118 protein-coding genes (2 of these 118 running past the window's edge) are annotated in these 111,538 nt (G+C 71.6%); 66 read left to right on the forward strand and 52 right to left on the reverse strand.

Annotation, left to right across the window (positions count from 1 at the left end):
- Positions 1-310 carry the 5' portion of a carboxymuconolactone decarboxylase family protein gene (locus ACRAKI_RS07795; RefSeq protein WP_447006368.1) on the reverse strand. The gene continues 128 nt to the left of window position 1, outside the view, so the window shows 310 of its 438 coding nt (coding positions 1-310); the start codon lies at positions 308-310; its stop codon lies beyond the left edge, outside the window.
- A 46-nt stretch (positions 311-356) separates the two neighbouring features.
- Positions 357-1,007 (reverse strand): DUF3153 domain-containing protein, encoded by a 651-nt coding sequence (locus tag ACRAKI_RS07800; protein WP_447006369.1) that lies wholly within the window; start codon positions 1,005-1,007, stop codon positions 357-359.
- 105 nt (positions 1,008-1,112) lie between these two features.
- On the opposite strand from ACRAKI_RS07800, the gene ACRAKI_RS07805 reads away from it, so the two are divergent.
- Both ACRAKI_RS07805 and ACRAKI_RS07810 read left to right on the forward strand, forming a co-directional pair.
- A complete protein-coding gene (locus tag ACRAKI_RS07805) occupies positions 1,113-2,798 on the forward strand; it encodes a DUF885 domain-containing protein (protein ID WP_447006370.1) in 1,686 nt (561 codons plus the stop codon).
- 82 nt (positions 2,799-2,880) lie between these two features.
- A complete protein-coding gene (locus ACRAKI_RS07810; protein ID WP_447006371.1) occupies positions 2,881-3,507 on the forward strand; it encodes a CHAP domain-containing protein in 627 nt (208 codons plus the stop codon).
- Positions 3,508-3,555: 48 nt separating this feature from the next.
- On the opposite strand, the gene ACRAKI_RS07815 is transcribed toward ACRAKI_RS07810, so the two are convergent.
- Positions 3,556-4,116 (reverse strand): GNAT family N-acetyltransferase, encoded by a 561-nt coding sequence (locus tag ACRAKI_RS07815; RefSeq protein ID WP_447006372.1) that lies wholly within the window; start codon positions 4,114-4,116, stop codon positions 3,556-3,558.
- Entirely contained in the window at positions 4,113-4,613 is a 501-nt protein-coding gene (locus ACRAKI_RS07820) for a YbaK/EbsC family protein (protein ID WP_447006373.1), read from the reverse strand. Before ACRAKI_RS07820 ends, ACRAKI_RS07815 begins: the two co-directional genes overlap by 4 nt.
- Positions 4,614-4,795: 182 nt before the next feature.
- On the opposite strand from ACRAKI_RS07820, the gene ACRAKI_RS07825 reads away from it, so the two are divergent.
- Both ACRAKI_RS07825 and ACRAKI_RS07830 read left to right on the forward strand, forming a co-directional pair.
- Positions 4,796-5,209, forward strand: a complete 414-nt coding sequence (locus ACRAKI_RS07825; RefSeq protein ID WP_447006374.1) for an SAV_6107 family HEPN domain-containing protein — start codon at positions 4,796-4,798, stop codon at positions 5,207-5,209.
- A complete protein-coding gene (locus tag ACRAKI_RS07830; protein WP_447006375.1) occupies positions 5,206-5,970 on the forward strand; it encodes a maleylpyruvate isomerase family mycothiol-dependent enzyme in 765 nt (254 codons plus the stop codon). Before ACRAKI_RS07825 ends, ACRAKI_RS07830 begins: the two co-directional genes overlap by 4 nt.
- Before the next feature lie 432 nt (positions 5,971-6,402).
- Here the strand turns inward: ACRAKI_RS07830 and ACRAKI_RS07835 are convergent, their stop codons facing one another.
- Positions 6,403-7,986 (reverse strand): alkaline phosphatase D family protein, encoded by a 1,584-nt coding sequence (locus ACRAKI_RS07835; RefSeq protein WP_447006376.1) that lies wholly within the window; start codon positions 7,984-7,986, stop codon positions 6,403-6,405.
- A 23-nt stretch (positions 7,987-8,009) separates the two neighbouring features.
- On the opposite strand from ACRAKI_RS07835, the gene ACRAKI_RS07840 reads away from it, so the two are divergent.
- The 5 genes from ACRAKI_RS07840 (at position 8,010) to ACRAKI_RS07860 (ending at position 11,572) form a co-directional block, all read left to right on the forward strand.
- Complete coding sequence (locus ACRAKI_RS07840; protein ID WP_447006377.1) at positions 8,010-8,591, forward strand: VOC family protein; 582 nt, start codon at positions 8,010-8,012, stop codon at positions 8,589-8,591.
- Positions 8,592-8,596: 5 nt separating this feature from the next.
- The gene (locus tag ACRAKI_RS07845) at positions 8,597-8,713 is read left to right on the forward strand and encodes a VOC family protein (protein ID WP_447006378.1); all 117 of its coding nucleotides are present in this window, start codon (positions 8,597-8,599) and stop codon (positions 8,711-8,713) included.
- A 19-nt stretch (positions 8,714-8,732) separates the two neighbouring features.
- Entirely contained in the window at positions 8,733-9,863 is a 1,131-nt protein-coding gene (locus tag ACRAKI_RS07850) for a hypothetical protein (protein ID WP_447006379.1), read from the forward strand.
- 69 nt (positions 9,864-9,932) lie between these two features.
- Positions 9,933-10,574: a GntR family transcriptional regulator gene (locus ACRAKI_RS07855; RefSeq protein WP_447006380.1), complete on the forward strand. Its 642-nt coding sequence runs from the start codon at positions 9,933-9,935 to the stop codon at positions 10,572-10,574.
- Positions 10,575-10,576: 2 nt separating this feature from the next.
- Complete coding sequence (locus ACRAKI_RS07860; RefSeq protein ID WP_447006381.1) at positions 10,577-11,572, forward strand: 1-aminocyclopropane-1-carboxylate deaminase; 996 nt, start codon at positions 10,577-10,579, stop codon at positions 11,570-11,572.
- A 3-nt stretch (positions 11,573-11,575) separates the two neighbouring features.
- Here ACRAKI_RS07860 and ACRAKI_RS07865 read toward each other — a convergent pair whose 3' ends face one another.
- Positions 11,576-12,088, reverse strand: coding sequence for a MarR family winged helix-turn-helix transcriptional regulator (locus ACRAKI_RS07865; protein WP_447006382.1), 513 nt, complete (start codon positions 12,086-12,088; stop codon positions 11,576-11,578).
- An 83-nt stretch (positions 12,089-12,171) separates the two neighbouring features.
- On the opposite strand from ACRAKI_RS07865, the gene ACRAKI_RS07870 reads away from it, so the two are divergent.
- A complete protein-coding gene (locus ACRAKI_RS07870; RefSeq protein ID WP_447006383.1) occupies positions 12,172-12,675 on the forward strand; it encodes a carboxymuconolactone decarboxylase family protein in 504 nt (167 codons plus the stop codon).
- Between the two features lie 72 nt (positions 12,676-12,747).
- On the opposite strand, the gene ACRAKI_RS07875 is transcribed toward ACRAKI_RS07870, so the two are convergent.
- On the reverse strand, positions 12,748-17,394 hold the full coding sequence (locus ACRAKI_RS07875) for an ATP-dependent helicase (protein WP_447006384.1): 4,647 nt from the start codon (positions 17,392-17,394) through the stop codon (positions 12,748-12,750).
- Positions 17,395-17,471: 77 nt separating this feature from the next.
- Here ACRAKI_RS07875 and ACRAKI_RS07880 point away from each other — a divergent pair, with 77 nt between their 5' ends.
- Positions 17,472-19,394 (forward strand): Hsp70 family protein, encoded by a 1,923-nt coding sequence (locus tag ACRAKI_RS07880; RefSeq protein ID WP_447006385.1) that lies wholly within the window; start codon positions 17,472-17,474, stop codon positions 19,392-19,394.
- Positions 19,395-19,443: 49 nt separating this feature from the next.
- Positions 19,444-20,682, forward strand: a complete 1,239-nt coding sequence (locus ACRAKI_RS07885) for an MFS transporter (RefSeq protein WP_447006386.1) — start codon at positions 19,444-19,446, stop codon at positions 20,680-20,682.
- Here ACRAKI_RS07885 and ACRAKI_RS07890 read toward each other — a convergent pair whose 3' ends face one another.
- Both ACRAKI_RS07890 and ACRAKI_RS07895 read right to left on the reverse strand, forming a co-directional pair.
- Positions 20,683-20,808, reverse strand: a complete 126-nt coding sequence (locus ACRAKI_RS07890; RefSeq protein WP_447006387.1) for a hypothetical protein — start codon at positions 20,806-20,808, stop codon at positions 20,683-20,685.
- A 9-nt stretch (positions 20,809-20,817) separates the two neighbouring features.
- Positions 20,818-21,657, reverse strand: coding sequence for a LysR family transcriptional regulator (locus ACRAKI_RS07895; RefSeq protein WP_447006388.1), 840 nt, complete (start codon positions 21,655-21,657; stop codon positions 20,818-20,820).
- A gap of 71 nt (positions 21,658-21,728) precedes the next feature.
- Between ACRAKI_RS07895 and ACRAKI_RS07900 the strand changes: the two genes are divergently transcribed.
- The 6 genes from ACRAKI_RS07900 to ACRAKI_RS07925 all read left to right on the forward strand — a co-directional run bounded on the left by ACRAKI_RS07900 (position 21,729) and on the right by ACRAKI_RS07925 (position 26,038).
- Positions 21,729-22,190 carry a cupin domain-containing protein gene (locus tag ACRAKI_RS07900; RefSeq protein WP_447006389.1) on the forward strand — a complete coding sequence of 154 codons (462 nt, stop codon included), beginning with the start codon at positions 21,729-21,731 and terminating at the stop codon, positions 22,188-22,190.
- A gap of 24 nt (positions 22,191-22,214) precedes the next feature.
- Complete coding sequence (locus ACRAKI_RS07905; protein ID WP_447006390.1) at positions 22,215-23,069, forward strand: helix-turn-helix transcriptional regulator; 855 nt, start codon at positions 22,215-22,217, stop codon at positions 23,067-23,069.
- A gap of 121 nt (positions 23,070-23,190) precedes the next feature.
- A complete protein-coding gene (locus tag ACRAKI_RS07910) occupies positions 23,191-23,952 on the forward strand; it encodes a glucose 1-dehydrogenase (RefSeq protein ID WP_447006391.1) in 762 nt (253 codons plus the stop codon).
- Positions 23,953-24,025: 73 nt separating this feature from the next.
- Positions 24,026-24,220, forward strand: a complete 195-nt coding sequence (locus ACRAKI_RS07915; protein ID WP_447006392.1) for a DUF3046 domain-containing protein — start codon at positions 24,026-24,028, stop codon at positions 24,218-24,220.
- A gap of 180 nt (positions 24,221-24,400) precedes the next feature.
- Positions 24,401-25,447: a recombinase RecA gene (recA, locus tag ACRAKI_RS07920; RefSeq protein WP_447006393.1), complete on the forward strand. Its 1,047-nt coding sequence runs from the start codon at positions 24,401-24,403 to the stop codon at positions 25,445-25,447.
- Between the two features lie 6 nt (positions 25,448-25,453).
- Complete coding sequence (locus ACRAKI_RS07925) at positions 25,454-26,038, forward strand: regulatory protein RecX (protein WP_447006394.1); 585 nt, start codon at positions 25,454-25,456, stop codon at positions 26,036-26,038.
- A gap of 125 nt (positions 26,039-26,163) precedes the next feature.
- On the opposite strand, the gene ACRAKI_RS07930 is transcribed toward ACRAKI_RS07925, so the two are convergent.
- The 3 genes from ACRAKI_RS07930 to edd form a co-directional block, all read right to left on the reverse strand.
- Positions 26,164-26,853, reverse strand: coding sequence for a YqeB family protein (locus tag ACRAKI_RS07930; RefSeq protein WP_447006395.1), 690 nt, complete (start codon positions 26,851-26,853; stop codon positions 26,164-26,166).
- 153 nt (positions 26,854-27,006) lie between these two features.
- Positions 27,007-27,645, reverse strand: a complete 639-nt coding sequence (gene eda, locus ACRAKI_RS07935; protein ID WP_447006396.1) for a bifunctional 4-hydroxy-2-oxoglutarate aldolase/2-dehydro-3-deoxy-phosphogluconate aldolase — start codon at positions 27,643-27,645, stop codon at positions 27,007-27,009.
- Positions 27,642-29,507 carry a phosphogluconate dehydratase gene (gene edd / locus ACRAKI_RS07940; protein ID WP_447006397.1) on the reverse strand — a complete coding sequence of 622 codons (1,866 nt, stop codon included), beginning with the start codon at positions 29,505-29,507 and terminating at the stop codon, positions 27,642-27,644. The genes eda and edd overlap by 4 nt, the downstream gene beginning before the upstream one ends.
- Before the next feature lie 225 nt (positions 29,508-29,732).
- Here edd and ACRAKI_RS07945 point away from each other — a divergent pair, with 225 nt between their 5' ends.
- The 4 genes from ACRAKI_RS07945 (at position 29,733) to ACRAKI_RS07960 (ending at position 33,591) form a co-directional block, all read left to right on the forward strand.
- Complete coding sequence (locus ACRAKI_RS07945; protein WP_447006398.1) at positions 29,733-30,029, forward strand: hypothetical protein; 297 nt, start codon at positions 29,733-29,735, stop codon at positions 30,027-30,029.
- Between the two features lie 150 nt (positions 30,030-30,179).
- The gene (locus tag ACRAKI_RS07950) at positions 30,180-30,941 is read left to right on the forward strand and encodes a hypothetical protein (RefSeq protein ID WP_447006399.1); all 762 of its coding nucleotides are present in this window, start codon (positions 30,180-30,182) and stop codon (positions 30,939-30,941) included.
- 9 nt (positions 30,942-30,950) lie between these two features.
- Complete coding sequence (locus ACRAKI_RS07955) at positions 30,951-32,840, forward strand: fumarate reductase/succinate dehydrogenase flavoprotein subunit (RefSeq protein ID WP_447006400.1); 1,890 nt, start codon at positions 30,951-30,953, stop codon at positions 32,838-32,840.
- A 1-nt stretch (position 32,841) separates the two neighbouring features.
- Positions 32,842-33,591, forward strand: coding sequence for a succinate dehydrogenase/fumarate reductase iron-sulfur subunit (locus ACRAKI_RS07960; RefSeq protein WP_447006401.1), 750 nt, complete (start codon positions 32,842-32,844; stop codon positions 33,589-33,591).
- Here ACRAKI_RS07960 and ACRAKI_RS07965 read toward each other — a convergent pair.
- The 6 genes from ACRAKI_RS07965 to ACRAKI_RS07990 all read right to left on the reverse strand — a co-directional run bounded on the left by ACRAKI_RS07965 (position 33,543) and on the right by ACRAKI_RS07990 (position 39,106).
- A complete protein-coding gene (locus ACRAKI_RS07965; protein WP_447006402.1) occupies positions 33,543-33,911 on the reverse strand; it encodes a hypothetical protein in 369 nt (122 codons plus the stop codon). The two genes, ACRAKI_RS07960 and ACRAKI_RS07965, sit on opposite strands and share 49 nt — an antisense overlap.
- A 93-nt stretch (positions 33,912-34,004) precedes the next feature.
- Complete coding sequence (locus ACRAKI_RS07970) at positions 34,005-34,415, reverse strand: PIN domain-containing protein (protein ID WP_447006403.1); 411 nt, start codon at positions 34,413-34,415, stop codon at positions 34,005-34,007.
- Positions 34,412-34,669 (reverse strand): type II toxin-antitoxin system Phd/YefM family antitoxin, encoded by a 258-nt coding sequence (locus ACRAKI_RS07975; RefSeq protein ID WP_447006404.1) that lies wholly within the window; start codon positions 34,667-34,669, stop codon positions 34,412-34,414. The genes ACRAKI_RS07970 and ACRAKI_RS07975 overlap by 4 nt, the downstream gene beginning before the upstream one ends.
- 225 nt (positions 34,670-34,894) lie before the next feature.
- Positions 34,895-37,756, reverse strand: a complete 2,862-nt coding sequence (locus ACRAKI_RS07980) for a vitamin B12-dependent ribonucleotide reductase (protein WP_447006405.1) — start codon at positions 37,754-37,756, stop codon at positions 34,895-34,897.
- 105 nt (positions 37,757-37,861) lie between these two features.
- On the reverse strand, positions 37,862-38,320 hold the full coding sequence (gene nrdR / locus ACRAKI_RS07985; protein WP_073886580.1) for a transcriptional regulator NrdR: 459 nt from the start codon (positions 38,318-38,320) through the stop codon (positions 37,862-37,864).
- 288 nt (positions 38,321-38,608) lie between these two features.
- Positions 38,609-39,106: a LysM peptidoglycan-binding domain-containing protein gene (locus ACRAKI_RS07990; protein WP_447006406.1), complete on the reverse strand. Its 498-nt coding sequence runs from the start codon at positions 39,104-39,106 to the stop codon at positions 38,609-38,611.
- 217 nt (positions 39,107-39,323) lie between these two features.
- Here ACRAKI_RS07990 and lexA point away from each other — a divergent pair, with 217 nt between their 5' ends.
- Complete coding sequence (gene lexA / locus ACRAKI_RS07995; protein ID WP_447006407.1) at positions 39,324-40,025, forward strand: transcriptional repressor LexA; 702 nt, start codon at positions 39,324-39,326, stop codon at positions 40,023-40,025.
- Between the two features lie 63 nt (positions 40,026-40,088).
- Here the strand turns inward: lexA and ACRAKI_RS08000 are convergent, their stop codons facing one another.
- From ACRAKI_RS08000 to ACRAKI_RS08010, 3 genes are read right to left on the reverse strand one after another with little or no spacing between them, the layout of a single operon-like run.
- Positions 40,089-41,117: a hypothetical protein gene (locus ACRAKI_RS08000; protein ID WP_447006408.1), complete on the reverse strand. Its 1,029-nt coding sequence runs from the start codon at positions 41,115-41,117 to the stop codon at positions 40,089-40,091.
- Between the two features lie 4 nt (positions 41,118-41,121).
- The gene (gene hflX, locus ACRAKI_RS08005) at positions 41,122-42,567 is read right to left on the reverse strand and encodes a GTPase HflX (RefSeq protein ID WP_447006409.1); all 1,446 of its coding nucleotides are present in this window, start codon (positions 42,565-42,567) and stop codon (positions 41,122-41,124) included.
- A gap of 43 nt (positions 42,568-42,610) precedes the next feature.
- The gene (locus ACRAKI_RS08010) at positions 42,611-43,105 is read right to left on the reverse strand and encodes an ArsR/SmtB family transcription factor (protein WP_447006410.1); all 495 of its coding nucleotides are present in this window, start codon (positions 43,103-43,105) and stop codon (positions 42,611-42,613) included.
- 64 nt (positions 43,106-43,169) lie between these two features.
- Here ACRAKI_RS08010 and ACRAKI_RS08015 point away from each other — a divergent pair, with 64 nt between their 5' ends.
- The 3 genes from ACRAKI_RS08015 (at position 43,170) to ACRAKI_RS08025 (ending at position 45,558) form a co-directional block, all read left to right on the forward strand.
- Positions 43,170-44,387, forward strand: a complete 1,218-nt coding sequence (locus ACRAKI_RS08015; RefSeq protein ID WP_447006411.1) for an MFS transporter — start codon at positions 43,170-43,172, stop codon at positions 44,385-44,387.
- A gap of 156 nt (positions 44,388-44,543) precedes the next feature.
- Positions 44,544-44,708, forward strand: coding sequence for a hypothetical protein (locus tag ACRAKI_RS08020; RefSeq protein ID WP_447006412.1), 165 nt, complete (start codon positions 44,544-44,546; stop codon positions 44,706-44,708).
- Complete coding sequence (locus ACRAKI_RS08025; RefSeq protein WP_447006413.1) at positions 44,701-45,558, forward strand: SMP-30/gluconolactonase/LRE family protein; 858 nt, start codon at positions 44,701-44,703, stop codon at positions 45,556-45,558. Before ACRAKI_RS08020 ends, ACRAKI_RS08025 begins: the two co-directional genes overlap by 8 nt.
- 7 nt (positions 45,559-45,565) lie before the next feature.
- Here the strand turns inward: ACRAKI_RS08025 and dapF are convergent, their stop codons facing one another.
- Genes dapF through ACRAKI_RS08040 form a run of 3 tightly spaced genes read right to left on the reverse strand, consistent with a single transcriptional unit; the run spans position 45,566 to position 47,982 of the window.
- Entirely contained in the window at positions 45,566-46,366 is an 801-nt protein-coding gene (gene dapF / locus ACRAKI_RS08030; RefSeq protein WP_447006414.1) for a diaminopimelate epimerase, read from the reverse strand.
- Positions 46,367-46,376: 10 nt separating this feature from the next.
- Positions 46,377-47,279 carry a tRNA (adenosine(37)-N6)-dimethylallyltransferase MiaA gene (miaA, locus tag ACRAKI_RS08035; RefSeq protein WP_447006415.1) on the reverse strand — a complete coding sequence of 301 codons (903 nt, stop codon included), beginning with the start codon at positions 47,277-47,279 and terminating at the stop codon, positions 46,377-46,379.
- Positions 47,280-47,283: 4 nt separating this feature from the next.
- A complete protein-coding gene (locus ACRAKI_RS08040) occupies positions 47,284-47,982 on the reverse strand; it encodes a class III extradiol dioxygenase subunit B-like domain-containing protein (protein WP_447006416.1) in 699 nt (232 codons plus the stop codon).
- 185 nt (positions 47,983-48,167) lie between these two features.
- Here ACRAKI_RS08040 and ACRAKI_RS08045 point away from each other — a divergent pair, with 185 nt between their 5' ends.
- A complete protein-coding gene (locus ACRAKI_RS08045) occupies positions 48,168-49,511 on the forward strand; it encodes a DUF349 domain-containing protein (protein WP_447006417.1) in 1,344 nt (447 codons plus the stop codon).
- 120 nt (positions 49,512-49,631) lie between these two features.
- On the opposite strand, the gene ACRAKI_RS08050 is transcribed toward ACRAKI_RS08045, so the two are convergent.
- On the reverse strand, positions 49,632-50,105 hold the full coding sequence (locus ACRAKI_RS08050) for an Rv2732c family membrane protein (protein ID WP_447006418.1): 474 nt from the start codon (positions 50,103-50,105) through the stop codon (positions 49,632-49,634).
- The gene (gene miaB / locus ACRAKI_RS08055) at positions 50,102-51,571 is read right to left on the reverse strand and encodes a tRNA (N6-isopentenyl adenosine(37)-C2)-methylthiotransferase MiaB (RefSeq protein ID WP_447006419.1); all 1,470 of its coding nucleotides are present in this window, start codon (positions 51,569-51,571) and stop codon (positions 50,102-50,104) included. The genes ACRAKI_RS08050 and miaB overlap by 4 nt, the downstream gene beginning before the upstream one ends.
- Before the next feature lie 57 nt (positions 51,572-51,628).
- Here miaB and ACRAKI_RS08060 point away from each other — a divergent pair, with 57 nt between their 5' ends.
- Entirely contained in the window at positions 51,629-52,576 is a 948-nt protein-coding gene (locus ACRAKI_RS08060; protein WP_447006420.1) for a TAXI family TRAP transporter solute-binding subunit, read from the forward strand.
- A gap of 167 nt (positions 52,577-52,743) precedes the next feature.
- On the opposite strand, the gene ACRAKI_RS08065 is transcribed toward ACRAKI_RS08060, so the two are convergent.
- Both ACRAKI_RS08065 and ACRAKI_RS08070 read right to left on the reverse strand, forming a co-directional pair.
- Positions 52,744-54,123, reverse strand: coding sequence for a sensor histidine kinase (locus tag ACRAKI_RS08065; RefSeq protein ID WP_447006421.1), 1,380 nt, complete (start codon positions 54,121-54,123; stop codon positions 52,744-52,746).
- Positions 54,124-54,795 carry a response regulator transcription factor gene (locus ACRAKI_RS08070; protein ID WP_184928448.1) on the reverse strand — a complete coding sequence of 224 codons (672 nt, stop codon included), beginning with the start codon at positions 54,793-54,795 and terminating at the stop codon, positions 54,124-54,126.
- 162 nt (positions 54,796-54,957) lie between these two features.
- On the opposite strand from ACRAKI_RS08070, the gene ACRAKI_RS08075 reads away from it, so the two are divergent.
- The 4 genes from ACRAKI_RS08075 to ACRAKI_RS08090 all read left to right on the forward strand — a co-directional run bounded on the left by ACRAKI_RS08075 (position 54,958) and on the right by ACRAKI_RS08090 (position 58,233).
- Positions 54,958-55,686 carry an amino acid ABC transporter ATP-binding protein gene (locus ACRAKI_RS08075; RefSeq protein WP_447008361.1) on the forward strand — a complete coding sequence of 243 codons (729 nt, stop codon included), beginning with the start codon at positions 54,958-54,960 and terminating at the stop codon, positions 55,684-55,686.
- A gap of 62 nt (positions 55,687-55,748) precedes the next feature.
- Positions 55,749-56,636: a glutamate ABC transporter substrate-binding protein gene (locus tag ACRAKI_RS08080; protein ID WP_447006422.1), complete on the forward strand. Its 888-nt coding sequence runs from the start codon at positions 55,749-55,751 to the stop codon at positions 56,634-56,636.
- A gap of 80 nt (positions 56,637-56,716) precedes the next feature.
- Positions 56,717-57,388: an amino acid ABC transporter permease gene (locus ACRAKI_RS08085; RefSeq protein WP_447006423.1), complete on the forward strand. Its 672-nt coding sequence runs from the start codon at positions 56,717-56,719 to the stop codon at positions 57,386-57,388.
- Positions 57,385-58,233: an amino acid ABC transporter permease gene (locus tag ACRAKI_RS08090; protein WP_447006424.1), complete on the forward strand. Its 849-nt coding sequence runs from the start codon at positions 57,385-57,387 to the stop codon at positions 58,231-58,233. Before ACRAKI_RS08085 ends, ACRAKI_RS08090 begins: the two co-directional genes overlap by 4 nt.
- A gap of 88 nt (positions 58,234-58,321) precedes the next feature.
- Here the strand turns inward: ACRAKI_RS08090 and ACRAKI_RS08095 are convergent, their stop codons facing one another.
- On the reverse strand, positions 58,322-59,401 hold the full coding sequence (locus tag ACRAKI_RS08095) for an Rv2629 family ribosome hibernation factor (protein ID WP_447006425.1): 1,080 nt from the start codon (positions 59,399-59,401) through the stop codon (positions 58,322-58,324).
- Positions 59,402-59,449: 48 nt separating this feature from the next.
- Here ACRAKI_RS08095 and ACRAKI_RS08100 point away from each other — a divergent pair, with 48 nt between their 5' ends.
- The 7 genes from ACRAKI_RS08100 to ACRAKI_RS08130 all read left to right on the forward strand — a co-directional run bounded on the left by ACRAKI_RS08100 (position 59,450) and on the right by ACRAKI_RS08130 (position 62,356).
- Entirely contained in the window at positions 59,450-60,151 is a 702-nt protein-coding gene (locus tag ACRAKI_RS08100; RefSeq protein WP_447006426.1) for an EcsC family protein, read from the forward strand.
- 462 nt (positions 60,152-60,613) lie between these two features.
- Complete coding sequence (locus tag ACRAKI_RS08105; protein ID WP_447006427.1) at positions 60,614-60,838, forward strand: hypothetical protein; 225 nt, start codon at positions 60,614-60,616, stop codon at positions 60,836-60,838.
- 45 nt (positions 60,839-60,883) lie between these two features.
- Entirely contained in the window at positions 60,884-61,009 is a 126-nt protein-coding gene (locus ACRAKI_RS08110; protein WP_447006428.1) for a hypothetical protein, read from the forward strand.
- A 149-nt stretch (positions 61,010-61,158) separates the two neighbouring features.
- Entirely contained in the window at positions 61,159-61,518 is a 360-nt protein-coding gene (locus tag ACRAKI_RS08115) for a LuxR C-terminal-related transcriptional regulator (protein WP_447006429.1), read from the forward strand.
- Positions 61,413-61,661, forward strand: a complete 249-nt coding sequence (locus tag ACRAKI_RS08120; protein WP_447008625.1) for a hypothetical protein — start codon at positions 61,413-61,415, stop codon at positions 61,659-61,661. The genes ACRAKI_RS08115 and ACRAKI_RS08120 overlap by 106 nt, the downstream gene beginning before the upstream one ends.
- Positions 61,562-61,852 (forward strand): hypothetical protein, encoded by a 291-nt coding sequence (locus ACRAKI_RS08125; protein WP_447006430.1) that lies wholly within the window; start codon positions 61,562-61,564, stop codon positions 61,850-61,852. The genes ACRAKI_RS08120 and ACRAKI_RS08125 overlap by 100 nt, the downstream gene beginning before the upstream one ends.
- A 75-nt stretch (positions 61,853-61,927) precedes the next feature.
- Complete coding sequence (locus ACRAKI_RS08130) at positions 61,928-62,356, forward strand: CBS domain-containing protein (RefSeq protein ID WP_447006431.1); 429 nt, start codon at positions 61,928-61,930, stop codon at positions 62,354-62,356.
- Between the two features lie 60 nt (positions 62,357-62,416).
- On the opposite strand, the gene ACRAKI_RS08135 is transcribed toward ACRAKI_RS08130, so the two are convergent.
- Positions 62,417-62,959, reverse strand: a complete 543-nt coding sequence (locus ACRAKI_RS08135) for a CGNR zinc finger domain-containing protein (protein WP_447006432.1) — start codon at positions 62,957-62,959, stop codon at positions 62,417-62,419.
- Between the two features lie 62 nt (positions 62,960-63,021).
- On the opposite strand from ACRAKI_RS08135, the gene ACRAKI_RS08140 reads away from it, so the two are divergent.
- From ACRAKI_RS08140 to ACRAKI_RS08150, 3 genes are read left to right on the forward strand one after another with little or no spacing between them, the layout of a single operon-like run.
- Positions 63,022-63,672, forward strand: a complete 651-nt coding sequence (locus ACRAKI_RS08140) for a maleylpyruvate isomerase family mycothiol-dependent enzyme (RefSeq protein WP_447006433.1) — start codon at positions 63,022-63,024, stop codon at positions 63,670-63,672.
- A 45-nt stretch (positions 63,673-63,717) separates the two neighbouring features.
- Entirely contained in the window at positions 63,718-64,653 is a 936-nt protein-coding gene (locus tag ACRAKI_RS08145; protein ID WP_447006434.1) for a DUF3500 domain-containing protein, read from the forward strand.
- On the forward strand, positions 64,650-65,282 hold the full coding sequence (locus tag ACRAKI_RS08150) for an endonuclease V (protein ID WP_447006435.1): 633 nt from the start codon (positions 64,650-64,652) through the stop codon (positions 65,280-65,282). The genes ACRAKI_RS08145 and ACRAKI_RS08150 overlap by 4 nt, the downstream gene beginning before the upstream one ends.
- Here ACRAKI_RS08150 and ACRAKI_RS08155 read toward each other — a convergent pair.
- Positions 65,270-66,490, reverse strand: a complete 1,221-nt coding sequence (locus ACRAKI_RS08155) for a family 4 glycosyl hydrolase (RefSeq protein ID WP_447006436.1) — start codon at positions 66,488-66,490, stop codon at positions 65,270-65,272. The genes ACRAKI_RS08150 and ACRAKI_RS08155 overlap by 13 nt on opposite strands.
- Complete coding sequence (locus ACRAKI_RS08160; protein WP_447006437.1) at positions 66,487-67,353, reverse strand: LysR family transcriptional regulator; 867 nt, start codon at positions 67,351-67,353, stop codon at positions 66,487-66,489. The genes ACRAKI_RS08155 and ACRAKI_RS08160 overlap by 4 nt, the downstream gene beginning before the upstream one ends.
- A gap of 71 nt (positions 67,354-67,424) precedes the next feature.
- On the opposite strand from ACRAKI_RS08160, the gene ACRAKI_RS08165 reads away from it, so the two are divergent.
- The 6 genes from ACRAKI_RS08165 (at position 67,425) to ACRAKI_RS08190 (ending at position 73,953) form a co-directional block, all read left to right on the forward strand.
- Entirely contained in the window at positions 67,425-68,327 is a 903-nt protein-coding gene (locus ACRAKI_RS08165) for an alpha/beta hydrolase (RefSeq protein WP_447006438.1), read from the forward strand.
- On the forward strand, positions 68,327-69,520 hold the full coding sequence (locus tag ACRAKI_RS08170; protein WP_447006439.1) for an MFS transporter: 1,194 nt from the start codon (positions 68,327-68,329) through the stop codon (positions 69,518-69,520). Before ACRAKI_RS08165 ends, ACRAKI_RS08170 begins: the two co-directional genes overlap by 1 nt.
- A 63-nt stretch (positions 69,521-69,583) precedes the next feature.
- Positions 69,584-71,431 carry a Xaa-Pro dipeptidyl-peptidase gene (locus ACRAKI_RS08175; protein WP_447006440.1) on the forward strand — a complete coding sequence of 616 codons (1,848 nt, stop codon included), beginning with the start codon at positions 69,584-69,586 and terminating at the stop codon, positions 71,429-71,431.
- A 92-nt stretch (positions 71,432-71,523) separates the two neighbouring features.
- Positions 71,524-72,042 carry a M23 family metallopeptidase gene (locus ACRAKI_RS08180; protein ID WP_447006441.1) on the forward strand — a complete coding sequence of 173 codons (519 nt, stop codon included), beginning with the start codon at positions 71,524-71,526 and terminating at the stop codon, positions 72,040-72,042.
- Complete coding sequence (locus tag ACRAKI_RS08185; RefSeq protein WP_447006442.1) at positions 72,042-72,809, forward strand: peptidoglycan DD-metalloendopeptidase family protein; 768 nt, start codon at positions 72,042-72,044, stop codon at positions 72,807-72,809. Before ACRAKI_RS08180 ends, ACRAKI_RS08185 begins: the two co-directional genes overlap by 1 nt.
- 115 nt (positions 72,810-72,924) lie before the next feature.
- Positions 72,925-73,953, forward strand: a complete 1,029-nt coding sequence (locus tag ACRAKI_RS08190) for a DUF4192 domain-containing protein (RefSeq protein WP_447006443.1) — start codon at positions 72,925-72,927, stop codon at positions 73,951-73,953.
- A gap of 391 nt (positions 73,954-74,344) precedes the next feature.
- Here the strand turns inward: ACRAKI_RS08190 and ACRAKI_RS08195 are convergent, their stop codons facing one another.
- From ACRAKI_RS08195 to ACRAKI_RS08210, 4 genes are read right to left on the reverse strand one after another with little or no spacing between them, the layout of a single operon-like run.
- Positions 74,345-76,399 carry a S9 family peptidase gene (locus tag ACRAKI_RS08195; RefSeq protein ID WP_447006444.1) on the reverse strand — a complete coding sequence of 685 codons (2,055 nt, stop codon included), beginning with the start codon at positions 76,397-76,399 and terminating at the stop codon, positions 74,345-74,347.
- The gene (gene galE, locus ACRAKI_RS08200) at positions 76,399-77,376 is read right to left on the reverse strand and encodes a UDP-glucose 4-epimerase GalE (protein ID WP_447006445.1); all 978 of its coding nucleotides are present in this window, start codon (positions 77,374-77,376) and stop codon (positions 76,399-76,401) included. The genes ACRAKI_RS08195 and galE overlap by 1 nt, the downstream gene beginning before the upstream one ends.
- Positions 77,377-77,398: 22 nt before the next feature.
- Positions 77,399-78,559: a galactokinase gene (galK, locus tag ACRAKI_RS08205; protein ID WP_447006446.1), complete on the reverse strand. Its 1,161-nt coding sequence runs from the start codon at positions 78,557-78,559 to the stop codon at positions 77,399-77,401.
- Positions 78,556-79,248 (reverse strand): metal-dependent transcriptional regulator, encoded by a 693-nt coding sequence (locus tag ACRAKI_RS08210; protein WP_447006447.1) that lies wholly within the window; start codon positions 79,246-79,248, stop codon positions 78,556-78,558. The genes galK and ACRAKI_RS08210 overlap by 4 nt, the downstream gene beginning before the upstream one ends.
- Before the next feature lie 61 nt (positions 79,249-79,309).
- Between ACRAKI_RS08210 and ACRAKI_RS08215 the strand changes: the two genes are divergently transcribed.
- Positions 79,310-80,152 carry a sulfurtransferase gene (locus tag ACRAKI_RS08215; protein WP_447006448.1) on the forward strand — a complete coding sequence of 281 codons (843 nt, stop codon included), beginning with the start codon at positions 79,310-79,312 and terminating at the stop codon, positions 80,150-80,152.
- A gap of 4 nt (positions 80,153-80,156) precedes the next feature.
- Here the strand turns inward: ACRAKI_RS08215 and ACRAKI_RS08220 are convergent, their stop codons facing one another.
- Positions 80,157-80,777, reverse strand: coding sequence for a hypothetical protein (locus ACRAKI_RS08220; RefSeq protein ID WP_447006449.1), 621 nt, complete (start codon positions 80,775-80,777; stop codon positions 80,157-80,159).
- A gap of 126 nt (positions 80,778-80,903) precedes the next feature.
- On the opposite strand from ACRAKI_RS08220, the gene ACRAKI_RS08225 reads away from it, so the two are divergent.
- From ACRAKI_RS08225 to ACRAKI_RS08245, 5 genes are all read left to right on the forward strand, one after another.
- Positions 80,904-82,079, forward strand: a complete 1,176-nt coding sequence (locus tag ACRAKI_RS08225; protein ID WP_447006450.1) for an acetoin utilization protein AcuC — start codon at positions 80,904-80,906, stop codon at positions 82,077-82,079.
- Positions 82,080-82,081: 2 nt separating this feature from the next.
- A complete protein-coding gene (locus ACRAKI_RS08230) occupies positions 82,082-84,751 on the forward strand; it encodes a bifunctional acetate--CoA ligase family protein/GNAT family N-acetyltransferase (protein WP_447006451.1) in 2,670 nt (889 codons plus the stop codon).
- 135 nt (positions 84,752-84,886) lie between these two features.
- Complete coding sequence (locus ACRAKI_RS08235; protein WP_447006452.1) at positions 84,887-85,720, forward strand: glutamate ABC transporter substrate-binding protein; 834 nt, start codon at positions 84,887-84,889, stop codon at positions 85,718-85,720.
- A 22-nt stretch (positions 85,721-85,742) separates the two neighbouring features.
- On the forward strand, positions 85,743-86,516 hold the full coding sequence (locus ACRAKI_RS08240; RefSeq protein ID WP_447006453.1) for a GntR family transcriptional regulator: 774 nt from the start codon (positions 85,743-85,745) through the stop codon (positions 86,514-86,516).
- Positions 86,517-86,674: 158 nt separating this feature from the next.
- Positions 86,675-87,001 (forward strand): hypothetical protein, encoded by a 327-nt coding sequence (locus tag ACRAKI_RS08245; protein ID WP_447006454.1) that lies wholly within the window; start codon positions 86,675-86,677, stop codon positions 86,999-87,001.
- Positions 87,002-87,124: 123 nt separating this feature from the next.
- Here the strand turns inward: ACRAKI_RS08245 and ACRAKI_RS08250 are convergent, their stop codons facing one another.
- The 5 genes from ACRAKI_RS08250 to ACRAKI_RS08270 form a co-directional block, all read right to left on the reverse strand.
- A complete protein-coding gene (locus ACRAKI_RS08250; protein WP_447006455.1) occupies positions 87,125-87,799 on the reverse strand; it encodes a hypothetical protein in 675 nt (224 codons plus the stop codon).
- Complete coding sequence (locus tag ACRAKI_RS08255) at positions 87,799-88,347, reverse strand: hypothetical protein (protein ID WP_447006456.1); 549 nt, start codon at positions 88,345-88,347, stop codon at positions 87,799-87,801. The genes ACRAKI_RS08250 and ACRAKI_RS08255 overlap by 1 nt, the downstream gene beginning before the upstream one ends.
- A gap of 100 nt (positions 88,348-88,447) precedes the next feature.
- Entirely contained in the window at positions 88,448-89,251 is an 804-nt protein-coding gene (locus ACRAKI_RS08260; RefSeq protein ID WP_447006457.1) for an ABC transporter permease, read from the reverse strand.
- Positions 89,248-90,213, reverse strand: a complete 966-nt coding sequence (locus ACRAKI_RS08265) for an ATP-binding cassette domain-containing protein (protein ID WP_447006458.1) — start codon at positions 90,211-90,213, stop codon at positions 89,248-89,250. Before ACRAKI_RS08265 ends, ACRAKI_RS08260 begins: the two co-directional genes overlap by 4 nt.
- 629 nt (positions 90,214-90,842) lie before the next feature.
- Positions 90,843-90,995 carry a hypothetical protein gene (locus ACRAKI_RS08270; RefSeq protein WP_447006459.1) on the reverse strand — a complete coding sequence of 51 codons (153 nt, stop codon included), beginning with the start codon at positions 90,993-90,995 and terminating at the stop codon, positions 90,843-90,845.
- A gap of 219 nt (positions 90,996-91,214) precedes the next feature.
- On the opposite strand from ACRAKI_RS08270, the gene ACRAKI_RS08275 reads away from it, so the two are divergent.
- Positions 91,215-92,069: a helix-turn-helix domain-containing protein gene (locus ACRAKI_RS08275; RefSeq protein WP_447006460.1), complete on the forward strand. Its 855-nt coding sequence runs from the start codon at positions 91,215-91,217 to the stop codon at positions 92,067-92,069.
- Positions 92,066-92,242, forward strand: a complete 177-nt coding sequence (locus ACRAKI_RS08280; RefSeq protein ID WP_447006461.1) for a DUF397 domain-containing protein — start codon at positions 92,066-92,068, stop codon at positions 92,240-92,242. Before ACRAKI_RS08275 ends, ACRAKI_RS08280 begins: the two co-directional genes overlap by 4 nt.
- A gap of 173 nt (positions 92,243-92,415) precedes the next feature.
- Here the strand turns inward: ACRAKI_RS08280 and ACRAKI_RS08285 are convergent, their stop codons facing one another.
- The 3 genes from ACRAKI_RS08285 to ACRAKI_RS08295 are packed head-to-tail and all read right to left on the reverse strand — an operon-like array spanning position 92,416 to position 95,543.
- The gene (locus ACRAKI_RS08285; RefSeq protein ID WP_447006462.1) at positions 92,416-93,909 is read right to left on the reverse strand and encodes an aldehyde dehydrogenase (NADP(+)); all 1,494 of its coding nucleotides are present in this window, start codon (positions 93,907-93,909) and stop codon (positions 92,416-92,418) included.
- Positions 93,906-94,730, reverse strand: a complete 825-nt coding sequence (locus tag ACRAKI_RS08290) for an NAD-dependent epimerase/dehydratase family protein (protein WP_447006463.1) — start codon at positions 94,728-94,730, stop codon at positions 93,906-93,908. The genes ACRAKI_RS08285 and ACRAKI_RS08290 overlap by 4 nt, the downstream gene beginning before the upstream one ends.
- Before the next feature lie 30 nt (positions 94,731-94,760).
- Positions 94,761-95,543 (reverse strand): IclR family transcriptional regulator, encoded by a 783-nt coding sequence (locus tag ACRAKI_RS08295; protein WP_447006464.1) that lies wholly within the window; start codon positions 95,541-95,543, stop codon positions 94,761-94,763.
- A 717-nt stretch (positions 95,544-96,260) separates the two neighbouring features.
- On the opposite strand from ACRAKI_RS08295, the gene ACRAKI_RS08300 reads away from it, so the two are divergent.
- The 7 genes from ACRAKI_RS08300 (at position 96,261) to ACRAKI_RS08330 (ending at position 101,666) form a co-directional block, all read left to right on the forward strand.
- The gene (locus ACRAKI_RS08300) at positions 96,261-97,163 is read left to right on the forward strand and encodes a 5-dehydro-4-deoxyglucarate dehydratase (protein ID WP_447006465.1); all 903 of its coding nucleotides are present in this window, start codon (positions 96,261-96,263) and stop codon (positions 97,161-97,163) included.
- On the forward strand, positions 97,160-98,416 hold the full coding sequence (locus tag ACRAKI_RS08305; RefSeq protein WP_447006466.1) for a glucarate dehydratase family protein: 1,257 nt from the start codon (positions 97,160-97,162) through the stop codon (positions 98,414-98,416). Before ACRAKI_RS08300 ends, ACRAKI_RS08305 begins: the two co-directional genes overlap by 4 nt.
- The gene (locus ACRAKI_RS08310) at positions 98,410-99,555 is read left to right on the forward strand and encodes a hypothetical protein (RefSeq protein ID WP_447006467.1); all 1,146 of its coding nucleotides are present in this window, start codon (positions 98,410-98,412) and stop codon (positions 99,553-99,555) included. The genes ACRAKI_RS08305 and ACRAKI_RS08310 overlap by 7 nt, the downstream gene beginning before the upstream one ends.
- Positions 99,556-99,619: 64 nt before the next feature.
- Positions 99,620-100,111, forward strand: a complete 492-nt coding sequence (locus ACRAKI_RS08315; RefSeq protein ID WP_447006468.1) for a hypothetical protein — start codon at positions 99,620-99,622, stop codon at positions 100,109-100,111.
- 91 nt (positions 100,112-100,202) lie between these two features.
- Positions 100,203-100,760 carry a hypothetical protein gene (locus tag ACRAKI_RS08320; protein ID WP_447006469.1) on the forward strand — a complete coding sequence of 186 codons (558 nt, stop codon included), beginning with the start codon at positions 100,203-100,205 and terminating at the stop codon, positions 100,758-100,760.
- The gene (locus ACRAKI_RS08325) at positions 100,757-101,317 is read left to right on the forward strand and encodes a GNAT family N-acetyltransferase (RefSeq protein WP_447006470.1); all 561 of its coding nucleotides are present in this window, start codon (positions 100,757-100,759) and stop codon (positions 101,315-101,317) included. The genes ACRAKI_RS08320 and ACRAKI_RS08325 overlap by 4 nt, the downstream gene beginning before the upstream one ends.
- Before the next feature lie 46 nt (positions 101,318-101,363).
- On the forward strand, positions 101,364-101,666 hold the full coding sequence (locus tag ACRAKI_RS08330; protein WP_447008362.1) for a DUF397 domain-containing protein: 303 nt from the start codon (positions 101,364-101,366) through the stop codon (positions 101,664-101,666).
- Here the strand turns inward: ACRAKI_RS08330 and ACRAKI_RS08335 are convergent.
- On the reverse strand, positions 101,650-103,305 hold the full coding sequence (locus ACRAKI_RS08335) for a fumarate hydratase (RefSeq protein ID WP_447006471.1): 1,656 nt from the start codon (positions 103,303-103,305) through the stop codon (positions 101,650-101,652). The genes ACRAKI_RS08330 and ACRAKI_RS08335 overlap by 17 nt on opposite strands.
- A 106-nt stretch (positions 103,306-103,411) precedes the next feature.
- Here ACRAKI_RS08335 and ACRAKI_RS08340 point away from each other — a divergent pair, with 106 nt between their 5' ends.
- Positions 103,412-104,332: a phosphotransferase gene (locus tag ACRAKI_RS08340; RefSeq protein ID WP_447006472.1), complete on the forward strand. Its 921-nt coding sequence runs from the start codon at positions 103,412-103,414 to the stop codon at positions 104,330-104,332.
- Positions 104,333-104,529: 197 nt separating this feature from the next.
- Here the strand turns inward: ACRAKI_RS08340 and ACRAKI_RS08345 are convergent, their stop codons facing one another.
- From ACRAKI_RS08345 to ACRAKI_RS08360, 4 genes are all read right to left on the reverse strand, one after another.
- The gene (locus ACRAKI_RS08345; RefSeq protein WP_447006473.1) at positions 104,530-105,531 is read right to left on the reverse strand and encodes a sigma-70 family RNA polymerase sigma factor; all 1,002 of its coding nucleotides are present in this window, start codon (positions 105,529-105,531) and stop codon (positions 104,530-104,532) included.
- A gap of 202 nt (positions 105,532-105,733) precedes the next feature.
- Positions 105,734-106,159, reverse strand: coding sequence for a D-aminoacyl-tRNA deacylase (gene dtd, locus ACRAKI_RS08350; RefSeq protein ID WP_447006474.1), 426 nt, complete (start codon positions 106,157-106,159; stop codon positions 105,734-105,736).
- Positions 106,156-107,643, reverse strand: coding sequence for a DUF7782 domain-containing protein (locus ACRAKI_RS08355; protein ID WP_447006475.1), 1,488 nt, complete (start codon positions 107,641-107,643; stop codon positions 106,156-106,158). Before ACRAKI_RS08355 ends, dtd begins: the two co-directional genes overlap by 4 nt.
- A 102-nt stretch (positions 107,644-107,745) precedes the next feature.
- The gene (locus tag ACRAKI_RS08360) at positions 107,746-109,248 is read right to left on the reverse strand and encodes a PucR family transcriptional regulator (RefSeq protein WP_447006476.1); all 1,503 of its coding nucleotides are present in this window, start codon (positions 109,246-109,248) and stop codon (positions 107,746-107,748) included.
- Positions 109,249-109,366: 118 nt separating this feature from the next.
- On the opposite strand from ACRAKI_RS08360, the gene ACRAKI_RS08365 reads away from it, so the two are divergent.
- Complete coding sequence (locus tag ACRAKI_RS08365; protein ID WP_447006477.1) at positions 109,367-109,681, forward strand: DUF3099 domain-containing protein; 315 nt, start codon at positions 109,367-109,369, stop codon at positions 109,679-109,681.
- Here ACRAKI_RS08365 and ACRAKI_RS08370 read toward each other — a convergent pair.
- Positions 109,663-110,556, reverse strand: coding sequence for a carbohydrate kinase family protein (locus tag ACRAKI_RS08370; RefSeq protein ID WP_447006478.1), 894 nt, complete (start codon positions 110,554-110,556; stop codon positions 109,663-109,665). The two genes, ACRAKI_RS08365 and ACRAKI_RS08370, sit on opposite strands and share 19 nt — an antisense overlap.
- A complete protein-coding gene (locus tag ACRAKI_RS08375; protein WP_447006479.1) occupies positions 110,553-111,461 on the reverse strand; it encodes a pseudouridine-5'-phosphate glycosidase in 909 nt (302 codons plus the stop codon). The genes ACRAKI_RS08370 and ACRAKI_RS08375 overlap by 4 nt, the downstream gene beginning before the upstream one ends.
- Before the next feature lie 31 nt (positions 111,462-111,492).
- Between ACRAKI_RS08375 and ACRAKI_RS08380 the strand changes: the two genes are divergently transcribed.
- On the forward strand, positions 111,493-111,538 hold the beginning of the coding sequence (locus ACRAKI_RS08380; protein WP_184928530.1) for a DUF3039 domain-containing protein. It continues 206 nt past the right edge of the window; the window shows 46 of its 252 coding nt (coding positions 1-46); it begins with the start codon at positions 111,493-111,495; its stop codon lies off the right edge, out of view.

Consider the following 111,538-nt stretch of genomic DNA (forward strand, 5'->3'; position numbering starts at 1 on the left):
CCCACAGCTCGTCCGGCACGCCGTGCTCGCCGAGCCGGGTCACCGCGTCGGTCAACTCCAGCGCCACCCGCTCCGTGCCGCTGAAGAACGTCGACTCCCGCCACACCGACACGGCGAACAGCCGCTGCGGGTTCTCACCGGCCTTCATCGCGTCGGTCGCGTGCATGTCCACGCAGAACGCGCAGCCGTTGAGCACCGACGCCCGCAGCTGGACCAGTTCCACCAGCGTGCGGTCGACGTTCTCGGCGGCGTAGGCGGCCAGTCCGGTCATCAGGCGGTACGCCTCGGGCGCCACCTTGGCGAATTTCATCCTCATACCAGGTGGACGAGGCAGCCCGCGACGACGTGACAGCGCCCTACGCGAGCTGGCTGCGGCGGTGCGACACGAGCGCCAGCACCAGCACGACCAGCACCGCCCCGCCGGTCAGCCCGGCCACCAGCATGGTCCAGCCGAAGTACGACACCGAGTTCTCCCCGGCGTACCGGGCGGTCGCGGTCAGCATCGAGGCCTGACCGGGCTTCGGGGACCACGCGACGGTCGCGTTGTCCTCCTCTCGCCCGTTCGTGTCGACGACCTCACCCGGAAAGCTGATCTTCACCTGGATGTCCGAGCGCTCCGGCGGCACCTGCGTCAGGTCCACCGACCCCGACAGCGTCACCAGGTCGCCCGACCGCCGGAAGGACAGCTGGTACCGGCTGGACGACGCGCTGGTCGCCGCCGACAGCGTCCTGACCTCCTCGAACGTCAACCCGCTGAACGACAGCTGGGTGCCTACGTAGTCGTCCACCTTGTACGGCTTCGTGGTGACCCGGCTGGCCAGCTCGTTCGGCACCTTCAGCTGCGGGCCGGGGTCGTCGTCCTGGGTGGGCGGGGTGGCGGCGGTGATCTCGCCGGACACCCGGTCGTCCGAGGACAACGCCATGGCGGCGTGCAGCCGGACGCACCCCGTCAGCGAGAAGAACGCGAGGAGGAACATCGGCAGGAGGAGCGCGGAGGCCCTGGACACGCGGCCATCCTGCCGGCAGCGGTCAAAAGTTGACCGCTGGGACACGGTCGTGAGCGTGGCTAATTACCTGTTCGGGGGACACGGGCCGGCGGTAACGTGCGGCTCATGTCGACCTCCTCCTCCGCCGGCGTGCACGGCGTCAGCAACCAGTTCGTAGCCGACTACGCGGCGGCGGACCCGCTGACCGCGACGTTCATCGGCAAGCCCGGTCACGACGACCGGCTGACCGACTACTCCCCGGAGGGTCACGCGGCGCGCAACGAGCTGGCGCAGCGCGCGCTCGCCGCCGTCACCGCGGCCGAACCGGCCGACAAGTCGGAGGCCGACGCGAAGGCCGTCTTCCTGGAGCGGATCGGCCTGGAGGTCGAGCTGTACGACGCCGGCCTGATGGAGGGCAACCTCAACGTCATCGCCAGCCCCGTGCAGTCGATGCGCGAGGTGTTCGACCAGATGCCCACCGAGAGCCCCGACGACTGGGCCGTGATCGCCAAGCGGCTCGCCGCCGTGCCGGACGCGGTGGCGAACCTGCGCGCGGGCCTCGCGTACGCGGCGGACAAGAACCGGTCCGCTGCGTTGCGGCAGGTCACCCGGGTCGCCGAGCAGTGCGACACGTGGGCGGGCCGGGCCGGCGGGCAGTCGTCGTTCTTCGCCGCCCTGATCGCCGACGCCCGCGTGGACAGCGCGCTGCGCACCGACCTGGAGGCGGGCGCGAAGGCCGCCGCCGAAGCGTACGGCGACCTGGCCGCGTTCCTGCGCGACGACCTCGCGCCGAAGGCGCCCAGGAAGGACGCGGTCGGCGAGGACGTCTACCGGCTGCAGTCCCGCTACTTCACCGGCTCCCGGCTCGACCTGGCCGAGGCCTACGAGTGGGGCTGGGAGGAGTTCACCCGCCTCGAGACCGAGATGAAGCAGGTCGCGGACCGGATCAAGCCGGGCGCCACGCTGGCCGAGGCCGCCGCCGCGCTGGACGCGAACCCGCGCTACCAGGTGCGCGGCAAGGACGGCCTCCAGTCGTGGATGCAGAGGCTGTCCGACGATGCGCTGCTGGACGTCCGGGGCGTGCACTTCGACCTGCCGGACGAGCTGATGAAGCTGGAGTGCCGCATCGCGCCGCCCGGCGGTGGCGTCGGCGCCTACTACAGCGGCCCCACCCCGGACTTCACCCGGCCCGGCCGCATGTGGTGGTCCGTGCCGGAGGGCAAGGAGGAGTTCTCCACCTGGCGCGAGGTCTCGACCGTCTACCACGAGGGCGTGCCCGGCCACCACCTCCAGGTCGCCACGGCCGTCTACCAGGCGGAGAAGCTGAACGAGTTCCAGCGGCTGCTGTGCTGGGTGTCCGGCCACGGCGAGGGTTGGGCGCTGTACGCCGAGCGGCTGATGCGGGAGCTGGGCTACCTGGAGGACGACGGCGACCTCCTGGGCATGCTCGACGCGCACCTGTTCCGCGCCGCCCGCGTGATCATCGACATCGGCATGCACCTGGAGCTGGAGATCCCGCGCGGCACCGGTTTCCACGAGGGCGAGCGGTGGACGCCGGACCTGGGCCTGGAGTTCATGCTCACCCGCACCATCACCGACCCGGCGCACGTGAAGGACGAGATCGACCGCTACCTGGGCTGGCCCGGCCAGGCGCCGTCGTACAAGCTGGGTGAACGGCTGTGGCTGGCGGCCCGCGAGGACGCCCGCGCACGGCACGGCTCGGCGTTCGACCTCAAGCGCTTCCACCAGGAAGCCTTGGAGATGGGCGCCATGGGGCTGGACACTCTTCGCGAGCGGCTCGCGGAACTCTGATCCGCTCGGTCCGGTGACCTCACGCCGAGGTCACCGGACCGGGGGTTGGATGTGGGCGGACGAAGAGGGGGCGGGGGAACCGATGACCAGACGTGCGATGCGGTCGGCGCTCGGCGTGGTGCTGGCCGGTGTGCTGCTGATCGCCGGCGCCCCGGCGTCCGGGCAGGCCCAACCGGTCGAGGACCAGACCGAGTGGCGCATCCGGCAGGAGGTCGTGGACCACGCGCTGCGCGAGGTCGGCCAGCGCGAGGGAACCGGCAACTACTACCCCGAGAAGTACCAGCGGACCGGTCAGGGAGTGCTGCGCCCGGCCGAGTGGTGCGGCGTGTTCGTCAACTGGGCGTGGACCGCGGGCGGCGTGCCGGACAAGCCGGCGATGCGCCCGGCGCCGGGCGCGTCCGTGCTCGACCAGGGGCACTGGGCGACGTACTGGCAGAAGTGGGGCAAGGCCAACGGCCGGTGGAAGGACATCGGCGACCGCGACGTGGAGCCGGGCGACGCCGTGGTCTACGGCAACTACCCGGACATGCACGCGCACGTCGGCCTGGTGGTCGAGGTCAAGTACGACCGGACCGGCCGCCACGCGACGCACGTCCGCACCGTCGAGGGCAACTTCGACGAACGGGTCGTCTACTCGAAGATGCGCCCGATCGAGGGGCTGAACGCCGGCAAGTACCTGCGCGCGACGGGTTTCGTCTCGCCGTTCTAGGCGACGGCGTCAGGTGACCGGGTCAGGTGACCGCGTCAGGCGGCTGCGTCAGGTGACCGGCAGGGTGCGGCCCAGCACGGCGAACGGCCGGGGGTCGCCGGTGAACTGGTAGTGCCGCAGCACGTCCGCGAAACCCATGCGCCGGTACAGCCGCCACGCCTTGCTCGGGCCCTCCGGTGTGGACAGCAGCACCCGTGAGTTGGGCACGCCGGCCAGCAGGTTCCGCAGCAGCTGCTCGCCGATGCCCCGGCTCTGCGCGCGCGGCAGGACGTGCAGCTCGGTCAGCTCGAAGTAGTCGCGCATCCACTCCTCGACCGCGTTCGGCCCGGCGACCATGGTCAGCCCGTGCCGCACCTGCTCGTGCCACCACTGGCCGACGGAGCCGCGGTAGCCGTAGCCGATGCCGACCAGCTCGTCGTGCTCGCCCAACGCCACCACGCACCGCCAGCCCTCGCGCAGCATGTGCGCCAACCACATGGGCGCGCGCTGCTCGGCCGTGCCGGGCGGGTAGTCCATCGCGCTCACGTACAGCGCCAGCGCCTCGTCCAGCCGCGAGTTCAGCTCCCGCGAGGACAGGGCGACGATCCGCTGCGAGGGTGCGGCGGTCACCGGGCGACCTCGGCGGGTGTGCCACCGGTCAGGTCGACCAGGCCGGCGTAAGTGGTGGGGTAGACCGCGTGCGGGTGCCCGGCGGCGGCCCACACCACGTCGTACCGCTCCAGCGCGACGTCCACGAACGTGCGGATCGGCGTCGGGTGGCCGACGGGGGAGACGCCGCCGATGACCTGGCCGGTGTGCTCGCGGACGAACGCGGGCTTGGCCCGTTCGATCGAGTCCGCGCCGGCCAGCGCGGCGAGCTTGTCCGTGTCCGCCCGGTGCGCGCCGGACGTGAGCACGAGCAGGGGCGTGGCGACGCCGTCGCGGACCGCGGCGAACACGAGGCTGTTGGCGATCGCGCCGACCGGCACTCCCACCGCCTCGGCCGCTTCGGCGGCGGTGCGAACGGCGTCGGCCAGCACGCGGATCCCGTTCGCCGCCTCGTGATGGCCCGCCTCGGACAGTGCGGCGGCCACCTTGCGGATGCCGGGGTGGTCGAGTGCGCTCACCTGTTCATAAGACCACGGGCGGTCGGCTTGAGGAGTTCCGGGCCGGCAGGTTAGTCTGGTCTTGCTCGAACATCTGTTCGAGCAATGCCTTGGTGGTGGGGCGGGGGAAGCGCCCCACCACCAAGTGCCGCCGTCTCCCCGCGGCGGTCGTCGCTGTCCCGACGCCGCGAGGAGGCCGCGAGATGACTCAGACCTTCCCCCGCCGCATTCCCCTCCCACTGCCACCGGCGTCGGCCGTGACCCTGCTCGGTCAGGCGCGCGAGTGCCTGGCCGAGGCCGAACGGGACCTGGTGCCGCACACCCGCTTCGCCACGGCCTACCTGGCCGCGATGCGGGCCGCCGCGGCCGTGCTGGCGGCCCGCGGCCGACCCCACCGGGGCCGGTCCAAGCCGACCAGCGTGTGGGTCCTGCTGCCCTCCCTCGCGCCGGAGTTGCGCGAGTGGGCCGCGTTCTTCGCCGAGTGCTCGGCGACGCGCGCGGCCGTGCTGGCGGGCATCACCAGGCAGGTCACCCCGAGGGCAGCCGACGACCTGGTGCGCCAAGCGGCGCAGTTCACCGAGTTGGTCGACGAGATCATGTACGAGGACGGACTGTGAGCAGGGGACTGGTCGCCTACGACCGCCTGATCGACGTAGTGGAGCAGGAAGCCGAGCGCCTGGCGGCGTCGGCCGAAGGACAGCGCCCGGAACGCCAGGTGCCGGCGTGCCCCGGGCTCAACCTCGGGGAGACGGCGAGGCACGTGGGCAGCACGTACCGGATGGTGTCGACGTGGCTGAGGGAAGGCAGCCAACCGCTGGTGTGGCAGCAGGACCCGGAGAAGGGGCAGACGCTGCCCGAGTACGTCCGGGCGGGTGTGCCGCCGTTGGTCCGGGCGTTGCGGGCTCGTGAGCCGGACGACCCGTGCGAGACGTGGTGGCCGGCGGAGCGCAACCACAACTTCTGGGCGCGGCGGCTCGCGCACGAGTCGACCGTGCACCGGATGGACGTCCAGTCTGCGGCCGGGCTGCCGGTCGACCCGGTGGACGACGACGTGGCCGAGGACGGCGTGGACGAGATCCTGTCGCTGTGGCTGGGGCACCGGCTGGACCTCCTCGGCGTGCGCGGCACCCGGCAGGGGACCGTGGCGCTCCGTGCCGGGGACAAGGTGTGGCTGGCGACGACCGGGCCGGACCCGGCCGTGGCACGGCTGGTCGGCGACGAGGAAGCGGCGTCGGCGAACGGGGAGGTGACCGGCACCCCGATGCAGCTGTACCGCTGGCTGTGGGGCCGCATCCCGGACCGCGACCTGCCACCGCGGACCGGTGACCACGACGCGATCGCCCAGCTGTGGGCGTTGCTGAGGCTGGCCACCAAGTAGACGTGCGTCCGCCGCCGGGCAACCCGACCCCCCACCCGGCGGCGGGCGCACCCCACCTCGTGGCGCGGTAGCTTTCCGGCGATGACCGGGTTCCGACCGCCAGGACGTGCCCGCGGTGGTGTCGTGGTGTGCCACGAGGTCTGGGGCGTCACGCCACCGCTGGTGACCGCCGCACGCAGATCCGGCGGGTGCTGGACGAGGCGGCCGGCTGCCCGCCGAGGACGTGCCGCGGGTCGGCGTGCTCGGTACTCGATGGGCGGCGCCATCGCGCTCAGGCGGCTCCGCACCGCGTTCGACGGCCGCGCCACCGTCTTCGACGGCTTGGACCACGGCTTCGCCCTCGACCCCGCCGATCCCCGCCACGCGCCGGATGAAGCCGCCACCTCCTGGCAGCGCACCATCGCGTTCCTCGGCGCCGCTGACCCGCTGGTGTCAGAGTGCGATCGAGGTCGCTTCACGCAGGCCGTCGGAGGTCGCCGTCTCCAGGCGGAAGCGGGCGTCGCAGCCGTCGATCTCCAGCATGCCGACCGAGTTGCCGAAGTGCGGGCCGCTGACCTTCCGCCACGCCACCGGGTCCGGCGAGATCCCGCGCCGGTCCGCCCACCACCGCAGCACCCGCGCCATCGGCCGTGACCACGACAGCCGGAACGCGGGCCGGAACACCCACGGCGGGTCGTTGTGCACCGGCGAGCACACGAGTTGGTACACCTTCGAAGCCACCGGCGACTCGAACGCCGCCCGCGCCGCGTAGCTGTGGTGCACGTCCCCGGACAGCACGCACACAGTGGCGGGCGCGTTGTCGGACCGCCCGATCCGGGCCAGCAGCCGGGCCAGCCGCTCGAACGAACCCCGGAACGCGGGCCAGTGCTCCAGGTCCGCGACCTGCCGCACCTTCTCCCCGAACCGCCCCCGCCACCCCGGCAGCCCGGCCATCCGCTCGTTCAGCGACTGGAGGTGGCTCAGCGCGTGCGGCATCAACCACGGCAGCGACGAGCCGACCAGCAGGTGGTCGAAGTCACCCTCGGCGTTCTCCTCGATCCAGTCGAACTCGCGGTCGCCCACCATCAGCCGTTCCGGCCCGGACAGGATCCGCCCGCCCCGGGTGTCGATCACCAGCAGCCGCACCCGGCCGAAGTCCCGCCGGTAGCTCCACCGCGTCGACTTGCCGCCGTCGACCTCCTTGTCGGCCTGCTCGGCGAAGTCCTCCAGCAGCCCCTGCACGTCGCCGCCGCTCGACCGGACCTTCCCGTACAGCTCGTCGCGCGCCAGCTCTTCCGGGGAGAGGTTGCCCAGGTGCTGGTAGACCCAGTACGACGCGAGCCCGGCCCGGATGCGCTCCGGCCACCACGGCTTGGTCGCCATCTGCTCGCGCCACGTCCGCGAGGTGTTCCAGTCGTCGCGCACGTCGTGGTCGTCGAAGATCATCGACGTGGGCACCACGGACATCAGCCAGCGGACCTCCGGGTCGGCCCACGACTCGTGGTACAGCTCGGCGTACTCGCGGAACGACACGACTTCGCCCGCGGGCTCCGGTCTGCGTTCCGCCAGCCACCGGGTGACCCGCGGCGTCGGCTCGTCCGCGTAGACCTGGTCGCCGAGCAGCACCAGCGCGTCCGGCCACTGGTCCTGCGGCTGGTCCAGCATCCGCAACGCGTACGCGTCCAGCGCGTCCGGCCCCAGCTTGTCCGGTTTGTCCGTTGTGGGTGTGGCCTTCGCCGCCCGGCACGAGCCGAACAGCAGCCGCCGCACGTCATTGGTCCTGATCACGGGCGGTGGGAACGGCGAATCGGGCCGCGGCCACACCACCTCGTCGTCCAGCCGCACGTCGTACGGCGTGGTGGTGCCGGGAGTCAGCCCTTCGACCACGACCAGGGCGAAGTGCTGCTCGCCGACCTGGAACGTCTCCGCGCGTCCGCCCGCGACGGCGACCTCGCACGCGGCGTCGGATTCGACCCACACCGTCGCCGAGGTGGAGTCGACGTGTCGCAACACCGGACCAAGTACCAGGTCAGCCATTCGTCAGACGTTACCGTCGGAGCATGGCAACGAGGTGGCGCGATGTCGTCGTGGACGTGGCCGACCCTGCGGCACTGGGCCGGTTCTGGTCGGCGCTGCTGGAGCGGCCGATCACCGGCGAGACCGCCGACGAGGTCGACGTGGCGCTCAGCGGCGGGATGGAGCTGGTGTTCGGGACCGTGCCCGAGCCGAAGGTGGTGAAGAACCGCCTGCACCTGGACCTGGCCTCCTCCTCGCCGGAGCACCAGGCGGCGATCGTGGAGCGGGCCGTTGACCTGGGCGCCAAGACGGTGGACGTCGGGCAGGGCGACGTGCCGTGGGTGGTGCTGGCGGACCCGGCGGGCAACGAGTTCTGCGTGCTGGAGCAGCGTGACGAGTACGCGCACACCGGGCCGGTGGCCGCGGTCGTGGTCGACTCGCTCGACCCGCGGGCGCAGGCGGCGTTCTGGGCGGGGGTGACCGGGTTGCCGGTGACCCGCGAGCACCCCGACTTCGCGTCGCTGAGCCAGGAAGCCGGGCCGGCGCTGGAGTTCGTGCGGGTGGCCGAGCCGAAGGTGGTGAAGGACCGGATCCACCTGGACCTCGCCCCGCCGGCGACCTGCTGATCGAGGTGGCGCGGCTGGAGGCGTGGGGCGCGGTGCGGGCGGACGTCGGGCAGACCGACGTGCCGTGGGTGGTGCTGGCGGACCCGGAGGGCAACGAATTCTGCGTGCTCACACCCCGCTGACCCGTCCATGATGGCGATCGTGATGCGACCCGCGTACCTGGAGCCCCGCACGGACGTCCCGGCGGTGGAGGACTGGTCCACCAGGTTGTTCCTCGACGAGGACAAGACCTTCGGGCGCGTGGCCGACGCGATGGCGGTGGGGTCGCTGACGGTCGCGGTGAGCCTCGTCGTGTTCCCCGAGGCCACCCCCGGCACCGTGGCGGTGGTGGTGGTGCTCGCGCTGCTGGGTCTCCTCATGGCGCTCGCGTCGCTCGTGCACCGGCACGAGTGGGCGCCGCGACGGCGTGGACTGCTCGACCGACCGTGGCGGCGGGTTCCCGCGACGGTCGCCGCCGGCGGGACGTGGGAGGAGGAACGGCTCCTGCTCTTCACCGAGGGGGGCACGGTCGTCCTGCGCGGCACGTTGCCCGACGTGACGACCCTGGTGCTGGACCGGCAGGAGGTGTTCCTGTGCGGGCCGGACGACAAGGGCAGGGCAGAGGTTCGCGTCGCGGGCCTGTGCCGCCTGTACCCGATGCGGGTGGAGGAGATCGAGGCGGCCGACGTCCGTCCCCGTGAACGCGAACCGCACCTGATCGGCAGACCGCTGGACGACGAGGTGGTGGCGCGCGCGTTCCGCGGCTTCCGCTGGGGCACGCGGGCCTGGGTCTGGCCCACTGCGTCAACGGTGGTCGGCGCCGCGATGGTGTCGCTGAGCGTGACGCCGCTGTCACCGGCCGGCCTGGTGGTCGGTGGGCTCCTGATCGTGGCCGCCGCCATCCTCTCGCCGGGTGTGGTGATGATCTGCAAGCTGTACCGCGAGGCGGTGGCGGCGGCCGAGTCGGCGGTGAAGTGGACGCCGGTCCCCGTGACGCTCTTCCCCTGGGAGTCCGAGCACGAGGTCGCCGGGCTCGCCCAGCTGCCGACCGGCACGGCGGTGGTGCGGTTCCCGCTGCCCAACCCGGACCTGATCGCCAACATCGCCGAAACGGGCACGATGTGGATGGCCGGTGACGGCGGTGGTGTCATCACCGTCGGCCTGCCCCGCGTGCCCGCGCTCATGCCGGCGATGGTGGAGCGCGACCGCGACGTGCCGGAGGAGAACCCGCACCCGTGGCTGCTGCGCGCCATGGAGCCGTCGTGGGACGGCGTCCCGGCGCTGCGCGGCTGAGCCGCACGGTCTACCGCCGCTCGGCCGTACCGCCTACCGTTCCTCGACCTCACCGTCTACAGTGCCGATATGCAATATATTGGTCGGGCCCTGTACCGCGACCAGGCGCTGACCGCGATCCGCGAGGCGATCCTGGGTGGCGACCTGGCGCCGGGCGTGCCGATCAAGGACGCCGAGCTGGCCGAGCGGCTGGGCCTGTCCCGGACGCCGGTGCGCGAGGCGTTGGCGCGGCTGACCGACGAAGGCCTGGTCGAGAGCAAGCCGCACAGCTACACGCGGGTCACCCCGCTGGACACGACGGCGGTGCGTGACGCGCACGTCGTCGTCCGGACCATGCACGCGTTGGCCGCACGGCTCGCCGTCCCGCGCATGGTGGAGGCCGACCTGGCCGCGATGCGCGCCGCCAACACGTCGTTCGCGCAGGCCTTGGCCGTCGGTGACGTGCCCGGCGCGTTGGCCGCGGACGACGAGTTCCACGCGGTGGCAGTGCGGCGGAGCGACAACTTCGCCGTGGTGGCCACCATCGAGCGCTACACCCCGCTCGTCCGCCGGCTCGAGCGGTTGCGGTTCGCCGCGCCGACCGGCCGCCACTCGGTGGCGATGCACGACGAGATCATCACCGCCTGCGCCGCGGCCGACGCCGAACTCGCGGCGCGGCTGGTCGAGCGGAACTGGGCGACGTTGGCCGACCTGCTGGTTGAGGAGAACTGATCATGGCGCTGGACGACTTCGCCCGCTTCCCGCTGACCTTCGGCCCGTCGCCGGTGCACGAGCTGGAACGGCTGGGCCGGCACCTCGGCGGCGCGCGGGTGTGGGCCAAGCGGGAGGACTGCAACTCCGGGCTGGCGTTCGGGGGCAACAAGACGCGCAAGCTGGAGTACCTGGTCGCGGACGCGTTGGCCACGGGCTGCGACACGCTGGTGTCCATCGGCGGCGTGCAGTCCAACCACACCCGGCAGGTGGCCGCGGCGGCGGCGCGGGCCGGGCTGAAGTGCGTGCTGGTGCAGGAGAGCTGGGTGGACTGGCCGGACGCGGTGTACGACCGGGTGGGGAACATCCTGCTCAGCCGGTTGATGGGCGCCGACGTGCGGCTGGTGGAGGCGGACTTCGGCATCGGCGTGAAACCGGCCTGGGAGCAGGCGATCGAGGACGTGAGTGCGGCGGGCGGCAAGCCGTACGCGATCCCGGCGGGTGCGTCGGACCACCCGTTGGGCGGGCTCGGGTTCGCCGGGTGGGCGGTCGAGGTCGAGCGGCAGGAGGCCGAGCTGGGGGTGCGGTTCGACACGGTGGTCGTGTGCTCGGTGACCGGCAGCACGCAGGCGGGGATGGTGGCCGGGTTCGCGGGCAGCGGGCGGACGATCATCGGCATCGACGCGTCCGCCGAGCCGTGCGACACCCGTGACCAGGTGTCGCGCATCGCGAAGAACACGGCGGACCTGCTGGGCGTCGAGGTGACCGACGCGGACGTCATCCTGGACGACCGGTTCCACGAGGGCATCTACGGCGTGCCGGGGGAGTCCACTTTGGACGCCATGCGGCTGGGCGCGAGCCTGGAAGGCATGATCACCGACCCGGTGTACGAGGGCAAGTCCCTCGCGGGCCTGATCGAACTCGTGTCCACCGGCGAGGTCCCGCGCGACTCCAACGTCCTCTACGCCCACCTCGGCGGCCAGCCCGCGCTCAACGCGTACAGCGCGCTGTTCCGCTGACCGTCAGCCGAACCAGCCGGGGACGTCGACGGGGAATCCGGCGTCGGGCACGACCGCGCGGAGGGACGACTCCAGCTGGGCGACCCGGCCGGCGCCGAGTTCGTGGACCCACCGCGCCCGCAGCCGGTCGAAGATCTCCGCCGACTGGGTCAGCGAGTCGATCCCGCGCGGTGTGAGCCGGACCAGCTTCCGGCGCGCGTCCCGAGGGTCGTCGGCGCGTTCGACGTAGCCGAGCGAGGCGAGCCGGTCGACGGTCTTGCCGGCGGCTTGCTTGGAGACGCCGAGGCGGCGTCCGATCTCGCTGGCGGTCGCGCCGTGCACGCCGATCGCCTGCATCGCGAAACCGTGGGCGGGCCGCACGTCGGGGTGCCCGCGTTCGGCCAGTTCGGCGTGCAGCTGGTCGATGAGGGACCGGAATCCGGCGAACAGCAGCAACGGCAGCTCGAACCCCGGCGGCTCGCGATCAGCCCTGCCAGTGGTGTCGGTCCTGCCGGTCCTGCCTGCCTGATCAGCCACGTCGGCCATCGGCGCGCTCGACAAACTCGACAACCAGGTTTACGGTTTCGTCAACCACGTTGTCGACTTTACCGGAGTCCCGCATGTTCGCCCGGCACACGCTCGAATCCGCTCCCGCCGGCTCACGCCGCCTGATGGAGTCCGCGGTCGCCCACCTCGGCCACCTACCGCCCGCCGTGGCCCTGCTCGCCGAGTCGCCCGAGATGCTCGGCGGCTTCCTCCACGCCAGTGGTCTCTTCGAAGCGAGCACCCTCGACCCGCTCGCGAGGGAGGTGGTGATCATGACCATCGCCAACCGCAACGGCTGTCGGGTCTGCGTGGCCATGCACACCGGCCGCCTGCGGGAGCTGGGTGCCGAGTCGGCGCGGATCACCGCCCTGCGGTCCGGGGAACCGCTGGACGACCTGCGGCTGGAGGCGCTGAGGCAGTTCACCCTGCGCGTGCTCGCCACCGCCGGAGAGGTGCCGGAGGACGAACTCGCCGAGTTCGTGGCCGCCGGCTTCACCACCCGCAACGCGCTGGAGGTGGTGCTGGGCATCGGCACGTACACGATGTCCACCTTGGCCAACCGCCTGGTGCGCGCCTGAGCGGCACGCTCTCGCGCCCGCCGGCCGGTGTCCGTCCTGGCGAACCGCCTGGTGCGCGGCTGAAAACCCCCGTCACGCCCGCAGTCGCAACCCCTTGGGCGTCGCCCGGAAGCCCGCGTCCTGCAGGACGCCGGCCAAGCGCGAGCCCAATGCCACCTCCCCGTCCGCCCGCTGCACCGCCAGCTGACCCAACCACCCGTCGCGCACGGCCCGCCCCAACGCCTGGGCGGCCGAGCGCAACGACTCCTCCTCCTCGGTGAACGACAGCAGCGACCGCCCGCCCCGCTCCACGTAGAGCGTCGCCGCACCGTCCACCAGCACCACCAGCGCACCGGACTTCCGGCCGGGCCGGTGCTTGCCCTCGCCCGACGACTCCGGCCACGTCAGCGCCGCACCGTAGGGCTGCGCCGGATCGGCCGCCGCCAGCACCACGGCGTCCGGCGAGCCCATGTGCTCCTGCCCCGGCGGCCGGGACGACGCGCGCAACCTGTCCACCGCACCCCGCGCCGCGAACTGCGCCGCGCCCAACCCCTCGACCACGTACCCGCGCACGACCTGCCCGGACTCCTCCATCGCCCGCAGCACCCGGTACACCGCGCTGAACCCGCCGGTCACCCGCTCGGTGTCCAGCGCACCGCGCGTCAGCACGCCGTGCCGCTCCAGGAACGCCTCGGCCCGCGCGTGCGCCCGTCGCGTCGCGTCGGCAGCGGGCACCACGGCCAGCGACCACCGGCCCGCCACCGTCGGCGGCCCGGTGCGGCTCGGCATGTCCGGCCGACCCGCCCGCATCCGCGCGTACCGACCGCGTGGCGCGGCACGCCGGGGTTTGTGCGCCGTGCCGCCACCCGCGACCAGCGCCCGCAACGGCGCCAGCGTGTCGTTGGTGACCACACCGGCCCACACCAGGTCCCACAGCGCGCCGACGACCTCGGCGTCCGTCGTCGGACCCTGCAACGACACCCGGTCGACCAGCTGCCGGAAGAACAACGCGCCACCGCCCAACGCCTCCACCACGGCGGTGTGCAGCGACGAGTCCGGCATCGCCTCCGGCACCAGGTCCGGCAGCAGCAGGTCGGCCACGTCCGCGGGCGCCAACGCGATCCAGCCGTCACCGCCGGCCAGCGACCCGCACCCCGTCCACGTCACCTCGCCGGACGCCGTCAGCTCGTCCAGCAGCGCCGGGCTGTAGCCGGGCAGCCGGGCGGGCAGCACCAGCGACTCGACCGCGCTCGCGGGCAGCGGCGCGCCCGCCAGCTGCTCGACAACCGAGTACACGTCGTCCACCGTCGGCGCGGACCGCAACCGCCGCCCCACCCCGTGCCAGCCCGGCAGGAACCGGCCCAGCGCGGCGGGCTCCACCGGTTCCACCTCGGCCCGCAGCCTCGCCAGCGACGCGCGCCGCAACCGCCGCAGCACCTCGGCGTCGCAGTACTCGGTGTGCGTGCCCGCCCCCGGTCGCGGGGGTCCAGCGAGCGACAGGGGTCTCAGCTCACCGCGCACCAGCCGCCCGGTGGCCGCCATCCGCTCCAGCACCCCGGTCACCACGGCGACGCCGAGCCCGAACCGCTCCGCCGCCACCACCGCCGGGAACGGCCCGTGCGTCCGCGCGTACCGCGACAGCAGGTCTCCCAACGGATCGGCCACCGGCTCGGTGAACACCTCAGGCACACCCACCGGCAGAGCCACGCCCAACGCGTCCCGCACCCGGCCCGCGTCCTCGATCCCGATCACGCGGTCCTCACCCGCGATGCGCACCCGGATCGCCCGCCGCTGCGCCACCAGGTCGGCCAGCCACTCCGGCCGCACACCGCGTTCCAGCGCCTCCGCCTCGGACAGGTCGCCCAGGAACCGCAGCAGGTCCGACGCGCCCTCCGCGTCCCGCGCGTGCCGGTCCGGCGCGAGGCGCTGCAGGTTCCGCTCGACCTCCTCGACCACCTCCGGGTCCAGCAGCTCCCGGATCGCCTCGGACCCCAGCAGCTCCGCCAGCAGCGCCGAGTCCAGCGACAACGCTGCGGCCCGCCGCTCGGCCAGCGGCGCGTCCACCTCGTACAGGAACATCCCGACGTACCCGAAGAGCAGGCTGCGGGCGAACGGCGACGGTGACGGCGTCTCCACCTCCACCACCCGCACCCGCCGCGCCCGGATCTCCGTCATCAGCTCACGCAGGCCGGGCACGTCGTAGACGTCCTGGAGGACCTCCCGCATGGCCTCCAAGACCACCGGGAAGCTCTCGTACTTCGCCGCCACCGACAGCAACTGCGCCGCCCGCTGCCGTTGCTGCCACAGCGGGGACCGCTTGCGCGGATCACGCCGGGGGAGCAGCAGGGACCGCGCCGCGCACTCCCGGAACCGGGCCGCGAACAGCGCCGACCCGCCCACCTCGGCCACCACGACCTGCTCGACCTCCTCCGGGTCGAGCAGCACGTCGTCCGCACCCGCCACCACCGGCGCGCCGTCCAGGTCGACCGCGTCCGGCAGCCGGATCACGATCCCGTCGTCGGAGTGCGCCGCCTGCACCTCGATACCGCGCCGCTCCCGCAGCCGGGCCGCGATGGCCAGCGCCCAGGGCGCGTTGACCTGCGCCCCGAACGGCGAGTGCACCACCAGCCGCCAGTCGCCCAGCTCGTCCCGGAACCGCTCCACCAGCACGATCCGGTCGTTCGGCACGTGCCTGGTCGCCTCGCGCTGCTCGCCCAGGTACGCCAGCAGGTTCGACGTCGCCCACGCGTCCAACCCGGCCGACGCCGTCCGCTCGGCCGCCTTCGCGTCGTCCATCGCGGACACTTCGCGGAGGAACTTCCCCAGCGCCCGCCCCAGCTCCAGCGGACGTCCCGGCGCGTCGCCCTTCCAGAACGGCATCCGCGCGGCCTGGCCCGGCGCGGGCACCACGATCACCCGGTCGTGGGTGATGTCCTCCACCCGCCACGACGACGTGCCCAGCAGGAACGTGTCGCCCACCCGCGACTCGTAGACCATCTCCTCGTCCAGCTCGCCCACCCGCGAGCCGGGACCGCGCTCGGACGGCGGGGTCATCACCGCGAACAGCCCCCGGTCCGGGATCGTGCCGCCCGACGTCACCGCCAGCCGCTGCGACCCCGGCCGGCCGCGCAGCTCACCGGTGATCCGGTCCCACGTGATCCGGGGCCGCAGCTCGCCGAACTCCTCACTCGGGTACCGGCCCGCGAGCATGTCCAGCACCGCCTGCAACGCCGACTCCGGCAGTGCGGCGAACGGCGCGGCCCGCCGCACCAGCCCGGCCAACTCCTCGACCGTCCACGTCTCCATCGCCACCATGGCCACGACGTGCTGCGCCAGCACGTCCAGCGGGTTGCGCGGGTACCGCACGGCCTCGATCGCGCCGTCACGCATCCGCTCCGCCACCACCGCGCACGACACCAGGTCGCCGCGGAACTTCGGGAACATCACCCCGCGCGACACCGCGCCCACCTGGTGCCCGGCCCGGCCGACCCGCTGCAACCCGGACGCCACCGTCGGCGGCGCCTCCACCTGCACCACCAGGTCGACCGCGCCCATGTCGATGCCCAGCTCCAGCGACGACGTCGCCACCACGCACGGCAGCCGCCCGGACTTCAGCTCCTCCTCGACCACCACCCGCTGCTCGCGCGACATGGAGCCGTGGTGCGCGCGGGCGATCGAGGTGCTGCGCTGGATCGTCACGCCGGACTGGCCGGGAGCCTCGGCAGGGAACCGCTCGATCTGGGACCCCTCGGTCTGCCGGGACCGCTCGGGCTGGGCTTGTTCGAGCTGGGCCGGTTGGGACCGCTCCAGCTCCTCGGCCTCCTCCGCCAGCTCGTTGAGCCGCGCGGTGAGCCGTTCGGCCAGCCGCCGGGAGTTCGCGAACACGATCGTGGACCGGTGCTGCCGGACCAGCTCCAGGATCCGCTGCTCCACCGCCGGCCAGATCGACGTCCGCCGCTCCGCGCCCGCCGCCGAGCCGGACACCTCGCTGGTCGGCTCGCCGAGCACCGACATGTCCTCGACCGGGACCTCGACCCGCACCTCGATCGTCTTCGCCGTCTTCGGCTGCACGACCCGCACCGGCCGACCGCCCGCGAGGAACGCGCCCACCTCCTCGACCGGTCGGACCGTCGCGGACAGCCCGATCCGCTGGGCCGGCCGCTCCAGCAGGGAGTCCAGCCGTTCGAGTGACAGCGCGAGGTGCGCGCCGCGCTTCGTGCCCGCCACCGCGTGCACCTCGTCCACGATCACCGTCTCGACACCGCGCAACGACTCCCGCGCCGCCGACGTGAGCACCAGGAACAGCGACTCCGGGGTGGTGACCAGCACGTCCGGTGGGGTCCGCGCGAACGCCCGCCGCGCGTCCGCCGGCGTGTCGCCGGTGCGCATGCCGACCGTGATGTCCGGCTCGGGCAGCGACAGCCGGTGCGCGGCCTGCCGGATGCCCGCCAACGGCGCCCGCAGGTTCCGCTCCACGTCGACTGCCAGCGCTTTCAGCGGTGAGACGTACAGCACCCGACACCGCCGCTTCGGCTCGGCGGGCTTCGGCGTGGACGCCAACCGGTCCAGCGCCCAGAGGAACGCGGCCAGCGTCTTGCCGGACCCCGTGGGTGCGATGACCAGCGCGTGGTCGCCCGCGGCCGCCGCCTCCCACGCGCCCGCCTGCGCGGCAGTGGGCGCGGCGAAGGCCCCGGTGAACCACTGCCGGGTCGCGGGGGAGAACGCGGACAGGACTTCCATGCCGTCCATAGTGAACCCGGGGTCCGACAATTTTGGTTTGTGGCACGATCACCCCGTTCGAAACCAAAGGGGTGACCGTGCGCGTCCTGTCCGTCGACCTGGGCACTTCCAACACCGTCGCGGTGCTCGCCGCGCACAGCCGGCCGCCCCGGGTCGTGGAGGTGGACGGATCGGCCACCATGCCGTCGGCCGTCTACTGCGAAGAGGACGGCACCCTCGTCGTCGGCCGCGACGCCGAGCGCCGCGCCCGCCTCGACCCGGCCCGCTTCGAACCCAACCCCAAGCGCCGCGTGGACGACGGCGTGCTGCTCCTCGGCGACAACGTCGTCCCGGTCACCGACGCGCTGGCCGCCGTGCTGCGCCGCGTCCTGGACGAGACCAACCGCCAGCTGGGTGGCGAGTCGCTGGACGAGATCCGCCTCACCCACCCCGCGCAGTGGGGCCTGACCCGCCGCAACGTGCTGCTGTCGGCGGCCCGCCTCTCCGGCGCCAAGGGCGAGGTCGTGCTGGTCCCGGAGCCGGTCGCCGCCGCCTCGCACTACGCCTCGCTGTCCGTCGGCCAAGCGCTTGCGGTGTACGACCTGGGCGCGGGCACGTTCGACGTGGCCATCGTCGGCGCCACCCAGAACGGCTTCACCGTGCTCGCCGAGGACGGCCTGCCCGACCTGGGCGGGCTGGACGTCGACCAGGCCCTCCTCGAACACGTCGGGCGGCAGGTCTCGCACCGCGACCCGGCGGCCTGGCAGCGGCTGCTGCGCCCCGAGTCCACCGCGGACCGCCGGGCCAGGCGCGCGCTCCAGGAGGACGTGCGGGCCGCCAAGGAGTCGTTGTCACGGCACTCGCACACCGAGGTGCCGATGCCGGAGCCGTTCGAGGACGTGCTGGTCAACCGGTCCGACCTGGAAGCGCTGGTCCGGCCGAGCATGATGCGCAGCGTCGAGCTGCTGGAGTCCACGATCCGCTCCACCGGCATGGCGCCCAACCAGCTCACGGGCATCTACCTGGTCGGCGGCGCCAGCCGCATCCCGCTGGTCGCGACGATGATCGCCGAGCAGGTGCGGATCGTGCCGACGAGCCTGGACCAGCCGGAGACGTCGGTGGCCCTGGGCGCGCACCACGTCCCCAAGAACGGCGTCACGCCGCGCTCCCAGGAGACGACCAGGCCCAAGGAGCCGGACACGGTCGTCACCACGCCGGTGCACCCGAACGCCGGGTACAAGGTGAACCCCACCACCAGCGGCGCGTACCAGGGGAACCCGAACGCGAGCGGTCCGTACCAGGTCAACCCGAGCGCGAGCGGCCCGTACCAGGTCAATCCCACCGCCAGCGGCCCGTACCAGGTCAACCCGAGCGCCAGCGGGCCCTACCAGGTGAACCCGCAGACCGGGCCGCAGCAGTTCAACTTCCCGACCGTCACGCGTCAGCTGCCCGCCGAGGAGAAGAAGCCGAACCGGACCCTGCTGATCTCCGTCGGCGCGGCGGTGGTCGTGCTCGCGCTGGCCGTGGTCGGCGGGTTCGTCGCGTTCAGCGGGCCGGGCGTGCCCACCGCTCAGGAGTGCAAGAACGACACCCAGCAGGACGACAAGGGCTTCACCGAGTGCCTGCGCCGTCTCGCGGGCACGATCCCGGACACCAGCACCTGCAAGGCGGGCGGAACGCCGGGTGTGGGCGGTGTCAACGGCATCAAGGGCACCGTGGTCAGCTGCGCGGTCAGGGACGACTACTCGGTCCAGTACGTCCTCACCGAGACTGTCGTCGGCGCGCAGCACGGCGCGGAGGCCGTCGTGCAGTCGCTCAAGACCGACATGGTCGAGGCGCAGTGGGCGGGCAACGGCCTCAAGGGCAAGTACCGGGCCGCAGCCGACGGAGGGTTGGGGCTGCTCGTGTTCACCGCCGACGACCTCCCACTGCTGGGCATCGTGACCAAGAGCGGCGGCGAGGAGCTGACCGCGGACCAGGTCGCCGACTTCTTCGAGGCCGCGGTCCAACCCGGCACCTGACCCGGACGGTGGCTGGTCGGGCCACCGGTCCCCTGGCACGATCAAGATCATGACCGTGGTCGACGTCGTGCAGCGCCGGGTTCTGCGGGTGTTGGCGGTGACCCAGGTGCTGGGCGCGGCGGGCGTCACCATCGGCCTGGCGGTGAGCACGCTCATCGCGGCCGTGCTCGCGGACTCCGACGTGGTCGGCGGGCTGGCTCAGACCAGCGCGGTGCTCGGCGCGGCGCTGTTCGCACTGCCCGCGGCCCGGATGGCGGCCCGGCGCGGACGCCGTCCGGCGCTCGTCTTCGCCTACGGCGCGGGCGCGATCGGCGCGGCGGTGGCGGCGTGCGGGGTGGTGCTCGGCTCGTGGCACGTGCTGCTGGTCGCGCTCGTCCTGTTCGGGGCGGCGTCGACCGCGAACCTCGCGGCCCGGTACGCGGGCGCCGACCTGGCCCATCCGCACCGGAGGGCGCGTTCGGTGGCGCTGGTGGTGTGGGCGTCGACGCTGGGCGGGGTGGCCGGGCCGAACCTGGCCGCCCCGGCGGGTGACGTGGCCGTGCGGCTGGGACTGCCCGTGGGCGCCGGGCCCTACCTGCTGTCGGCCGCGCTGTTCGCGCTGGCCGCGTTGGTGGTCCTGCGGTTCCTCAGGCCCGACCCGCTGGCCATCGCGCAGTCCGCCGTCGTCATGCCCGCCCACTGCGCCGGGGGAATGGGCGAGACCAAGGGCGCGAAGGCGCTGTGGCGGTCGCTGCCCTCCACGGCGAAGCTCGCGCTGGGCGGGGTGACGCTGTGCCACACCGCGATGGTGGGCATGATGTCGATGACCCCGGTGCACATGGACCACGGGGGCTCGTCGCTGCACGTCGTGGGCGTGGTGATCAGCCTGCACGTCGCCTCGATGTACGCGGCCAGCCCGCTGTTCGGGTGGATGGCCGACCGGCTCGGCCGGCTGCCGGTGCTGACGATCGGCGCCGCGCTCGTGGTCGCCGCGGCCGGCATCGCGGGCATGGCGCCCTCGCACGACGCGCCGCAGCTCGCCGCCGGTCTGACGCTGCTCGGCTTCGGCTGGTCAGCGGGCCTGGTGGCGGGATCCGCGCTGCTCACCGAGTCGGTCCAGGTGCTCGACCGGCCGGCCGCGCAAGGCCTGTCCGACCTGTGCATGAACCTCGGCGGCGCGCTCGGCGGCGTCACGGCGGGCGTCGTGGTGGCCACGTGGTCCTACGCCGCGCTGGGGCTGCTCGTCGGGTTCACCGCGCTGCCGCTGCTGGTGACGTGCCTGTTCACGTCGTCGCAGCGGGTGGGGTGATCAGCGCTTGCGGTTGTGCCAGAGCGCCCGCACGCCCACGACGAGCGCCGCGACGAGCACGGCGATCACCGCGATCGTGGCGATCGGCGACGACATCCCCGTGGGGTCTTCCTGCAACAACAGCACCCTCCGAGGTTAGCGCGCCGCCGCGGCGAAGTCGCGGACCCTGGCCGTCTCACCCGTCCTGCGCCAGACCATTCCCCACGCCACGCGCGGGGCGTCCACCAGTGGCAGGAACGCGATCTTCGGACGGGTGAAGTAGCCGACCGCGTGCGCGCCCAGCGGGCAGACGCCCTCGCCGTCGGCGATCGCGGTGAGCAGTTCCTGGAACGTCGTGAGGGGCCGCCCGCGCTTGATGGGCGCGCCCTCGGGAGTCGTGTCACGCCAGAAGGAGGCACGGAAGACCGTGTCGCGGGCCAGGTCTTCCAGGCTCACCGACTTCTGCCTGGTGAACGGGTGCGTGTCGGACACGGCGAGCACCAAGGGCTCCTCGAACACCACCGGACCGGACGTCAGGTCGGGCTCGTCCACCGGGAACAAGGTCACCAGCACGTCCACCTCGTCCGCTCTGAGCAGCGCGAACGGGTCGGTGAACAGGGCCTCGCGGACGCGCACCCCACTGCCGGGGTGGCGGGCGCGGAAGGTGTCGAGGACATCCGCGACGAGGTCGGCGACGGCCGGCGCCTCGAACCCGACCCGCAGCAGACCCGTCCCGCGCGCGGCCTCCACAGCGCGCGCTATGCCGTCCACGATCTGCTGGTAGGCCGGTGCCAGGTCGTCCCGCAGACGGCGGCCGATGGGGGTCAGGGCCACCCGGCGGCTGGTGCGCTCGAACAGGGGCGCGCCGATGCGGCGTTCCAGCTGCTTGACGGACTGGCTGACCCGCGCCTGCGAGACGTGCAGGCGCTCGGCGGTGCGGCTGAAGTGCAGCTCCTCCGCCAACGTCAGGAAGACCTCCAGGTCACGCCGTTCCATAACCGCCAGGTTATCGTTCTATCCGGCCTTCGTCGTTGTTCGGGGTCTGCCGGGCGACGAGTCTCGACCTCATGGAAAACACGCTCCTCGTCCGCGCCGCGCAGGCTGAAAAGCTCCACGCCGACCCTGCCGCCGTCGTCACCCTCCTCGCCGACCTGGATGGCCTGACCGGCAACCGGTCCACCTTCCGCGACGGCGCGGACGGCGCGCCGCCGCACTTCCACACCCGCGCCTCGGAGTTGTTCTTCGTGCTCGACGGGACGCTCCAAGTGCTGCTGGACGAGGACGTGGTGACCCTGGAGCGCGGCGACTTCCTGGTCGTGCCGCCACGCGTGCCGCACGCCTTCGGCGCGCTCAAGGGCGCCGACGCGGACGTCCTGTTCGTCTTCACGCCCGGCATGGGCCGGTTCGACTACTACCGCCTGCTCGACCGCGTGCAGCGCGGCGAGGCGAGCCCGCAGGAGATCCGCGACTCGCAGGACCGGTTCGACAACCACTACGTCGACAGCCCCGCCTGGAAGGCGGTGCGCTGACCGGGCTCGTTGCTACCGTGGCGTGTGACCAGCGAATCCCCTGCGGTGAAACTGCGTCGGCGAGAGCAGCTCCGCGACTTCCTGCGGACCTGCCGGGCGCGGCTCACGCCCGCTGACGTGGGCATCGTGGCGGTGGGCCGGCGCCGGACGCCGGGGCTGCGGCGCGAGGAGGTCGCCGCGCTGGCCGGGGTCGGCGTGTCCTGGTACACGTGGCTGGAGCAGGGCCGTGACATCACCGTTTCAGCCGAGGTGCTCGACGCGATCAGCCGGGCGCTGCGCCTGACCGCTCTCGAACGCGCGCACCTGTACCTGCTGGCCGGTCTCAACCCGCCACGGGTCGGCGGTGCGCGCGGTGACGCGGTCGGTCCGGAGTTGCGGCGCCTGGTCGACGCGTGGACGCCACGACCCGCGATCCTCCGGGACCGGTACTGGAACCTGCTCGCGATCAACGCCGCGACCCGGACCGTGTTCGGCTATGACGACACCGACCACAACTGCCTGGTCACGTTCTTCACCAATGCCCGGTACCGGGACATGCACGTCCACTGGGCATCGGTCGCACCGGTCGTCGTCGCCGCCTTCCGCGCCGACGCGGCGCACGCACCCGCGGACCCGGAGTTCGACCGGGTGGTCGACGCGCTCAGCGCCGCGAGCACCGAGTTCGCCGAGCTGTGGGCACGCCACGAGGTGGGCGCCCCGGTCCAGGCCGTGAAGGCGGTCCACCACCCCGAGGCCGGTGACCTGGTCTTCGACGTGACGACCCTGGCGGTGGCCGACCGCTCGGACCGGTACCTGGAGCTGTACGACCCGCGGCCGGGCACCGGGACCGGGGAACGGCTCGATCGGCTGCGGCACAGCGGGCCGGCCGCCTCGGTCTGACTCCGTCCGGTCCGGCCTGTCCCGGTCCGGCCCGGTCTGATCGGCCGTCGAGGGTGGTGGTGCCGCTCCCAGGTTGAGCGCGCACTGTTCGCGCCCCTCACCGGTCGGCACGCTGGATCCCATGACGCACAGCACTTCCCGGTTCAAGGACAAGATCGCGCTCATCACCGGCGGCACGAGCGGCATGGGGCTGGCCACCGCGCGGAGGTTGCTCGCCGAGGGCGCTCAGGTGGTCGTCACCGGGCGCGACCAGACCCGGCTGGACGCCGTGGTCGACGAGCTGGACGGCGGCGACGGCGTCCTCGCCGTGCGCGGCGACGTGGCGAGCCTCACCGACCTCGATGCGCTGACGGCCGTGATCCGGGACCGGCACGGGCGGCTGGACGTGGTCTTCGCGAACGCGGGCGTCGCTTCGTTCCAGCCGCACGGCGACGTCACCGAGGCCGAGTTCGACCGCGTCGTGGACATCAACTTCAAAGGGGTGTTCTTCACCATCCAGAAGACCCTCCCGCTGCTGTCCGACCACGGCGCGATCGTGATCAACGCGTCGTGGACGCTGCACCGCGGACTGGCCGGCGCGTCCCTCTACGCGGCGACCAAGGCGGCCGTGCACAACCTGGCGCACACCCTCGCGGCCGAGCTGGCGCCCAGGGGGGTGCGGGTCAACTCGGTCAGCCCCGGCTACATCGAGACCCCGATGTTCCACGACAACGTCCCGGCCGAGGTGGAAGCCGCCGTCGTCGCCGCGGTGGCCGCAGGTCGGATCGGCACCGCCGACGACGTCGCCGACGCGGTCGCGTTCCTCGCCTCCGGTGAGGCGTCCTACGTCAACGGGCAGGACTTGATCGTCGACGGTGGTCTGGTCGCCGCCGCCCTGCGGTGAGGTTCCCCGGCCCGGCTCGGCGGCGACCACGTCGGCGGTCCGGCCCGGAAGGCGGCGCGATAGCCTGGCGTCGATGCGCATCACGGTGTTCCGCCGGCGGATGGCCGACGAGTTCGGCCAGGTCAGAGCGGAGATGGTGGCCAGGGACCACGTGCTGTCGGCCCTCGGCGGTCGGACGCCCGACGAGGCGTTGGAGGCGGGGCTGCCGGCCAAGGAGGTCTGGCTGGCCGTCTGCGCCGCCTTCGACGTGCCGGAACAGCGGCGGTGACCGGTGTGACCCAGCGTGCCGACCAGGTGGTCGAACACCTGTTCGGCTACACTCCCCGACACGACCGGGTGATGACACCCCGCTGGTGACCTGGTCCCCACCCAAAAATGTCGGACCCCACCCGTAACGTCGGCCCCGACATCGCACAGCGACCCCAAGACACTCCGAGGTGGACTCCAGATGGCACCCCAGGCACCCGACCGGGACAAGGCCCTCGAACTGGCCCTGGCCCAGATCGACAAGCAGTACGGCAAGGGCTCGGTCATGCGGCTCGGCGACGAGGTCCGCGCCCCGCTCCAGGTGATCCCCACCGGTGCGATCGCGCTCGACGTGGCGCTGGGCATCGGCGGCCTGCCGCGCGGTCGCGTGGTGGAGATCTACGGCCCGGAGTCCTCCGGTAAGACGACGGTGGCCCTGCACGCCGTGGCCAACGCCCAGCGCGCCGGCGGCATCGCGGCGTTCATCGACGCCGAGCACGCGCTCGACCCGGACTACGCGAAGAAGCTCGGCGTCGACACCGACGCGCTGCTGGTCTCCCAGCCCGACACCGGCGAGCAGGCCCTGGAGATCGCGGACATGCTGGTCCGCTCCGGCGCCCTCGACATCCTGGTCATCGACTCGGTGGCGGCCCTGGTGCCGCGCGCCGAGATCGAGGGCGAGATGGGCGACAACCACGTGGGTCTGCAGGCGCGGCTGATGAGCCAGGCGCTGCGGAAGATCACCGGTGCGCTCAGCAACTCCAACACCACCGCGATCTTCATCAACCAGCTGCGCGAGAAGATCGGCGTGATGTTCGGCTCGCCCGAGACCACGACCGGTGGCAAGGCGCTCAAGTTCTACGCGTCGGTGCGGCTGGACGTGCGGCGCATCGAGACCCTGAAGGACGGCGGCGAGCCGGTCGGCAACCGCACCAGGGTCAAGGTCGTGAAGAACAAGGTCGCCCCGCCGTTCAAGCAGGCCGAGTTCGACATCCTCTACGGCCAGGGCATCAGCCGGGAGGGCTCGCTCATCGACATGGGCGTCGACCAGGGCATCCTGCGCAAGTCGGGCGCCTGGTACACCTACGAGGGCGACCAGCTTGGCCAGGGCAAGGAGAACGCGCGGAAGTTCCTGCGCGACAACCCGGACGTGGCGAACGAGATCGAGAAGCGGATCAAGGACAAGCTGGGCATCGGCGCCACCCTCGACGCCGACGACACCGTCCCGGCGGCGCCGGTCGAGTTCTAACCTGGCATGGCAGGACGAGGTGGCCGTGGTCGCGGGCTGTCCCGCGACCCTTCGGCCGACGACACCGAGCAGGGGCCGGTCGACCCGGCGAAGGAACAGCGCAAGGCGACGGACATCTGCTACGCGCTGCTCACCGCACGGGCCCGGACGCGCGTGGAGTTGAAGGACGCGCTGCTGCGCAAGGGCATCACCGAGCCGACGGCGGAACTGGTGCTCGCCAAGTTCGACCGGGCGGGCCTGATCGACGACGTCGCCTTCGCCGAGGTCTGGGTCCGTTCCCGGCACACCTACCAGGGGCTGGGCCGGCGGGCACTGGCCATGGAGCTGCGCCGCAAGGGCGTGGCGGACGAGGTGGTCACCGAGGCCGTCGCGGCGGTGGACGACGAGGCCGAGGAAAGCCGGGCGCGGGACTTGGTGTGCAAGAAGCTGCGCACCATGGCGGGCTTGGACGACACCACGAAGATCCGCCGCCTGGTCTCCGCCCTGGCCCGCAAGGGCTACCCGGAAGGCCTCGCCTACCGGGTGGTGCGCGAAGAACTGCGCCGGGCCGGCGAGGACACCACGACCTTGGACGACCTGACCCAATACTGACCCGGCACCGACCCGTACCCGGCTGGCCAACTCACGTGCCCGGCCAGCCGGTTCGCGCTACCGGACTGGCTGGTTCGCGGTGCCCGGCTGGACAACTCGCGGTGCGTGAGTGGGTGGTTCTGGGGTTAGGGGAGTGGGCGGGCCAGGCGCCAGTATTGGCGCTTCTTCTCCTCGCGGACCACTACGCCCAGTCGGCTCAGCTCCTCGCGCAGTTCGGTCGCGTCCTCGTCGTCGCCCTTGCGCAACGCCTCGGCCCGCACCTTCAGCAACGCGTTCGCCCCCGGCGGCAACCCGGGCGTCCCGTCGACCCACCGCCGGTAGTCGTCCCGGTACGGGTCGCCCTCCAGCCACTGGTACCCGTGCGACTGGAACGCATCAGCCAAGTCCGACGGCTTCAGGTCGTGGCCCTCCCGGGCCAGCTCACCGGTGTCCACCCCGAGCAGCACCAGCTTCTTGCCGTCCAGGAACGCCCCGGACACCAGCGTCCGGTCGAAGCTCCGGTGCTTCCCGCCCCGCAACAGCTCGACGCCCTCGTTGAACACCTCGACCACGAGCCGCTCGTGCGCCGCGATGCCGGCCACCACCAACCCGAGCACGGCACCCAGGGCCACCGACCCGATCGTCGCCCAAGGCTCCGGGATCGACGCCACCAACCGGAAGGGTCCCTGCATCGGCGCCCACGACAGGTCGGCCACCCACCCGGCGATGGCCTTCAGACCCCACACCACGACCGCACCCGCCAGCGGCAACCCGACCGACACCAGTGCCACTTGGCCGTGGGGTTCGGCGACCACCGTGGTTCGTCGCGCGCTCATCCCTCACTACCTCCCCCGAAGTGAACGCCCCAACGCTATCGCCGTAGGTCACGTGGGCAGGGATCAGGGGGCGAGAGCGCCAAGAAGGGGCGCCTCCCCGCGCAGGGAAGGCGCCCCCGGACGAAGAACACACCGGACGAAGGGCACAAAGGACTACAGCGCGGCGGCGGCTCGGGCCAGTTCCTCGATCCGGGCGAAGTCACCCGAGGCCAGCGCGTCCTTCGGCGCCAGCCACGACCCGCCGACACACCCGACGTTCGGGAGCGCCAGGTAGCGCGGCGCGCTCTCCGGCGTGATGCCGCCGGTCGGGCAGAACCGCAGGCCGGGCAACGGGCCGCCGATGGACTTCAGGTAGTCCACCCCACCCGCGGCCTCGGCCGGGAAGAACTTGAGCGACGTCAGCCCGCGCTCGACCAGCCGCATCGCCTCCGACACGGTCGCCACGCCCGGCAGGAACGGCAGCCCGGTGTCCTCGGCCGCGTCCAGCACCCGGTCCGTCGACCCCGGCGTCACCAGGAACGCCGCACCGGCCTTCGCCGCCTGCTCGGCGTGCTCCGGCGTGGTCACGGTGCCCGCGCCGATCACGATGCCCGGCACCTCCGCCGCCACCCGCTCGATCGCGGCCAGCGCGGCGGGCGTGCGCAGGGTCAGCTCGATCACCCGGACACCCCCGCGCAGCAACGCCTGCGCCAGCGGCACGGCGTGGGACGCGTCGTCCACGACGACGACCGGGATGACGGGGGACAGCGCCAACAGGTCCGCCGCAGTGGCGTGAGCTGGGGTGTTGGTCACCGGGAAACCTCCTGGTTGAACTGGCCCTCGAAGTGCGAGGCCGCGATCGGTCCGAACACGCTCGCGCCCCGGTCGGCGGGCCCCACCGCACGGCGCAGCGCGGCGAACAGCTCCCGGCCCGTGCCGGTCCACGCCTGCGCGTCCGGCGGGAAGTCCACCAGCTCACGGCCGGCCAGCTCCGCCGCGTCCACGAAGACCTCCAGCGTGCCGGTCTCGGCGTCGAGCCGCAGAACGTCACCGTCCCGCACCCGGGCCAGCGGCCCGCCGACGGCGGCTTCCGGCGTGACCTGGATGGCGGCCGGGATCTTGCCCGACGCGCCGGACATCCGTCCGTCGGTGACCAGCGCCACCTTGAACCCGCGGTCCATCAGCACGCCCAGCGCCGGGGTGAGCTTGTGCAGCTCGGGCATCCCGTTCGCCTGCGGTCCCTGCTGCCGCACCACGATCACCACGTCCCGCTCCAGCTCACCCGCGTTGAACGCGGCGCTGAACGCCTCCTGCGACGTGAACACCCGCGCGGGCGCCTCGACGACCCGGTGCTCCGGCTTGACCGCCGACACCTTGATCACCGCACGGCCGAGGTTGCCGGACAGCATGCGCAGGCCGCCGTCGGCCGCGAACGGCTCCGACACGGGCCGCAGCACGTCGGTGTCCAGCGAGTGCGGCGGGCCGGGACGCCACATCAGCACGCCCTCGACCAGCACCGGCTCCTGCCGGTAGCGGTCCAGCCCGGGGCCGGCCACGGTCTGCACGTCACCGTGCAGCAGGCCGGCGTCCAACAGCGTCGAGACCAGGTACGACACGCCGCCCGCCGCCTGGAAGTGGTTGATGTCCGCTGATCCGTTCGGGTAGACGCGGGCCAGCAGCGGCACCACCGAGGACAGCTCGGCGAAGTCGTCCCAGTTCAGCTCGATGCCCGCGGCCGACGCGATGGCCACCAGGTGCATCGTGTGGTTGGTCGACCCGCCGGTGGCCAGCAGCGCGATCACGCCGTTGACGACCGACTTCACGTCCACCACGTGCCCGATCGGCGTGTACGCCTCGCCGCGGCTGATCTCCACCGCCCGCCGCCCGGCCTCCTCGGTCAACGCCTTGCGCAGCTTGGTCCCCGGCGGCACGAAGCTCGCGCCGGGCAGGTGCAGGCCCATGACCTCGACGACGAGCTGGTTCGAGTTCGCCGTGCCGTAGAACGTGCAGGTCCCGGGGCTGTGGTACGACTGCGCCTCGGCTTCGAGCAGGTCCTCGCGGGACGCCTTGTTCTCCGCGAACAGCTGCCGAACCCGGGCCTTCTCCGAGTTCGGCAGGCCGGAGTTCATCGGGCCGGCGGGCACCAGGATCGCGGGCAGGTGCCCGAACGACAGCGCGCCGATCAGCAGGCCGGGCGTGATCTTGTCGCACACGCCGAGCAGCAGCGCCGAGTCGAACATCTCGTGCGACAGCGCGATCCCGGTGGCCATCGCGATGACCTCGCGGCTGAACAGGGACAGCTCCATGCCCGCGCGACCCTGGGTGATGCCGTCGCACATCGCGGGCACGCCGCCCGCGAACTGGGCCACACCGCCGACGGCACGCGCCGCGTCCTTGATCCACGCTGGGTACTCGTGCATGGGCTGGTGGGCGGACAGCATGTCGTTGTACGCGGACACGATTGCCACGTTCGGGCGACGCACCGCCCGGAGGAGTTCTTTGTCACCGCCAGTGATCCCGGCGAAGCCGTGCGCGAGGTTGCTGCACGCCATGTCGCGACGGGCGGGGCCATCTTGCCGGGCCTGGGCGATGCGTTCGAGGTAGGCGGACCGGCCGGCGGCGCTGCGGGCGGCGATTCGAGCCGTCACCGCGGTGACGACGGGATGCACGCTCATGGTTCGCTGTCTCCGGTGGTGATCACGGGCCGTGGTGGGCCCGGTGGACGACAGCGCTGGCGTCGCACGGACGGACGTGACAGCTCGCACACTATGTCACGAGACATGATCGTCACAAAAACGATTCAGATCATGAGACACGACCGAGGCGGCTGTGGTCCTTGTCACAGCGCTCTCCACTTGGCAGAGTCGGAACAGGACCGGACCCCGAGGGAGGTGCTGACCATGACGTCCTCCGAGATCGTGGAGCTGCGCCGGGCGCTAGGCCAGTTGCGCCACTGCGTCGGCAGCTTGCGCGCGCGGTACGGCGACGTGGCCGCGGTGCAGAGGCTGGCCAACGACGTCGAGCGCCTGGACATAGACGCGACCGAGCTGCTCGACCTGGACAGCCCGCCCCGGCAGCGCGCGGTGCCCCGGGCCGAGCGGGAGGTCGTCGTCGTCCCCGACACGCCCTACGACCCGAAGCTGTGGACCGACGCCGACGACGAAGGTCTCGGCGGCTACCGCAGCCAACGCACCTGAACGACCCTCGACCGGCCCTCGCGTGAGCACGCGGGGGCCGCTCACTTTTCCGGTCCGGCAGTGTGTTCAGCGTCACAGTATGTCCCGCACCGCGGCACTCCCCACGCCACAGCATTCCCCACGCCACAGCGAAGTGGAACGAGGTGAGGTATGAGGGCGCAGATCGCCCAGCGCACGTTGCGGACGGACCGGTGGTGGCTACCCCCGCTGACGACGTTCGTCGGCCTGCTCCTGATCTCCGTCTACGCGGCCGTGCGGACCTTCATGGGCGACCACTACTGGGTGGACGAGTACCGCTACCTGACGCCCATGTACTCGCCCTGCCTGACCGCCGAGTGCGTGCCGAACGCGGCGCACTTCGGCCGGCTGCTGCCGGAGCTGCCGGGCTTCCTCACCCCGCCGGTGATCATCATCCCGTTCCTGCTCGGTTTCCGGGTCACCTGCTACTACTACCGCAAGGCGTACTACCGGGCGGCGTGGCTGTCCCCGCCCGCGTGCGCGGTGGCCGAGCCGCACGCCAAGTACACCGGTGAGACCCGCTTCCCGCTCGTCGCGCAGAACCTGCACCGCTACTTCTTCTACGCCGCGTCGATCCTCCTGATGATCAACATCTACGACGCGGCCTTCTCGTTCACCACCGGCATCGGCCTCGGCAACCTCGTGCTGCTGGTGAACGTCGGGCTGCTCGCCGCCTACACCCTGTCGTGCCACTCGTGCCGGCACATCGCCGGCGGGCGGCTGAAGCACTTCTCCAAGCACCCGGTCCGGTACTGGGCGTGGACGCAGATCTCCAAGCTCAACGCCAAGCACATGCAGTTGGCGTGGGCCTCGCTGATCTTCGTCTGCGTCACGGACCTCTACGTCGCACTGGTCGCCTCCGGGACGATCTCCGACCTCCGACTCGTCAACTAGGGAGTTGTTTTGCCCGAGGTGGAACGGCATTCGTTCGACGTGCTGGTGATCGGTGCCGGCGGTGCTGGTCTGCGTGCCGCGATCGAGGCCAGGGAGCACGGGATGCGCACGGCGGTCCTGTGCAAGTCGCTGTTCGGCAAGGCGCACACGGTCATGGCCGAGGGCGGTATCGCCGCGGCCATGGGCAACGCGAACTCCGACGACAGCTGGCAGGTGCACTTCCGGGACACCATGCGCGGCGGGAAGTTCCTCAACGACTGGCGGATGGCGGAGCTGCACGCCAAGGAAGCGCCCGACCGGGTGTGGGAGCTGGAGACCTACGGCGCGCTGTTCGACCGCACCGAGGACGGCCGGATCAGCCAGCGCAACTTCGGCGGGCACGAGTACCCGCGACTCGCGCACGTGGGCGACCGCACCGGCCTGGAGCTGATCCGCACCCTCCAGCAGAAGGTGGTGTCGCTCCAGCAGGACGACTTCGCCGAGACCGGGGACTACGAGTCGCGGCTGCGGGTGTTCCAGGAGTTCACCGTCACCGACCTGGTGCTGGACGACGGCCGGGTGGCCGGGGCGTTCGGCTACTGGCGCGAGTCCGGCCGGTTCGTGCTGTTCGAGGCGCCGGCCGTGGTGCTGGCGACGGGCGGCATCGGCAAGTCGTTCAAGGTGACGTCGAACTCGTGGGAGTACACCGGCGACGGTCACGCGCTGGCGTTGCGGGCCGGCGCGTCGTTGATCAACATGGAGTTCGTCCAGTTCCACCCGACCGGCATGGTCTGGCCGCCGTCGGTGAAGGGCATCCTCGTCACCGAGTCGGTCCGCGGTGACGGCGGCGTGCTGCGCAACTCCGACGGCAAGCGGTTCATGTTCGACTACATCCCCGAGGTGTTCAAGGACAAGTACGCCGACAACGAGGACGAGGCCGACCGCTGGTACGCCGCCCCCGCCGACAACCGGCGACCACCCGAGCTGCTGCCGCGCGACGAGGTCGCCCGTGCGATCAACTCCGAGGTCAAGGCCGGTCGCGGGTCGGAGCACGGCGGAGTGTTCCTGGACGTGTCGACGCGCCTGCCCGCCGAGGAGATCATGCGGCGGCTGCCGTCGATGCACCACCAGTTCAAGGAGCTGGCGGACGTCGACATCACCGCGCAGGCGATGGAGGTCGGGCCGACGTGCCACTACGTGATGGGTGGCGTGCAGGTCGAGCCGGACACGGGCGCGTCGTCGGTGCCGGGGCTGTTCGCGGCCGGTGAGGTGTCCGGCGGGATGCACGGCTCGAACCGGCTGGGCGGCAACTCGTTGTCCGACCTGCTCGTGTTCGGGCGACGGGCGGGTGCGGGTGCTTCTTCCTACGTGACCGGCCTTTCCACGCGACCGGTGTGCTCGGAAGACGCCGTCGCCGAGGCGCAACGGGTGGCCGTGGCGCCGTTCTCCGGATCCGACGAGGGCGGCGAGAACCCGTACTCCCTGCACATGGAGTTGCAGCAGGCGATGAACGACCTGGTCGGCATCATCCGGAAGGCCGACGAGATGGACCAGGCGATCAAGCGGCTGGACGAGCTGAAGCGGCGGGCCGCGACGTTGGTGGTCGAGGGCCACCGGCAGTTCAACCCCGGCTGGCACCTGGCGCTGGACCTGCGGAACATGCTCGTGGTCAGCGAATGCGTGGCGCGGGCCGCGTTGCTGCGCACGGAGAGCCGTGGCGGGCACACGCGTGACGACTTCCCGGGGATGGATCCCGAGTGGCGGCGGAAGTTGTTGGTGTGCAAGCTCTCCGGCTCCGGCCCGGAGGCGTCGGTCGAGGTCGTGGAGGAGTCGCAGGTACCCATCCGACCGGACCTGCTGGCGTTGTTCGAGCACAGCGAGTTGCAGAAGTACCTGGCCGCGGACGAGCTGGAGGGGTGACATGGGGTACCAGGGGCACTTCCGGGTGTGGCGCGGTTCGGACCGGGGCGGCGGGCTGGAGGCCTTCACCGTCGAGGTCAACGAGGGTGAAGTGGTGCTCGACGTGATCCACCGGTTGCAGGCGACCCAGACGCCGGACCTCGCCGTGCGGTGGAACTGCAAGGCGGGCAAGTGCGGGTCGTGCTCGGCGGAGATCAACGGCAAGCCGCGGCTGCTGTGCATGACGCGGATGTCGGTGTTCGCGGAGGACGAGACGGTGACCGTGACGCCGATGCGCACGTTCCCGGTGATCCGTGACCTGGTGACCGACGTGTCGTACAACTACCGCAAGGCCCGCGAGATCCCGTCGTTCAGGCCACCGGCCGGTGTGGCGCCGGGGGAGTACCGGATGCAGCAGGTCGACGTGGAGCGCTCGCAGGAGTTCCGCAAGTGCATCGAGTGCTTCCTGTGCAACAACACGTGCCACGTCATCCGCGACCACGAGGACAACAAGGAGTCGTTCGCCGGCCCGAGGTTCCTGATGCGGGTGGCGGAGCTGGAGATGCACCCGCTGGACGAGGCGGACCGGGTGGGCCAGGCGCAGGAGTCCCACGGGCTGGGGCTGTGCAACATCACCAAGTGCTGCACGGACGTGTGCCCGGAGAACATCAAGATCACCGACAACGCGCTGATCCCGATGAAGGAACGGGTGGCGGACCGGCGCTACGACCCGCTGGTCTGGCTGGGCAACAAGCTGTTCCGGCGGTCCTGACCTGCCCGCACAGCTGTCAGGGCGGTCCGGAACAGGCCGATCACGTCCACGACGAACCCGCGGCGCGTCACCCCGAGGTGGCGCAACGCGGGGCCGTGGTCCCACGCCACGGTGACGACCGCGCCGCAGAGCGGCGTCCACCAGATCGCCGTCCACCAGCTCGCCGTCACGGCTGTTCTAGCGGGACCGGGCCACCCGCCGAACGCGTCCCGCAGCCGGTCGCAGTGGAACGGCACGTGCCGCTGCTCTTCGGCGATCAGCAGGACCATCAGAGCCTCCGCCTCGAACTCCCGCACCCAATAGCTGAAGCTGCTGTTCACGGGCCGGCCTTCCCGTGCTCGGTTGCCCGTTCCAGCATGGACGGACCCGGGCCGTCGCGCGTGCAGGTCCGGTGGAGGTCTCGTGGAGACCGGTCAACCGGTAAAGGGGTTCAGCAGGCGTGCGCCGGATGACGCGACATCGCCGACGTTCCGCGTGACGAGCGTCCAGCCGTAGACCAGCGCGGTCGCCGCCAGCAGAACGTCGATGACGGGCAGCGGGTCCGGGACGTTGAGGCGTCCCCAGACTTGGGCCACCTCGGCGGTGACCGGGACGATCCGGTCACCGTAGGCGTCGGCCAGCTGCACCAGCCACCGCTCGAGCGTCTCCGCCTGGCCCGGGTCGCGCCGGGCCAGCCGCTCGACGCCCTGTCTGATCTCGCCGACGACCAACACGCTCAGGAACAGCTCACTCGCGGGAACCGACTCGAACCAGGCGGAAACGCCGGCGTTCGGCACCTTCTTGCGGATCTCCGACACCACGTTGGTGTCAAGGAGAAAGCTCACTCGTCCTCGCTCAGGTCGACGGCTCGTGCGGGCGCAGACGGCCGCATGATCTCCAGGTCGACATCGGGGGCGGACCGCAGGAACGACTTGAAGTCCTCCCCGCCGCCGCGGAGACGTCGGTACTCGGCGATGTCGATGACCACGGCAACCTCCTCGCCGTGCCTGGTGACGAACTGCGGACCGTCGGTCTCGACCGACCTGATCAGCTCGCTGAAGCGCTGCTTGGCCTCTTGCAACTGCCAGTGCCCGTTCATCGCGACCTCCTCACCGACCCAAATCGGTTCTGTCTAGACAGACTAGATGGCCCAAGCCAGTCCGTCAGGCCGGTGCAGTTCGCACACGTGGCGAAGGGACGGCCTACCAGGCCGCCCCTTCGCTGTGTTCACCCACATCGTCATGTGTGCCGGCTGACATCAGCTCGACACCGTGCTCTCACTCAAACGGGGCCCCGGCGCGCCAACGCCGGGGCCCCGTTGTCTTCAGCTGCAGCCCGAGGTGGAGCCGCAGCCCTCGCACAGGTAGCAGGAGCCGGCCGGGCGCATCTTCGTGCCGCACGTCATGCACAGCGGCGCGTCGGCGGCCTTGCCCAGGTGCAGTTCGAGCAGTTCCGTGGAGCTGCCCACCTTCACGTCCGGCGCCTTGGGCTTCTTCTCGGCGGGCACCGCGGTGGTGGCCGGGGCGGGGGCCGAGTCGACCGACGTCCGCAGGCCCTCCAGGTCGACGTCGCCGTTGCCGTAGTCGGACGACACCTGCGCCGTGCGCTCGTCGGCGGTGAAGATGCCGAGCTGGGCGCGCTTCTCGAACGGCAGGTAGTCGAGCGCCAGCCGGCGGAACAGGTAGTCCAGCACGCTGGTCGCGATCCGGACGTCCGGGTCGTCCGTCATGCCCGCCGGCTCGAAGCGCAGGTTCTGGAACTTCGAGACGTAGAACTCCAGCGGGATGCCGTACTGCAGGCCCACCGAGATGGACATCGAGAACGCGTCCATCACGCCGGCCAGCGTCGAACCCTGCTTGCCGAGCTTGACGAAGATCTCGCCCAGGCCGTCGTCCGGGTACGAACCGGCGTGCAGGTAGCCCTCCGCGCCGCCGACCGTGAACGACACCGTCTGCGACGGGCGCTTCTTCGGCAGCCGCTTGCGCACCGGCCGGTACTCCACGACCGTCTCGGTCTTCACCTCGGACGAGGGCGAACCCGCGCCGACCGCCTTGGCCGTCTTGCCCGCCGACAGCGGCTGGCCGACCTTGCAGTTGTCGCGGTAGATCGCCAGCGCCTTCAGACCCAGCTTCCAGCCCTGGTAGTAGATCTCCTCGACCTCGGCGACGGTCGCCGTCTCCGGCATGTTCACCGTCTTCGAGATCGCGCCGGAGATGAACGGCTGCACCGCCGCCATCATCCGCACGTGACCCATCGGCGCGATCGACCGGTCGCCCATCGCGCAGTCGAACACCTCGTAGTGCTCGGTCTTCAGGCCCGGCGCGTCCACCACGTGCCCGTGCTCGCCGATGTACTCGACGATCGCTTCGAGCTGCTCCTCCTGGTAGCCCAGGACCCGCAGCGCGCGCGGCACGGTCTGGTTGACGATCTGCATCGAGCCGCCGCCGACCAGCTTCTTGAACTTCACCAGCGCCAGGTCGGGCTCGATGCCGGTCGTGTCGCAGTCCATCATCAGGCCGATGGTGCCGGTGGGCGCGAGCACGCTGGCCTGCGCGTTGCGCCAGCCGTTGCGGGCGCCGATCTTCTGGCACTCCTGCCACGCCCTGGTCGCGACCTTCTGCACCGCCGCGTCGTTCGAGTGGTAGGTGCGCAGCATGTCGTTCGCGGCCGAGTGCTTGCGGATGACCCGCTGGTGCCCCTCGGCGTTGCGCGCGTAGCCCTCGTACGGGCCGACGATGCCCGCGAGCTCCGCGGAACGCTTGTACGCCACGGCCTGCATCAGGGACGTGATCGCGGCGGCCAGCGCGCGGCCACCCTCGGAGTCGTACGCGTGACCGGTCGCCATGAGCAGCGCGCCCAGGTTCGCGTAGCCGATGCCCAGCTGGCGGAACGCGCGGGTCGTCTCGCCGATCGCGGGGGTCGGGAAGTCCGCGAAGCAGATCGAGATGTCCATCGCGGTGATGATCAGCTCGACCGACTTGGCGAACAGCTCCGAGTTGAACGTGCCGTCGTCCTTGAGGAACTTCATCAGGTTCAACGACGCCAGGTTGCAACTGGAGTTGTCCAGGTGCATGTACTCCGAGCACGGGTTCGAGGCGGTGATCCGGCCCGACTCCGGCGTGGTGTGCCAGTCGTTGATCGTGCCGTCGTACTGGATGCCCGGGTCGGCGCACTCCCACGCGGCCTGCGCCAGCTTGCGGAACAGGTCCTTCGCGTCGACGTGCTCGATGACCTCGCCGGTCTGGCGGGAGCGCAGGCCGAACTGGCCGCCGTCCTCGTAGGCGCGCATGAACTCGTCCGACACGCGGATCGAGTTGTTCGCGTTCTGGTACTGCACGGACACGATGTCCTTGCCGCCCAGGTCCATGTCGAACCCGGCGTCGCGCAGCGCGCGGACCTTGTCCTCTTCACGCGCCTTCGTCTGGATGAACTCCTCGACGTCCGGGTGGTCGACGTCCAGCACGACCATCTTCGCCGCGCGGCGGGTCGCGCCACCGGACTTGATGGTGCCCGCCGACGCGTCCGCGCCGCGCATGAACGACACCGGGCCGGACGCCGTGCCGCCGGACGACAGCAGCTCCTTGGACGACCGGATCCGGGACAGGTTCAGACCCGCGCCGGAGCCGCCCTTGAAGATCAGGCCCTCCTCGCGGTACCAGTTCAGGATCGACTCCATCGTGTCGTCGACCGACAGGATGAAGCAGGCGCTGACCTGCTGCGGAGAGGTGGTGCCGACGTTGAACCACACCGGCGAGTTGAAGCTGAACACCTGGTGCAGCAGCATCCAGGTCAGCTCGTGCTCGTAGATCTCGGCGTCCTCGGCGGTGGAGAAGTAGCCGTGCTGGACGCCCGCCTCGACGTAGGTCTTCACCACGCGGTCGATGAGCTGGCGGAGGCTGTGCTCGCGCTGCGGCGTGCCGACCGCGCCGCGGAAGTACTTGCTGGTGACGATGTTGGTCGCGTTGACCGACCAGAAGTCGGGGAACTCGACGCCCCGCTGCTCGAAGTTCACCGAGCCGTCGCGCCAGTTCGTCATGACGACGTCGCGGTGCTCCCAGGTGACCTCGTCATACGGGTGCTTGCCCGCCGTGGTGAAGACGCGCTCCACCTTCAGCTTGGCGTTCTTCTCGCCCGCGCCGTTGCGGGTGGCCGTCTTCTTGCTGGAGCCACCGACGGTCTCCGTCATCCCGGGTCCCTCTCGTCTTTCTTCGTCTTGGAAATTTTGGCCGCGCGCCCACGTCCGGGCTCCCCGTCCGAGGCGGTCGCGCTGTTGTCCTGCGTCGCGTCCGCGTCAGTCGTCAGTGCGCTGGGCGGTGCGAAGATCGGCGATCTCCTTCTCGAAGTCCTCGACGGACGAGAAGGAGCGGTAGACGGAGGCGAACCGCAGGTAGGCCACCTCGTCCAGGTCCCGCAGCGGGCCGAGGATGGCCAGGCCCACCTCGTGGCTCGGGATCTCGGCGTTGCCGCCCGAGCGGATGGACTCCTCGACGCGGTGCGCGAGCTGCTGGAGGGCGTCCTCGTCCACCGGGCGGCCCTGGCAGGCGCGGCGCACGCCGTTGACGACCTTGTCGCGGCTGAACGGCTCCGTGACACCGGAGCGCTTGACCACCGCGAGCACGGCTTCCTCCACGGTGGTGAACCGACGGCCACAGCTCGAACAGGAGCGCCTGCGGCGGATCACCTGGCCCTCGTCGACTTCGCGCGAATCGACCACACGAGAGTCGGCGTTGCGGCAGAACGGGCATCGCACGGCTGGTCTCCCCTCCTCCGCGCAGCATCCATCGCGTCAGCCCTCATGGTGGGGAATACCCCAACCTGTGGACTAACTACAACGGTGTAACCACAAGATGTAGGGGTCAACCTATGCCCGGACCCTACTGCCGTGCAACTTCAAACACGTGGTCCAGGTCACCCGGACGGGTGTATCTGCGCTGTGCGACACCTCGGCTGCGGAACGTCCTCGATTCGCTGCCGCAAACACTTGAGTCCTCCGCTCCGAACGCGTGAGCGGAGGACTCGCGTGGTCCGGCGGTGGGACTCACGGCGTGTGGGCGGGGACTACGAGGGATTGGCCGGGGAGGACGTCGGTGTCCGGCAGGTTGTTCAGCTCGCGGATGCGGGAGACGACGGCATCCGGGTCGCTGTGGGGGGCGTTGCGCTCCGCTACGTCCCACAGCGTCTCGCCCACCTGGACGTGTACGACGCTAGTCCGTTCGGGGACGGTCGTGGCGCCCGACGCGTACAGGTAGAGCACGCTCAGCAGTGCGGCGAACGCGGCTGCCCCGGCCGCGTAAGCGAGGAACTGCACGACCGGGTGGTGTCGGGCCCGCGCCCGACAGGCGGCGGGCTCGGGCGCGGTCTGGTGTACTTCGAGTCGCCGGGCGCGCGTGGCCGGGCGGCGATTGTCCTTGTCCGCCAACTCGAACCGGCGGAGCACCCGTGGCCCTGGTCGCAATCCGACGCCGAGGGCGACATCCTCGACACCGGCGCCGTCCACGAGTTCGAAGCTGTTCCGGGTGCCAATGACCACCGCCATGATGCCCTCCAACGCAGGTCATCCGATCATGATCGAACCTGTGTTCGATCGAACGTCCGTGCGAATGTCTACCACTTCATCGGGCATAATCGCTACGACACGCCGAGGTTTACTTCGAACAGGTGTTTGATCTGGACAGGTAACGCGACTACCGTCCACAAGTGAAGATCGTCGGAGAGCCGGCCTGGGCAATCGGGACCGGTGAGGAGGAAGCACCGTGGCACGCAAGACGAATGAACCCCTGCGCACCGCCGATGTGCCCTCCGCTCCCGAACCGGCGGACATCGCGGGCAACGCCGGGCTCACCCTGCGCCAGCGCAAGGTGCTCGACGTGATCCGCGACTGGCTGGACCGGTTCGGCTACCCGCCCAGCGTGCGCGAGATCGGGGAGGCGGTCGGCCTGACCTCCACCTCCTCGGTCGCCCACCAGCTGCGCGCGTTGGAGCGGAAGGGCTACCTGCGTCGCGATCCGAACCGTCCGCGCGCGGTGGGCGTGCTGCCGGCCGAGATCGTGACCGGCCTGGACCCGTCGTCCAAGCCGACGCCCGCGTACGTGCCCATGCTGGGCCGCATCGCGGCCGGCGGGCCGATCCTGGCGGAAGAGGCCATCGAGGACGTGTTCCCGCTGCCGCGCGAGATCGTCGGCGAGGGCGACGTGTTCCTGCTGAAGGTCGTCGGTGACTCGATGGTGGACGCCGCCATCACCGACGGCGACTGGGTCGTCGTCCGGCAGCAGCCGACGGCGGACAACGGCGAGGTGGTGGCCGCGATGATCGACGGCGAAGCCACCGTGAAGTCGTTCAAGCGCAAGGAAGACGGGCACGTGTGGCTGATGCCGCACAACGTCGCCTACCAGCCCATCCCCGGCGACGAGGCGACGATCCTGGGCAAGGTCGTGGCGGTCCTGCGCAGGCTCTAGGCGGTAGCGCCACGGCGGGTTCTCGAAGCAGGTGGGCGGTCCGGGCCATGAGGCCCGGGCCGCTCACGCCTTTCGCCTGCGGGAACGTCGCACCAGAGCTGCTACCAGCACCAACGCCACCGCGCCACCGCCGACCACCGGCCACGCCGAACCCGAGTCGGAGGCCGGCGGAGCGGCCGAGGCGTCACCGCCCGGCGCCGGAGCCTCCGTGGTGGTCGTCGTGGTGGGCGCGGGAGGCTGGGCCAACGCCGCCGCGCCCGCCACCGCGCGCACGGTCGACGACGTGCCGCCGTTGCCGAACTCGGACGCCGACAGCAGCGTGCCGTCCGGGTCGAACGCGATGGCCTCACCCTGCGGCTCACCGGCCAGCGGCACCCGCACCGGGTCGGCTTCGAGCGCCTTCGCCAGGTCGCCGTCCGGCACCGGGAACAGGTACGCGTCGGTGTACGTCCGCAGCGCCGCCACCTTGCCGTCCCGGGACATGGCGCCACCCGTGACCACGCGAGTCACCACGGAGTTCTGCATCGGCCCGCCAGGTGTGTCCGACCCGCTGATCGGCACCCGCGCCACCTGCTCCAGCGGTGTCGGCGCGTCCTCGCTCAACGCGGACGCCGGCCGGTACACCAATGGCGCCCCGAGGGTTTCCTTCGTGATGATGTGCGGAATGCCCGCGCCGTCGAGCAACAATGCTTCGGCGTCGTGCTTTCCGTCAGGATACGTGAGTCGGTACAAACGGCTGCTGCCGTCCGGTGAAACCGCGTGCAATGCCACGGTTTCCCGCGTCTTGCCGTTGTCACCGGTGTCCGCCGCCCACAGGGTTCCGTCAGGAGCCAGGGCGAGGTCTTCGACGTCGAACGGGTTGTTCGGCGAGGTGATCGTCCGGGTGATCGCGCAATTCCGGTCGAGCACCTGGATCAGCAGTCGGCCGTTGTCGCTGTCGTTCACCGCGAACCACTGGTCGCCGTCCGACGCGAAGCCGGACAGCTCCTCCAAGCGCGGGTCGGTCACCGTGCACACGTCGGCGACGGCCGGCTCCGCAGAGGCGGAACCGGCCGTCAACAACAGCCCGACGACTACCGCGAACGCGCGCAACGGCTCAGGCGTGGCTTCCGTTCACGGCGAACTTCTCCAGCACGCCGGCCAGGTCGCGCGGCACCCGGGCGGACAGCTCGGTGCCCTCCTCGGTGTGCCGCTCCTTGAGCACCTCGCCCTCGCGGTGCACGCGCGCGACCAGCTCGCCCCGCGCGTACGGCACCATCGCGTCGACCACGACCTCCGGTCGCGGTGTCATGGCCGCGATGCGTTCCCGCAGCTCGGGGATGCCCTCACCGGTCTGCGCCGACACGAACACCGCCGTCGGGAACAGGTGCCGCAGGCGGGCCATGCCCAGCTCGCCCACCGCGTCGACCTTGTTCACGACCAGCAGCTCGGTCGGCATCGGGTCGTCCCGCCGCGACGAGATGTCGGTGATCACCTCGCGCACCGCGACGACCTGCTTCTCCGGCATGGCGTCCGAGCCGTCGACCACGTGGACCAGCAGGTCCGCGTCGGCGACCTCCTCCAGCGTCGACCGGAACGCCTCGACCAGCTGGTGCGGCAGGTGCCGCACGAAGCCGACCGTGTCGGTCAACGTGTAGGGCAGGCCCTCGGGGGTCTCGGTGCGCCGCGTGGTCGGGTCGAGGGTCGCGAACAGGGCGTCCTGCACCAGCACCCCCGCGCCGGTCAGCGCGTTGAGCAGGCTGGACTTGCCCGCGTTCGTGTACCCGGCGATGGCCACGTTCGGCACCGAGTTCGCCACGCGGCGGTGCCGCTTGGTCTCCCGGGTGACGCTCATCGCGGCGATCTCGCGGCGCAGCTTCGAGATGCGCGCGCGGATGCGCCGGCGGTCGGTCTCCAGCTTCGTCTCACCGGGACCGCGCAGACCCACGCCGCCGTTGCCGCCGCCGGCGCGACCACCGGCCTGCCGGGACAGCGACTCACCCCAGCCGCGCAGTCGCGGCATGAGGTACTGGAGCTGGGCCATCTCGACCTGCGCCTTGCCCTCACGGGTCGACGCGTGCTGGGCGAAGATGTCCAGGATCAGCGCGGTGCGGTCGACGACCTTGACCTTGAGCTTCTCCTCCAGCTGCCGGAGCTGGCCGGGGGAGAGCTCGCCGTCGCAGATCACCGTGTCCGCGCCCGTCGCGATCACGACGTCGCGCAGCTCGTGCACCTTGCCGGAGCCGATGTAGGTGGCCGGGTCGGGCCGGTCGCGCCGCTGCACGAGGCCTTCCAGCACCTCGGAGCCCGCCGTCTCGGCGAGCAGCGCCAGCTCGGCCAGGGACGCCTCGGAGTCGGCCGCCGTGCCTTCGGTCCACACGCCGACCAGCACGACGCGCTCCAAGCGGAGCTGCCGGTACTCGACCTCGGTGACGTCCTCCAGCTCGGTGGACAATCCCGCGACGCGACGCAGTGCGGCGCGCTCTTCGAGCGCCATGTCGCCGGTGGACAGCTCGTCCTCGTGGTCGAGCCAGTCGTTGCTGTTGTGCGTGTTCTCCGTCATTTGCCCTTCATCGTCCCACGGCACCCCTACCAGGTCCGAGTGGTTAATCGCCCGGGTACATCGCCAGGTAGATCGCCACGCGTTCCCCGCCGGGGTGTGCCGGCTCGGCTGCCAGCTCATCGAACAACGAACGGAGGCGCCGGTTTAGTTCCTCCGGGTCGGCCCGCACCACGAGTCGTACCTGTCTCAGCAGGTCGACCCCCACGTCGGCGACCTCGCCGAGGAAAGCCTGGAGGACCGCCTCCTTGGCCGCCAGCGGCTTCTCCCGCCAGTCGAGCTGCCACGACAGGCCGGTCGACAGGTAGGGGATCTCCCGCGCGCCGCGGTTGCCCGACCGCGCCTCCTGGGGCTCCAGGAAGCCCGACGCGACGAGTTTGCGCACGTGGTGGAGGGTGGTGGCGGGGTCCTTGCCGAGGCGTTCGGCGATCTCCTTGTTCGTGAGCGGCGTGTCGTAGGTGAGCCTGATGATGCGCAGCCGCACGTCCGAGGCGAGGGCGGCGGCCTCGTCGGCGGTGGCGATGCGTCTGGGCACGGTCACAGCATAAGACCGGTCCGGACTGAGTGATTGACAGTTTCCAATCACTCTCGGGAGACTTCCCGTCGTGTCCCTCTGGTCTCATCGCGACTTCCGCCTGCTGTGGGCAGGCGACACCATCAGCCAGTTCGGCTCGACGATCGGCCGCACGGTGCTGCCGCTGCTCGCCGTGGGCGCGCTGGCCGCGACGCCGTTCGAGATGGGCGTGCTGTCGGCCGCCGGAACGGCCGCGTTCCTGCTGATCGGGCTGCCCGCCGGGGTGTGGGTGGACCGGCTGCGCCGCCGTCCGGTGATGCTCGTGGCCGACTTCACCCGGGCCGCGCTGCTGGTGTCCGTCCCGGCCGCCTGGTGGCTCGGCGTGCTCACGTTCGCGCACCTCGTCGTGGTCGCCCTGCTGATCGGCGCGGCCACCGTCATGTTCGACATCGCCTACCAGTCGTACCTGCCCGCGCTGGTCGGCCGGGAGCAGCTGGTCGAGGGCAACTCGAAGCTGGAGGCCAGCCGGGCGGTGGCGGAGGTGTCCGGGCCGGCCGTGGCGGGTGGTGTCGCCCAGGCGGTCGGCGCGGCCGTCGGCGTGCTCGCCACCGCTGTCGGCTACGTGGCCTCGGCGCTGTTCCTGCTGCGCATCCGCACCGAGGAGCCGCCGCCCCGGGTGCCGGACAAGCCCGGCTTGGTGCACGAGATCGCGGAGGGCCTGCGGTTCGTCTTCGGGCACCGGTCGCTGCGCGCGATCGTCGGCTGCACGGGCACCGCGAACTTCTTCGGCGGCATGACGATGGCCGTGCTGGTGCTGTTCCTCGTCCGCGACCTCGGCCTGTCGGAGGGCGTGGTCGGCCTGGTGCTCAGCTCGGCCGGCATCGGCGGGGTGCTGGGCGCGCTGACCGTGAACCGGTGGAACGCCCGGTTCGGCCAGACCACGGTGATCTGGCTGTCGGGCCTGGTCACGTGGCCTCTCGGGCTGCTGGTCCCGCTCGGCGCGGCGGACTGGCGGATCGCGCTCCTGGTCGTCGGCGAGGCCGGGGTGGCGTACGGGGCGACCGTCTACAACATCGCCCAGGTCAGCTACCGGCAGTCCATCTGCCCCGACCACCTGCTGGGCCGGATGAACGCCAGCATCCGGTTCGTGGTGTGGGGCTCGATGCCGGTCGGCGGGCTCGTGGGCGGCGTGCTCGGTGGTGGCATCGGCGTCACGGGCACGCTGTGGGTGGCCATGACGGGGCAGGCCCTGGCGGTGCTGTGGGTGGTCCTGTCGCCGCTGAGGACCCGCGACGCCGTTGCCGCGTGAATTCCGGCTGTTCCGGGGGAGTGACGCGGTCAACCAGTTCGGCACGGCGGTGGTCTGCAACGTGGCCCAGGTCAGCCTGCGGCAGGCGTTGTGCCCGGACCGGCTGCTGGGCCGGATGAACGCGAGTGTCCGGTTCCTGCGTGGGGTGCGATGCCGGTGGGCGCGCTGGCGGGTGGCGCGCTGGCCGAGTGGGCCGGCGTTCGGAACACGTTGTGGGTCGCGTCGGCGGGGATGATCCGTTCCGTGCTCTGGGCGGTCCTGTCACCACGGCGGGTGATGCGGGAGGTGCCGGCGATCACTACGGTCGACCGGCATGGCTGACACCACCGTGCTCCGCGAAGGTCTCCGGTTCGGCGAAGGGCCTCGCCAGGGGGCTGACGGCAGGCTCTTCTACTCGGACTTCTACGACCACGAGGTCCGCGCGTTGGACCTGGCCACCGGCGACGAAGAGGTCGTCTGCACGGTGCCGGAGCAGCCGTCGGGCCTGGGCTGGCTGCCGGACGGCCGACTGCTCGTGGTGTCGATGCGGGACCGGAAGGTGCTGCGGCTGGAGGACGGCGGCCTGGTCGAGCACGCCGACCTGAACGGCATCGCGACCTTCCACGCCAACGACATGCTGGTCGACGCGCACGGTCGCGCGTACGTCGGCAACTTCGGCTTCGACCTGCACGCGGCCATCGCGGCGGGTGGTGAGGGGCCGATGCTGGAGCCGGACTGGGTTCCGCCCGGCACGCCGTTGGCGCTGGTCCAGCCGGACGGCACGGTCACCGCGGCCGCCGACGACCTGAAGTTCCCCAACGGGATGGGGCTGCTGCCCAACGGCCGGCTGGTCGTCGCGGAAACCCTCGCCTTCGGCCTGACCAGCTTCGCGGTGGCCGACGACGGCACGCTGTCCGACCGGCAGGTGTGGGCGTCGCTGCGCGAGCACGGCATCGCGCCGGATGGCATCGCGGTGGACGCCGACGGCGGCGTGTGGGTCGCGCCCGCGCTCCAGCCGTTCGCGTTCCGGGTCGACGCGGGCGGCGAGATCACCCGGAAGGTGGAGACCAGCCAGACCTGCTTCGCCGTCGCCATCGTGGACGACGAGCTCGTCTGCTGCACCGCGCCCAGCTCGCAGCCCGAGGCGGTGTCCGAGGCGCGGCTCGGCAAGCTGGAAGTGGTCGCCCTCTAGGGCGCCGCTAGAGCGCGTCCCACCAGGCCTGGTCGAGCTCGCCTCGGGCCAGCAGCACGGCCGGGCCGGTGAGCGTCGAGGTCTCGTCCTCGATCACCACGGACACCTGTCCACCGGGGACGTCCACAGTGGCCTTGCCGACCCGCTGACCGGTGCCGTGCAGCCACGACGCCACCGCGGCCACCGTGCCCGTGCCGCACGACCTGGTCTCGCCCACGCCGCGCTCGTGCACGCGCATCCGCAGCGCGCCGTCGCCGAGCACGTTGACGAACTCGACGTTCACGCCGTGCGGGAACAGCGCCGGGTCGTGGCCCGGCGGCACGTGCAGGTCCAGCTCCGCCACCGGCACGTCCGTCACGCAGCCCAGGTGGGGGTTGCCGACGTCCACCGCGACCCCGCTGAACGCCCGGCCGTCGACCGTGGCGGTGCCCGTGCCGGTGACCAGCGCACGGCCCATGTCCACCGTCACGGTGCCGTCCGGGTGCACGACGACGTGCCGCTCACCGGCCCGCGTGCCGACGGTGAACTCCCCGGCGGGCACGAGCTCGGCCTCCACCAGGTACCGGGCGAACACCCGCACCCCGTTGCCGCACATCTCGGCGATCGAGCCGTCCGCGTTGCGGTAGTCCATGAACCACGGACCGAAATCGGGCCGCACGACCCGCAGCACGCCGTCCGCGCCCAAGCCCCGCGGGCGGTCGCACAGCGCGCGCACCCGCGACTCGGTCAGGTCCAGCACGCCGTCAGGGTCGGGCAGCACCACGAAATCGTTCTCCGTGCCGTGGCCCTTCAGAAACTCGACTCCCACGGCCACCAGGCTACGGGGCGACCAGCGCGAGCACGTCCCCGGCCAGGTCCGGCGCCGACGCGTCGAACCACGTGATCCGCTGGTCACGGCGGAACCAGGACCGCTGCTTGCGGACGAACCGCCGGGTGGCCTGCGCGGTGATCGCCGCCGCCTCCTCCAGCGAGTGCTCGCCGTCGAACGCCGCCAGCACCTGCTGGTAGCCCAGCGCGCGTGACGCCGTGCGGCCATCGCGCAGCCCCCGCGCCTCCAACGCGCGCACCTCGTCCACCAGACCCGCCTCGAACATCCGCGCCACCCGCGCGTCGACCCGCTCGTCCAGCGCGGACACCTCCCGGTCGAGCCCGACCACCACGGTGCCGTAGCGGGCCGGTCCCGGCTTGGGCAGGGTCGCCGAGAACGGCTGCCCGGTCAGCTCGATGACCTCCAGCGCGCGCACCACCCGGCGGCCGTTGCTGGGCAGGATCGCCAGCGCCGCGGCCGGGTCGAGCTGCGCGAGCCGCCCGTGCAGCGTCTCCGCGCCGAACACCGACAGCTCGTGCTCCAGCTGGGTGCGGATCTTCTCGTCCGTGCCGGGGAACACCAGGTCGTCCAGCACGGCCTGCACGTACAGGCCCGAACCGCCGACCAGCACCGGCGTGCGGCCCCGGGTCAGCAACCGCTCGACCACCGCCCGAGCCTCACACTGGTAGGCGGCCACGGACGCCGTCTCGGTCACGTCCAGCACGTCGAGCAGGTGGTGCGGCACACCCCGCCGCTCGTCCTCGCTGATCTTGGCCGTGCCGATGTCCATGCCCCGGTAGAGCTGCATGGCGTCGGCGTTGACCACCTCGCCACCCAGTTCGGCGGCCAGTCGGACGGCCAGGTCCGACTTCCCGGTGGCGGTGGGGCCGACGACGGCGACGGGGGTGCTCACGGGCTCAAGCCTCCCAGACGGCGAAGTGGTACCCGACGCCGAACGGCGCGAGGAACGACGAGCGGGTGCACCGCCACGCACCCGGCACGCCCGAGGCCACCTGCCAGGCGGCGCGCCCGCACGCGCCCAACTCGGCCGCCAAGGCCGGGTCCAGCGCACGCAGGGCACGCGTGTCCGCCGTGGCCAGCGCCTTGCGCACGTCCTCGTCGAACGGCCCGGCCCGCTCGTCCGGGCGTCCCACCGCCAGCTCGCCGTGCCGGTGCGACCCGTCACCCAGCACCAGCACCGCCCGCTCACCACCCAGCCGCTCGCCGAGCGCGACGCACTCGGCCACGGGCAGGTCCGGCGGCACGAGGTGCACCCGCACCCGCCGTGCGCCGACCTGCTCCCGCAGCCACGCGGCGACCAGCACCGGCAACGGCAGGTCGTCCTCCACGGCGGACGCGTCGGCGGAGGAGATTGCGGCGGACAGGGACACCCGGACGTCCACACCGAAGCCCCGGAACGTGCCCGCGACCTCCTCGACCACCCGAGGCCCGGACGGGTCCACCGCGACCGCCACCCACTCCGGCGAGTGCGCGGCCAGCTCCCCGGCGACGGCCAGGCACGCCGACCGCACCGGCTCGGTGTCCGACGCCGCCCCGGAGACCAGTTCGGGCACCAACAGGGGTGGGTGCGGCAGGACCGCCAGTCGCGGGATCATGGCGGCCAACGCTACTCATCGGCCACCACCGGTACCGATGCGAGCTTTGACCTGTTTGAATGCGCGCGAGGTACTGGACACTCTGAAGGAGCGTCGCGGTACCCGGGTGCTGGGCCCCGTCGTAGGCGGGGCGCCCGTGGTCGGCACGGGCACCACGAAGTGGGCAGGCGAGGAGGAAGCCGGCGATGACGGAGCACGAGACGACACCGGGAACCACTGGCGACAGTGGTGCGGGGGCGGTGGTCGAGGAGACCAGGGTGGAGGCAACGCCGGCAGCAGTGACGGCGGCGGCACCGCCGGTCCCCGTGGCGTCGGACCACCCTGACCGCTGGGGGCGCGTGGACGCGGACGGCACCGTCTACGTCAAGACGGCGGACGGCGAGCGGGTCGTCGGTTCCTGGCAGGCGGGCGAGCCCGCCGAGGGCCTGGCGCACTTCGCGCGCCGGTTCGACGACATCCGCACCGAGGTCGAGCTGCTGGTGACGCGGCTGTCCTCCGGCGCGGGCGACCCGAAGCACGCGTTGACCAGCGCGAAGCACGTCAAGGAGAGCCTGGCCGACGCGGCGGTGGTCGGTGACCTCGCCGCCCTGGCCGCGCGCGTCGACCACGTGCTGGTCAAGGCGGAGGAGGGGCTCGAGGCCGCGAAGATCGCCAAGGACGAGGCACGGGCCGCGGCCGGCGCGCGCAAGCAGGAGCTGGTCGAGGAAGCCGAGGTGCTGGCGAACGAGTCGACGCAGTGGAAGGCCGCCGGTGACCGGCTGCGGCAGATCCTGGACGAGTGGAAGACCATCCGGGGTGTGGACCGCAAGACCGACGAGCAGCTGTGGCGGCGGTTCTCCAAGGCGCGTGACGCGTTCAACCGCAGGCGCGGCTCCCACTTCGCGGACCTCGACCGCCAGCGCACCGTGGCCAAGAGCCGCAAGCAGGAGCTGGTCGAAGAGGCCGAGAAGCTCGTCGAGTCCGACGACTGGGGCCCCACGGCCGGTCGGTACAAGGACCTGATGGTCGAGTGGAAGGCCGCCGGACGGGCGCCCAAGGAGGCCGACGACGCCCTGTGGCAGCGCTTCCGCGCGGCTCAGGACGCCTTCTTCGCCAAGCGCTCCGAGGCGTTCAGCGAGCGTGACGCGGAGTTCGCGACCAACGCGAAGCTGAAGGAGGAACTGCTCGCCGAGGCCGAGCGGATCGACCCGGCAGCGGACCTGGAAGCCGCGCGCCAGCAGCTGTACAAGATCCAGGAGCGCTGGGACGCGATCGGCAAGGTCCCCCGCGAACGCGTCCGCGAGCTGGAGGGCAAGCTCCGCACCATCGAGGAGCGCGTCCGCGGCGCGGTCGACGCCCAGTGGCGCAAGTCCGACCCGGAGGCCGAAGCCCGCGTCGCCCAGTTCCGCGAGCGCGTGGAGCAGTTCGAAGCCCAGGCCGCGAAGGCTCGCACGGCAGGCGACAAGCGCCGCGCCGAGCAGGCCGAGGCCCAGGCCAACCAGTGGCGCGAATGGCTGGCCGCCGCCGAGCAGGCCGTCTCCAGCCGCTAGCCGCGGGCAAGAGCCGACCGGGCCCCTCCACCAGTGGTGGAGGGGCCCGGCCTGTACCCGCGGGTCTCGGAGAACCGGCGGTGGACCGGCCGGGTCAGGTCACTTCCCGGCCGGAACGGGTCATTGCAGGGGCGGCCGGGACGCGGCCAACTTCAACCACTTCACCAACAGCACGACCACCGCCACCACCGCCAGCACCAAGCCGAACCCCGGCCCCGGCCCGGGGTGGTGCCCGGTCGTCGTCTGCGTGGTCCAGATCGACAGCACACCCGTGACCGCGCCCACGAACGACGCCAGCGCGCAGAACCAGGCCAACGCCCACCGCCGCACGGCCAACGTCAACGCGGGCAGCAGCACGCCGCCGACCACCGCCACGTACGAGAAGATCTTCGGCAACGAATCCGCGTCCCCGAACAGCACGGTCAACCCCACCGCGTCGTCCGTCCACGGCAGCACCAGCGACACCAGGATCGCCAGCGCCGCGACCGCGATCGTCAACGCGCCGGCGCCGGGGTCGATCCGCTTGGCCGCCGACCGACCGACGCTGTCGATCTCCTCACGCAGCCCGGCCACGTCGTCAGGCTCTTCGCTCACGGAGTCGAACACCCGCCGACAGCCGCGGGCAGCGGGCTGGGCCGGCCGAACGACGGCAGCCCCAACGTCACGCCCGGAGTCCTGGGCTTGATCCCGGCCTCGGACCGGTCACCGGCCTTGGTGCGGCGGTGCGAGAGCAGCGGCCCGTCCGCGATCAGGTTGTGCGGCGCCCCGTACGTCACCACGGTCTCCACCACGTCACCCGGCCGCACGTGCGCGTCACCAGGCGTGAAGTGCACCAACCGCCCGTCCCGCGCACGTCCGGTCATCCGGCGCGTCTCGGCGTCCTTGCGCCCCTCGCCGGAGGCGACCAGCAACTCCACCCGGCGACCGACCTGCTCCAGGTTCAGCTGGTGGGCCACGTCGTTGACCAGCGTCACCAGCCGGTCGTACCGCTCCTGGACCACCGCCTTGGGCAGCTGGTCGGGCAGTTCGGCCGCCGGCGTGCCGGGCCGCTTCGAGTACTGGAACGTGAAGGCCGACGAGAACCGGGCCTCCCGCACCACGTCCAGGGTCGCCTGGAAGTCCTGCTCGGTCTCACCGGGGAAGCCGACGATGATGTCCGTCGTGATGGCCGCGTCCGGCATCGCCGCGCGCACCTCGTCCAGGATGGACAGGTACTTCGCGGTCCGGTACGAGCGGCGCATCTCCTTCAGCACGCGGTCCGAGCCCGACTGCAGCGGCATGTGCAGCTGGTGGCACACGGCGGGCGTCTCGGCCATCGCGGCGATCACGTCGGAGGTGAAGTCCTTCGGGTGCGGCGAGGTGAACCGGACCCGCTCCAGGCCCTCGATCCCACCCGTCGCGCGCAGCAGCTTGCCGAACGCGAACCGGTCGCCGAACTCGACGCCGTAGGAGTTGACGTTCTGCCCGAGCAGCGTCACCTCCAGCACGCCCTCGTCGACCAGCGCCTGCACCTCGGCCAGCACCTCGCCGGGACGTCGGTCCTTCTCCTTGCCGCGCAGCGACGGGACGATGCAGAACGTGCACGTGTTGTTGCAGCCGACGGACACCGACACCCAGCCCGAGTAGGCCGAGTCGCGGCGGGCGGGCAGCGTGGAGGGGAAGGTCTCCAGCGAGTCCAGGATCTCGACCTGGGCCTCGCGGTTGTGGCGGGCGCGTTCCAGCAGCACCGGCAGCGAGCCGATGTTGTGCGTGCCGAAGACCACGTCCACCCACGGCGCGCGCTTGACGATCTCGCCCTGGTCCTTCTGCGCGAGGCAGCCGCCCACGGCGATCTGCATGTCCGGGTTCGCGGACTTGGCGGGCGCGAGGTGGCCGAGCGTGCCGTAGAGCTTGTTGTCGGCGTTCTCCCGCACGGCGCAGGTGTTGAACACGACCACGTCCGGCGGGGCGTCGCCCTCGGCGGGTGTGTAGCCCGCGTCCTCCAACATGCCGGCCAGGCGCTCGGAGTCGTGCACGTTCATCTGGCAGCCGAACGTGCGGATCTGGTAACTGCGAGTCACTGCACCTAGTCCTTCCGTCGGGTCCAGCGTAGAGCGTGGACGTGCGACGATGCGCAGGTGTCGGGAACGCTGCTGCGGTTGCACGCGGTCGGGGCCGCCTTGGCCCTGGCCACTCTGTCATTGACCGCGTGCGGTGACGACTTCGACCACGTCAAGCTGACCATGGCGGCCGGCGGTCCCGGCGGTGTGTACCACGCGCTGGGCGTGGCGCTGGCCGACGCGTGGACCCGCGATCCGGGCATCCCGCGCCCGCAGGTGGCCACCACGGCGGGCTCGGTGGACAACCTGGACCGGCTCGGGACCAACCAGGCGCAGGTCGGGTTCTCCGCGGCCGACGCGGCGGAGGAGAAGCAGAAGGCCAACTCCGGGCACAAGCTGTACGCGCTGGCCAGGATGCACGACGACTACCTCCAGCTGGTGGTCCGGGACGACGTGCCGGCCACCAGCCTGTCCGACCTGAAGGGCCGGCGGGTGAGCGTGGGCGCCCGCGACTCCGGCGTGTGGCTGATCGCGCGGCGGTTGCTGGAGTCCGCGGACATCTCGCCCGACCAGGACCTGAAGGTGCAGTACATGGACCTGCGGACCAGCGCCGACGCGATGCGCGACGGGTCGCTGGACGCGTTCTTCTGGTCCGGCGGCGTGCCGACGGACGCCGTCACCACGCTGGCCACGACGGTGAAGCTGCGGATGCTGGACCTCGGCGACGTGCTGCCGAAGCTGCGCCAGGCGTACCCCGTGTACGGCTCGGCGACGCTGCCCGCCTCGGCGTACCGGCTCGGCGGCGGCCCGATCGTCACGCTGGTCGTGCGCAACTTCCTGCTGGTCAACGACACGATGTCGGACGAAGTGGCGGAAGCCCTGGTCAGAGGACTGTTCCAGGCCCAACCCTCGCTCGTGGCGGTCAGCCCGGTGGCCCGGTCGATAGAGATCAGATCGGCGATCGAGACGACCCCGGTGGAGCTGCACCCCGGCGCCGCCCGGTACTACCGGGACGCGAAGATCTGAGTCGCCGCGCTTCCCGCCGACCGCGGATCCGGTCGACCCGACGACGAAGCCGGCCGGCCCGGCCGTGCATTCGAGCCGGTTCTGCTACGACACTGCGCCGGTTCAGCTACGAATTCGAGCCGTTTCAGCTACGGAATTGACCCGGTTGGGCTACAAATCCGAGACGGTCACACCGCCGGGAACTGCACCACCACCCGCAGCCCGCCCTCCTCCGGCGACTCCAACCGGACCGACCCGTCCACCCGGTCCACGATCTGCCGCACCAGCGCCAGCCCCAACCCCGAGCCCTGCACGTTCTGGTGCGCCGGGCTGCGCCAGAACCGGTCGGTCGCCCGCTCCAGCTCCTCCGGCGCCAGCCCCGGCCCCTCGTCCTGCACCGACAGCCGCACCACACCGCCGCGCCGGCGCACGTCGACGTGCACCATCGTCCCGTCCGACGTGAACTTCAGCGCGTTGTCCAGCAAGGCGTCCAGCACGGTCTCGACCCCCCGGGGCGGCGCCAACGCCCGCCCGCCCGGCTCCCCGTCCAGCACGAGGTGCACCCCGCGCGCCGTAGCCGCGGGCTGCCACGCCGTGAGCCGCCCGGCCACCGCCCGGTCCACGTCCACCGGCACCGGGTCGACCGAGGTCGCCCCCGCGCGGGCCATGGACAGCAGTTCGTCCAGGATCCGGTTCAGCCGGTTCGCCTCGTCCAGGGCGGCGGCCTGGTGCGCGACCCCCTCGCCGACCACGTGGTCCTCCAAATTGGACAGACGCAGCTTCAACGCGGTCAACGGGTTGCGCAGCTGGTGGGAGGCGTCCGCGACGAACGCCCGTTGCGCGGCCAGGACATCGCTCACGTTCGCCGCCATCTGGTCGAACGACCGGGACAGCTGCCGCAGCTCCGGCGGGCCGTCGGACGAGCCCACCGGCTGCACGGGCTGCCCGGACACCACCGCCGTCAACAGCCGCCCGGTCGCGTCGTCCAGCCGCCGCACGGGCCGCAGCGTCCAGCGGACCAGCGGCAACGCCACGAACACGCCGAGCACCAGCACCAGCAGGCTCGACCCGAGCAGCACCGACCACCACACCACGATCTCGAGCCGGGTCTTCGACGTCGGCGAGAACGTCACCACCGCGCCCCGGACCTCGCCCGCCTCCAGCACCGGCTCGGCCAGCACCAGCTCGGTCGACTCCCACGGCATGACCAGCTCCGGCGCGACCGGCTGGCGACCGGCCAGCGCGCCGCGCACCAGGTCGGCCACCTCGGGTCCCGACACGTCCACGTCGTCCGAGGACGCCGCCACCACCTGGCCGTCCCGGCCGAGCAGCGCCACCCGGATCCCGTACAGCTCGTAGTAGCGGCGCATCTCGGCCTCCAGCACCTGCGGCTGGTCGTCGATGAACGGCCGCTGCGCCACCGACGCGAACCGGTTGGTGTCGGTGAGCCGGTCCAGGAACAGCTGCTGCTGCTCGGTCTGCGCCACGCCGCGGCCCAGCGGCACACCCATGCCGACCAGCACCAGCACGACCAGCGTCAACACGATGCCCAGCAGCCGCGACCGCACTCAGCCCCCGCTCAACCGGTACCCGACCCCGCGCACCGTCTCCAACAAAGAAGGACGCCCGAGCTTGGTCCGCAGCGTCGCCACGTGCACGTCCAGGGTCCGGTTGGCCCCCGCCCAGGTGCGTCCCCACACCTCCGCCAGGATGCGCTCCCGGGTGCACACCGCGCCACCCGCCGCCATCACCAGCGCCAACACCTGGAACTCCTTGCGGGACAACGCCACGGGTTCACCCGCCACGGTGACCTCGTGCCGGCCCAGGTCGACCCGCACGTCGGACACCTCGAACACCTCCGTGCCGGTGCCGCCGAGCCCGACCGGGTCGCCGCGCCGCCGCCGCACCGCGTGCACCCGGGCCACCAGCTCCCCCACGTCGTAGGGCTTGACCAGGTAGTCGTCCGCGCCGGCGTGCAGGCCGAGGATCCGGTCGTCGATCTCGCCGCGGGCCGACACGACGATGATCGCCACGTCACTCGCCGCACGGATGTGGCGGCAGAGCGTGACACCGTCCACGTCGGGCAGGCCGAGGTCGAGCAACACCACGTCGATCCCGGCCAGCCGATCGAGCGTCCCCCGTCCGGTGGCTTGGCGGTCTACCGTGAAACCACGTCTCGTCAACGCCGGTACCAGCGCTTCTGCGACGCGGTCGTCGTCCTCGACCAACAGCACCCGCACCGTGGAGCCTCCCCGCTAAGTGTCGCCACCCTGTGACAGAGTTGAGACCCTAAGTCTTGCTCAACCGCCTGGACTGGTGTGGTGATGCGCACCTAGGTTTCCGCCATCGCTCAGGAACCCCTACCTGGAGGACTGATGACCGCCGCCACTCCTGCTCCGCCGATGATCCGGATGGCGGGCGTGGACAAGTTCTTCGGACCTCTGCACGTCCTCAAGGACGTGACGTTGGAGGTGCCGAAGGGGCAGGTCGTCGTGGTGCTGGGGCCGTCCGGCTCGGGCAAGTCCACCCTGTGCCGCACGATCAACCGGCTGGAGCCGATCAACTCCGGCTCCATCGAGGTGGACGGCCAGCCGTTGCCCGCCGAGGGCAAGGCGCTGGCCCGGCTGCGCGCGGACGTGGGCATGGTGTTCCAGTCGTTCAACCTGTTCGCCCACAAGAGCATCGTCGACAACGTGATGCTCGCGCCGGTGAAGGTCCGCAAGACCCCGCAGGCCCAGGCCCGCAAGACGGCCATGGAACTGCTGGAGCGGGTCGGCATCGCGAACCAGGCGGAGAAGTACCCCGCCCAGCTGTCGGGCGGGCAGCAGCAGCGCGCGGCGATCGCCCGCGCGCTGGCGATGCGCCCCAAGGTGATGCTGTTCGACGAGCCGACCTCCGCGCTGGACCCCGAGATGGTCCAGGAGGTGCTGGACGTGATGACCACGCTGGCCAAGGAAGGCATGACCATGCTCGTGGTGACGCACGAGATGGGCTTCGCCCGCAAGGCCGCGGACCGCGTGATCTTCATGTCCGACGGCGAGATCGTCGAGGACTCGGTGCCGGAGAAGTTCTTCTCCGCACCCGAGTCCAACCGCGCGAAGGACTTCCTTGGCAAGATCCTGACCCACTGAAGTCCCACGACCGCGGCGCTGAGCCTGGCGCCGCTCTACCGAACAAGAGCAGGAGACAGACGATGAGGGTTCGCACCCTTGCGGTGGCGCTGCTGGCCGGCGGCCTCGCCCTGACCGCGTGCGGCAAGGAGGGCACCCCGGGCGACACGGGGACCGCCCCCTCCCAGCAGGTCGCCAGCGACGTGAAGGTGGAAGGTTCGCCGACGTTCGAGGAGATGAAGAAGCGCGACAAGGTCGTCATCGGTGTCAAGGAGGACCAGCCGGGCCTCGGTTACAAGGACCCGACGACCAACAAGTACACCGGTTTCGACATCGAGATCGCGAAGCTCGTCGCGTCCAAGCTCGGCTTCGGCGAGGAGAAGATCGAGTTCAAGTCGATCCCGTCCGCCGGCCGTGAGCAGGCGCTGATCAACGGCGACGTGGACTACTACGTCGGCACGTACACGATCAACGACAAGCGCAAGCAGCAGGTCGGGTTCGCCGGTCCGTACTACACCGCGGGTCAGGACCTGCTGGTGAAGAAGGACGACACCTCGATCACCGGCCCGGAGACCCTCATGGGCAAGAAGGTCTGCTCGGTGACCGGCTCCACGCCGATCCAGTACGTCAAGACGAACAACTTGACCGAGCCGGGCAACATCGTCGAGCTGCAGACCTACTCGCAGTGCGTGACGCAGCTGATCGAGGGCGCGATCGACGCCGTCACCACCGACGACGCGATCCTGAAGGGCTACGCCGCGCAGGACCAGGAGAAGCTGAAGGTCGTCGGCAAGACGTTCTCGAACGAGCCGTACGGCATCGGTCTGGCGAAGGACGACAAGGCCCTGCGCGACAAGGTCAACGACATCCTCGACGAGGCCATCAAGGGCGGCGACTGGCAGGCCATCTACGACGCGACGCTGGGCAAGTCCGGCGCCACTGTCGACAAGCCGGTGCTCGAGCGCTACTGATCACCCGATGACGCGGCCGGTCGCCCCTACCGGCGGCCGGCCGCATCACCGTCACCACCACGACCTAGCCGAGGAAGCCGATGGACGTCCTGCTCGACAACCTGGACCTGTACTGGCCCGGGTTCCTCAGCACCGTGTGGCTGTTCCTGCTCTCCGCGGTGGGATCGCTGGTGCTGGGGGTCATCCTGGCGATGCTCCGGGTCGCGCCGGTCCCCGTGATGCGCGCCATGGGCGCCACGTACGTGACGCTCCTCCGCAACACCCCCCTGACCTTGGTGTTCTTCTTCTTCGCGTTCGCGTTCCCGCTGCTGGAGATCGTGACCTCGGACACCTTCGGCTCGGCGGGCGGCTACTACTTCTTCGCGGCGGTGACGGCGCTGATCCTCTACACCGCGGCGTTCGTGTGCGAGGTCGTGCGGTCCGGCATCAACACCGTCCCCGTCGGCCAGGCCGAGGCGTCCCGGGCACTGGGGCTGACGTTCGGCCAGATGCTCGGCTCCGTGGTGCTGCCGCAGGCCACCCGCGCGGTCGTGCCGCCGATGATGAGCACGATGATCGCGCTGCTGAAGAACAGCACCATCGCGGCGGGTTTCTCCGTGTTCCAGGCGGGCTCGATCAGCCTGTACCTGTCCGAGCGCGGTGAGAACCAGATGATCGGCCTGCTGTGGGTCGCGCTGTTCTTCATCCTGCTCGTGATCCCCATGTCCCTGCTGCAGCGCAGCCTTGAGAAGCGGTGGAGCATCGCCCGATGAGCTCGGTCCTGTTCGACGTCCCCGGGCCCCGCGCCCGGCTGCGCCACCGTCTGTACGCGCTCCTCGGCGTCGCCGTGCTGGTCGGCGTGGTGGGCTTCGTGGTGTACCGGTTCGCCGTGACCGGCCAGTTCGAGGCCGACAAGTGGAGCTGGCTGCAGTACGAGCAGATCCAGCTGTCCATCGTCGGCGCGCTGGTCAACACGCTGAAGGCGTTCGCGGTCGGCGCGGTGCTGGCGATGATCTTCGGCGCGATCTTCGCCGCCGGTCAGCTCTCCGACCACAAGATCATCCGGGTGCCGTCGATGGTGGTCGTCGAGCTGTTCCGGGCCGTGCCGCTGGTCGTCATGATCTTCTTCTTCCACTACGGCGTGTCGCCTGGCCCGCCCTTCTACTCGGTCGTGCTCGGCCTGACGCTCTACAACGGCTCGGTGCTGGCCGAGGTGTTCCGCGCGGGCGTCCAGTCGCTGCCGCGCGGGCAGAGCGAAGCGGCCTACGCGGTCGGCATGCGCAAGACCCAGGTGATGTCCAACGTGCTGCTGCCGCAGGCGGTCCGGGCGATGCTGCCCGCGATCATCAGCCAGCTGGTGGTGCTGCTCAAGGACACCGCGCTCGGCTTCCTCATCACCTACGACGAGCTGCTGGAGTACGCACGCGAGCTGGGCGGCGCGTTCCAGTTCGACCGGCCGCTGGTGCCCGTCACGCTCGTGGTGGGAGCGATGTACATCTCGATGTGCCTGCTGCTCACGTGGCTGGCCACGTACCTGGAGAAGCGCAGCCGGCAGAACAAGAAGGTGCTGAAGCTGGAGAAGAAGCCGGCCGAGGACGTCGTCGCCGCGGCGGTCTGAGCCGGTCCGGGGTTCGCCGCGCTCGGGTCTCCCGAGCGCGGCGTGAACCGCCAGTACGTGAACTGTCGGTAGGAGCCGGTAGCGGCGCTCAGTAGCGCAGCAGGGCGCCCACGCCCTCGCTCAGTCCGTCGACCTCGGCGACCACCACCTGCGCGCCCGTCGCGGCGGCGGCGGTGCCCAGGGCCTCGTCGGCGCGGTGCTCGCCCACGTGTTCGACGCCGAGCGTGCGCAAGTCCTCCTCGCTCAGCGCCACCTGGGCGGGATCGTCGCCGGACCAGACGGTGCGGTCGCCCAGTGCCGGGTCGGACACCAGCAGCGCCGCCACCTTCGCCTCGCGCAGCGCCGCCACCACGGGCTCCAGGCCCTGCACCGCGCGCCCGTCCGGACGGCCGGTCTGCGCGGTGAACTCCTCGACCACGTCGTTGTCCAGGTCGACCTGGTACTGGGCCACGAGCGATTGCACCGCGTCGTCGAACGCGCCGTCTTCCCCGCCCTCGGCGAGGGTCGCGTGCTCGACCTCGACCAGCACGTCCCGGCAGCGCGGGCTCAGCGCCTCCCGCACCGCGGCACGTGCCTGCACCTCGCCGCCCAGGACGAGCAACCGGGCGTTCAGGCTGGTCACCAGCCGGTCGGCCTCCTCCGCGATCGCGTTCGCGTTGTGCTTCGCGGTCTCCTCCACCCGCTGCTGCATCCGCCGGTGCGACCAGCCGCCCGCGTTGACCTTGTGCAGCGGGTGGTCGTCGCCTTGCACCTCGGAGGTCTGCTCGCCCCGCGCGTCGTAGCCGTGCAGGTCCGCGCCGGCGCGGTCGACCAGCACGGCGACGTGCGGCACGTCCGGCTCCATCCAGGTGGCCAGCGGCAGCACGTGCGGCAGGTCCGACCAGCGCACGGTGTCGGCGGCGGGCGGGCGGGGCAGCACCCGGTCCAGCAGCAGCCTCCCGTGCGCCGCGATCATCGCCCGGCCGGACTTGCCGGAGACCGGCGTCAGCGCCGTCTCCTGCATCGCGTCCAGCGTCGCCTCGTCCGCACCTTGCCGGGCCAGTTCCTCGCGCGCCGCGCGCCACCGCAGCTCCATGGCCTTGGCCGCGTCCTCGGTGTCGTGCGAGGCGTCAAGGTAGACCGACGCGAACGGGCCGCGTTGCCTGACCAGCTCTCCCAACGAAGACATGTCCATTGGCCTCGGCTACCCGATCGCGGGCCGCGTAATCTCGAGGGCATGGTGGACGAACCGGGTGCGATCACCAAGGTGCAGCAGAACGCGGTCGACCACCTGCTGAAGGTGGGCATCAACGGCTTCGGGCCGTTCAAGGGCGCCGAGCAGATGGCCGTGGAGGCGTTGGACAAGGGGTTGACCCCGGAGGAGGCGATCAGGCACCTGATCAGGACGCACGTGGCGGCGGCCGGCGTGCAGGGGTTCGCCACGAACGTCGGCGGCCTGATCACGCTGCCGATCAGCCTGCCCGCCAACCTCACCGCCGCCTACCTGGTGCAGACGCACCTGATCGCGTCGATCGCCGCCGTGTACGGGCACGACCTGGAGAGCGACGAGGTGCAGACGGCGATCCTGCTGTGCCTGCTCGGAAACGCGGGGACGGAGCTGCTGAAGAAGGCGGGCATCAAGGTGGGGGCCAGGTTCACCATGAACCTGATCGAGCGAATTCCCGGCCAGCTCATCCGCGAGATCAACAAGCGGGTCGGCTTCACCCTGCTGGCGAAGTACGGCGCCGGCAGGGCGACCGTCACCCTGGCCAAGGGCGTGCCGCTGGTGGGCGGCGTGATCGGCGGGACGTTCGACGCGGTCACCACGCGTGCGGTAGGCGCCTTCGCGTCCCGCTTCTTCACCGAGCGCGAGGTCGCGCCGCCGGCGGTCGTGGACGGCACCTTCATCGAAGGCGAGGTGCTGGACATCCGGGAGTGACCGGTCCAGCCGGACGTGCCCGGAGCCGGCCCACGACCTGGGCCACTCGGGCTCGCGCCGACTCGCGGATAACCGGTTGGTGTTGTGGCGGGAAGCAGGCTAACGTGATGACCATGTTCTTCCAGATCTACCTCTGAGGGCTTCTCCCTCCAGCGCCGCGCAGGCCTCGGGCCGCGCCGCGCCCTTCTCCTGGTGGCCTTAGCGGCTCTTCTCGCGACCCCGTCGAACCGGGGGTCGTAGCCTTCTGCACGCCTCGACATTCCGAGGAGGCGATCGCATGCCCACCATGCGCAACGAACCACCACACGACGGTCAGCCGACCAGCCGTGCCGCCCGGCGCGGTGCACGCTCGTCCGGTGCGGTCCAGCCGCGCTACGGCGGGGGCCGAGCTGCCGTCACCCCGCGCCACTACGCCATGCGGCGTCGCTGACCAGCGACTTCGCCACACCTCAGGAGGCACACATGACCAAGAACGACGGTCCGCAGGTCGAAACCGAGTCGGCGCAGCACGAGCCGGAGCAGGAGCCGGAGCAGGACTCGGGGCAGGAAGAGCCCGCCGCCCCGCTCAACCGCGCCGCCCGCCGCGGTCACGCCGCCAAGAACGACAGCGTGAACAAGGTCCCCGGCCGCCCGCAGCAGAACACGTTCGTGGGTCGCCGCGTCTTCCGCCGCACCAGCGGCGGCTGACGGACCCCGTCGGCACCGCGCCGCTCGACTGGTCTCCGGTGCGCCGTGAGCGCACACCTGGTGAGCCCGGAGCTGGTCGGGCGGTCGACCGAGACCGGGCACCTCGCGGGCGCGTTGCACCACGCGCCCGCGACGGTGCTCGTCGGCGGTGAGGCGGGTGTCGGGAAGTAGCGTCGACCTCGCACCCCTGCTGCCCGCGTTCGAAGAGCAGGCGCCGGGGGACGAGGCGCGTCCACGGTTGTTCGAGGGTGTGCTGTCGCTGCCGGCTCGGCTCTCCGAGCACCGGCCGGTGGTGCTCGTGGTCGAGGACGCTGTCGGGGGTGACGCTCACCGGCGACGGACGGGCGGAACGAGCGCGGTTCGGGCTGACGGCCCGAGAGGTGGAGATCCTGCGGCTGGTCACCGACGGGTTGGCCAACCGGGAGATCGCGGAGCGGCTGTTCATCTATAGGCCTGCTCGAACAGGGCTGACTCCCGATGCCTCGCCGGGGTGCCTCAGCGCGACTGTTGACGTTGCCGGACGTGGTGCGGTTGGCGCAGTGGACGGGCTGGCCTCGGTCGGACGGTCGGGCTGGTGCTGCTGGCGATGTCGGCCGCGATGGCGCTGCTGTCGCCGATCGTCGGCGTGGTCGCGGACCGCTGCGGGTACCGGGCGGTCGCGTCGACGGGCACCGCCGTGATCTTGATCGGTACCGTGCCGCTGCTCCGGGCGGGTGATGATCCGTGGGACCTGGCGTGGCGGCCGGCGGTGATCGGATCGGGCACGGGCTGTTCGCCGGACCCCACGCGGCGGCCCTCCTGGCGCGCACCCCACCCGAGCTGATGGGCACCGCCGGCGGCATGACGACGCTGGTCCGCACGGTGGGCTTCTCCACCGGGCCCGCGGTGGGCGCGCGCTGGGAGGGTTCCACCCGACCGTCGTGGTGCTGGTGGCGATCACCGCGCTGGGGGTGCCGGCGACGGCCGCGCAGCAGCGGGCCGACTGAGGTGGCGGTGCTCTTATCGGGCGTGTGACCTGCCGATCACGTGCCCGGAGAACTAGCCTGAGGTGGGTAGCAACCGGGTCCGGTGTAGATCGGGAGGCGCCCCATGAGGATCGCTGACGTGTTGCGTAACAAGGGCTCGGCCGTGGCGACGGTGGAGTCGGGAGCGTCGGTAGCGGATCTCGTCGCCGCGCTGGCCGAGCACAACGTGGGCGCGATGGTCGTGATCGGCCCAGAGGGCATCGCCGGGATCGTGTCGGAGCGGGACGTCGTGCGGAAGCTGCACGAGCGGGGCGGCGAGCTGTTGGGCGCACCGGTGTCGGACATCATGACCAGCGAGGTGTTCACCTGCACGCCGGGTGATTCGGTCGACAGCCTCACCGTGCTGATGACCGAGCAGCGCATCCGGCACGTGCCGGTGGTCGACGGCGGCCGGTTGGTCGGCATCGTCAGCATCGGCGACGTGGTGAAGAGCCGGATCAACCAGCTCCAGGAAGACCAGGACAAGCTGACCGCCTACATCGTGCAGGGCTGAGCAGGCCGACCACGACGGACCGCGCGGGCGCCTCCGGGTGCTCGCGCGGCTCGGCGTCGGTCAGTCGTGCGCGCGGCGGTAGTGCCGGCTGACCCTGGCCCGGTTCCCGCACGCCGGCGCGCACCACTCCTGCCGGGGGTGGGCCTTGACGAAGTACCGGATGCACCGGGGTGCTTGGCACGCCCGCAGTTCCTCCCGCGCACCGCTCGCCAGGAAGTCGATCGCCGCCGTCGCCAACGTCGCCGGCAGGCGGTCGCCGGGGTCAGCCGCGTCCACGTACCGCAACCGGGGCTCGTCGGTCCACTCCAACCGGGCCGCCCTGGGCACCCGCGCGGCGGCGTCGTTGACGATCTTCAGCGCGCGCTCGAAGTCCAGCAGGTGCGGCGTGTCGAGGCGTTCGTCGGCCCGCACCACGTGCGCGAACAGCGATCGCACGGCCCAGCGCAGCTCGATCACCCGCTGCCGCAACGCCTCGTCCGGTGCGGTCCCGCTCGACACCGCCCGCAGCCACGCCGCGAAACCCTCCGGGGTGGCCAGGTCGTCCCTGAGCCCGCTGTGCCCGTCGTGCCGGACCGTGCTCGCGAACTCCAGTGCCAGTGCCATCGGGGCCAGTCTAGTGATAAGTTTCCTAACGGACTTCAGCCTACAGCCCATTAGGGGAAACCGTGACGATCCAGGCGAACGTGTTGGCTGCCCACCGCCGGTTGGCAGCCCTGATCGAGGACGTCACCGACGCGCAGGTGGCCGAACCGTCGCTGCTGCCCGACTGGACGCGAGGCCACGTGCTGGCGCACCTGGCGAACGTCACCGTCGGCCTCGCCGGTCAGGCGGAGAACGAAGGCGCGAAGGTCGAGGTCTACCCCGGTGGTCGGCCCGCCCGGGACGCCGCGATCGAGGCGGGCGCGGTGCGCTCGGCGGCGGAGCACCGGGCCGGGATCGCCGACGCGGTCGCCCGGCTCGCCAAGGCCTGGGCCGGCGTCCGCGACTGGGACACCCCGACCTTCTACCGCGGCAGCACGCTCACCGGCACGGCGTACGCGCTGTGGCGCGAGGTCGAGATCCACACCCGGGACCTCGACCTCGGTCCCGTCACGTGGTCGCCCGAGTTCTGCGACCACGCGGTCGACTTCCTGTCGGCGCGGGTGCCGGACGGCGTCAGGCTCACGTTGCGGGCCGAAGACCGCCGGTGGGTGATCGGCGAGGGCGAGGACGTCACGCTCACCGGCGACCGCACCGACCTGGTCGCGTGGCTCGCCGGGCGCGAGCCGGCCGGCCCGGTCACCGGCGACCGGCCGGAACTCAAGCCCTGGCCGTAGCGCCGGCTGCGCGCGCCCGGGCCCGCGGGCGGATAAGTTCGGGTGATGCTGCACGAGATCGCCGAAGCCACGCGGGGCTTCCTCGACCTGTTGGACGACGGGCAGCGCGCGGTCGCGGTGCGGGCCATGTCCGACGACGAGTTGCGCAAGCGGTGGGCGTACACGCCGGGGCAGCGGCCCGGCGTCGTCTACGGCTCCTTGGACCGGGACCAGCGCAAGGCCGTGCACCGGCTGCTGGCGTGCGTGCTCAGCCCGCACGCCTACGCGCAGGCCGGCACGGTGATGGCGCTGGAGGACGTGCTGGACGACCGCGAAGGCGGCCTCCGCGACCGGCACCAGGGCGACTACTGGACGGTCCTGCTCGGCGAGCCCGGTGAGGAGCCCTGGGGCTGGCGGGTCGAGGGGCACCACCTGTCGGTGAGCGTGGTGGTGGCGGACGGGCGCGTGTCGGCCACCCCGTTCTTCCTCGGCGCGAACCCGGCCCGGACGACGTACCGGGGGCGGACGGTGGTGCAGCCCTTGCGGTTGGAGGAGGAGCTGGCCCGCGAACTGCTGGACCGGATGGGCCGCACGGCGCGCGGGCTGGCCGTGGTCGCCGACACCCCTCCGCCGGACCTCCGCACCGGCAACTCGCCCCGCGTGGGAGACCTGGAACCCGTCGGTGTGACACCCGCGCAGCTCGACCGGGCGTCACGCGGGCTGCTGGTCGGGCTGGTCCGGTACTACCTCGACCGGCTGCACGGCGACCTGGCCGACGAGGAGTTCGACGCCCTGGACCTGGAGCGGCTGCACTTCGCGTGGGAAGGTTCCGCCAAGCGCGGCGACGGGCACTACTACCGGATCCAGGGGCCGGAACTGCTGATCGAGTACGACAACACGGCCAACGACGCCAACCACGCGCACTCGGTGTGGCGACGGCGGTCGGGCGACTTCGGCGACGACCTCCTCGCCGCGCACCGCGCCTCGGTGAGGCACGAGTGACGCCGGAAGAGGCGATCGCGGAACAGGAACGGCTGCGTCCGCTGGTCTCGACGCGGACCGATCCGGGGCTGGTGGTCCGGCACGTCGCCGGGCTCGACGTGTCGTACGCGGACGACGAGCGGTTGGCGGCGGCGGTCGTGGTGCTGGACGCGGGGTCGTTGGAGACGGTCGACTCGGCCGTGGTGCCGGGGAAGGCCGATTTCCCCTACGTGCCGGGCCTGTTCGCGTTCCGGGAGCTGCCGTCGTTGTTGGAGGCGATGGAGAAGCTGACCGTCACGCCGGACCTGCTGGTGTGCGACGGGCAGGGGCTGGCGCATCCCCGGCGGTTCGGGTTGGCGTGCCACCTCGGGGTGGTGACGGGCATACCCAGCGTCGGCGTGGCCAAGACGCCGATGGGCCTGTTCACCATGCCGGACGACGTGCGCGGCGCCCACACCGATCTCGTGGACGACGGCGAGGTCGTGGGCCGGGCGTTGCGGACGCGGCAAGGGGTGAAGCCGGTGTTCGTGTCCGTGGGGCACCGCATCGACCTCGACCGGGCGTGCGCCGAGGTGCTGCGGTTGTGCGTGACGCGGCTGCCGGAGACGACCCGCCGTTCGGACTCGTTGGGCCGGGCTCAACTCAGGTAGGCCAACTCCGGGTGCCGCCGGACGTAGGTGTCCAGCAGGCTCTTGGCCGTGGCGACCGAGTCGACCAGCGGGTGCAGGGCGAACGCCTTCAGCGCGGCCGACCGGGTGCCCTCCGTGATCAGCCGGTCCACCGCCTTGACCGAGGTGACGAGCCCGGCGGCGTGGTCGGGGAGGGGGCTCACGGGTAGCGGCCGGGCACCCGTCGCGTCGACCTCGCACGGCACTTCGACGATGGCCTGGTCGTCCAGTGTGGACAGGGTGGAGTCGTTGGGCACGTTGAGGATCAGCGTCGCCGTCTCGTTGTCCGCGATGGCACGCATGACCGCCATGGCGACGTGCTCGTACCCGCCGCCCTCCAGCGTGTCGCGTTCCCGCTCTTGAGCCATGTACGTGGCTTCACGCTCCAGCCGCGTGGTCTCCCAGTCCACTTCACCGCCGTAGAAGCGCTGTTGTTGGCCGAGCAGGAAGGCGCCCCGGTTGTCGCCCAGCGCTTCCCGCGTCGAGTAGTAGTAGTGCAGGTACTCGTTGGGGATGGCGCCGAGCGCGCGCAGCCACTCCGCGCCGAAGAGGCGGCCCTCCTCGAACCGGGACAGGGCGTCGTCGTCGGCCAGGAGGGTCGGCAGCAGGTTCTCCGCACCGAGGTGCACGCCTTGCAGCCAGCCGAGGTGGTTCAGGCCCGCGTAGTCGAACGTCGGGTTCTCCAGTCCGAGGGCCTGGGCCACCCGGCGGCACAGGCCGATCGGCGAGTCGCAGATGCCGATCACGCGTTCACCGAGGTGACGGGCCATCACCTCGGTGATCAGCCCGGCCGGGTTGGTGAAGTTGACGACCCAGGCCCGCGGGGCGAGTTCGGCGATGCGCCGGGCCAGCCGGTCCGCCACGGGAGCGGTGCGCAGGCCGTACGCGATACCGCCCGCGCCGACCGTCTCCTGGCCGAGGACGCCGTGCGCGTGCGCGACTTCCTCGTCGATCGCACGCCCGGCCAGGCCGCCGACCCGGATCGCGGAGAACACGAAGTCCGCACCGCGCAGGGCCTCGTCCAGGTCGGTGGTGGCGGTGACGGGTGGTCCGCCGCGCAGCACGTGGTGGATCGCGTCCAGCCGGTGCGCGTCCACGTCGTGCAGCACGACTTCGGTGATGTGCTCGTCCAGCGCCTTGTGCACGAGCGGCACGCGGAAGCCGCCGCCGCCCAGGATGACCAGCCTCATGCGTCCCATCCTGCACCGGCGAGCAGCGTCACGAAGGCCGCCGTGAGCGGGTCGGGGGTTCTGTGCGCGTAGGCGACGAGGGTTCTCCGCACGGGGGGATCGGTGCGCAGGACGGTCCCGTCGAACGCCTCCGGCAGGATGTTGCGCGGCACCAGCGCCGGACCCAGGCCCGACGCGGCCAGCACGGGCGCGGCGGCGGTCTGCTCGGTCCGCACGGCCGCACCCGGCTGGAAGCCACGGGCCGCGCACGCCGCGTCGACCAGGTCGGCCAGGCCGTTGCCCGGCGCGTAGTGCACCCACCCGTCGTCCGCGAGCGCCCGCAGGTCGATCGGTTCGCGGTGGTGGCTGTCGGGCGGCAGGACGACCACGAACTCCTCCACGCCCAGCGGCTGCTGGAAGCCGACCCAGTTCGCGGGCTCCGGACCGAGGGCGATGTCGGCTCGGCCTTCGGCCATCGCCTCGCGCAGCTCGTCGGCGTGGCGGTGCTCGAACAGGCGGATGCGGACGTCCGGGTGTTCCGCGCGCCACCGCCTGAGCACGGGCGGCAGCACCCCGAGGGTGAGCGAGTAGAGCGTGGCCACGCGGAGTTCGCCGCACTCCAGCCCCGCTGTGCGTCGTGCGGCGGTGAGCGCGCGCTCCGCGTCGGCCAGGGCAGCACGGGCGTGGGGGAGCCAGGCACGTCCGGCGGGCGTGAGGCGGACGGCGCGGGGGAGTCGGTCGAGCAGCGGCGTGCCCACCGTGCGCTCCAGCGCGCGGATCTGGTGCGAGAGGGCCGGCTGGCTGACGTGCAGCAGCTCGGCGGCGCGGGTGAAGGAACCTTCGTCCACCACCGTCACCAGGTACTCGAACTGCCTCAGCGTCATGACAGCAGTTTATGCCTTTGAGAAAAGACATGTCTTGGACTTATGGGTGGTAGCGGCCTGATGATCGGCCCATGTCATTGAACGAACAGGCCCGCGCGGTGCTGGAGAAGCTCGCGGGCGCGCCGGCGCTGGAGGACCTGACGGTCTTCGAGGCGCGGCGGTCGCAGTGGGGTTTTCTCGGGTTCCAGGGCGCACCCGAGCCGGTCGCGCGGGTCGAGCACTTCTTCCTGCCCGGTCCGACCGCCGACCTGCCCGCGCGGATCTACTACCCCGAGGGCGACGGGCCGTTCCCGGCGATCGTGTTCCTGCACGGCAGCGGGTGGGTGACCTGCAACCTCGACCTCTACGACGTGGCGTTCCGCGCGTTGGCCAACGCGACCGGGCACGCGGTGTTCGCGGTGAACTACCAGAAAGCGCCCGAGCACCCGTTCCCGGTGCCGCTGGACGACTCGTACGCGGCCACGGCGTGGCTGTTCGAGCACGCCGGGTCCCGGGACGTCGACCCGGCACGGATCGGGGTCATGGGTGACAGCGCGGGCGGCAACCTGGCCGCCGCCGTGGCGCTGCGGGCCCGGGGAGCGCTCGACCTGGCGTTCCAGGTGCTCGTGGTGCCCGCGCTGGACGCGGACTTCACCACTCGGTCCTATGTGGATAGTGCGACGGGCTGCGGGCTGTCGACGGCCGGGATGCGGTGGTTCTGGTCGCACTACCTCGGGTCCGGGGAGGTCTCCGAGTCGGCCGCGCCGCTGCGGGCGTCGGTGGACGGCCTGCCGCCGGCGTTCGTCGCCATCGCCGAGCACGACCCGGTGCGTGACGACGGCGAGCGGTACGCGGCGAAGCTGGCGGCGGCCGGCGTGCCGGTCCGGCTGCGCGAGTTCGATGGCACGATTCACCCGTTCGTGTTGATGGACGGCGTGCTGGACGAGTACCGCGTGCTACTGGGCGAGCTGCGGACCTGGCTGGGTGCGCTGTGATGCCGCCCGCGTTGATCGCGCTGGCCATCGGCGCGTTCGGCATCGGCACCACGGAGTTCGTCATCGTCGGACTGCTGCCGCAGGTGGCGGGCGATCTCGGGGTGTCGATCCCGTCGGCCGGGCTGCTCGTGTCGGGCTACGCGCTGAGCGTCGTGGTCGGCGCGCCGCTGATCACGGCGGGCGGGTCGCGGTTGCCGCGCAAGCAGATGCTCGTGGGGCTGATGGCGTTGTTCATCCTCGGCAACCTGGTGTGCGCGGTCGCCGACGACTACGCGGTGCTGATGGCCGGACGGGTCGTCGCGGCGCTGTGCCACGGCGCGTTCTTCGGTGTCGGATCGGTGGTGGCGGCCGGGCTGGTCGCGCCGGACCGGCGGGCGCGGGCGATCGCGCTGATGTTCACCGGGCTGACCGTGGCGAACGTGCTCGGCGTCCCGGCGGGCACGGCGTTGGGGCAGGAGTTCGGCTGGCGGTCGACGTTCTGGGCGGTGACCGCGCTGGGCGTCGCCGGGCTGGTGGGCATCGTCGCGCTGGTGCCGGTCCAGCCGGCCTCGACGGGGTTGCGCGGCGAGTTGGCGGTGTTCCGCCGGTCCGGGGTGTGGCTGGCGCTGGCCACGACGGCGCTCGGGTTCGGCGCGGTGTTCGCGTCGTTCACCTACATCGCGCCGATGATGACGGAGGTCGCCGGGTTCTCGCCGGGCGCGGTGACGTGGCTGCTGGTGCTGTTCGGGGCCGGGCTGTGCGTCGGGAACGTGATCGGCGGGCGTGCGGCGGACCGCAGCCTGATGCCGAGCCTGTACCTGTTCCTCGGCGCGCTCGCGGCGGTGCTGGTGGTGTTCGTGTTCACCGCGCAGTCGGCCGTCCCGGCGGTCATCACGATCGCGGTGTTCGGCGTGTTCGGGTTCGCGACCGTGGCGCCGTTGCAGGCACGGGTGCTGGAGCAGGCGGCCGGCGCGCCCGCGCTGGCGTCGGCGGCGAACATCGCGGCGTTCAACCTGGGCAACGCGGCGGGCGCGTGGCTGGGCGGCGTGGCGATCGACGCCGGTTACGGCTACACCGCGCCCAACTGGGTCGGTGCGGCGATGGCGTTGGCCGGGCTGGGCGTCGCCGTGGTCGGCGGGCTGAGCGGGCGACGTCGTCAAGGGCCGATCGTCGGGTCTTCTTCACCGTCCACAGTGGACGTGAAGCGCCCTTGACAGGGGTTGTGCGGCGGTGGAGGGTCTGCCGGAAACCTGTCCCACAATGATGGGGGTTCGGTCGTGAAGGGTGTACGGAGAGCCGCGGTGCTCGCCGCTCTGGTCACGCTGCCGCTGGGGTCGATCCCCGCGGTGGGCGGTGCCGCGACGGAGGGTCCGGTGTTCGTCGGAGGTGAGGCGCAACCCGTCTTCGACCCGAAGGACGTGGTGCGCGAGAGCGTCTGGGTGCGAGCGCCGGTCGACAGCGACCACGACGGTCAGGACGACGAGGTCTACACCGAGGTGGTCCGCCAGGCGGCCACCGACCGCGGGCTCAAGGTGCCGGTGGTGTTCTTCAACAGCCCGTACTTCTCCGGCGGCAACGACGTGGCCAACCACGACGTCGACGTGGAGCTGTACGTGCCGAACCGCCGCGGCGGGTACGACAAGCGCGACGGGTCGGTGCTGAAGGCCGAGGCGGACGCGCGGATCGCGGCGGCGGTCGGGCCCAACCCGGCGCCGATCCGGTCCGGGCGGTACGAGGACTACTTCGTCTCCCGCGGCTTCGCCATGGTGTACGCCGAGTCGCTGGGCAGCGGCAAGTCGTCCGGCTGCCCCACGTCGGGCGGGCACAACGAGACCATCGGCTCGAAGTCCGTGGTCGACTGGCTCAACGGCCGCACCACCGCGCGCGACGCGGCCGGCGCCCCCGTCGAGGCGGACTGGAGCACCGGCAAGGTCGGCATGATGGGCGTGTCGTACAACGGCACCCTGCCGAACGCGGTGGCGGCGACCGGGGTCGAGGGCCTGGAGGCCATCGTGCCCATCGCGGCCATCTCCAGCTGGTACGACTACTACCGGGCCGACGGCGCGGTGGTGGCGCCCGGCGGGTATCAGGGCGAGGACCTGGACGTGCTGGCGGAGTACGTCTACACCCGCGCCGACCGGGAGGTCTGCAAGCCGGTGATCGCGGACATCGCGGCCCGGCAGGACCGGGTGACCGGCGACTACAGCGCGTTCTGGGACGAGCGGAACTACGTCAAGGACGCCGCCAAGGTGCGGGCCGCGGTGCTCGCCGTGCACGGGCTGAGCGACTGGAACGTCAAGGTCAAGCACGTCGCGCAGTGGTACGAGGCGCTGCGGAAGCACGGCGTGGAGCACAAGATCTGGCTGCACCAGGCCGCGCACACCGACCCGGACACGCTGCGGTCGGTCGAGTGGCGGCGCACGATCAACCGGTGGTTCAGCCACTACCTGTACGGGGTCGACAACGGCATCGAGCGCGAGCCGAAGGCGACGATCCAGCGCGAGGACAAGGTCACCTGGGTGGACGAGGCCGACTGGCCCGCCCCCGGCACGTCCACTGCCCGCGTGCACCCGTGGGCCGGCGGTTCGGCGAAGGGCGCGCTGCGGTCCGGGCCGGTGCCCGGGAGCGCGGTGGTGGAGTCGTTGCGCGACGACGCGTCCAAGCGGGCCGAGGACCTGATCGACCTGCCCGCCTCGGGCAACCGCCTGTCGTACGCGACGCGGCCGGCCGCGTCGCCGGTCCGGTTCTCCGGTGTCGCGCGGGTCGACCTGGCGGTCTCGTTCGACCGGCCGGCGGCCAACGTGACCGCGTTGCTGGTGGACCGGGCGCCGGACGGCACGTCGCACGTGATCACGCGGGGGTGGACGGACCCGCAGAACCGCGTGTCGCCGTCCCGGACGAAGCCGATCGAGCCGGGCAAGCGGTACCGGGTCGAGGTCGAGCTGGAACCGACCGACTACGTGGTCCCGACTGGTCACAGCATCGAGTTCGTGGTGATCTCTTCTGACCACGACTACACGCTGCGGCCGACGCCCGGCACCGGCCTGTCGATCGACCTCACGTCGACGGTGGTGAAACTCCCCGTGGTCGGCGGCTCCGCCGCGTTGCGCCGGTCGGTCGGTTAGAAAGTAATTCACGAAGGATCCATCTGGAAAGTCTTCCACTTGCCGCTCGGTTGTGGTCGGATCGGCGCCACAGTCGTGAAGGAAGGTGGCAGATGAGCCGAAGCCGAATCAGGCGTGCGTTAGTCGCGGCCCTGGTCGCACCGCTGGTCGGCCTCGCCCTCGTGCAGGGTGAGGCCGCCGCGGCGCCCAGTTTCCAGATGCCGTTCCCGTGCGGCCAGGTCTGGGAGGGTCAGACCAGGACCAGCCACAGCCCCGCCAACGCGGTGGACTTCAACCGGGCCAACGACCTCGGCGACGCCGTGGTGGCGGCGGCGGGCGGCACCGTGACGCGGGTGGCGGACACGGGTTCCACCAGCTACGGCCGGTGGATCGAGATCGGCCACGGTTCGGGGTGGACCACCCGGTACGCGCACCTGTCCGCGCAGCGGGTCGGCGTCGGCCAGGTCGTGTCGCGGGGCCAGCGCATCGGCGACGTCGGCTCCACCGGCGGTTCCACCGGCCCGCACCTGCACTTCGAAGAGCGGCTCAACGGTGTGGCGCAGCGGATCGTGTTCAACGGCAGCACGATCTTCTACTGGGGCACCCGCAACTACACCAGCCGGAATTGCTGATGAAGCGGATCACGCGCGCTTTCGTGACCGCCCTGGTCGCGCCGCTGGTGGGCCTCGTCCTCGTGCAGGGTGAGGCCGTCGCGGCACCCGCGTTCCAGATGCCGTTCCCGTGCGGCCAGGTGTGGGAAGGCCAGACCCGCACCAACCACAGCCCCGCCAACTCGGTCGACTTCAACCGCGCGAACGACGACGGCGATCCCGTGGTGGCGGCGGCGGGCGGCACCGTGACGCGGGTGGCGAACACGGGTTCCACCAGCTACGGCCGGTGGATCGAGATCGGCCACGGTGGCGGCTGGACCACCCGGTACGCGCACCTCTCCGCGCAGCGGGTGTCGGTCGGGCAGACCGTGTCGCGCGGGCAGCGCATCGGCGACGTCGGCACGACCGGTGGCTCCACCGGCCCGCACCTGCACTTCGAGCAGCGGCTCAACGGTGTGGCGCAGCGGATCGTGTTCAACGGCAGCACGATCTTCTACTGGGGCACCCGCAGCTACACCAGCCGCAACTCGTGCAGCAGCGGGGTGACCGGCACGGTCAGCACCGACAGCGGCGCGTCGGTGACCATCCGCTCCGGCCCCGGGACCGGGTACGCGGCCGTGGGATCGGTGGCGAGCGGCTCGACGGTGACGATCAGGTGCCAGACCCGCGGTCAGACGGTCACGGGCAAGTACGGCACCACCGACCTGTGGGACCACATCGGATCGGGCTACATCTCCGACGCGTTCGTGTACACAGGTTCGGACGGCCAAGTGGCGCCGAACTGCTGAGTTCCCGCAGGTGATCGGGCCGCTCCCAGTTCGCCGGGAGCGGCCCTTTCGCAGTTGTCCACAGGTCCGGCTCCCGCGGTGGGCCGCGCGGTCGCCGTCCGCCACAGTCGGTCCCATGACGAAGCTGCTCCCCCCGACCAGGCTCACCGACCCGGGCGACCTGATCGCCGCGGTGCCCCACCTCCTCGGCTTCCACCCGGCCGACTCGATGGTCGTGCTGGTGGTGCGGGATCGCGACATAGCCATGACCCTGCGCATCGACCTGCCCCCGCCCGGCGCTCCGCACCGGGTGGCCGAGCAGCTGGCGGGGCCGTTGTCGCGGTGCCGCTCGACCACCGCGGTGGTCGTCGTGATCGGCGGCGGTTCGGGTGATCCACCGGAAGACCTGCCGCACGACTCGCTGGTAGACGTGATGGACGACGCGCTGCACACCGCGCGCGTGCCCCTGCTCCTGGCCGCGTGGACCCGTGCGACGGCGAAGGGCGAGGCGTGGTTCGACTACCACGACGCGGGCACGTCCGGCACGGTCCCCGATCCGACGAGCACGACCTTCGCCGCCAGGTCCGCGTCCGAGGGCCACGTCACCTACGCCAGCCGCGCCGCGATGGGCGAACTCCTCGCGCCGGACCCGCCGGAAGTGCTGTCCCGCCGAGCCGCCCTCCTGAACCGCCTGGCCGCCGACGCCGCACCACTCCCGCCGGACGGCACCGTGCTGCCTCGGCACCGGGAGCTCATCCACGCGGAGGTGGTCCGTGCGGCCGGTCGAAAACGCCCGCTGACCGATGCGGAGGTGGCCGACTTGGCGCACGCCCTGTCGGACCCGTGGGTGCGTGACTCGGCGCTCGGCTACTGCGTGGGTCGGCACGCCAGGAGCGCCGAGACCCTGTGGACGGAACTGACCCGGGCGTGCCCCGCGCCGGAACGCGCCGAACCGGCCGCCCTGCTGGCGTTCTCGGCCTACGTCAACGGCCTGGGCACCCTCGCATCCCTGGCCCTGGACCGCGCGGAACAAGCCCATCCGGGCCACCGCCTGACCGAACTGCTCAGGTCGGCCTTGGACACCGGCCTCTCCCCGGACCACTTGCGGCGACTGGCCGAGCGGGCGGCGGAGACGGACTGGAGCACGCCACCGTCCAGCTGCTAGCGCGGTTCGAGCCCAGGGCGGGTGTGGGTGATCGCCGAGGCGATCGACCAACTCGGCCACGGGGCGTCGGCCGACTCCCGCGTGGTGCGGGGCCGACTCCACTGTGGTGCGGGCCGACCTGAGCGTGGTGCGGGTCGACCTGCGGGCCGCCGGAGCCCGCCGCACGCCCGCGACCGCCACCCCACGCCGGGGTGCGGCCGGGTCGCGCGGTGGGCACGGCGAGCAGCCTGGTCATGCCATCGGCCGATCGAGAGGCGGACCGAGCCCTCAGCCGCACCTCACCGTCGACGACCACGACCGACCGCTGTCGATCGACCTGGCCACACCGCTCATCCGGATCGGAGGAGAGACCCGAGTGCGAACGCCCGGCCCACGCCATCCGGAGGTGTGCCTAGAGCAGCTCCGGTCGCTGCCACGGCTCACCCAGCACGTGCTCGGCGAGGAACGCGAAAATGGTCTCGTACCAGACCTTCGCGTTCCCCGGCGTGAGGATCCAGTGGTTCTCGCTCGGGAAGTACAGGAACTTCGCCGGCACCCCGTGCCGCACGAGGTCGAAGTAGAGGCGTTGGCCCTCGCCGATCGGGACCCGGTAGTCCTTGTCGCCGTGGATCACCAGCATCGGCGTCTTGATGTCCGCCACCCGCAGGTGCGGCGAGTTGGCGCGCACCTGCTCCTGCTGCTGAAGAGGATCGCCCATCTCGCGGATCCAGTAGTACGAGTCGTCCGTGGTCCCGGTGAACGCGTCCAGGTGCCACAGCGACGCATGCGTCACGATCGCCTGGAACCGGTCGGTCCGGGTGGCGATCCAGTTCGCCATGTACCCGCCGAACGATCCGCCCATGACGGCCGTCCGCGAGTCGTCGACGTCGTCCCGCCGCACGGTCACGTCGGTGATCGCCATCAGGTCCGTGTACGGCTTCGCGCCCCACGAACCCCACCCGGCGCGGACGAAGTCGTGGCCGTACCCCGTCGACAGGGCCGGGTCCGGCAGGAGCACCGCGTAACCCCGCGCGGCCATCAGCCACGGGTTCCAGCGCCAGCTCCACCCGCTCCAGCTCATCACCGGACCGCCGTGCACCCACAGCAGCAGCGGCGCGGGCTGGTCGGGCGACGCGCCGGCCGGCAGCACCAGCCACGCGCGCACGGTCCGGCCGTCCTCGACCACCGTCTCGATCTCGGTCAACGTGCCGGGCAGCGACTCGACCACACCGGGCGCGGGCAGTGGCACCGCCTCCTGGTCCGCCCCCGACGCGGACAGCCGCACGGGCTGCGGCGGGTGGTCCCACGCGCTGCGCAGCGCGTACACCGACGCGCCGTCGGGGCCGACCATGACGTTGGTGTACGCACCGGACGCGGTCAGCTTCACCACCGCGCCGGACTCCAGGTCGAGCTTCCAGATCGGCTGGTGCCCCCGGTGGCTGCTGGTGAAGTACACCGCGTCACCGGCCGGGCTGACCACCGGACCGGTCGGCTCCTCGGGGAAGTCCGCCGCCAGGTCCTCGACCGCGCCGGACTCCAGGTCGATGCGCACCAGCGTGTTCGTCCACGGGCTGTCCGACGTCGAGTCGAACGCCCGCACGGCGATCACCCCGGACGAGTCCGGCAGGAACACCGGGTGGAGGAACGAATGCCCCTCGCGGTCGGCGAGCACGCGGTCCGTGGCGCCGTCCGTCGACGTCAGCCGCAAGCGGATCCTCGATCCGTACGACGCGCTCACCGCGACGCGCTCGGGGCGCGCCACCCACCGCCCGTCCGGGCTGATGGCGGGGGAGTCGTCGAGCCGCGCGGCGGCGTTCGGCGTCAGGTCCCGCAGACCCCCGGCCTGGCTGATCCGCGCGCTGTCCACGTCCACCGGCGACGTGGTCGCCAACAGCCGGGGGAAGCTCGGGCCGAGGTCGGAGTCCCAGTACCGCACGGGGTACGACTCGTGCAGGATCGCGGTCACCCCGGCGTCCTCACGGGCCTTCCGGCGCTCCTCGTCCTGCGAGCCGAACTCGGCGTTCGGGTGCGCGGCCGCCGCGAGCAGCACCGTGCCCGCGTCCCGCGCCACCGCGAACTCCGACACGCCACCGGCCGGTCGGCACAGCTCCCGCGCCTCCCCGACGGGAGGCAGCAGCCACAGCGCGGGCTTGTCCTTGGCCGCCTTGCCGTCGGTGGGCCCGGCCTCCTGGTCCGGCCGCGCCGAGATGAACAGCAGCGCGCCGTCCGGGGTGAACGCGGGCGCCGACTCGCCCTTCCCGCCACGGGTCAACCGCCGCGCGGGCCGTTCGCCGGCGGGGTCGATCTCCCACAGCGCGCCCTGCCACGTCTTGCCGTCCGGCGCCAACGTCGCCACCACGGCGACCAGCCGCGTGCCGTCCGGCGACAGCGCCGGCGATGAAAGCCGCGGCATCTCGTTGTACGCGTCCAGGTCCCCGAACGCGGCCTCGGTGATCTCGCCTGTCATCACGCCCCCTGCCGTGCCCTGGTGAAGTCCCACGCGTCACGCACGATGCCGGCCAGGTCCACCCGCTCCGGCTTCCACCCCAACTCGGTGCGGGCCCGCTCGCTGGACGCCACCAGCACCGCCGGGTCACCCGCGCGGCGCGGCGCCACGTCCGCCGGGATCGGGTGCCCGGTCACCTCGCGGCACGCGTCGACGACCTGGCGCACCGAGAACCCCATCCCGTTGCCCAGGTTGTAGATCCGGTGCTCGCCCGCCGAGGCGTGCGCCAACGCCCGCAGGTGCGCGTCGGCCAGGTCCACGACGTGGATGTAGTCGCGGACGCACGTGCCGTCGTCGGTCGGCCAGTCGTCGCCGTACACCTGCACGCGCTCGCGCTCGCCCATCGCGACCTGCAGCACGATCGGGATCAGGTGCGTCTCCACCCCGTGCCGCTCGCCGAACCGCCCGTACGCGCCCGCCACGTTGAAGTAGCGCAGCGACACGGCGGCCAGGCCGTGCCCGGCGGCGTACGAGGTGATCGCGTGGTCGATGGCGAGCTTCGTCGCGCCGTAGGGGTTGGTCGGCCGGGTCGGCGCGGTCTCCGCGATCGGCACCTGCTCAGGCTCGCCGTAGGTGGCGGCGGTGGAGGAGAACACCAGCCGGGGCGTGCCGTGCTCGCGCATCGCGTCCAGCAGCCGCAGCGACGTCACCACGTTGCCCTGCCAGTACTTCGCCGGGTCCTGCACGGACTCGCCGACGAGCGACTTGGCCGCGAAGTGCAGCACGCCGTCGAAGCCCCCGCCGCCGACGCCCTTCGCCAGCACCTCGCCGATCGCCTCGTCGATGCCCGCCTCGACCAGCCGCGCGCCGTCCGGCACCGCGTCGGCGTGCCCGGTCGACAGGTCGTCCAGCACGACCACGTCGTGCCCCGACTCCACCAGCCTGGCCGCGCACACGCTGCCCACGTACCCGGCACCGCCCGTGACGAGCAACTTCACCGCAATCCCACCTTCGACTGGATCATCTGTCGCGGCCGGCACCCGCCGAGGGCACCGCCGTGAAAGTCCTGGGCGCGGTCCAGCCGCGCTCCGCGAACGCCGCGAGCACCCGCCGCACCACGTCGTCGTGCCGCTCCACGGGAACCAGTGCGATCGCCGACCCGCCGAAGCCGCCGCCGATCATCCGGGCGCCCAGCGCACCCGCCGCCTTCGCCGCGTCCACCGCGACGTCCAGCTCCGGCGCGGACACCTCGTAGTCGTCACGCAGCGACGCGTGCGAGGCGTCCAGCAGCGGCCCCAGCTCGGCCAGCCGGTCGGCGCGCAGCAAGTCGACCGACGTCAGCACCCGCTCGTTCTCCGTCACCACGTGCCGCACCAGCGGGCGCAGGTCCTCGGGCAACCGGGCCGACGCGGCGTCCAACTCGGCCGGGTCCACGTCCCGCAGCGCGGGCACACCGAGGATCGAGGCCGCCTTCTCGCAGCCCGCGCGCCGCGCGCCGTAGCCGCCGTCGGTGTGCGAGTGGCTGGCCTTGGTGTCGACGACCAGCACTTCCAGGCCGTGCTCGGCCGCGTCGAACGGCACCTGCTCGGCCTCGAACGACCGGACGTCCAGGAACAGGACGTGCGCCTCGGCGCAGCACAGCGACGCGGTCTGGTCGAGCAGACCGGTGGGCGCGCCGACGAAGTCGTTCTCCGCGCGCTGCACCCAGCGCGCGATCCGGGGCAGGTCGTCGGCGGGCCGGTCGGCGAGCCCGAGCAGCGCGAGCGCCACCGCGCACTCCAGCGCGTGCGACGAGGACAGGCCCGCGCCGGTCGGCACGTCACCGGCGATCACGAGGTTCGCCCCGTCCGTCACGCCCTGCCCGCGCAGCACCCACGCCACACCGGCCGGGTAGGCGGCCCATCCGTGGACCGCGCCGGGTTCGAGGTCGGCCACCGCGATCGGCGACGCCTGCTGCACCGTGCCGCCGTCACCGATCGTGGCGACGTGCAGCCGGCCGTCGGTGCGCGGTGACGCGGCCACCGCCGTCCGGTGCGGCAGGGCGAACGGGAGCACGAAACCGTCGTTGTAGTCCGTGTGCTCCCCGATCAGGTTCACCCGACCGGGCGCGGACCAGACACCTGCGGGCTCGGCGCCGTGCAGGCGGGCGAACGCGGCGACCGCACGCCGCGCGGGGCTCACCGCGCCTGCACCATGACGGCGTGCGCCACCGCCGGGTCCAGTTCGGCCACGGTGCCGTTGCCGCGCACCTGGACGACCTTCGCACCACCGAGCGAGTCGACCTCGATCGTGCCGCCCGGCACCACGCCCGCCGCCTTCAGCTCGGCCATCAGGTCCGGGTCGAGCTGCACGTGCTCGGCGATCCGCCGCACCTCGACGCGACCACCGCCGCGCCGGGCCACCTCGTCCACCCGCACCAGGTCCGCCTCGGCGGGCGGCGCGGGCTCGCCGTCGCCCAGCTTGTCGAGACCGGGGATCGGGTTGCCGTAGGGAGAGGTGGTGGGGTTGCCGAGGAGCTTGACCAGCTTGCGCTCGACGGCCTCGCTCATCACGTGCTCCCAGCGGCACGCCTCGCTGTGGACGTGCTCCCACTCCAGGCCGATGATGTCGACCAGCAGGCGCTCGGCGAGCCGGTGCTTGCGCATGACCGCGATGGCCAGGCTGCGACCCTGCTCGGTCAGCTCCAGGTGGCGGTCGTCCGCCACGACGACGAGACCGTCACGCTCCATCCGGCCCACGGTCTGGCTGACCGTCGGACCGCTCTGCGCCAACCTCTCCGCGATCCGCGCGCGGAGAGGCACTACGCCCTCTTCTTCGAGCTCGTAGATCGTGCGGAGGTACATCTCGGTAGTGTCGATGAGCTCGTTCACGCCCGCTCCCCTTCGTATGCCGTCAATGCTAGTCGGCCGGTCACGGGTGCAGGATGGTGCCGTGCATCCACTGATCAGCACCGAAGCCCTGGCCGTCGCACTGGACGGCGCCGAACCCCCCGTCGTGCTCGACGTCCGATGGCGACTGGGTGGACCGTCGGGACGTCAAGACTACGAGGTCGGGCACGTTCCCGGCGCGGTCTACCTCGACCTGGACACCGAGCTGTCGTCGCCGCCCGGCGCCGGTGGCCGCCACCCCCTGCCGGACCCGGCCGCGCTGCAGGCCGTGCTGCGCGCCGCCGGCGTCCGCGATGATCACCCGGTCGTGGCGTACGACGCCGGTGACGGCTCGGTCGCGGCCCGTGCCTGGTGGCTGCTGCGGTGGGCAGGCCACCCGGAAGTGGCCGTTGTGGACGGTGGCTTCGCCGCGTGGACCGCCGAGGGCCGCCCGGTCGACGCCGACACGCCGGTGCCCGTCCCCGGTGACATCGTCGTGCGGCCCGGCGCCATGCCCGTGCTGGACGCGGACGAGGCCGCCGCCTTCACCGGCACCCTCCTCGACGCCCGAGCCCCCGAGCGCTACCGGGGCGAGACCGAGCCCGTGGACCCGCGCGCCGGCCACATCCCGGGCGCCCTCAACGCCCCGACCTCCGGCCACACGTCCGAGGGCCGCTGGCTCCCCGCCCAGGCCCTCGCCGAGCGCTTCCGGGCCGTCGGCGTCTCACCGGACCGCCCGGTAGCGGCCTACTGCGGGTCGGGCGTCACGGCGTCATCGGTGGTGATGGCCCTGGAAGTCGCCGGGATCACCACACCGGACGCCCCGGCCGCGCTCTACGCGGGCTCGTGGTCCCAGTGGTCCTCGGACCCGTCCCGCCCGGCCGCCACCGACCCCGACCCGGGCTGAGCCCTCAGGCGTTCGGGATCTTGCCGAAGGCGGTGGTGGCGAGTGCGCGGGCGGCTTCGCAGGTGTCGATCTCGCCGAGCGTCGTCACGGTGACCTCGAACGCCGGGGTGATCTCCTCCGGGTCGTCGGTCAGCATGAAGTACACCGTGCACTCGCCTTCGCCCTTCACCTCGTACGCGGTGTTGCCGCCGATCTCCAGCACGCGGGGCTCCTGGTCCTGCTCGGCGGTCGAGAGCATGAACAGCACGAGCGAGAACGGGTCGTCCGTGCTCTGCATGCAGCCCTTCTCGCCGGCCTTCGCCGAACCGACGGCCGCGGCGACCTCCTCGGGCGTGAGGACGTCGCACATGTCGTAGCCGTCGGTCTTCTTCTTCGTGGTGATCTTGATGTCACCGGACGGCTTCGCCGCGCCCGACGTCGGGGCAGCGGTCGTGGGCGGCTCGGAGACCCCGGTCGACTCGGCGGACGGCCTGGTCGTGGACGGCTCGCCGGAGGTGGTCTCCGCGGCGGACGCGCCCGCCGCGGCGACCGGCTTGCCGCCGACCTGGTCGCCGCAGGCCGTGAGGCCGAGCGTCAGCGCCAGGGCCAGGGAGGTGGTGAGGGCGGAGACTCGTCGCAGGCGCATACCTCTGTGACCCCGTTCCGACGTGCGGGGTTCCATCCTCGATGGCCGCAATCCTGGCCCGCGCCGTCTCGGCAGAGAGTAAGGCGCAAGCGGATGGCCGGCCGGCGGGTGGGCTAGGTTTCGGACATGGGCAAGGCAGCCGCTGTCGTCTGGGACGAGTCCTTCCTCGGCTACGACCTGGGGGCGGACCACCCGCTGAACCCGGTCAGGCTGGACCTCACCGTCCGCCTGGCCACCGCGCTCGGCGTGCTGGACGGCGTCGACCTGATCAGGCCGGAGCCGGCGCCGGACACCGAGATCGAACGCGTCCACGAGCCGTCGTACCTCAGCGCCGTGCAGGCCGCGCCGATGGCGGGCTGGGACGTCGGCCACGGCCTGGGTACCGCGGACAACCCGGTGTTCGCCCGCATGCACGAGGCGTCCGCGCTGGTCGTGGGCGGCTCGCTGGCCGCCGCGCGCAAGATCGCGTCGGGCGAGGCGGACCGGGCGGTGAACATCGCCGGCGGGCTGCACCACGCCATGCCCGACCACGCCGCCGGGTTCTGCGTCTACAACGACTGCTCGGTGGCCATCTCGTGGCTGCTCGACAACGGCTTCGACCGGATCGCCTACATCGACACCGACGTGCACCACGGCGACGGCGTGCAGGCCGCCTTCTACGACGACCCGCGCGTGCTCACGGTGTCGGTGCACCAGAACCCGCTGAGCCTCTGGCCGGGCACCGGGCGCGCCGCCGAGCTGGGCGGCAGGGGCGCGGAGGGCACCAGCGTGAACCTGGCCCTGCCGCCCGGCACCGACGACCGGGCCTGGCTGCGCGCGTTCGACGCCACCGTCCCCGCCCTGCTCCGGGTCTTCCGCCCGCAGGTCCTGGTCACGCAGTGCGGCGTGGACACGCACCGCGAGGACCCGCTGGCCGACCTCGCGCTCACCGTGGACGGCCACCGCGCCATCTACCAACGCCTGCGCGAACTGGCGGAGGAGACCGCGGACGGCCGCTGGTTGGCGCTCGGCGGCGGCGGGTACGAGCTGCTGCGCGTGGTCCCCCGGAGTTGGACGCACCTGCTCGCGACCGTCCTGGACCGGGACGTGGACCCGGCCACCCCGCTGCCCGCCGACTGGGTCGCCCACGCCTCCACCCTCGCGCCGAACTGGCCGCTGCCGATCGCCATGACCGACGGCGCCGACACGGGGTTCCTGCCGTGGGGCGGCCAGGTGGACACCCCGGTCGACCTGGCGATCCTGGAGACCAGGCGGGCGCTGTACCCCCTGCACGGACTCGACCCGGAAGATCCGAGGGACTGACCGTGGACCCGTTCGACTACCCGCGGCACTGGGAGGCCGACGTCGTGCTCAGCGACGGCGGCACGGTGCACCTGCGTCCCGTCACGCCCGACGACGCGGAGAAGCTGCTCGCGTTCCACGGCCGGCTGTCCGAGCGGACCCGCTACTACCGCTACTTCGGCCCCTACCCGCGGATGCCCAAGCGGGACCTCGTCCGGTTCAGCACGGTCGACCACGCCGACCGGGTCGCGTTCGCCGCGCTGCTCGGCGACGACATCGTGGCGGTCGGCCGCTACGACCGGCTCAACGACACCGGCAGCGCCGAGGTCGCGTTCGTGGTCGAGGACGCCCACCAGGGCCGGGGCCTCGGCTCGATCCTGCTGGAGCACCTCGCCGCCGCCGCCCGGGAACGCGGGCTGAGCCGCTTCACCGCCGAGGTGCTCGCCGAGAACGGCCAGATGGTGCGGATCTTCCGGGACGCCGGCTACGGGGTGAGCCGCGCGTTCGAGGAGAGCGTGGTGCACCTGGAGTTCGACATCGACCCCACCGAGGAGTCGGTGGAGGTGGCCCGCGCCCGCGAGCAGGCCGCCGAGGCGCGCAGCGTGCACAACCTGCTGCACCCCAGGTCGATCGCGGTCATCGGCGCGTCCACCGACCGCACCAAGATCGGCAACGCGGTGCTGGCGAACCTGCTCACCGGCGATTTCGCCGGCCCGGTGTACCCGGTGAACGCCGAGCACCGGTCCGTGCGCGGTGTGCGCGCCTACCCGTCCGTGCTGGAGATCCCGGACGACGTGGACCTCGCCGTGGTCGCGGTGCCCGCCGCGAGCGTGGACGAGGTCATGGACGCGTGCCTGGCCAAGGGCGTGAAAGCGCTGGTCGTGGTCACGTCCGGGTTCGGCGAGACCGGGCCGGGCGGGCTGAGCGCGGAACGCAGGCTCGCCGCCGAGGCCCGCGCGCACGGCATGCGGGTGGTCGGCCCGAACGCGCTGGGCGTGCTCAACACGGACGCGGGCGTGCGCCTCAACGCCACCCTCGCGCCGAACCTCCCGGCCCGGGGCCGCACCGGCTTCTTCTGCCAGTCCGGCGCGCTGGGCACCGCGATCCTGGCCAACGCCGCCCAACGCGGCCTAGGCCTGTCCACGTTCGTCTCCGCCGGCAACCGCTCGGACGTGTCCGGCAACGACCTGCTCCAGTACTGGGAGACGGACCCGGCCACGGACGTGGTGCTGCTGTACCTGGAGTCGTTCGGCAACCCGCGCAAGTTCGCCCGGCTCGCCCGCCGGCTCGGCCGCACCAAGCCGATCGTGGCGGTGAAGTCCGGCCGGCACGCCGTCACGCCCGCTCTGGCGGCGACCTCCGTGCCGGTGGACGAGTCGAGCGTTCAGGCGTTGTTCGAGCAGGCCGGCGTGATCCGGGTGGAGTCCCTGGCGCAGCTGTTCGACACCGCCCTGCTGCTGGCGCACCAGCCGCTGCCCGCCGGGCCGCGCGTCGCCGTGGTGGGCAACTCGACCGCGATCGGGCTGCTGGCCGCCGACACGGCGCTGGCGCAGGGCCTGGAGCTGGCGGGCGACCCCGTGGACGTGGGCGCGCAGGCCGGGCCGGAGGTGTTCGCGGCGGCGGTCAAGGAGGCGCTGGACAACCCCGACGCGGACGCGCTGGTGGTCGTGTTCGTGCCGCCGCTGGCGGTGCCGGGCACGTCGTTCGCCCGCGCGTTGCGCGAGGTCGTGGAGCAGGGCGGGCGGACCAAGCCGATCGCGTCGACGTTCCTGGCCGTGGAGGGCGTGCCCGCCGAGCTGGCGGTGCCCGGTCCCGGGGGCGCGCCCGGCCGGGGTTCCGTGCCGTCGTACCCGAGCCCGGAGCGCGCTGTGCTCGCGTTGGCGCGGGCGACCCGTTACGCGCGGTGGCGGTCCTCGCCCCAGGGCACGTTCGTCCGGCCCGAGGGCATCGACCGGGACGCCGCCCACGCGATCGTGGAGTCCTTCGAGCTGGACGAGACCGGTGAGCAGCTGGTCGACGACGACACCGCCGTGCGCCTGCTCGGCTGCTACGGCGTCGACCTCGTGCCGTTCCGGGTGGTCGGGTCCGCGGACGACGCCGTGCGGGCGGCGGGGGAGTTGGGCTACCCGGTGGCGATGAAGTCCACCGACGACCGGCTGCGGCACCGCACCGACCTGATCGGCGTGCGGCTCGACCTGTCCGGCGAGGAGTCCGTGCGCACGGCGTACGCGATGCTCGCCGGGATGTCCGACCGGCAGGACGTGTACGTGCAGCGCATGGCGCCCAAGGGCATCTCGTGCGTGCTGGGCCTCCAGGACGACCCGTCGTTCGGCACGCTGGTGTCGTTCGGGCTGTCGGGGCTGGTCAGCGATCTGCTGGGGGACCGGGCGTACCGGGCGGTGCCGCTGACGGACGCGGACGCGGCGGCATTGGTGCGCGCGCCCAAGGCGGCGCCGCTGCTGGCCGGCTACCGGGGTGACGAACCGGCCGACCTGGCCGCGTTGCAGGAGTTGGTGCTGCGGCTCGCGGCGCTGGCCGAGGACCTGCCGGAGGTCCGGCAGCTCACGCTGGAGCCCGTGCTGGCGAGTGCCGCCGGCGCGTACGTCAGCAGCGCCCGGGTGACGCTGGGGCCGCCGCCTTCCCGGCACGACACCGGTCCCAGGCGGCTGCGTTCACCCGGCGGCGCCCGCTAGCGCCGTCACGTGCTTGATACGCAACGTCACCCTTGACCGATCCCGTGTCCCCTATCTTCCCTTTGGCTCTGGACGCCATCCCTTGGCCCGCTTAGGTTCCCCGGCATCCCGAGGAAACTCCCGAAAAGGGGAAGAATGGCTCTGGCACCGCTGCGCGCCCTCGTCTGGGCGTGTTCCGCCGCGCTTGTCCTCACTTCGTGCGCCACCGGTGACGTCACGACCGTCGCCGGCAAGGCGGACAGCTCCAACGAGCTGACCATCGCCGTGGCGTACGACCAGCCCGGTCTCGGTGTGCGCCGCCTCGACGGCACGTACCGCGGCTTCGACGTCGACGTGGCGCGATACGTGGCGAAGGAACTGGGTGTCGACGAATCCGGTATCACGTTCACCGAGGCAACCCCGTCGGAGCGGGAGAAGCTGCTCGTCGACGGAGGCGTCGACCTCGTCGTGTCCAGTTACTCGATCACCGACGAGCGCAAGGAGGTCATCGACTTCGTCGGCCCGTACTTCGTGGCCGGGCAGGACCTGCTGGTCCGGTTGACCGATGAGCGGATCACCGGACCGGACTCGCTCGACCAGAGTGGTCTGAAGCTGTGCTCGGTGAAGAACACCACCTCGGCGCAGTACGTGAAGGAGAAGTTCGCGCAATCCGTGGAACTCGTGGAATATCCCAACTTCAGCGACTGCGTCACCGCGCTGCTGGCGGAGCAGGTGGACGCCATGACGACCGACGACGTGATCCTCGCCGGCTACGCCGCGCAGAACCCCGAGCTGCTGCGGGTCGTCAACAAGCCGTTCAGCAAGGAGGAGTACGGCATCGGACTGCGCAAGGGCGACCCCGCCAGCAAGGAGAAGGTCACCGCCGCCGTTCGGAAGATGATCGATACGGGCGAATGGCGCAGGTCGCTGGAGGCCAATGTGGGTGCGTCCGGTTACGCCATCCCGGATCCGCCCGACATCACGTCGTGAGCCGCGACCGTACGCTCGGGATGTGCATGCCTCGCAACACGTGCCCCAGTACCGCGCCGACGGGCCGGTCCGCGCCGGTATCCCCGACCACGGTCGCATCCCCCGCTACTACGCGGTGAAGACGGAACTGCTGTGGCTGATCGACGCGCTGGGCGAGGGAGTCGCGCTCCCGCCGGAGCGGGAGTTGGCCGAGCGGTACTCCGTGTCGCGGGTGACGCTGCGGCAGGCCGTCGGCGAACTGGTGCTCGAAGGCAGGTTGCAACGCCGTCAGGGCAGCGGCACGTACGTCGCCCCGCCCAAGCTGGTGCAGCCGCTGTCCCTGCTCAGCTGCACCGAGGGCATGCGGCGGCAGGGCGTGGAGCCGACGCGCAGCGTGATCACGGTCGAGCACCTGCCCGCGGACGAGGTGCTGTCGGCGGACCTGCGGATCGGCCGGGGCGACCCGGTCGTCCACCTGGAGCGGGTGCTGCTGGCCGATGACGAGCGGGTCGCGTTGGAGTCCACCTACCTGTCCGCGGCCCGGTTCCCGACGCTGCTGGAGGTCTTCGACCCGACCACCTCGCTGCACTCGTGCCTGCGCGACCGGCTCGGCGTGGTGTTCACCGAGGCCGAGGAGCGGGTGGAGACCGTGCTGGCCACGCCGCGCGAGGCGTTGCTGATCGGCACGAACCCGGCGTTGCCGATGCTGCTGGTGCACCGGGTCTCCCACGACGGCGACGGCGAGCCGATCGAGCGCGTCCGCTCGCTGTACCGGGGGGACCGGTTCAGCTTCGTGGCCCGCCTCCGCCCGGAGTGATGATCAGTCCACTTCGGACGGATGCCTGGCCGTCACCGAATCTTTTCCCGGAAACGCCCATTGGCACTAATTTCGGCGTGCCCTCGCGGAGGTACCGTGGTCAGTGGGACGTGAGTCCTCCTCACCCGCGACGACGCGGGGGAAGCGGGGGTGGCGCCGTGACGTTCAAAGAGGAGTTCCTGGCGGAACTCGAGGACTGCCTGCGCGGGTACGGCGCGGTGCCGGTGAGCCGGCCGGCCGCCCTGGCCCGGTTCATCGACTACGTGCGCCGGCTGCCGGACGACGATTCGAGGCTGCGCTGCCTCGACGGCGTCGACCAGGGTTCCGGGTCGTTCTGGAACAACCCGGCGGTGTGGTGGGAGCAGGTGCCGCAGTTCGGCATCGGCTCGACCGACTGCTCCGACCTGCTCGACCGGATGCTGGACGAGGCGATCACCGACGAGATCGACGTCCTGGAGATGGAGATCCGCGAGCTGCCCGGCTGAAGGTCCGGCCGGATACCCGGCCGAGAACTCGGCTGAGGACCCGGCCGAAAACTGGCTGAAGACGCGAAACACCCGTTGTGCACCCGGGTCGCCGGACGCACAACGGGGAGTCTCACGCGGGGGTCAGACGGAGAGCAGTCGGTCGAAGAACGAGCGGTAGCGCTTGAGCGCCTGCCGCAGCTCCTCGGTCTGCACTTCGTCGCCCCGGTGCCACTGCTCTTCGAGCGCGTGCTTGTGCTCGTTGAACGTAGTGGCGAGGGTCTGCATCACCTGTGCGACCAGTTCGTCGGCCCGCTGGACGGCTTCGCGCGGGTCGTCGACGAAGTCGGCCTGAAGGGCGCGCCACTCGGCCTGGTAGTCGGTCGCGTCGTCGGTGGTGAACAGCGGGGTGTCGCCGGCGGTCGTGGAGACCGCGGACAGCTCGGCCGGCGGCTCCTGCGCCACCGCGTCTTCACGACCGTCGTACCCGGCGTGCTCCTGGTGGGTGGACTGGTGCGTGCCGGACCCGTCGTCCGCCACCGGTTCCCGGTCGAAGCGTTCCTGGTCGGTCAGGTCCGGCTCCAGCACATCGCGACCGGCAGGGGTCTGCTCGACCGGCTCCCGTTCCGACTGGTGCAGATCCGACTGGTGCAGACCCTGCCGGCCCGCGTTCGGCTGGTGCAGGTCCTCCTGGTCCGGGTTCGGCTGGTAGGCGTCCGGCTGGTGCGCGACCTGCTGACGCGGGTCCAGCGAGTCGCGCTCGGTCGGCGTGCGTCCGGCGAAGTCCTCGGTGGTGAGGTGTTGACGTTGGTCGGTCATTACCGTGCCCCTTCCCGGTGGCTGCCCAACAGGTCCTCGAACACGGTGCGGTAGTGGACCATCGCGGCGCGCAGCTGCTCGGTCGTCGCCTCGCCGCGCTCCTGGCGTTCCACGATCGAATGGGCCTCGCGGTAGTGGTCGAGCGTGCGGCCGTGCTCGACGGACAGCAGCTTCTCGCGGCGCTCGTACCCGTCGGTGGGGTAGCCGCGTTCGGCCATCAGGTCGGTGACCAAGCGGTCCGCCTGGCTCACGGCTTGGTTCGGCTCGTCGACGAACTGCTCCTGGACCTGAGTCCAGTTGCGGGCGTAGCTGTCGCGCGTCGCGTCGTCGAGCGGGCGGAGTTCCAGCTGCGAGTGCTCCCGCTCCCGTTCCGCCAGTTCCCGTTCCGCCGCCATGTGGCTGCCGTTGCGTTCCAAAGCGCGCTCGTACTCGGGGCCGAACTTGGAGCGCAACCTCTTGCGCTGCATGAGGAACTTCAGCAGCACCGCGATCGCGGCCAGTACGACCAGCACGACGACGATCACGCCGATGGTGGTACCGGTGGACATCTGCGCCTCCTTGGCTCTGATGTCCACCGGCTACCCGTCACGTGACTGATTCGAAACCTATTCGCCTATTGACACGGCGATTCGTGGTGGCGCGGTACGGTCAGCGCGCCACCGCCTTGCGGTACTGCCGGATCGCCAGCGGCACGAAGACCAGCAGGAACACCGCCACCCAGATCAGCGTCATGAGCACCGGGTGCTGGAGCGACCACACCTCCGGCGGCGGCGACAGCGGGTTGGTGTTCCCGAACAGCTGCCGCGCCGCGGCCGTCACCGCCGACACCGGGTTCCACTCGGCGAACGTCTTCAGCGGGCCGGGAAGCCTGCTCTCCTGCACGAACGTGTTCGCGATGAACGTCAGCGGGAAGATCGCGATGAACGAGGCGTTGTTGAACACCTCGGGGCTGCGCACCATCAACCCGACGATCGCCATGCCCCACGACACCGCGTACGCGAACAGCAGCAGCAGGGCGAACCCGGCCAGCGCCTCCAGCGGCGACGAGTGGATCCGCCAGCCGACGATCAGACCGGTGATCGACATCACCAGGATGACGATGACGTTGTTGGCCAGGTCGCTGGTGGTCCGCCCGATCAGCACCGCCGACCGCGCCATCGGCAGCGACCGGAACCGGTCGATCACACCCTTCTGGATGTCGTCGGCGAGCCCGGCGCCGGTGATGGTCGCGCCGAACACCACGGTCTGCGCGAAGATGCCCGCCATCAGGAACTCGCGGTAGTCCATGCCGGGGATGGCGATCGACCCGCCGAACACGTACGCGAACAGCAGCACGAACATGATCGGCGACAACGTCGAGAACACGATCAGGTCCGGGACCCGCTTGATCTTGATGAGGTTGCGCTTGGCGACGACCGCGCCGTCACCCAGCGCCTGTGCGAACGCGCTCATTCTCCCTGTTCCCCCTGCTTCTCCTCGGCTGCGTGGCCGGTCAACGTGAGGAACACGTCGTCCAGCGTCGGCCTGCGCAGCCCGATGTCCAGCACCTTGACCGACTCGGCGTCCAGCCGCCTGATCCCCTCCACCAGCACGGTGGCGCCGCCCGTCACCGGCACGGTCAGCCGGTGGCTGCGCTCGTCCAGCGAGATCTCCCCGATCGCCAACGACGCGAGTGCGGTCCGGGCCGTCGCCGCGTCCTGCGCGGAGCCCACGGTCAGCTCCAGCCGCTCACCGCCGACCTGGTCCTTCAACTCGTTCGCGGTGCCCAGGGCGATGACCCTGCCGTGGTCGATCACCGCGATCTTGTCCGCCAGCCGGTCGGCCTCCTCCAGGTACTGCGTGGTGAGCAGCAACGTGGTGCCGCCGGCCACCAGCTCCGAGATCACGTCCCACATGCCCAGCCGGCTGCGCGGGTCGAGCCCCGTGGTGGGCTCGTCCAGGAACAGCACCGCCGGCTCGGCCACCAGCGCGCCCGCCAGGTCGAGCCGCCGGCGCATACCCCCGGAGTAGCCCTTGACCGGCCGGTCGGCCGCCGCCACCAGGTCGAACCGCTCCAGCAGCTCGCGCGCCCGCTCCCGGCTGCGCTTCTTGCCCAGGTGGTAGAGCCGCCCCACCATGTCGAGGTTCTCGAAGCCGGTCAGGTTCTCGTCCACGGCCGCGTACTGCCCGGACAGGCCGATCCGGCGGCGCAGCTCCTTCGCCTCGGCGACGACGTCCAGCCCGGCGACGGTCGCCGTGCCCTCGTCGTGCTCCAGCAGCGTGGTGAGCACCCGCACCGTCGTGGTCTTCCCGGCGCCGTTCGGCCCGAGCAGACCCATGACGGTGCCCTCCGGCACCACCAGGTCGAGGCCGTCGAGGGCGACCACCGACCCGTAGCGCTTTACCAGTCCTTCGGCCACGATCGCGTCTGCCATGCGGGTCATGATGTACCTGGGGTCCGACAATTTCAGGTCGTTTTCCGCGTCAGGGGAGAAGTTCGGCCCGCGACTCCTCGTTCGGGAGGACGGCCGACGCCCACGGCGTGTCCTGGAAGGCCCGCTCCGCGCCGGGCGGGAGCGCGGCCGCAGCACCACCGGGCCAGGCGCACCGGCACCACCCGCCGGCCGTGCGCCCGGCCCGGCACCGGCACCGGCCGGTCGAGCCCGCACACGTCGATGGTGGCGGCGCCCTTCTCCGTGCCGCCGCTGACCCCACAGGCCGTCCGAGTCGACTCCCTCGATCGGGTAGTCGTCGGACAGCGAGCCCTCCGACAGCACGGCCGGCGCCACCGGGTCGGGGCTCGGCATCAGCGCACCGGCCGCTGCGCACCGCACGTGCCGCCGACGAGCCGGCGGAACGGTTCGCACGCCGCGCAGAACCACCCGGTCGGGTTGTCCTGCCACGGTCGCGCGGCAGCGGTGGTCTTGCTGCCTGCCGGCTTTTCCCTCGGCGACGGCTGGAGCCCGCGGTGCGTCGGGCGGCTCTCCTCGTCCGGCGCGGTCCTGCCCGGCGGTGACCCGGTTCTCGAAGTCCCGCACCGGGTTGCGGGCCACCGCGGGGTCGCTCACGGCCGGCGCGCCGGCATGCGGAAGGAGGTCTTGCCGGACCCGTCGCAACCCGCGACGACCGCCCGACCGGGGGCGGTGAGCTCCAGATCCACTTCGCGGGAACCGTGGAACCCCTTGACGTTCCGCAGCCGGACCTGCGAGATGTACATGTGGCCAGACTTTCGTCCGCGCCGATCACGACTCGTCCAGTTCACCGGGCACGTCGCACAGCGTGCGCGGTACCGCCGACGGCACCACCGGAAGGCGGTCGGCGAGGCCAGGTTATCGGGGCGTATATGCACCTTTTCGACGTTCGATCGAGTGAAACTGGGGAGGACGCGGGCCGCACTAGGGTGTTCGCAGTTCTTTTCCAGCGAGGAGAGATCCGCATGGCAGCCGTCCAAACCCGACGCAAGCGCAAGCTTGGTCAGTTCCTCAACGCTTTGCGCAAACGCGCGGGCAAGACCGAGATCGACTACCACGCGCTGACGCGGAAGACGCAGTCCACGCTGTCGCGGATGGAGAACGGGTACATCAGTCCCAGTTGGACCGAACTGGGGGCGTTGCTGGGCCTCTACGGCGCGACCGATGCCGAGCGGCGTGAGGCGGAAGCGTTGTGGGAGGACGCGAAGCAGGACGGCACCCGCCTGGTGTACGCGGCGGCGTACACCCCTGAGGCGCGCACCTACGCGCGCCAGGAAGCGGACGCGACCGAGGTGCGCACCATCGAGATGATCGTCATCCCGGGCCTGCTGCAGACCTCCGCCTACGCGGCGGCGATCCGGCTCGCGGGTCAGCGGTTCATGGACTCGTCGGTGTCGGTGGAGCAGGTGGCCGCGGCACTGGCCAACCGGCAGCGCCGGCTGCCCGGCTTACGCCTGCACGCGGTGATCGACGAAGCGGCCCTGCACCGGGTCGTGGGCGGTCACCTCGTCATGCGCGAGCAATTGTCGCATTTGCTGGAGAAGGGGAAGCAGGACAACATCACCATCCAGGTGGTCCCGTTCGGCGCAGGCGCTCACGGGACCATGTCCGGTGGTGGCGCGACCGCTCTTCGCTTCGAGGACAGTGATCCTTCGGCCGTGTACCTGGAGTACGCGGGCGGCGGCAAGTGGGTGGACAATCGCGCCGACGTGCAGAAGTACCTGCTGCACTTCGAGGAAATGGTGAGCGAGGTCGCCCTGTCGCCCAAGGAGTCGGCTTCGTTGATCAGAAAACTGGCAACGGCACTGAAGGACACATGAACAACGACAAGACGTGGCGCAAGAGCACGTACTCCGGCGCGGGGAACAACTGCGTCGAGCTGGCCGTGGGACGGAACACGACCAGCATCAGGGACACCAAGCAACCGGGACCACGATTGACCTTCGCCGACCGTCCATTCCGGGCGTTCCTCACGGCTCTCCGACAAACCTGACCGTCACCGCCGATCCGCCGTCCGCCCCGGTGTCGCGGTCACCGTCGCACCGCGGGCGGCGCGACGACCGGCGGTGACGTGGGTCGGCGATGGCGGTCGCCGACCCGACGACGAAAGAACCGTCACGAAGGAACCGTCACCGAGGACCTGTCCGAACGGCCGGTCCGAACAGCTCAGTGGACGCCCAGCACCCCGTCCACCCGGCGGGGGATGCCCAACGGGTTGCCCTCGCGCAGCTCGGCCGGCAGCAGCGCGTCCGGCCAGGACTGGTAGCTCACCGGCGACACCCACCGCCGGATCGAGGTGGCCCCGACGGAGGTGTGGAGCGGGTTCGTGGTGGCCGGCCAAGGCCCGCCGTGGTGCATCCCCCACGCCACCGCGACCCCGGTCGGCCAGCCGTTGAAGACGAGCCGCCCCACCACCGGCCGCAACGACTCCGCGATCCGCCCGGCCGAGCCGTGCTCGGTCTCGGCGGCGTGCACGGTGCCGGTGAGCGTGCCGGGGAGCCGGGGGAGGACCGGTTCCAGCTCGGCGGGATCGGTGTAGGTCACCACGATCGCCGCCGGGCCGAACTGCTCCTCGGTCAGCTTCTCCAGGTTCTCCGCGAACGTGCTCAGCGGCACCTGGAAGAGGCGGGGCTCGACGCTCCAGCCCTCGGCGGGCGCGGTGCCCCGGGCGACCAGCGCGGCCAGTCCCGACGCGGCCAGGCCCTCGGTGCCGGCGCGGTACGAGTCGCACATCCGCTCGTTGAGCATCGGGCCGCCCACCGCGCCGGACACGGCGTCGGCGAGCGCGGGCACCAGGGACTCCGGCGCGAACAGCAGACCGGGGTTGGTGCAGAACTGACCGACGCCGAGCGTCAGCGAGCCGACGAACTCGGCCGCGAACCCCTCGGGCCGCGCGGCGGCGGCTTCGGGGAGGACCACGGTCGGGTTGACGCTGCCCAGCTCGCCGTAGAACGGGATCGGGTCGGGCCGGGCGGACGCCAGGTCGAACAGGGCGCGTCCGCCGACCGTGGAACCGGTGAAGCCCACGGCCTTGATGGCGGGGTGCTTGACCAGCGCCACGCCGGCCTGCTGGCCGTGCACGATGCCGAAAACCCCCGCCGGCACGACGGATTCGACGATCCGGGCCGTCTCGCGGGACGTGCCGGGGTGCGACGGGTGCGCCTTCACCACCACCGGGCACCCGGCGGCCAGGGCGGACGCGGTGTCACCGCCGACCACCGAGAACGCGAACGGGAAGTTCGACGCCGCGAACACCCCGACCGTCCCGAGTGGACGGAGCATCCGGCGCAGCACCGGGCGCGGCGGGATGATGCCCGGGTCCGCCGAGTCCAGCGTCGCCTCGACGTAGCTGCCCTCGCGCAGCATCCCGCCGAACAGCCGGAGCTGGTTGGTGGTCCGCTTCAGCTCCGTCGTCAACCGCGGCACGCCGAGCGCCGTCTCGGCGTCGGCGATCTCCACCAACGCGGAGGACGAAGCGTCCACCGCGTCCGCCACCGCGTCCAGGACCGCCGCGCGCTCGACCGCCGGGAGCCCGGACCACGACGGGAACGCCGCCGCACCGGCCCGCACCAGCGCGTCCACCTCGCGGTCGGACGTCTCCGGCACCGCCTCCCCGACCGCCGCGCCGGTCCGCGGGTCGTACCCCTGCACGCCGCTCATCGGCCGGCCTCCTTCACCGCGGTGTCGAACTCGGAGCTGCACCACACGCCACCCAGGTACACCCGTGCAGGTGAATCTGCCGGGGGTTCGCCGCTCGCCTCCAGCACCTCGGCCGCGTAGACCTCGGAGTCGTCCTCGGACTTGTAGCCCAGCGCCTCCGCCTCGGTCAGCGAGAACCAGCGGCGCTTGTTGTCCGACACGCCCCACACCACCCGGAAGCCGGGCGACGGCGCCGACAGGCAGGCCTCGAACAACCGCGCGCCGTCGTCCGGCGACAACCACGTCGACAGCATCCGGAAGTCGCGCGGCTTCTCGAAGCACGACCCGATCCGGATCGCGATGACGTCCATCCCGTACCGCGACGCGTACAGGCTCCCCAACGCCTCCAGCGCCACCTTGCTCACGCCGTAGTACGTGTCCGGTTGCGGGAACAGGTAGTCGCCCGCTTCACCCGAGGAACGCTCGTAATACCCGACCGCGTGGTTGGAACTGGCCAGCACCACCCGGGAGACCCCGGCGCGACGGGCCGCCTCCAGCACCACGTGCGTGCCGTTGATGTTCACGTCCAGGATGTCCGCCCACGGCCGCTCCAGGCTGTGCCCGCCGAGGTGGATCACCGCGTCGACGCCCTCGCACGCCGCTTCCATGGCGGCCTCGTCGGTCACCGACGCCGTCACCAGCTCGACCCGCTCGCCGTCGACGGCCGGCGGCAGCGGGGCGATGTCGAGCAGGCGCAGGGTCCGGCCCGGTGCGGCCAGTCGGCTGCGCATGAGCGTGCCGACTATGCCTGCGGCGCCGGTGATGAGGATTCGTGCGGTCACGTTAGCCCTTTCGGCAATCGGGAGTCAGGGTCAGCGGCCGAACTGGCGGAGCAGTTCGGTGATCGTGCGTGCGGCGTGCAGCAGTGCTTCGACGACCTGCCGCTCGTGGTCCGGGTCGAGCCGGCCGAGCGGGACCGAGCAGCTCATCGCGTCGAGCACCGGGTTCCGGTACGGCAGGGCGACGGCGAAGCAGCCCAGGCCGGGCGTGTTCTCTTCGCGTTCGTGCGCGTACCCGACCGCGCGGAACCCCGCGAGCTGCGTGTGCAGCGCCGGCCGTTCGATGATCGTGTTCGGGGTCAGCGGGTCCAGTCGCGCGGGCAGTATCGCGTCCACCTCGGCCGGGGTGCGCGCCGCGAGCAGCGCCTTGCCCAGCGACGTGGCGTGCGCGGGCAGCCGGCGGCCCACGCGGGACACCACGCGCAGGTGGTGCTCGGACTCGCGGCTGGCCAGGTAGACCACGTCCGCACCGTCGAGGCGGGCCAGGTGGACCGTCTCGTTGATCTCCCGGCGCACCTGCTCCATCACCCGGATGGCGACCTGCACCACCGGGTCGTGGTCGAGGTACGACGTGCCGACGAGCAGGGCGCGCACGCCGATGCCGTAGGTGCCGCGGCTCGGGTCGAGCTCCACCCACCCGCGGGCGACGAGCGTCTGCAGCAGCATGTAGAGGCTCGACTTCGGGTAGCTCAGCTCGCGGTGCAGTTCGGTCAGCGTCAGCGGGCGGTCCGACGACGACAGCACTTCGAGCAGTTCCACAGTCCGATCGGCCGACTTGACCGCGTTCGGCCGAGCGGGTGACGCGGGTCCAGTCACCAAGTCCTCCACGGGAAACGTTCCGGCAACACGCACTTGACACGTCGCTGCGCCGATTCTTACAGTCCGCCCAACACGTTCACAAGTACGATCGCAATTCATATATATGAACAGCATGGCTGTGAAGAGGAGCCACCGTCAATGACACCGTCCCGCCGGTGCGCCACGGCCGTCGCTGTAGTGACCGCCGCGGGGCCTGTCACGCACCGGACCTGCGGGTACCCGTGGTCGAGCGGAGCGGTGCACCGCCACGCGCCGCACCCGGCCCGGACCCGCCGCGAGCCGGAGGTCCGCACCAAGTCTCCCGGCGCGCGGCTGCGCGCCGACGAAGACCCCACCGGAACGGCGGCTTCGGCCGAACCGGTGAATTCCCGTGAACGGCCTGGGTTGCGCAAGTCCTGGACTCGGGCCGTCCACTCGCCCAGGGTGACCCGGTGACACCGGTGGACACCGCTCTGAACGTGGGGGCGACGGCCAGTGGCGGCGGTGCCGTCGCAGCCCACCCCGTAGGGCGATCCCGACGTCGGGATCGCCCCACGGACCGCACCCGTACCACTGCCACGTCGGCGGGGACTCGCTCATCAGCGCCGATGGTGCCCCTGCTGCTCCACCTCGTCGTCAGCGCGTTCGCCGCCTGTGCGCTGCCGCGCGAGGAAACGCGAAAGTCCTTCCTGCGTGGGATCACCACCGGAGCGATCAAGGGATGAAGGTCTGGGTATGCAACTGGATGGGGTGCTGTTCTTCCCGGTGACGCCGTTCGGCACGGACGGCGGGATTGCCGAGGACGTGCTGGCCGAGCACGTCGAGAGCGGGGTGGCGGCGGGTGCCGGTGGCGTGTTCGTCGCCTGCGGCACCGGCGAGTTCCACGCGTTGGAACCGTCGGAGGTCGAACGCGCGGTGGCCGTGGCGGTCGAGGTGACGGCCGGGCGCGTGCCGGTGTTCTCCGGCACGGGCGGTCCGCTGCCGACGGCCAAGCGGATCGCGGACGCCGCCGCGCGGGTCGGTGCGGACGGCTTGCTGCTGCTGCCGCCGTACCTGGTGACCAACCCGCCCAAGGGGTTGGTGCGCTACGTGGCGGAGGTGGCGGAGGCGTCCGAACTTCCGCTGATCGTGTACCAGCGCAACAACGCGGTGTTCACGCCGGACACGGCCGTGGAGATCGCGTCGCTGCCGAAGGTGGTCGGGTTCAAGGACGGGCTCGGCGACATCGACCTGCTGCACCGCATCGTGCTCGCGGTGCGCGCGGCGGTCGACGAGCCGTTCCAGTTCTTCAACGGCCTGCCGACCGCCGAGCTGACCGTGCCCGCGTACCGGGGCATCGGCGTCGACCTGTACTCGTCGGCGGTGTTCTGCTTCGCGCCGGAGATCTCGCTCGGCTTCTACAACGCCGTGCGGGACCGGGACGACGCGCTGGTCACCAGCTACCTGCTGGAGTTCTACAAGCCGCTGGTGGAGCTGCGCGACCGGGTGCCCGGCTACGCGGTCTCGCTGGTCAAGGCCGCCGTGAGGGCGAACGGGCTCGACGTCGGTGGCGTCCGCCCGCCGCTGCTCGACCCGACGCCGGAGCACGTGGCGGAACTGGAGAAGATCATCGCGGCGGGGCGGAGCCTGTCCGCATGAAGATCACCGACATCGTCATCACGCCGGTGGCCTTCCGGGATCCGCCCCTGCTGAACTCGGTGGGAGTGCACGAGCCGTGGGCGCTGCGCACGATCGTGGAGGTGCACACCGACGAGAGGATCTCCGGGCTCGGCGAGAGCTACGGCGACATCGGGCACCTCACCCGGATGCGCACCGCCGCGCCCGCCCTGATCGGCCTCGACGTGCACTCGCTCAACGAGATGCACTCGCGGATCGCGGTCGCGCTGGGCGGCGAGGCGGGGTCGGACCGGCACGGGCTGACCGGGCCGCTGACCGTCGAGTCCACTGTGGACCGGGTGTTCTCGCCGTTCGAGGTGGCGGCGTGGGACATCCGCGGCAAGGCGTTGGGCCGACCGGTCAGCGACCTCCTGGGCGGCGCCGTGCGGTCTGCCGTGCCGTACAGCGCCTACCTCTTCTACAAGTGGGCCGGGCACCCCGGCGCCGAGCCGGACGAGTTCGGCGAGGCGCTGGACCCGGCCGGCATCGTGGAACAGGCCAGGGCGCTGATCGACCGGCACGGGTTCGGCTCGATCAAGCTCAAGGGCGGCGTGTTCCCGCCCGAGCAGGAGGTCGAGGCGATCCACGCGCTGCGCGAAGCGTTCCCGGACCACCCGCTGCGGCTCGACCCCAACGCGGCGTGGACGCCGGAGACGTCGCTCAAGGTCGCCGCGGAACTCGACGGGGTGGTCGAGTACCTGGAGGACCCGGCGCCGGACATCGACGGCATGGCGCAGGTGGCGGCGCGCGCGCCGATGCCGCTGGCGACGAACATGTGCGTGATCGCGTTCGAGCACATCGCCCGTTCGGTGGAGGCGGGCGCGGTGCGGGTCATCCTGTCCGACCACCACTACTGGGGCGGACTGTCCCGGTCCAAGGAGCTGGCCGGGATCTGCCGGACGTTCGGCATCGGCCTGTCCATGCACTCCAACTCGCACCTCGGGATCAGCCTGGCCGCGATGACCCACCTCGCCGCGTCCACGCCGAACCTGAACTACGCGTGCGACACGCACTACCCGTGGAACCTCGCGGACGACGTCATCACGACGCCGTTCACGTTCGTCGACGGCGCGCTGCTGGTGCCCACCACTCCGGGGCTGGGTGTCGAGCTGGACCGCGACGCGCTGGCCCGGCTCGCGGAGAACTACCGGACGTGCGGCCTCGTGCAGCGCGACGACACCGGGTACATGCAGAAGCACGACCCGTCGTATGAGAGGAAGCGCCCCCGGTGGTGAGCACCGTTGCGCATTTGTACCCCTGGGACGTCGTAGGCGACCCGTCCGCGGTCGACCGCGTCGCATCGCTCGGCGTGGACGCGGTCGCGTTGGCCGCGTCGTACCACACCGTGCGGGCGGCGACGCCGTTCCACCCGGAGCGGCGGATGGTGGACGCCAGACACGCGGCGCTCTACCTGCCCGTGCGGGAGGAGGCGTGGCGGGGCAAGCGGCTGGCGCCCGCTCGGCCGTCCTGGGTGGACGGCGACAACTCGTACGGCGAAGCCTCCGACGCGCTGCGCGCGGCCGGGCTGCCGGTGTACGCGTGGACCGTGCTGACGCACAGCAGCCGGCTGGGCGAGGCGAACCCCGACGTCGTGGTGCGCAACGCCTTCGGCGACCTGTACCCGTACGCGCTGTGCCCGTCGAACGACGACGTGGTCGAGTACGCCCGGACGCTGGTGTCCGAGGTGCTGGAGCTGGGCCGGCCCGACGGCATCGTCCTGGAGGCGTGCGGGCCGCTCGGGTTCTTCCACGGCGGGCACCACGAGAAGACGGACGGCGCGGACTGGTCGGCCGTGCAGCAGAAGCTGCTGTCGCTGTGCTTCTGCACGGCGTGCGCCGACCTCCACACCGACCTGGACGGCTTGCGCGCGGTGGTGCGCGCGGCGATCGACAACGGCGCCAGCAGCGTCGAGGAGGCGCTGGGCGATCGGGCTGACCAGGTGCGCGCGGTGCGCACGGGCGTCTCGCGCTCGCTGCGGCGGGAACTGGTGGGCCTGATCCGGTCGACGTCGCCTTCGACCCGCATCGCCGCCCACGCGACCGCCGACCCGTGGGGGACCGGGCCGTTCGCGACGGTCGCCGGGGGAGTCGACGCGGACGTCGACGTGCTGACCCTGACGTGCTGGCCGGGCGTGGACGCGTCCCTGCCCGCGATCCGCGCCCTGCGCGCGGAAGCCGACGTGCGCACTGCCGCGTACGTGCTGGCACTGCCGCCGAAGCCGGCGGACGGTGACGAGCTGCTGAAGGAGTGGCTGGCCTACGCGGAGGCCGGTGTGCGGGAGTTCCACCTGTACCACGCGGGCTTGGCCTCGGCGCAGCGCATGGACGCGCTGCGGCACGCGGTGGCCGGTATCAAGGCGGCCCTGTCCCGATAACCCGATCGGGTAACTGTGAACAGGACGGAGCAACCCGGATGCCGGGTCGCTCCGTCCTGTTCACATGAGAAGCCTTGGAACCGCGCTGGGTGCGGGTGCGCTGCTGGTCGCGCTCGTCGGCTGCTCCTCGCAGGGCGGCATCGAACGGCCGGACGCCGGTGGCGGTCCGGTGCTGACCACGGAATCGCCCGCCCCACCCACTGAACCCACGTCGGCGGAACCGGAGTTCGAGGCCCCCGTGCCGCCGGGTGGCGAGCAGGTGCCGGAGGCGAAGCTGAACGCGAGTCAGCTGCCCGAGGGCATGCCGTCGGTCGTCTGGACCGAGGGTGACGGCAGCGTGCTCGGCGTCATCGGCGTGGAAGGCGGCTGCAGCAAGGCCAGCGTCGAGGTCACCGAGCAGGGCGCCGAGTCGGTGCACCTCGAACTGGTCGAGACCGAGCCCGCCGGCACCCAGGCCTGCACCATGGACATCCGCTACCCGCCGCTGACCACGAAGCTCGGCGAGCCGCTCGGCGACCGCGAGGTCGTCCTCACCCATCGGCAGGTCGTGGAGTAGGGCCTGCCTCCCCGGTGCCCGGTCGGCCTCTGCTCGGTCGGCCGGGCACCAGCCCTGCAACCTGATGGGGCCCGGGTAACGTCCTCCGACTATGAGGAACGTCAAGGTCGTCGTCGCCCTGGCCGTGCTCGTGCTGGCCGGGTGCAGCACCACCAGCACCCCGTCCGGCACGTCCCCGTCGTCCACCACCGCCTCCGCGTCGGACTCGTCGGCCACCTCGCCGGCGGAATCGACGTCTGGTTCGACGTCTGGTTCGACAACGTTGTCACCGCCGTCCGGGGAGACCCAGCCGGACCAGCCGCCCCCGCGGACCAGCGCCGCGCCGTTGCCCGGTGGACCGACCGAGGTCCAAGCCGAGCGGATCGACGGCAGCACCCTCCCGGACCACTACGAGCAGAAGGCGTGGACCTCGGAGGACGGTCGGACGGTGCAGGTCGTCGGCGTCGCGGGTGGCTGCAAGACGGCGAGTGCCGAGGTCACCGCGCAGTCCGGCGACCAGGTGCTGATCACCCTCGTGACGACCTACTACGCGCCGCCCGAGGGCAGCCTGTGCACGCAGGAGCTGCGGGACGTGCCGTTGAACGTCACCCTCGACGCACCCCTCGGCTCACGCCGCCTCGTCCTGGAATCCCGCGAGGACACCGCATGACTCCACGCGGGCTGCCCTGGCACGGCCCGACCTCACTGGCCCTGGTCCCGCCGACCATGACCCTGCACGCCGCCTGGCTGGAGGCGCGAGCCGACTGGGGGCCGGGCGTCCACGAGGACGGTTTCGGGCTGTGGTCGTCCGACGAGGTCGACTCACCGGCCGGCTTCACGGCCTGGCTGGCGCGGTTGGCGGCCGAATCGGACCCGGCGAACGTGGAAACCGGCCGGATGTGCTCCACCTACCGGTGGATCGTCGAGGACGGCCGGGTGCTCGGCGGGATCGCGTTCCGGTACGGGCTGGAAGAGTTCGTGCAGCGGTTCGGCCACATCGGCTACGGCATCAGACCGTCCGCACGTGGGCGAGGGCTGGCGTCGTGGGCGCTCGGCCGAATCCTCGACGAGGCACGCGCCACCGGCCTGGACCGGGTGCTGATCATCTGCGAAGCAGACAACACCCCCTCGATGAAGACGATCGAACGCCACGGCGGCGTCCTGGAGGAGATCCGGCACTCCGAGGCCGGGGCCGTCCGGCGCTACTGGATAGACCTAGGTGATTGAAGTGGACCTCCGCGCGGGCCTGGGCGGAGGCGCTGGTGTGGCGTGGGTGGTCAGGCGGCGACGTTCATCCGCCACGACACGTCGACCCGGCCCGGAGCCTCGACAGAACCCGCTCCACCGACCACGCCTGCCCACGGCTCGCATCCGAATCGGGACCTGGACGAAGTTCAGCGGCGGCGGCGACAACTGCGTCGAGGTCATGCGCACGGCCGACGCAGTGCTCGTCCGCAACAGCAACCGGCCTGAAGAAGCCCCACAGCGCTTCACCTACAGCGAGTGGGACTTCTTCACGCGCGGCACCAAGCTCGGCGTGTTCGACCCGGGCTGGCAAGTCACTTCCGGAACGTGATCTGGAGGGTCGGGGCGGAGGTCTCGGCGAAGAAGTCGTTGCCCTTGTCGTCCACCACGACGAACGCCGGGAAGTCCTCCACCTCGATCTTCCAGACCGCCTCCATGCCCAGCTCCGGGTACTCCAGCACCTCGACCTTGCGGATGCAGTCCTGGGCCAGCCGCGCCGCCGGTCCGCCGATCGACCCCAGGTAGAACCCGCCGTGCTCCTGGCACGCTTGGGTCACCTGCTTGGACCGGTTGCCCTTGGCCAGCATCACCAGCGACCCGCCCTCGGCCTGGAACCGCTCGACGTACGAGTCCATCCGCCCGGCCGTCGTCGGCCCGAACGACCCGGACGCGTAACCCTCGGGCGTCTTCGCCGGTCCGGCGTAGTACACCGGGTGGTCCTTCAGGTACTGCGGCATCGGCTCGCCCGCGTCCAGCCGTTCCATGATCTTGGCGTGCGCGATGTCCCGCGCCACCACCAACGGCCCGGTCAGCGACACCCGGGTCTTCACCGGCAGCGCGGACAGCGTGGCGCGGATCTCCGACATCGGCCGGGTCAGGTCGATCTGGACGACCTCGTCCGACAGTTCCTCGCCGTGGACGTCGGGCAGGAAGTGCGCCGGGTCGCGTTCCATCTGCTCGATGAAGATCCCCTCGGGGGTGATCTTCGCCTTGGCCTGCCGGTCCGCCGAGCACGACACGGCGATGCCGACCGGGCAGGACGCGCCGTGCCGGGGGAGTCGGATGACGCGCACGTCGTGGCAGAAGTACTTGCCGCCGAACTGGGCGCCGATGCCGAAGTTCCGGGTCAGCTCCAGCACCTGCTGCTCCAGGTCGACGTCCCGGAACGCGTGCCCCAGCGCCGAGCCCTCGGTGGGCAGGCCGTCGAGGTACCGGGCGGACGCGAGCTTGGCGACCTTCAGGTTCTGCTCCGCCGACAGACCGCCGACGACGACCGCCAGGTGGTACGGCGGGCAGGCCGCCGTACCGAGCGAGCGCAGCTTCTCGTCCAGGAACTTGGCCAGCCGCGACGGGTTCAGCAGCGCCTTCGTCTCCTGGTACAGGAACGTCTTGTTGGCCGACCCGCCACCCTTGGCCATGAACAGGAACTCGTACTTCGGCTCCACGCCCGGCGCGGTGAACAGGTCGATCTGGGCGGGCAGGTTGGTGCCGGTGTTCTTCTCGTCCCAGAAGGTGACCGGCGACATCTGCGAGTAGCGGAGGTTCAGCTCCTGGTAGGCCTCGAAGATGCCGCGCGACAGGGCTTCCGCGTCGGTGCCGCCGGTGAGCACGGATTCGGTGCGCTTGCCCATCACGATGGCGGTGCCGGTGTCCTGGCACATGGGCAGCACGCCGCCCGCCGAGATGCACGCGTTGCGCAGCAGGTCCATGGCGACGAACCGGTCGTTGCCGCTGGCCTCGGGGTCGTCCACGATCGCGCGCAGCTGGGCCAGGTGCGAGGGCCGCAGCAGGTGCTGGATGTCCCGGATGGCTTCCTTGGCGAGCAGCGTCAACGCTTCCGGCTCGACCTGGAGGAACGTGCGGCCGGCGGCCTCGACGACCGACACGCCGTCCGGCGTGACGAGCCGGTACTCGGTGTGGTTGTCCTTGGCCAGGGGCAGGACGTCGGTGTACTGGAACTCAGGTGCCAAGAGGTTCGGCGGAGGCACGTCGCGGGCTCCCTTGCGCGCTTCGGGTTCCGCCGAACCTATACCGATACCGCCGCCACGTCCCTCATGCCGTGATGTGATTCGCGTCGTGGTCGACAGCCTCACCAAGCGGCGGCTCTCCGCGCCCGAACTCGACGCCCTCGTCCGCCGTGCCCTCGGCGTGCCGCTCGCGGAGCACGTGGAGCTGACGGAGGGCATGTTCAACACCGCCTACCGGCTCACGGCGGAGAACGGTCGCGTCACCGTGCTGAAGGTCGCGCCGCCGCCCGACGCGCCGCTGCTCACCCACGAACGCGACCTGATGCGGACCGAGGCGTTGGTGTTCGGGCTGATGGCGGCGCACGGCCTGCCGGTGCCGGAAGTCCTGCTGCACGAGGACGGGCTGCTGCTGATGACGGCGCTGACGGGCGAACCGTGGACGTCCGCGCGGCCGCGGTTGAGCGATGCCGAGCACGGGGCGCTGCGGCGGGAGCTGGGCGTGATCGTCCGCGACCTGCACCGGATCACCGGTGACGTCTTCGGCTACGTCCAAGGCCCGAACGCGCCGACGTGGCGTGAGGCGTTCACGAAGATGGTGGACGCGGTGCTCGCCGACGCCGCCCGGTTCGGCGTGGAGCTGCCCGACGTGCGGCCGGTGTTCGCGGCCCGCGCGCACCTGCTGGACGAGGTCACCGAACCCGTGTTGGTGCACTTCGACCTGTGGGAGGGAAACGTCTTCGTCGCGGACGGGCACATCGAAGGCGTCATCGACCCGGAGCGCGCGCTGTTCGGCGACCCGTTGGCGGAGATCGCGACGGTGGCGCTGTTCGCCGAGCTGGACGACGACTTCGCCGCCGGCTACGGCAAGGACGCGTTCACGGAGTCGGAGCTGGCCCGGATCGCGCTCTACCGCGCGTACCTGTGCCTGGTGATGATCGTGGAGGGCGTGCCGCGCGGGTACGCCGGTGACGAGCGCGAGGCGGACGTCCGGTTCTTCCGCGAGCGGCTCGCCGACTACCTGAGGCTGTAGGGGCCACCTGAAGCGGCGGTGCCGCGGTGCTGAACGCGGAAGGCCGGGCCGGCCCCCGACCGCCCCGACCTTCCTCAGCGTGCGACCGCCTCCGCGTGATGGGGCGGAGGCGTCGCATGGCTCGTGTAACGCACGACCGTGCCGTGACAGGAGTCACAAGTCAATCCGCTGACGGGGGTCACTCCTGCTGTATCGCGTCAGCTCGCGTAGGCCCGCAGCTTGGCCGCCCGCTCGCCCTGCCGGAGCTTCGACATGACCTCGCGCTCGATCTGCCGCACCCGCTCCCGCGACAGGCCGAACTGCTTGCCGATCTGGTCCAGCGTGCGCGGCTGGCCGTCTTCCAGGCCGTAGCGCAGCCGGATCACGGCCTGCTCGCGCGGCTCCAGCGTGGAGAGCACCCGCCGCAGGTCGTCCTGCAACAGGCCGGAGATGACCGCGCTCTCCGCGTCCGTCGCGTCGGAGTCCTCGATGAAGTCGCCCAGCGGGGCGTCCTCCTCGGCGCCGACCGGCATGTCGAGGCTCACCGGGTCGCGGGCGTGGTCGAGCAGGTCGACGACCTTCTCCGGCGTCAGCCCCGCTTCCTTCGCCAGCTCCTCGTTGGTCGCCTCGCGGCCCAGCTGCTGGTGCAGGTCGCGCTTGATCCGGGCGAGCTTGTTGACCTGCTCCACGAGGTGGACGGGCAGCCGGATCGTGCGGCCCTGGTCCGCCATTCCCCGGGTGATCGCCTGGCGGATCCACCAGGTCGCGTAGGTCGAGAACTTGAAGCCCTTGGTGTAGTCGAACTTCTCCACCGCGCGGATCAAGCCCAGGTTGCCTTCCTGGATGAGATCCAACAGCGGCATTCCGCGTCCGGTGTATCGCTTCGCCAGCGAAACGACCAAGCGGAGATTCGCTTCGAGAAGGTGGTTCTTTGCCATGTGGCCATCGCGGATCAACGCGCGCAGTTCGCGGCGGCGCTCATCCGGCAGGCCGGGATGGGTCTCCAGCTTGTGCTGCGCGAAGACGCCCGCCTCGATCCGCTTGGCGAGCTCGACCTCGTCGGCCGCGGTCAGCAGCGCGGTCTTGCCGATCCCGTTCAAGTAGACTCGAACCAGGTCTGCGGCCGGTCCCTGGGCGTCCAGGTCCAGCTCGGCGCTCGTGATGGTCGTGATGGCCGTGTCGTTCCCGACCTGTCGGTCGAGGAGCCTCGGGACGGTCATGGAGCTCCCTCCCCCTTGTGTCGCGGGCTGGCAGTGCGGTCGTGTCGCACACTCCGCGCTGCGTTGCGCGGCGCACCTTTCGGTGTCTGACACTTGGGGAAACGCGAACCGGAGCGAAATGGTTCCCGCTTCCCATGACCAGAAGACGTCACTGCCGTCACAGCGGTTGCGCGCCGAATCCTGAGGATTGGCTGAGAGGGATCTAGAGTTCCACCAACACGGTGAACGGACCGTCGTTCACACTCCGTACCGACATCATCGCGCCGAAGCGTCCCGTTTGCACCCGGGCGCCCTTCCGCCGCAGTTCCGCGACCACCTGATCGATCAACGGCTCGGCGTGTTCGGGGCGTGCGGCGGCGGTCCAGGACGGCCGCCTGCCCTTCTTCACCTCGCCGTAGAGTGTGAACTGGCTCACAATGACGAGGGGTGCACCCGTTGTGGCGCACGACTCCTCGTCCCTGAGGACGCGCAGCTCGTACAGCTTCCGGGCCATCACGTGCGCCTTGTCGGCGGTGTCGTCGACGTGGACCCCCAGCAGCACCAACAGGCCGGGCTCCTCGATCGCGCCGACGACCTCGCCTTCCACCGTGACGGACGCCTCTGTGACCCGTGCCACGACCGCCCTCACGCGGGCACCACCATGCCGTGCCGGACCAGGTCGCGGACCACGGGCAGGGCCGCTTCGGCCAGCGCGTCGGCGTCCAGGTCGTGGGCGTAGGCGAGCAGCGCGACCAGGTCTTCCAGCGGGAGCGCGCCGCGGAAGCCCGCGAGCAGCGTCGCCGCGGTCTCGTCCAGCTCGTGCTGCCAGCCGGGGCCGTCGGTGCGGTGCAGGCGGCGGACGACCGACTCCCAGCCGTCTTCCACCGGGGCCGAGACCTCTTCCAGGAGGACGGTCTCGGGGACGGTGAAGCGGGTGGCCAGGAGCTTGGCGTTGTCGGTGCCGCGCAGCCAGGCGACCCGGTCCAGCCAGGCGGCCGATTCCGGGCCCAGCGGGTCGTCGTAGGCCTGGCGGAGGTCTTCGCAGACCACCTCGGCGTGGTCGGCGTCGGTGCGGCGCAGCGTGACGAAGCCGAAGCCGATGCCCTCGACGTCGTTCTCGGCGAACCAGTCCAGCCAGGCGGACGCCTTGGCGCGGCCCTCGTCGCCGCGCGGGTCCACGCCCGCGTCACGCAGCCAGGTGCCGACGTACAGGGCGGGGTCGGCGATGTCGCGCTGCACGAACCACGCGTCCACGCCGCCGCGCGGGAGCCAGGCCGAGACCCGGTCCGCCCAGTCCTCGCCCTTGCGGTGCAGCCAGGAGGCCAGCAGCTGGCCCACGCCGCCCTCGTTGAGGAAGGCGGGCATCTGGCGCACGACCAGGGCGCTCGCGTCGTCACCGGCGAGACCGGAGTCCCGGTAGACGTAGTCCACGCGGGGCGGGCCGACGACGAACGGCGGGTTGCACACGACCTGGTCGAACCGCCGGCCGCGCAGGGGGCCGAACCACTCGCCCTGGCGTAGTTCGACGTCGACCTCGTTGATGCGGAACGTGCCGGCGGCCAGGGCCAGCGCGCGTTCGCTCAGGTCCGTGGCGGTGATCTTCCGCGCGTGCCTGCCGGCGTGCAGGGCTTGCACGCCGCAGCCCGTGCCCAGGTCGAGCAGCGTGCCGACCGGGCGGCGGGAGGTGGCGCGGGCCAGGCTGATGGACGCGTGCCCGACACCCAGCACGTGGTCGCTCGGCACCGGTCCGCCGCGCTGCTCGGAGTCCTGGTCGGCGATCACCCACCAGGAGCCCTCGTCGTCGCCGTAGGGCCGGATGTCCAGCCCCGCCCGCAACCCGTCCCCGTCACCGCGCAACACCTCGGCCTTGACGGCGGTGTCGATGTCGACGTCGGGCAGCGCCGCTCGGACCGCGGCCTCGGGCTCCGTGTCACCGAGCAGGAAAAGGCGGGTCAGGGTGCCCAGCGCACCGGCGTCACGGGTGGCCCGGCGGGCGGCTTCGGGCTCACCCCGGCCCAGCGCGGCGTGGGCCTGCGGCCCGAGCACGTCCACCACCCCGTCCGCGTCGTAGTCGGCGGCTCGGAACGCCGCGCGCAGCCGGGCGGTCAGGTCGACAGAGAGATCAGGGAGCACGGCGCAATCGTGCCGCGCCCCACCCGCCGCCGCCCACCCACCCCGCGCGAGTCCTGCGTTCGGAACGCGTGAGTCCTACGTCCAGGACCCCAGGATCAACGCTCAGAACGCGCCCAGCGTCACGGCCAGCGTGATCGCCAGGGCCAACCGCTGGTCGGCGTCGTCCAACGGCAACGACGTCACCGCCGCCATCCGCTGCATCCGGTAGCGCAACGTGTTCGGGTGCACGGACAGCGCCCGCGCCGCCTCCCGCGCGTCACCCTGCGCCGCCAACCACGCCCGCAACGTCACCGCGTACTGCGTCCCGTGCTCCGCGTCGTGCCGCACCAGGTCCGCCACCGGCCCCCGCGTCGGCGACCGCCCGGCCTCCGCCACCCCCGCCAACCGCCGCAGCAACACCCGCGCCCACGCCGCGTCGTACACCACCGGCTCACCGCCCGACAGCGCCAGGCACTCGTCGGCCTCACCCCGTGACGCGGGCAACGACGCGGCATCCGCCCGCCCACCGACCCCCGCCATCACCACGGCCTCCGCCGGCAGCTCGCGCGCCAACGCCCGGACCCACTCCACGGCCGCCGCGGGGTCCTCCCCGCACGGCAGCACGGTGTACAGGACGTTCCCGAACAACGCCGACCGCCCAGGCCGTGACCAGCCGAAACCCGCCGTCGCCCGGGAGAACGCCAACAGGGCCGCGCCGTGCTCGCCCTCACCGGCGTGCGCCTGCACCGCGATCACCCGCAGGTCCGCCGACGGCAACCCCAGCCGCACCAGGTTCCCCGGCGTCCCCGAGTCGAGCGCCTCGATCACCAGGTCGGCCTCGGCCTGCCGCTCCAGGTCCGCCGACGCACGCGCCCGAAGCAGGTGCAGCGCCGCCGTCCGCGCCCCGTCCACCAACGCCGCCTCGCGCACCGCGTCGACCGGGTCGTCCACCTCCACCCACACCGACCCCAGCAGCTCACGCCCCGCCCGCACCGCCGCCACCAGCCGCCCGCCCAGCCGGTCGGTCAGCTTCGGCACGAACAGCGGCTCGTCGGACCGCGACAGGTGGGTGAACACCCCGTACGCGTCCAGCGCCTGCCACGCCTCCTCCGGCACCCGCCGCCCCAGGATGGTCTGCACCCGCACCGGGTCCACGTCCTGCTGGCGGTACGAGTACGCCAGGACCCGCGACTGCTGGTCCTCGATCGTCACCGGCCCGCCGACCACCGCCGCGATCGCGTCCGCCACCGCGAACAGGTCACCGGACCCCTGCCCGCCGAGCACCAAAGTCTGCGCGACGTTCGCCAACTGCCCCCACGGCACCGACGGGTCCACCAACAACACCGCCGCCCCGGACCGCTTCGCCGCCGCGACCACCCGTTCGTCCAACGGGGGCGACCCGTGCAGCACGACCGCGGCCGCCGACGTCCCGGCCACCAGCCGGGCCGCCGCGGCGGGTGTCGGCACGCCCAACCCGAGCAGCACGTCGTCCGACGCGGCCTGCGTGTGCTCCGCCGGGTCGTGCAGCGCCACACCGCGCAGCTGCACGTCACGCCCCCGTGGCGCGCAGCTCAGGTGCGTGCCGAGACTCCCGAGCACGTCCACCAGGCGATCAAGGGCGACCACAGCCGGATCGTACGGTGTCCGTCGCACCGCCCCCGGTTCCGCGACGCCCACCATCCGGGGAGGGCAAAAACACACTCCGCAGGTATCGGTCCGGGAGTCGCAGTGGGACGATGGAGGCATGGTCAGTCCTGATCGCGACGGCACACCGGTGCTCATCACCGAGGCGGCTCTCTCCTTCGAGGAGCAGCACGCCGCGCGCAAGCGCAAGTACGCGATCATGATGGGCGCCCGCATCCCGTGCCTCGTCCTGGCGATGGTCTTCTACCAGGTCTGGTGGCTGGCCCTGGCGCTGATCGTGCTGTCCGTCCCGCTGCCGTGGATGGCCGTGCTGATCGCGAACGACCGGCCTCCCCGCAAGGCGGAGAAGCGCAGCCGCTTCGCCCAGGAGCACCGCGCCCTCGAGGCGCGCGACCATCAGGTCATCGACGGCTGAGCCCCCGGCCGGGCGGGTTGGGCCCCGACCCCGGACACCGCCCGAGCCGCCGCCCGCACGCCCCCGAGCAGCGCGTCCCGCCGTGACGCCCCGGACAGCCACGCCGCCAGCAACCCGGCGTCGAACGCGTCACCGGCCCCGGTCGAGTCCACGCACTCGACGTCCTCGGCCGGCACGGACACCACGCCGTCCCGGTCCACCCAGCTCGCACCGCCCGCCCCGGACGTCAGCGCCACCGCCCCCACCACGTCCAGCAGGGCGGACGCCGACGCGGGCGACGCGGACCCGGTGAGCGCCACCAACTCCTCGGTGTTGGGCAGCAGCACGTCCACGCCGCGCACGTCGTCCAGGAACCCGTCGTAGATCAACGCCGCCGACTGCGGGTCCACCGACGTGGTCAGCCCCGCGTCCCGGGCCGCCCGCAACGCCGCCACCCCGGCCGCCCGCGACGACGCGTCCAGCAGCACGTACCCGGAGAGGTGCAGGTGGGACGCGTCCCGCAGCAGCCCGGGGTCGACGTCGGCGGGGGAGAAGCGGGCGTTGGCGCCCCGGTCGGGCAACATGCTCCGCTGGCCGCTGTCGTCCACCAGCACCACCACGCAGCACGTCGCCGCCTCCGGGTCGACCGCGAACGCGCACCGCACGCCGGCCGTCGTCAGCTCCGAGTGCACCTGCCGTCCCGCCGAGTCCGCGCCGACCCGTGCCACCAGCACCGGCGACGTGCCGCAAGCGGCCAGCCACACCGCCGTGTTCGCGCCCGCGCCACCGGGCTCGATGGTCACCGACGCCCGCGAGTCGCCGCCGTGCACGATCGGCCCCGCGTGCCGGGCCACCACGTCCAGCCCGGCGTCGCCGACGACCACGATTCCCGTCACGCCGCCAGCTCCACGGCCACCCGCGCGGCCAGCGAGGTGTTCGACACGACCAGGGCCTCGTTCGCGTCCAGGCTCACCCCGCCGCTCGCGGAGTGGAAGTGCTCCAGCAGCACAGGCGTGACCTCCTTGCCGTGCACGCCACGCTCGCGCAGCAGCTCCAACCCCTCGGCCAGCAGCCGTTCGTGCAGGTCGGCGGCCATCTCGAACTCGACCGGGATGGGGTTGGCCAGCAGCACGCCCGCCGACCCGGGCACGGTCCGGTGCGCCGCCACGACCGCCGCCACGTCCGCCACCGAGTCCACCCGCCACGGCACGTCGAACTCCGACTCGCGCCGGTAGAACGCGGGGAACCGGTCCGTGCCGAAGCCGATCACCGGTACCGAACGGGTCTCCAGCAGCTCCAGCGTCGCGCCCATGTCGAGGATCGACTTCACACCCGAGCACACCACCAGCACCGGCGTCGCGGCCAGCACGTCCAGGTCGGCGGACACGTCCCACGTCTCCCGCGCGCCCCGGTGCACGCCGCCCAGGCCCCCGGTGGCGAACACCCCGATGCCGGCGGCGGACGCCAACGCGGCCGTGCCGGCGACCGTCGTCGCGCCGTCGCGCTTCAACGCGTACGCCGCGCCCAGGTCACGCCGGGACAGTTTCGCCAGGTCACGGGCGGGGTCGCAGACGTGGTCCAGCTCGGTGGAGGTCAGCCCGATCTTGGGCACGCCACCGAGCACGGCGATCGTGGCGGGCACCGCGCCCGCGGCGCGCACCACGCCTTCGAGCCGTTCGGCGACCTCGCGGTTGCGGCCGGGCGGTAGCCCGTGGGACAGGATCGTGCTCTCCAACGCGACCACCGGCCGGTTCTCGGCCAGGGCGGATCGGACTTCGTCGGTGATGCTCGGCGTACTCACGAGGGGCCATCATCCCAGGTACGCTGACCCCGTGAGCACCCAGACTCTGCCCGAGGTGGAGACCCGGCCGGAAGGCA

Source organism: Saccharothrix isguenensis (assembly GCF_052936305.1).

Excerpts from the sequence above, each read along its gene's own strand:
- ACRAKI_RS07875 (WP_447006384.1), bottom strand. The coding sequence starts at position 17,394 with ATGGAAGTCCTGTCCGCGTTCTCCCCCGCGACCCGGCAGTGGTTCACC.
- ACRAKI_RS07900 (WP_447006389.1), top strand. The coding sequence starts at position 21,729 with ATGGAAAACACGCTCCTCGTCCGCGCCGCGCAGGCTGAAAAGCTCCAC.
- ACRAKI_RS08145 (WP_447006434.1), top strand. The coding sequence starts at position 63,718 with ATGCTGCACGAGATCGCCGAAGCCACGCGGGGCTTCCTCGACCTGTTG.
- ACRAKI_RS08130 (WP_447006431.1), top strand. The coding sequence starts at position 61,928 with ATGAGGATCGCTGACGTGTTGCGTAACAAGGGCTCGGCCGTGGCGACG.
- ACRAKI_RS08285 (WP_447006462.1), bottom strand. The coding sequence starts at position 93,909 with ATGAGCGGCGTGCAGGGGTACGACCCGCGGACCGGCGCGGCGGTCGGG.
- ACRAKI_RS08135 (WP_447006432.1), bottom strand. The coding sequence starts at position 62,959 with ATGGCACTGGCACTGGAGTTCGCGAGCACGGTCCGGCACGACGGGCAC.
- ACRAKI_RS07895 (WP_447006388.1), bottom strand. The coding sequence starts at position 21,657 with ATGGAACGGCGTGACCTGGAGGTCTTCCTGACGTTGGCGGAGGAGCTG.
- ACRAKI_RS08225 (WP_447006450.1), top strand. The coding sequence starts at position 80,904 with ATGGGCAAGGCAGCCGCTGTCGTCTGGGACGAGTCCTTCCTCGGCTAC.
- ACRAKI_RS08320 (WP_447006469.1), top strand. The coding sequence starts at position 100,203 with ATGAGGAACGTCAAGGTCGTCGTCGCCCTGGCCGTGCTCGTGCTGGCC.
- ACRAKI_RS07915 (WP_447006392.1), top strand. The coding sequence starts at position 24,026 with ATGCGCATCACGGTGTTCCGCCGGCGGATGGCCGACGAGTTCGGCCAG.
- ACRAKI_RS07950 (WP_447006399.1), top strand. The coding sequence starts at position 30,180 with ATGAGGGCGCAGATCGCCCAGCGCACGTTGCGGACGGACCGGTGGTGG.
- ACRAKI_RS08160 (WP_447006437.1), bottom strand. The coding sequence starts at position 67,353 with ATGACGCTGAGGCAGTTCGAGTACCTGGTGACGGTGGTGGACGAAGGT.
- ACRAKI_RS08235 (WP_447006452.1), top strand. The coding sequence starts at position 84,887 with ATGGCTCTGGCACCGCTGCGCGCCCTCGTCTGGGCGTGTTCCGCCGCG.
- ACRAKI_RS08080 (WP_447006422.1), top strand. The coding sequence starts at position 55,749 with ATGAGGGTTCGCACCCTTGCGGTGGCGCTGCTGGCCGGCGGCCTCGCC.
- ACRAKI_RS08280 (WP_447006461.1), top strand. The coding sequence starts at position 92,066 with ATGAACAACGACAAGACGTGGCGCAAGAGCACGTACTCCGGCGCGGGG.
- ACRAKI_RS08040 (WP_447006416.1), bottom strand. The coding sequence starts at position 47,982 with ATGATCCCGCGACTGGCGGTCCTGCCGCACCCACCCCTGTTGGTGCCC.
- ACRAKI_RS08365 (WP_447006477.1), top strand. The coding sequence starts at position 109,367 with ATGGTCAGTCCTGATCGCGACGGCACACCGGTGCTCATCACCGAGGCG.
- ACRAKI_RS07925 (WP_447006394.1), top strand. The coding sequence starts at position 25,454 with ATGGCAGGACGAGGTGGCCGTGGTCGCGGGCTGTCCCGCGACCCTTCG.
- ACRAKI_RS07885 (WP_447006386.1), top strand. The coding sequence starts at position 19,444 with ATGACCGTGGTCGACGTCGTGCAGCGCCGGGTTCTGCGGGTGTTGGCG.
- ACRAKI_RS08255 (WP_447006456.1), bottom strand. The coding sequence starts at position 88,347 with ATGTCCACCGGTACCACCATCGGCGTGATCGTCGTCGTGCTGGTCGTA.
- ACRAKI_RS08095 (WP_447006425.1), bottom strand. The coding sequence starts at position 59,401 with ATGTCTTCGTTGGGAGAGCTGGTCAGGCAACGCGGCCCGTTCGCGTCG.
- ACRAKI_RS08170 (WP_447006439.1), top strand. The coding sequence starts at position 68,327 with ATGCCGCCCGCGTTGATCGCGCTGGCCATCGGCGCGTTCGGCATCGGC.
- ACRAKI_RS08185 (WP_447006442.1), top strand. The coding sequence starts at position 72,042 with ATGAAGCGGATCACGCGCGCTTTCGTGACCGCCCTGGTCGCGCCGCTG.
- ACRAKI_RS07825 (WP_447006374.1), top strand. The coding sequence starts at position 4,796 with ATGACTCAGACCTTCCCCCGCCGCATTCCCCTCCCACTGCCACCGGCG.
- ACRAKI_RS08045 (WP_447006417.1), top strand. The coding sequence starts at position 48,168 with ATGACGGAGCACGAGACGACACCGGGAACCACTGGCGACAGTGGTGCG.
- ACRAKI_RS08195 (WP_447006444.1), bottom strand. The coding sequence starts at position 76,399 with ATGACAGGCGAGATCACCGAGGCCGCGTTCGGGGACCTGGACGCGTAC.
- ACRAKI_RS08270 (WP_447006459.1), bottom strand. The coding sequence starts at position 90,995 with ATGTACATCTCGCAGGTCCGGCTGCGGAACGTCAAGGGGTTCCACGGT.
- ACRAKI_RS08275 (WP_447006460.1), top strand. The coding sequence starts at position 91,215 with ATGGCAGCCGTCCAAACCCGACGCAAGCGCAAGCTTGGTCAGTTCCTC.
- ACRAKI_RS08260 (WP_447006457.1), bottom strand. The coding sequence starts at position 89,251 with ATGAGCGCGTTCGCACAGGCGCTGGGTGACGGCGCGGTCGTCGCCAAG.
- ACRAKI_RS07960 (WP_447006401.1), top strand. The coding sequence starts at position 32,842 with ATGGGGTACCAGGGGCACTTCCGGGTGTGGCGCGGTTCGGACCGGGGC.
- ACRAKI_RS08085 (WP_447006423.1), top strand. The coding sequence starts at position 56,717 with ATGGACGTCCTGCTCGACAACCTGGACCTGTACTGGCCCGGGTTCCTC.
- ACRAKI_RS08100 (WP_447006426.1), top strand. The coding sequence starts at position 59,450 with ATGGTGGACGAACCGGGTGCGATCACCAAGGTGCAGCAGAACGCGGTC.
- ACRAKI_RS07855 (WP_447006380.1), top strand. The coding sequence starts at position 9,933 with ATGCAATATATTGGTCGGGCCCTGTACCGCGACCAGGCGCTGACCGCG.
- ACRAKI_RS07930 (WP_447006395.1), bottom strand. The coding sequence starts at position 26,853 with ATGAGCGCGCGACGAACCACGGTGGTCGCCGAACCCCACGGCCAAGTG.
- ACRAKI_RS07910 (WP_447006391.1), top strand. The coding sequence starts at position 23,191 with ATGACGCACAGCACTTCCCGGTTCAAGGACAAGATCGCGCTCATCACC.
- ACRAKI_RS08165 (WP_447006438.1), top strand. The coding sequence starts at position 67,425 with ATGTCATTGAACGAACAGGCCCGCGCGGTGCTGGAGAAGCTCGCGGGC.
- ACRAKI_RS08345 (WP_447006473.1), bottom strand. The coding sequence starts at position 105,531 with ATGACCGTCCCGAGGCTCCTCGACCGACAGGTCGGGAACGACACGGCC.
- ACRAKI_RS08325 (WP_447006470.1), top strand. The coding sequence starts at position 100,757 with ATGACTCCACGCGGGCTGCCCTGGCACGGCCCGACCTCACTGGCCCTG.
- ACRAKI_RS07835 (WP_447006376.1), bottom strand. The coding sequence starts at position 7,986 with ATGGCTGACCTGGTACTTGGTCCGGTGTTGCGACACGTCGACTCCACC.
- ACRAKI_RS07980 (WP_447006405.1), bottom strand. The coding sequence starts at position 37,756 with ATGACGGAGACCGTCGGTGGCTCCAGCAAGAAGACGGCCACCCGCAAC.
- ACRAKI_RS08075 (WP_447008361.1), top strand. The coding sequence starts at position 54,958 with ATGATCCGGATGGCGGGCGTGGACAAGTTCTTCGGACCTCTGCACGTC.
- ACRAKI_RS07805 (WP_447006370.1), top strand. The coding sequence starts at position 1,113 with ATGTCGACCTCCTCCTCCGCCGGCGTGCACGGCGTCAGCAACCAGTTC.
- ACRAKI_RS07860 (WP_447006381.1), top strand. The coding sequence starts at position 10,577 with ATGGCGCTGGACGACTTCGCCCGCTTCCCGCTGACCTTCGGCCCGTCG.
- ACRAKI_RS08300 (WP_447006465.1), top strand. The coding sequence starts at position 96,261 with ATGCAACTGGATGGGGTGCTGTTCTTCCCGGTGACGCCGTTCGGCACG.
- edd (WP_447006397.1), bottom strand. The coding sequence starts at position 29,507 with ATGAGCGTGCATCCCGTCGTCACCGCGGTGACGGCTCGAATCGCCGCC.
- ACRAKI_RS08190 (WP_447006443.1), top strand. The coding sequence starts at position 72,925 with ATGACGAAGCTGCTCCCCCCGACCAGGCTCACCGACCCGGGCGACCTG.
- ACRAKI_RS08265 (WP_447006458.1), bottom strand. The coding sequence starts at position 90,213 with ATGGCAGACGCGATCGTGGCCGAAGGACTGGTAAAGCGCTACGGGTCG.
- ACRAKI_RS08025 (WP_447006413.1), top strand. The coding sequence starts at position 44,701 with ATGGCTGACACCACCGTGCTCCGCGAAGGTCTCCGGTTCGGCGAAGGG.
- ACRAKI_RS07975 (WP_447006404.1), bottom strand. The coding sequence starts at position 34,669 with ATGAACGGGCACTGGCAGTTGCAAGAGGCCAAGCAGCGCTTCAGCGAG.
- ACRAKI_RS08305 (WP_447006466.1), top strand. The coding sequence starts at position 97,160 with ATGAAGATCACCGACATCGTCATCACGCCGGTGGCCTTCCGGGATCCG.
- ACRAKI_RS08180 (WP_447006441.1), top strand. The coding sequence starts at position 71,524 with ATGAGCCGAAGCCGAATCAGGCGTGCGTTAGTCGCGGCCCTGGTCGCA.
- ACRAKI_RS07810 (WP_447006371.1), top strand. The coding sequence starts at position 2,881 with ATGACCAGACGTGCGATGCGGTCGGCGCTCGGCGTGGTGCTGGCCGGT.
- ACRAKI_RS08105 (WP_447006427.1), top strand. The coding sequence starts at position 60,614 with ATGACCAAGAACGACGGTCCGCAGGTCGAAACCGAGTCGGCGCAGCAC.
- ACRAKI_RS08155 (WP_447006436.1), bottom strand. The coding sequence starts at position 66,490 with ATGAGGCTGGTCATCCTGGGCGGCGGCGGCTTCCGCGTGCCGCTCGTG.
- recA (WP_447006393.1), top strand. The coding sequence starts at position 24,401 with ATGGCACCCCAGGCACCCGACCGGGACAAGGCCCTCGAACTGGCCCTG.
- ACRAKI_RS07945 (WP_447006398.1), top strand. The coding sequence starts at position 29,733 with ATGACGTCCTCCGAGATCGTGGAGCTGCGCCGGGCGCTAGGCCAGTTG.
- hflX (WP_447006409.1), bottom strand. The coding sequence starts at position 42,567 with ATGACGGAGAACACGCACAACAGCAACGACTGGCTCGACCACGAGGAC.
- ACRAKI_RS08090 (WP_447006424.1), top strand. The coding sequence starts at position 57,385 with ATGAGCTCGGTCCTGTTCGACGTCCCCGGGCCCCGCGCCCGGCTGCGC.
- ACRAKI_RS07870 (WP_447006383.1), top strand. The coding sequence starts at position 12,172 with ATGTTCGCCCGGCACACGCTCGAATCCGCTCCCGCCGGCTCACGCCGC.
- ACRAKI_RS08220 (WP_447006449.1), bottom strand. The coding sequence starts at position 80,777 with ATGCGCCTGCGACGAGTCTCCGCCCTCACCACCTCCCTGGCCCTGGCG.
- ACRAKI_RS08250 (WP_447006455.1), bottom strand. The coding sequence starts at position 87,799 with ATGACCGACCAACGTCAACACCTCACCACCGAGGACTTCGCCGGACGC.
- ACRAKI_RS07990 (WP_447006406.1), bottom strand. The coding sequence starts at position 39,106 with ATGGCGGTGGTCATTGGCACCCGGAACAGCTTCGAACTCGTGGACGGC.
- ACRAKI_RS07840 (WP_447006377.1), top strand. The coding sequence starts at position 8,010 with ATGGCAACGAGGTGGCGCGATGTCGTCGTGGACGTGGCCGACCCTGCG.
- ACRAKI_RS08315 (WP_447006468.1), top strand. The coding sequence starts at position 99,620 with ATGAGAAGCCTTGGAACCGCGCTGGGTGCGGGTGCGCTGCTGGTCGCG.